The organism is Oceanicola sp. 22II-s10i, from assembly GCF_002210105.1.
In the GTDB taxonomy this organism is placed as follows: Bacteria; Pseudomonadota; Alphaproteobacteria; order Rhodobacterales; family Rhodobacteraceae; genus Pseudooceanicola.
In genome coordinates this window covers 1,284,342-1,393,236 of record NZ_AQQU01000001.1, presented here as the reverse complement: position 1 = coordinate 1,393,236, position 108,895 = coordinate 1,284,342, and the positions used below count along the sequence as shown (strand labels likewise).

The 108,895-nt window shown below is 67.5% G+C and carries 117 protein-coding genes (2 of these 117 only partly in view); 53 read left to right on the top strand and 64 right to left on the bottom strand.

Features of this window, described 5'->3' with window-relative positions; all coding sequences use genetic code 11:
• From ATO6_RS06935 to ATO6_RS06905, 7 genes are all read right to left on the bottom strand, one after another.
• On the bottom strand, nt 1–528 hold the 5' portion of the coding sequence (locus ATO6_RS06935; protein WP_088623442.1) for a TRAP transporter substrate-binding protein. The gene continues 507 nt to the left of window position 1, outside the view; 528 of the gene's 1,035 nt are visible here — the first part of the coding sequence; its start codon is at nt 526–528; its stop codon lies off the left edge, out of view.
• A 161-nt stretch (nt 529–689) separates the two neighbouring features.
• A complete protein-coding gene (locus ATO6_RS06930) occupies nt 690–1,373 on the bottom strand; it encodes an adenylate kinase (protein ID WP_088623159.1) in 684 nt (227 codons plus the stop codon).
• A 312-nt stretch (nt 1,374–1,685) separates the two neighbouring features.
• Nucleotides 1,686–2,036, bottom strand: coding sequence for a hypothetical protein (locus ATO6_RS06925; RefSeq protein ID WP_088623158.1), 351 nt, complete (start codon nt 2,034–2,036; stop codon nt 1,686–1,688).
• A 179-nt stretch (nt 2,037–2,215) separates the two neighbouring features.
• Nucleotides 2,216–3,325, bottom strand: coding sequence for a cobalamin biosynthesis protein (locus tag ATO6_RS06920; RefSeq protein ID WP_141101946.1), 1,110 nt, complete (start codon nt 3,323–3,325; stop codon nt 2,216–2,218).
• Nucleotide 3,326: 1 nt separating this feature from the next.
• Complete coding sequence (gene cbiE / locus ATO6_RS06915; protein ID WP_088623156.1) at nt 3,327–4,529, bottom strand: precorrin-6y C5,15-methyltransferase (decarboxylating) subunit CbiE; 1,203 nt, start codon at nt 4,527–4,529, stop codon at nt 3,327–3,329.
• A 51-nt stretch (nt 4,530–4,580) separates the two neighbouring features.
• Nucleotides 4,581–5,219 (bottom strand): precorrin-8X methylmutase, encoded by a 639-nt coding sequence (locus tag ATO6_RS06910; protein WP_088623441.1) that lies wholly within the window; start codon nt 5,217–5,219, stop codon nt 4,581–4,583.
• A gap of 1,043 nt (nt 5,220–6,262) precedes the next feature.
• Nucleotides 6,263–6,499, bottom strand: coding sequence for a DUF6732 family protein (locus ATO6_RS06905; RefSeq protein WP_088623155.1), 237 nt, complete (start codon nt 6,497–6,499; stop codon nt 6,263–6,265).
• A 293-nt stretch (nt 6,500–6,792) separates the two neighbouring features.
• Here ATO6_RS06905 and ATO6_RS06900 point away from each other — a divergent pair, with 293 nt between their 5' ends.
• The 3 genes from ATO6_RS06900 (at nt 6,793) to ATO6_RS06890 (ending at nt 10,104) form a co-directional block, all read left to right on the top strand.
• Nucleotides 6,793–7,767 (top strand): glutathione S-transferase family protein, encoded by a 975-nt coding sequence (locus tag ATO6_RS06900; protein ID WP_088623154.1) that lies wholly within the window; start codon nt 6,793–6,795, stop codon nt 7,765–7,767.
• Between the two features lie 210 nt (nt 7,768–7,977).
• The gene (cbiB, locus tag ATO6_RS06895; protein ID WP_088623153.1) at nt 7,978–8,889 is read left to right on the top strand and encodes an adenosylcobinamide-phosphate synthase CbiB; all 912 of its coding nucleotides are present in this window, start codon (nt 7,978–7,980) and stop codon (nt 8,887–8,889) included.
• Nucleotides 8,890–8,934: 45 nt separating this feature from the next.
• Nucleotides 8,935–10,104: a lytic murein transglycosylase gene (locus ATO6_RS06890; RefSeq protein WP_088623152.1), complete on the top strand. Its 1,170-nt coding sequence runs from the start codon at nt 8,935–8,937 to the stop codon at nt 10,102–10,104.
• 4 nt (nt 10,105–10,108) lie between these two features.
• Here ATO6_RS06890 and ATO6_RS06885 read toward each other — a convergent pair whose 3' ends face one another.
• Complete coding sequence (locus tag ATO6_RS06885) at nt 10,109–10,777, bottom strand: YbjN domain-containing protein (RefSeq protein ID WP_088623151.1); 669 nt, start codon at nt 10,775–10,777, stop codon at nt 10,109–10,111.
• Nucleotides 10,778–10,918: 141 nt separating this feature from the next.
• Between ATO6_RS06885 and ATO6_RS06880 the strand changes: the two genes are divergently transcribed.
• Nucleotides 10,919–11,398: a MarR family winged helix-turn-helix transcriptional regulator gene (locus tag ATO6_RS06880; protein ID WP_088623150.1), complete on the top strand. Its 480-nt coding sequence runs from the start codon at nt 10,919–10,921 to the stop codon at nt 11,396–11,398.
• A 76-nt stretch (nt 11,399–11,474) separates the two neighbouring features.
• On the opposite strand, the gene smc is transcribed toward ATO6_RS06880, so the two are convergent.
• Complete coding sequence (gene smc, locus ATO6_RS06875; RefSeq protein WP_088623149.1) at nt 11,475–14,930, bottom strand: chromosome segregation protein SMC; 3,456 nt, start codon at nt 14,928–14,930, stop codon at nt 11,475–11,477.
• Nucleotides 14,931–15,261: 331 nt separating this feature from the next.
• On the opposite strand from smc, the gene ATO6_RS06870 reads away from it, so the two are divergent.
• The 4 genes from ATO6_RS06870 (at nt 15,262) to ATO6_RS06855 (ending at nt 17,538) form a co-directional block, all read left to right on the top strand.
• Nucleotides 15,262–15,942, top strand: coding sequence for an energy-coupling factor ABC transporter permease (locus ATO6_RS06870; RefSeq protein WP_088623148.1), 681 nt, complete (start codon nt 15,262–15,264; stop codon nt 15,940–15,942).
• 58 nt (nt 15,943–16,000) lie between these two features.
• Entirely contained in the window at nt 16,001–16,501 is a 501-nt protein-coding gene (locus ATO6_RS06865; protein ID WP_088623147.1) for a hypothetical protein, read from the top strand.
• An 88-nt stretch (nt 16,502–16,589) separates the two neighbouring features.
• Nucleotides 16,590–17,051: a GNAT family N-acetyltransferase gene (locus tag ATO6_RS06860; protein WP_088623146.1), complete on the top strand. Its 462-nt coding sequence runs from the start codon at nt 16,590–16,592 to the stop codon at nt 17,049–17,051.
• Nucleotides 17,052–17,088: 37 nt separating this feature from the next.
• A complete protein-coding gene (locus ATO6_RS06855) occupies nt 17,089–17,538 on the top strand; it encodes a GNAT family N-acetyltransferase (protein ID WP_369597060.1) in 450 nt (149 codons plus the stop codon).
• A 30-nt stretch (nt 17,539–17,568) separates the two neighbouring features.
• Here the strand turns inward: ATO6_RS06855 and ATO6_RS06850 are convergent, their stop codons facing one another.
• The 3 genes from ATO6_RS06850 to ATO6_RS06840 form a co-directional block, all read right to left on the bottom strand.
• Entirely contained in the window at nt 17,569–18,021 is a 453-nt protein-coding gene (locus ATO6_RS06850; RefSeq protein ID WP_088623144.1) for a YaiI/YqxD family protein, read from the bottom strand.
• Nucleotides 18,018–18,848: an S-formylglutathione hydrolase gene (gene fghA, locus ATO6_RS06845; protein WP_088623440.1), complete on the bottom strand. Its 831-nt coding sequence runs from the start codon at nt 18,846–18,848 to the stop codon at nt 18,018–18,020. Before fghA ends, ATO6_RS06850 begins: the two co-directional genes overlap by 4 nt.
• 146 nt (nt 18,849–18,994) lie before the next feature.
• A complete protein-coding gene (locus ATO6_RS06840; protein ID WP_088623143.1) occupies nt 18,995–19,687 on the bottom strand; it encodes a nitroreductase family protein in 693 nt (230 codons plus the stop codon).
• A gap of 196 nt (nt 19,688–19,883) precedes the next feature.
• Here ATO6_RS06840 and ATO6_RS06835 point away from each other — a divergent pair, with 196 nt between their 5' ends.
• Nucleotides 19,884–20,192, top strand: coding sequence for a hypothetical protein (locus tag ATO6_RS06835; protein ID WP_088623142.1), 309 nt, complete (start codon nt 19,884–19,886; stop codon nt 20,190–20,192).
• A 173-nt stretch (nt 20,193–20,365) separates the two neighbouring features.
• On the top strand, nt 20,366–20,674 hold the full coding sequence (locus ATO6_RS06830; protein ID WP_088623141.1) for a hypothetical protein: 309 nt from the start codon (nt 20,366–20,368) through the stop codon (nt 20,672–20,674).
• Between the two features lie 76 nt (nt 20,675–20,750).
• On the opposite strand, the gene pnp is transcribed toward ATO6_RS06830, so the two are convergent.
• Nucleotides 20,751–22,889 (bottom strand): polyribonucleotide nucleotidyltransferase, encoded by a 2,139-nt coding sequence (gene pnp, locus ATO6_RS06825; RefSeq protein WP_088623140.1) that lies wholly within the window; start codon nt 22,887–22,889, stop codon nt 20,751–20,753.
• Nucleotides 22,890–23,179: 290 nt separating this feature from the next.
• Between pnp and ATO6_RS06820 the strand changes: the two genes are divergently transcribed.
• From ATO6_RS06820 to ATO6_RS06810, 3 genes are read left to right on the top strand one after another with little or no spacing between them, the layout of a single operon-like run.
• Complete coding sequence (locus ATO6_RS06820) at nt 23,180–23,698, top strand: sigma-70 family RNA polymerase sigma factor (protein ID WP_088623139.1); 519 nt, start codon at nt 23,180–23,182, stop codon at nt 23,696–23,698.
• A gap of 3 nt (nt 23,699–23,701) precedes the next feature.
• Nucleotides 23,702–24,421, top strand: coding sequence for a hypothetical protein (locus ATO6_RS06815; RefSeq protein ID WP_088623138.1), 720 nt, complete (start codon nt 23,702–23,704; stop codon nt 24,419–24,421).
• Between the two features lie 28 nt (nt 24,422–24,449).
• Nucleotides 24,450–25,331, top strand: coding sequence for a Hint domain-containing protein (locus ATO6_RS06810; RefSeq protein ID WP_176440849.1), 882 nt, complete (start codon nt 24,450–24,452; stop codon nt 25,329–25,331).
• 158 nt (nt 25,332–25,489) lie between these two features.
• On the opposite strand, the gene ATO6_RS06805 is transcribed toward ATO6_RS06810, so the two are convergent.
• From ATO6_RS06805 to ATO6_RS06770, 8 genes are all read right to left on the bottom strand, one after another.
• Entirely contained in the window at nt 25,490–27,070 is a 1,581-nt protein-coding gene (locus tag ATO6_RS06805) for a hypothetical protein (RefSeq protein ID WP_141101945.1), read from the bottom strand.
• Nucleotides 27,071–27,290: 220 nt separating this feature from the next.
• Entirely contained in the window at nt 27,291–27,560 is a 270-nt protein-coding gene (gene rpsO / locus ATO6_RS06800) for a 30S ribosomal protein S15 (protein ID WP_088623135.1), read from the bottom strand.
• Nucleotides 27,561–27,699: 139 nt separating this feature from the next.
• Nucleotides 27,700–28,689, bottom strand: a complete 990-nt coding sequence (locus tag ATO6_RS06795) for a calcium-binding protein (protein WP_141101944.1) — start codon at nt 28,687–28,689, stop codon at nt 27,700–27,702.
• Between the two features lie 83 nt (nt 28,690–28,772).
• Nucleotides 28,773–29,696 (bottom strand): tRNA pseudouridine(55) synthase TruB, encoded by a 924-nt coding sequence (gene truB / locus ATO6_RS06790; RefSeq protein WP_088623133.1) that lies wholly within the window; start codon nt 29,694–29,696, stop codon nt 28,773–28,775.
• A 66-nt stretch (nt 29,697–29,762) separates the two neighbouring features.
• On the bottom strand, nt 29,763–30,215 hold the full coding sequence (locus ATO6_RS06785) for a DMT family transporter (RefSeq protein WP_088623132.1): 453 nt from the start codon (nt 30,213–30,215) through the stop codon (nt 29,763–29,765).
• Nucleotides 30,216–30,734: a GNAT family N-acetyltransferase gene (locus tag ATO6_RS06780; RefSeq protein WP_176440848.1), complete on the bottom strand. Its 519-nt coding sequence runs from the start codon at nt 30,732–30,734 to the stop codon at nt 30,216–30,218.
• A gap of 10 nt (nt 30,735–30,744) precedes the next feature.
• Nucleotides 30,745–31,293, bottom strand: a complete 549-nt coding sequence (locus ATO6_RS06775; RefSeq protein ID WP_088623130.1) for a helix-turn-helix domain-containing protein — start codon at nt 31,291–31,293, stop codon at nt 30,745–30,747.
• A 55-nt stretch (nt 31,294–31,348) separates the two neighbouring features.
• A complete protein-coding gene (locus ATO6_RS06770; RefSeq protein WP_088623129.1) occupies nt 31,349–31,636 on the bottom strand; it encodes an I78 family peptidase inhibitor in 288 nt (95 codons plus the stop codon).
• Nucleotides 31,637–31,782: 146 nt separating this feature from the next.
• Here ATO6_RS06770 and ATO6_RS06765 point away from each other — a divergent pair, with 146 nt between their 5' ends.
• Both ATO6_RS06765 and ATO6_RS06760 read left to right on the top strand, forming a co-directional pair.
• Nucleotides 31,783–32,913 (top strand): S-(hydroxymethyl)glutathione dehydrogenase/class III alcohol dehydrogenase, encoded by a 1,131-nt coding sequence (locus ATO6_RS06765; RefSeq protein ID WP_088623128.1) that lies wholly within the window; start codon nt 31,783–31,785, stop codon nt 32,911–32,913.
• A 244-nt stretch (nt 32,914–33,157) separates the two neighbouring features.
• Entirely contained in the window at nt 33,158–34,048 is an 891-nt protein-coding gene (locus tag ATO6_RS06760) for a cation diffusion facilitator family transporter (RefSeq protein ID WP_088623127.1), read from the top strand.
• On the opposite strand, the gene ATO6_RS06755 is transcribed toward ATO6_RS06760, so the two are convergent.
• From ATO6_RS06755 to ATO6_RS06745, 3 genes are all read right to left on the bottom strand, one after another.
• Nucleotides 34,049–35,200, bottom strand: coding sequence for a YihY/virulence factor BrkB family protein (locus ATO6_RS06755; protein ID WP_088623126.1), 1,152 nt, complete (start codon nt 35,198–35,200; stop codon nt 34,049–34,051).
• A gap of 67 nt (nt 35,201–35,267) precedes the next feature.
• Nucleotides 35,268–36,167, bottom strand: a complete 900-nt coding sequence (gene yghX, locus ATO6_RS06750; protein ID WP_088623125.1) for a YghX family hydrolase — start codon at nt 36,165–36,167, stop codon at nt 35,268–35,270.
• Between the two features lie 90 nt (nt 36,168–36,257).
• Nucleotides 36,258–36,923, bottom strand: a complete 666-nt coding sequence (locus tag ATO6_RS06745; protein ID WP_176440847.1) for a class I SAM-dependent methyltransferase — start codon at nt 36,921–36,923, stop codon at nt 36,258–36,260.
• A gap of 53 nt (nt 36,924–36,976) precedes the next feature.
• Between ATO6_RS06745 and ATO6_RS06740 the strand changes: the two genes are divergently transcribed.
• Together ATO6_RS06740 and ATO6_RS06735 are read left to right on the top strand one after the other, a co-directional pair.
• Entirely contained in the window at nt 36,977–37,864 is an 888-nt protein-coding gene (locus ATO6_RS06740) for a LysR family transcriptional regulator (RefSeq protein ID WP_088623123.1), read from the top strand.
• Between the two features lie 70 nt (nt 37,865–37,934).
• Nucleotides 37,935–38,639 carry an NYN domain-containing protein gene (locus ATO6_RS06735; RefSeq protein ID WP_088623122.1) on the top strand — a complete coding sequence of 235 codons (705 nt, stop codon included), beginning with the start codon at nt 37,935–37,937 and terminating at the stop codon, nt 38,637–38,639.
• A gap of 3 nt (nt 38,640–38,642) precedes the next feature.
• Here ATO6_RS06735 and ATO6_RS06730 read toward each other — a convergent pair whose 3' ends face one another.
• Nucleotides 38,643–39,263: a TetR/AcrR family transcriptional regulator gene (locus ATO6_RS06730; protein WP_088623121.1), complete on the bottom strand. Its 621-nt coding sequence runs from the start codon at nt 39,261–39,263 to the stop codon at nt 38,643–38,645.
• Between the two features lie 143 nt (nt 39,264–39,406).
• Here ATO6_RS06730 and mbfA point away from each other — a divergent pair, with 143 nt between their 5' ends.
• Nucleotides 39,407–40,381 (top strand): iron exporter MbfA, encoded by a 975-nt coding sequence (gene mbfA / locus ATO6_RS06725; RefSeq protein ID WP_088623120.1) that lies wholly within the window; start codon nt 39,407–39,409, stop codon nt 40,379–40,381.
• 169 nt (nt 40,382–40,550) lie between these two features.
• Here mbfA and ATO6_RS06720 read toward each other — a convergent pair whose 3' ends face one another.
• The 3 genes from ATO6_RS06720 to ATO6_RS06710 all read right to left on the bottom strand — a co-directional run bounded on the left by ATO6_RS06720 (nt 40,551) and on the right by ATO6_RS06710 (nt 44,313).
• The gene (locus ATO6_RS06720) at nt 40,551–41,327 is read right to left on the bottom strand and encodes a 3'(2'),5'-bisphosphate nucleotidase CysQ (RefSeq protein WP_088623119.1); all 777 of its coding nucleotides are present in this window, start codon (nt 41,325–41,327) and stop codon (nt 40,551–40,553) included.
• Nucleotides 41,314–42,663 carry a TldD/PmbA family protein gene (locus ATO6_RS06715; protein ID WP_088623118.1) on the bottom strand — a complete coding sequence of 450 codons (1,350 nt, stop codon included), beginning with the start codon at nt 42,661–42,663 and terminating at the stop codon, nt 41,314–41,316. The genes ATO6_RS06720 and ATO6_RS06715 overlap by 14 nt, the downstream gene beginning before the upstream one ends.
• A gap of 93 nt (nt 42,664–42,756) precedes the next feature.
• The gene (locus ATO6_RS06710; RefSeq protein WP_088623117.1) at nt 42,757–44,313 is read right to left on the bottom strand and encodes a DUF2125 domain-containing protein; all 1,557 of its coding nucleotides are present in this window, start codon (nt 44,311–44,313) and stop codon (nt 42,757–42,759) included.
• Nucleotides 44,314–44,436: 123 nt separating this feature from the next.
• Between ATO6_RS06710 and ATO6_RS06705 the strand changes: the two genes are divergently transcribed.
• The gene (locus ATO6_RS06705) at nt 44,437–45,192 is read left to right on the top strand and encodes an SDR family oxidoreductase (RefSeq protein WP_088623116.1); all 756 of its coding nucleotides are present in this window, start codon (nt 44,437–44,439) and stop codon (nt 45,190–45,192) included.
• Nucleotides 45,189–45,803: an enoyl-CoA hydratase/isomerase family protein gene (locus ATO6_RS06700; RefSeq protein WP_088623115.1), complete on the top strand. Its 615-nt coding sequence runs from the start codon at nt 45,189–45,191 to the stop codon at nt 45,801–45,803. Before ATO6_RS06705 ends, ATO6_RS06700 begins: the two co-directional genes overlap by 4 nt.
• Before the next feature lie 15 nt (nt 45,804–45,818).
• Here ATO6_RS06700 and ATO6_RS06695 read toward each other — a convergent pair whose 3' ends face one another.
• On the bottom strand, nt 45,819–46,589 hold the full coding sequence (locus ATO6_RS06695) for a transglutaminase family protein (protein ID WP_088623114.1): 771 nt from the start codon (nt 46,587–46,589) through the stop codon (nt 45,819–45,821).
• 69 nt (nt 46,590–46,658) lie between these two features.
• Between ATO6_RS06695 and ATO6_RS06690 the strand changes: the two genes are divergently transcribed.
• Entirely contained in the window at nt 46,659–47,075 is a 417-nt protein-coding gene (locus ATO6_RS06690; protein WP_088623113.1) for a helix-turn-helix domain-containing protein, read from the top strand.
• Between the two features lie 9 nt (nt 47,076–47,084).
• On the opposite strand, the gene ATO6_RS06685 is transcribed toward ATO6_RS06690, so the two are convergent.
• Nucleotides 47,085–47,378 (bottom strand): HNH endonuclease, encoded by a 294-nt coding sequence (locus tag ATO6_RS06685; protein ID WP_088623112.1) that lies wholly within the window; start codon nt 47,376–47,378, stop codon nt 47,085–47,087.
• A gap of 59 nt (nt 47,379–47,437) precedes the next feature.
• Here ATO6_RS06685 and ATO6_RS06680 point away from each other — a divergent pair, with 59 nt between their 5' ends.
• From ATO6_RS06680 to ATO6_RS06670, 3 genes are all read left to right on the top strand, one after another.
• A complete protein-coding gene (locus ATO6_RS06680) occupies nt 47,438–48,616 on the top strand; it encodes a TIGR03862 family flavoprotein (RefSeq protein WP_254919080.1) in 1,179 nt (392 codons plus the stop codon).
• A gap of 57 nt (nt 48,617–48,673) precedes the next feature.
• Nucleotides 48,674–49,663, top strand: a complete 990-nt coding sequence (locus ATO6_RS06675; RefSeq protein ID WP_088623111.1) for an NAD(P)H-quinone oxidoreductase — start codon at nt 48,674–48,676, stop codon at nt 49,661–49,663.
• Nucleotides 49,664–49,889: 226 nt separating this feature from the next.
• The gene (locus ATO6_RS06670) at nt 49,890–50,513 is read left to right on the top strand and encodes an SDR family NAD(P)-dependent oxidoreductase (protein ID WP_217898974.1); all 624 of its coding nucleotides are present in this window, start codon (nt 49,890–49,892) and stop codon (nt 50,511–50,513) included.
• Between the two features lie 3 nt (nt 50,514–50,516).
• Here ATO6_RS06670 and ATO6_RS06665 read toward each other — a convergent pair whose 3' ends face one another.
• Nucleotides 50,517–51,161, bottom strand: a complete 645-nt coding sequence (locus ATO6_RS06665) for a ribonuclease T2 (RefSeq protein WP_088623110.1) — start codon at nt 51,159–51,161, stop codon at nt 50,517–50,519.
• A 172-nt stretch (nt 51,162–51,333) separates the two neighbouring features.
• On the opposite strand from ATO6_RS06665, the gene ATO6_RS06660 reads away from it, so the two are divergent.
• Together ATO6_RS06660 and ATO6_RS06655 are read left to right on the top strand one after the other, a co-directional pair.
• Entirely contained in the window at nt 51,334–52,089 is a 756-nt protein-coding gene (locus ATO6_RS06660; protein ID WP_088623109.1) for a DUF1013 domain-containing protein, read from the top strand.
• A 188-nt stretch (nt 52,090–52,277) separates the two neighbouring features.
• Nucleotides 52,278–52,610: a hypothetical protein gene (locus ATO6_RS06655; protein WP_141101943.1), complete on the top strand. Its 333-nt coding sequence runs from the start codon at nt 52,278–52,280 to the stop codon at nt 52,608–52,610.
• A gap of 15 nt (nt 52,611–52,625) precedes the next feature.
• Here ATO6_RS06655 and ATO6_RS06650 read toward each other — a convergent pair whose 3' ends face one another.
• Complete coding sequence (locus ATO6_RS06650) at nt 52,626–53,303, bottom strand: helix-turn-helix transcriptional regulator (RefSeq protein ID WP_088623107.1); 678 nt, start codon at nt 53,301–53,303, stop codon at nt 52,626–52,628.
• A 74-nt stretch (nt 53,304–53,377) separates the two neighbouring features.
• On the opposite strand from ATO6_RS06650, the gene ATO6_RS06645 reads away from it, so the two are divergent.
• From ATO6_RS06645 to ATO6_RS06630, 4 genes are read left to right on the top strand one after another with little or no spacing between them, the layout of a single operon-like run.
• Complete coding sequence (locus ATO6_RS06645) at nt 53,378–53,683, top strand: NIPSNAP family protein (protein WP_088623106.1); 306 nt, start codon at nt 53,378–53,380, stop codon at nt 53,681–53,683.
• Between the two features lie 9 nt (nt 53,684–53,692).
• Nucleotides 53,693–54,040 carry an antibiotic biosynthesis monooxygenase gene (locus ATO6_RS06640; RefSeq protein ID WP_088623105.1) on the top strand — a complete coding sequence of 116 codons (348 nt, stop codon included), beginning with the start codon at nt 53,693–53,695 and terminating at the stop codon, nt 54,038–54,040.
• Nucleotides 54,030–54,935 (top strand): DMT family transporter, encoded by a 906-nt coding sequence (locus tag ATO6_RS06635; protein WP_088623104.1) that lies wholly within the window; start codon nt 54,030–54,032, stop codon nt 54,933–54,935. The genes ATO6_RS06640 and ATO6_RS06635 overlap by 11 nt, the downstream gene beginning before the upstream one ends.
• A 33-nt stretch (nt 54,936–54,968) precedes the next feature.
• Nucleotides 54,969–56,090 carry an FAD-binding oxidoreductase gene (locus ATO6_RS06630; RefSeq protein WP_088623103.1) on the top strand — a complete coding sequence of 374 codons (1,122 nt, stop codon included), beginning with the start codon at nt 54,969–54,971 and terminating at the stop codon, nt 56,088–56,090.
• 52 nt (nt 56,091–56,142) lie between these two features.
• On the opposite strand, the gene pheT is transcribed toward ATO6_RS06630, so the two are convergent.
• From pheT to pheS, 4 genes are all read right to left on the bottom strand, one after another.
• The gene (gene pheT, locus ATO6_RS06625) at nt 56,143–58,542 is read right to left on the bottom strand and encodes a phenylalanine--tRNA ligase subunit beta (RefSeq protein WP_088623102.1); all 2,400 of its coding nucleotides are present in this window, start codon (nt 58,540–58,542) and stop codon (nt 56,143–56,145) included.
• Nucleotides 58,543–58,551: 9 nt separating this feature from the next.
• The gene (locus ATO6_RS06620) at nt 58,552–58,833 is read right to left on the bottom strand and encodes a YrhK family protein (protein WP_088623101.1); all 282 of its coding nucleotides are present in this window, start codon (nt 58,831–58,833) and stop codon (nt 58,552–58,554) included.
• 1 nt (nt 58,834) lies between these two features.
• A complete protein-coding gene (locus tag ATO6_RS06615; RefSeq protein ID WP_088623100.1) occupies nt 58,835–59,239 on the bottom strand; it encodes an ASCH domain-containing protein in 405 nt (134 codons plus the stop codon).
• Nucleotides 59,240–59,398: 159 nt separating this feature from the next.
• Entirely contained in the window at nt 59,399–60,463 is a 1,065-nt protein-coding gene (pheS, locus tag ATO6_RS06610; RefSeq protein WP_088623099.1) for a phenylalanine--tRNA ligase subunit alpha, read from the bottom strand.
• Between the two features lie 151 nt (nt 60,464–60,614).
• Between pheS and ATO6_RS06605 the strand changes: the two genes are divergently transcribed.
• Both ATO6_RS06605 and ATO6_RS06600 read left to right on the top strand, forming a co-directional pair.
• Nucleotides 60,615–61,202, top strand: a complete 588-nt coding sequence (locus tag ATO6_RS06605; RefSeq protein ID WP_088623098.1) for a hypothetical protein — start codon at nt 60,615–60,617, stop codon at nt 61,200–61,202.
• 105 nt (nt 61,203–61,307) lie between these two features.
• The gene (locus ATO6_RS06600) at nt 61,308–61,580 is read left to right on the top strand and encodes a hypothetical protein (protein ID WP_088623097.1); all 273 of its coding nucleotides are present in this window, start codon (nt 61,308–61,310) and stop codon (nt 61,578–61,580) included.
• Between the two features lie 91 nt (nt 61,581–61,671).
• On the opposite strand, the gene rplT is transcribed toward ATO6_RS06600, so the two are convergent.
• From rplT to ccoN, 9 genes are all read right to left on the bottom strand, one after another.
• Nucleotides 61,672–62,037 carry a 50S ribosomal protein L20 gene (rplT, locus tag ATO6_RS06595; protein WP_088623096.1) on the bottom strand — a complete coding sequence of 122 codons (366 nt, stop codon included), beginning with the start codon at nt 62,035–62,037 and terminating at the stop codon, nt 61,672–61,674.
• 12 nt (nt 62,038–62,049) lie between these two features.
• Nucleotides 62,050–62,250 (bottom strand): 50S ribosomal protein L35, encoded by a 201-nt coding sequence (gene rpmI / locus ATO6_RS06590; protein ID WP_088623095.1) that lies wholly within the window; start codon nt 62,248–62,250, stop codon nt 62,050–62,052.
• A 291-nt stretch (nt 62,251–62,541) separates the two neighbouring features.
• Nucleotides 62,542–62,988 carry a molybdenum cofactor biosynthesis protein MoaE gene (locus ATO6_RS06585; RefSeq protein ID WP_088623094.1) on the bottom strand — a complete coding sequence of 149 codons (447 nt, stop codon included), beginning with the start codon at nt 62,986–62,988 and terminating at the stop codon, nt 62,542–62,544.
• A gap of 4 nt (nt 62,989–62,992) precedes the next feature.
• The gene (gene moaD, locus ATO6_RS06580; protein ID WP_088623438.1) at nt 62,993–63,238 is read right to left on the bottom strand and encodes a molybdopterin converting factor subunit 1; all 246 of its coding nucleotides are present in this window, start codon (nt 63,236–63,238) and stop codon (nt 62,993–62,995) included.
• Nucleotides 63,239–63,245: 7 nt separating this feature from the next.
• Entirely contained in the window at nt 63,246–63,905 is a 660-nt protein-coding gene (pgsA, locus tag ATO6_RS06575; RefSeq protein ID WP_088623093.1) for a CDP-diacylglycerol--glycerol-3-phosphate 3-phosphatidyltransferase, read from the bottom strand.
• Nucleotides 63,906–64,124: 219 nt separating this feature from the next.
• Entirely contained in the window at nt 64,125–64,985 is an 861-nt protein-coding gene (gene ccoP / locus ATO6_RS06570) for a cytochrome-c oxidase, cbb3-type subunit III (protein ID WP_088623092.1), read from the bottom strand.
• 1 nt (nt 64,986) lies between these two features.
• A complete protein-coding gene (locus tag ATO6_RS06565) occupies nt 64,987–65,181 on the bottom strand; it encodes a cbb3-type cytochrome c oxidase subunit 3 (protein ID WP_088623091.1) in 195 nt (64 codons plus the stop codon).
• 10 nt (nt 65,182–65,191) lie between these two features.
• Complete coding sequence (gene ccoO, locus ATO6_RS06560; RefSeq protein ID WP_088623090.1) at nt 65,192–65,920, bottom strand: cytochrome-c oxidase, cbb3-type subunit II; 729 nt, start codon at nt 65,918–65,920, stop codon at nt 65,192–65,194.
• 12 nt (nt 65,921–65,932) lie between these two features.
• Nucleotides 65,933–67,534, bottom strand: coding sequence for a cytochrome-c oxidase, cbb3-type subunit I (ccoN, locus tag ATO6_RS06555; RefSeq protein ID WP_088623089.1), 1,602 nt, complete (start codon nt 67,532–67,534; stop codon nt 65,933–65,935).
• Nucleotides 67,535–67,743: 209 nt separating this feature from the next.
• Between ccoN and ATO6_RS06550 the strand changes: the two genes are divergently transcribed.
• On the top strand, nt 67,744–68,583 hold the full coding sequence (locus ATO6_RS06550) for a universal stress protein (RefSeq protein ID WP_088623088.1): 840 nt from the start codon (nt 67,744–67,746) through the stop codon (nt 68,581–68,583).
• A 108-nt stretch (nt 68,584–68,691) separates the two neighbouring features.
• The gene (locus tag ATO6_RS06545; protein ID WP_088623087.1) at nt 68,692–69,039 is read left to right on the top strand and encodes a DUF1428 domain-containing protein; all 348 of its coding nucleotides are present in this window, start codon (nt 68,692–68,694) and stop codon (nt 69,037–69,039) included.
• Nucleotides 69,040–69,386: 347 nt separating this feature from the next.
• Here the strand turns inward: ATO6_RS06545 and fnrL are convergent, their stop codons facing one another.
• A complete protein-coding gene (gene fnrL / locus ATO6_RS06540; protein ID WP_088623086.1) occupies nt 69,387–70,136 on the bottom strand; it encodes a transcriptional regulator FnrL in 750 nt (249 codons plus the stop codon).
• Between the two features lie 66 nt (nt 70,137–70,202).
• Between fnrL and hemN the strand changes: the two genes are divergently transcribed.
• The gene (gene hemN, locus ATO6_RS06535) at nt 70,203–71,558 is read left to right on the top strand and encodes an oxygen-independent coproporphyrinogen III oxidase (protein WP_088623085.1); all 1,356 of its coding nucleotides are present in this window, start codon (nt 70,203–70,205) and stop codon (nt 71,556–71,558) included.
• Between the two features lie 17 nt (nt 71,559–71,575).
• Here hemN and ATO6_RS06530 read toward each other — a convergent pair whose 3' ends face one another.
• Together ATO6_RS06530 and ATO6_RS06520 are read right to left on the bottom strand one after the other, a co-directional pair.
• Nucleotides 71,576–73,141, bottom strand: coding sequence for a CHAT domain-containing protein (locus ATO6_RS06530; RefSeq protein ID WP_176440846.1), 1,566 nt, complete (start codon nt 73,139–73,141; stop codon nt 71,576–71,578).
• A 486-nt stretch (nt 73,142–73,627) separates the two neighbouring features.
• Entirely contained in the window at nt 73,628–74,323 is a 696-nt protein-coding gene (locus ATO6_RS06520) for a dienelactone hydrolase family protein (protein WP_088623082.1), read from the bottom strand.
• A gap of 170 nt (nt 74,324–74,493) precedes the next feature.
• Between ATO6_RS06520 and ATO6_RS06515 the strand changes: the two genes are divergently transcribed.
• The 3 genes from ATO6_RS06515 (at nt 74,494) to ATO6_RS06505 (ending at nt 76,120) form a co-directional block, all read left to right on the top strand.
• Complete coding sequence (locus ATO6_RS06515) at nt 74,494–74,970, top strand: NUDIX hydrolase (RefSeq protein WP_254919079.1); 477 nt, start codon at nt 74,494–74,496, stop codon at nt 74,968–74,970.
• Between the two features lie 63 nt (nt 74,971–75,033).
• Nucleotides 75,034–75,459 carry a DUF1178 family protein gene (locus tag ATO6_RS06510; RefSeq protein ID WP_088623081.1) on the top strand — a complete coding sequence of 142 codons (426 nt, stop codon included), beginning with the start codon at nt 75,034–75,036 and terminating at the stop codon, nt 75,457–75,459.
• 16 nt (nt 75,460–75,475) lie between these two features.
• Nucleotides 75,476–76,120, top strand: a complete 645-nt coding sequence (locus ATO6_RS06505) for an SDR family NAD(P)-dependent oxidoreductase (RefSeq protein WP_088623080.1) — start codon at nt 75,476–75,478, stop codon at nt 76,118–76,120.
• Between the two features lie 5 nt (nt 76,121–76,125).
• Here the strand turns inward: ATO6_RS06505 and ATO6_RS06500 are convergent, their stop codons facing one another.
• Nucleotides 76,126–78,189: an ATP-binding protein gene (locus ATO6_RS06500; RefSeq protein ID WP_088623079.1), complete on the bottom strand. Its 2,064-nt coding sequence runs from the start codon at nt 78,187–78,189 to the stop codon at nt 76,126–76,128.
• Nucleotides 78,190–78,473: 284 nt separating this feature from the next.
• Between ATO6_RS06500 and ATO6_RS06495 the strand changes: the two genes are divergently transcribed.
• Together ATO6_RS06495 and ptsP are read left to right on the top strand one after the other, a co-directional pair.
• Nucleotides 78,474–79,709: an aspartate kinase gene (locus tag ATO6_RS06495; RefSeq protein WP_088623078.1), complete on the top strand. Its 1,236-nt coding sequence runs from the start codon at nt 78,474–78,476 to the stop codon at nt 79,707–79,709.
• 203 nt (nt 79,710–79,912) lie between these two features.
• Nucleotides 79,913–82,156 carry a phosphoenolpyruvate--protein phosphotransferase gene (ptsP, locus tag ATO6_RS06490; protein ID WP_088623077.1) on the top strand — a complete coding sequence of 748 codons (2,244 nt, stop codon included), beginning with the start codon at nt 79,913–79,915 and terminating at the stop codon, nt 82,154–82,156.
• A 6-nt stretch (nt 82,157–82,162) separates the two neighbouring features.
• Here the strand turns inward: ptsP and ATO6_RS06485 are convergent, their stop codons facing one another.
• A complete protein-coding gene (locus ATO6_RS06485; protein ID WP_088623076.1) occupies nt 82,163–82,927 on the bottom strand; it encodes an EcsC family protein in 765 nt (254 codons plus the stop codon).
• Between the two features lie 48 nt (nt 82,928–82,975).
• Entirely contained in the window at nt 82,976–83,461 is a 486-nt protein-coding gene (locus tag ATO6_RS06480) for a GNAT family N-acetyltransferase (RefSeq protein WP_088623075.1), read from the bottom strand.
• Nucleotides 83,462–83,536: 75 nt separating this feature from the next.
• Here ATO6_RS06480 and ATO6_RS06475 point away from each other — a divergent pair, with 75 nt between their 5' ends.
• The 3 genes from ATO6_RS06475 to ATO6_RS06465 all read left to right on the top strand — a co-directional run bounded on the left by ATO6_RS06475 (nt 83,537) and on the right by ATO6_RS06465 (nt 85,790).
• The gene (locus ATO6_RS06475; RefSeq protein ID WP_088623074.1) at nt 83,537–84,142 is read left to right on the top strand and encodes a flavin reductase family protein; all 606 of its coding nucleotides are present in this window, start codon (nt 83,537–83,539) and stop codon (nt 84,140–84,142) included.
• Between the two features lie 60 nt (nt 84,143–84,202).
• A complete protein-coding gene (locus ATO6_RS06470) occupies nt 84,203–85,075 on the top strand; it encodes an S-methyl-5'-thioadenosine phosphorylase (protein ID WP_088623073.1) in 873 nt (290 codons plus the stop codon).
• 181 nt (nt 85,076–85,256) lie between these two features.
• Nucleotides 85,257–85,790 (top strand): adenine phosphoribosyltransferase, encoded by a 534-nt coding sequence (locus ATO6_RS06465; protein ID WP_088623072.1) that lies wholly within the window; start codon nt 85,257–85,259, stop codon nt 85,788–85,790.
• A gap of 150 nt (nt 85,791–85,940) precedes the next feature.
• Here ATO6_RS06465 and ATO6_RS06460 read toward each other — a convergent pair whose 3' ends face one another.
• Both ATO6_RS06460 and ATO6_RS06455 read right to left on the bottom strand, forming a co-directional pair.
• On the bottom strand, nt 85,941–87,359 hold the full coding sequence (locus ATO6_RS06460; protein WP_088623071.1) for an FAD-binding oxidoreductase: 1,419 nt from the start codon (nt 87,357–87,359) through the stop codon (nt 85,941–85,943).
• Between the two features lie 75 nt (nt 87,360–87,434).
• On the bottom strand, nt 87,435–88,268 hold the full coding sequence (locus ATO6_RS06455) for an MBL fold metallo-hydrolase (protein ID WP_088623070.1): 834 nt from the start codon (nt 88,266–88,268) through the stop codon (nt 87,435–87,437).
• A 179-nt stretch (nt 88,269–88,447) separates the two neighbouring features.
• Here ATO6_RS06455 and ATO6_RS06450 point away from each other — a divergent pair, with 179 nt between their 5' ends.
• Nucleotides 88,448–90,076 carry a SulP family inorganic anion transporter gene (locus ATO6_RS06450; RefSeq protein WP_088623069.1) on the top strand — a complete coding sequence of 543 codons (1,629 nt, stop codon included), beginning with the start codon at nt 88,448–88,450 and terminating at the stop codon, nt 90,074–90,076.
• Nucleotides 90,077–90,295: 219 nt separating this feature from the next.
• On the opposite strand, the gene ATO6_RS06445 is transcribed toward ATO6_RS06450, so the two are convergent.
• From ATO6_RS06445 to coxB, 9 genes are all read right to left on the bottom strand, one after another.
• Entirely contained in the window at nt 90,296–90,880 is a 585-nt protein-coding gene (locus ATO6_RS06445; RefSeq protein ID WP_088623068.1) for a GNAT family N-acetyltransferase, read from the bottom strand.
• Nucleotides 90,880–92,142: a pitrilysin family protein gene (locus ATO6_RS06440; RefSeq protein WP_088623067.1), complete on the bottom strand. Its 1,263-nt coding sequence runs from the start codon at nt 92,140–92,142 to the stop codon at nt 90,880–90,882. The genes ATO6_RS06445 and ATO6_RS06440 overlap by 1 nt, the downstream gene beginning before the upstream one ends.
• Complete coding sequence (gene thrC, locus ATO6_RS06435; RefSeq protein WP_088623066.1) at nt 92,139–93,527, bottom strand: threonine synthase; 1,389 nt, start codon at nt 93,525–93,527, stop codon at nt 92,139–92,141. Before thrC ends, ATO6_RS06440 begins: the two co-directional genes overlap by 4 nt.
• Entirely contained in the window at nt 93,524–94,201 is a 678-nt protein-coding gene (locus tag ATO6_RS06430) for an SURF1 family protein (RefSeq protein WP_254919078.1), read from the bottom strand. The genes thrC and ATO6_RS06430 overlap by 4 nt, the downstream gene beginning before the upstream one ends.
• An 88-nt stretch (nt 94,202–94,289) precedes the next feature.
• Entirely contained in the window at nt 94,290–95,090 is an 801-nt protein-coding gene (locus tag ATO6_RS06425; protein ID WP_088623064.1) for a cytochrome c oxidase subunit 3, read from the bottom strand.
• Between the two features lie 22 nt (nt 95,091–95,112).
• A complete protein-coding gene (locus tag ATO6_RS06420) occupies nt 95,113–95,700 on the bottom strand; it encodes a cytochrome c oxidase assembly protein (RefSeq protein ID WP_088623063.1) in 588 nt (195 codons plus the stop codon).
• Complete coding sequence (locus ATO6_RS25000) at nt 95,700–95,876, bottom strand: hypothetical protein (protein WP_176440845.1); 177 nt, start codon at nt 95,874–95,876, stop codon at nt 95,700–95,702. The genes ATO6_RS06420 and ATO6_RS25000 overlap by 1 nt, the downstream gene beginning before the upstream one ends.
• Nucleotides 95,876–96,814, bottom strand: a complete 939-nt coding sequence (gene cyoE / locus ATO6_RS06415) for a heme o synthase (protein ID WP_088623062.1) — start codon at nt 96,812–96,814, stop codon at nt 95,876–95,878. The genes ATO6_RS25000 and cyoE overlap by 1 nt, the downstream gene beginning before the upstream one ends.
• A 50-nt stretch (nt 96,815–96,864) precedes the next feature.
• On the bottom strand, nt 96,865–97,767 hold the full coding sequence (gene coxB, locus ATO6_RS06410) for a cytochrome c oxidase subunit II (RefSeq protein WP_088623061.1): 903 nt from the start codon (nt 97,765–97,767) through the stop codon (nt 96,865–96,867).
• A 177-nt stretch (nt 97,768–97,944) separates the two neighbouring features.
• On the opposite strand from coxB, the gene tldD reads away from it, so the two are divergent.
• The gene (gene tldD / locus ATO6_RS06405; protein WP_088623060.1) at nt 97,945–99,366 is read left to right on the top strand and encodes a metalloprotease TldD; all 1,422 of its coding nucleotides are present in this window, start codon (nt 97,945–97,947) and stop codon (nt 99,364–99,366) included.
• Between the two features lie 342 nt (nt 99,367–99,708).
• On the opposite strand, the gene ATO6_RS06400 is transcribed toward tldD, so the two are convergent.
• Nucleotides 99,709–100,353, bottom strand: coding sequence for a TetR/AcrR family transcriptional regulator (locus ATO6_RS06400; RefSeq protein WP_088623059.1), 645 nt, complete (start codon nt 100,351–100,353; stop codon nt 99,709–99,711).
• 169 nt (nt 100,354–100,522) lie between these two features.
• Between ATO6_RS06400 and dprA the strand changes: the two genes are divergently transcribed.
• From dprA to ATO6_RS06375, 5 genes are all read left to right on the top strand, one after another.
• Nucleotides 100,523–101,698, top strand: coding sequence for a DNA-processing protein DprA (gene dprA, locus ATO6_RS06395; protein WP_088623058.1), 1,176 nt, complete (start codon nt 100,523–100,525; stop codon nt 101,696–101,698).
• Between the two features lie 123 nt (nt 101,699–101,821).
• Nucleotides 101,822–104,407, top strand: coding sequence for a type I DNA topoisomerase (gene topA / locus ATO6_RS06390; RefSeq protein ID WP_088623057.1), 2,586 nt, complete (start codon nt 101,822–101,824; stop codon nt 104,405–104,407).
• Nucleotides 104,408–104,553: 146 nt separating this feature from the next.
• The gene (locus ATO6_RS06385; RefSeq protein ID WP_088623056.1) at nt 104,554–105,144 is read left to right on the top strand and encodes a L,D-transpeptidase; all 591 of its coding nucleotides are present in this window, start codon (nt 104,554–104,556) and stop codon (nt 105,142–105,144) included.
• 83 nt (nt 105,145–105,227) lie between these two features.
• Entirely contained in the window at nt 105,228–105,932 is a 705-nt protein-coding gene (locus ATO6_RS06380; RefSeq protein WP_088623055.1) for a CoA transferase subunit A, read from the top strand.
• Entirely contained in the window at nt 105,932–106,558 is a 627-nt protein-coding gene (locus tag ATO6_RS06375; RefSeq protein ID WP_088623054.1) for a 3-oxoacid CoA-transferase subunit B, read from the top strand. Before ATO6_RS06380 ends, ATO6_RS06375 begins: the two co-directional genes overlap by 1 nt.
• 167 nt (nt 106,559–106,725) lie before the next feature.
• On the opposite strand, the gene ATO6_RS06370 is transcribed toward ATO6_RS06375, so the two are convergent.
• Nucleotides 106,726–107,556, bottom strand: coding sequence for a lytic transglycosylase domain-containing protein (locus ATO6_RS06370; RefSeq protein WP_088623053.1), 831 nt, complete (start codon nt 107,554–107,556; stop codon nt 106,726–106,728).
• Between the two features lie 383 nt (nt 107,557–107,939).
• Between ATO6_RS06370 and ATO6_RS06365 the strand changes: the two genes are divergently transcribed.
• The 3 genes from ATO6_RS06365 to cpaB all read left to right on the top strand — a co-directional run.
• On the top strand, nt 107,940–108,131 hold the full coding sequence (locus tag ATO6_RS06365) for a hypothetical protein (protein ID WP_088623052.1): 192 nt from the start codon (nt 107,940–107,942) through the stop codon (nt 108,129–108,131).
• Nucleotides 108,132–108,308: 177 nt separating this feature from the next.
• The gene (locus ATO6_RS06360; protein WP_088623051.1) at nt 108,309–108,494 is read left to right on the top strand and encodes a hypothetical protein; all 186 of its coding nucleotides are present in this window, start codon (nt 108,309–108,311) and stop codon (nt 108,492–108,494) included.
• Nucleotides 108,495–108,654: 160 nt separating this feature from the next.
• Nucleotides 108,655–108,895 carry the start of a Flp pilus assembly protein CpaB gene (gene cpaB, locus ATO6_RS06355; protein WP_088623050.1) on the top strand. Its footprint extends 617 nt past the window's final position, so the window shows 241 of its 858 coding nt (coding positions 1–241); it begins with the start codon at nt 108,655–108,657; the stop codon falls past the right edge of the window.

The following is a 108,895-nucleotide window of genomic DNA, read 5'->3' as shown; positions in this document are numbered from 1 at the left end:
CCGCGTCGGCGCGCGCAGCTTTACGCCGTTCAGATCGGCGGGCTCCGTCACCGGCTTGGACGAATGGATCAGCCCCGGTCCGTGGACCCAGAGGCCGAGCATCTTCATCTCGGCGAACTCGGTGTCCATCATGTGCTTCTCGGCGAATTCCCAATAGGCGCGGCTGGTCGCCTCGGCATTCGTCATCATGAAGGGCAGCTCGAACACCTCGGTCGAGGGGAAGCGGCCCGGCGTGTAGCCCGGCAGGGTCCAGACGACGTCGGCGATCCCGTCGATCACCTGGTCGGTCAGCTCGGGCGGGACGCCGCCAAGCTGCATGGCGGGATAGCGTTCGACCTTGATCCGGCCGTTGCTGTCCGCTTCCACCTTGTCCGCCCAGACGTCCAGCACCAGCCGGGGCACGTTGGCCTGCGCCGGCAGGAACTGGTGCATCTTGAGCGTCACCTCCTGCGCGAAGGCGCCGGATCCCGCGATCGCCGCCACGACGCCGGCGGCAAGGCCCCGTGAAAGGGTCTTGAAGAATGTCATGATGTATCCTCCCATCGACATGACGGTCCCCCGACCGCCCGCACGCTCCTCCGCACGGACCCCGAGGGTTTCGTCATCTGGTCGGGAAGATCGCAGGCCGTCTGATTGCTGTCAACAATTGTTATGCGACATAGCAATATTCCAGTGACGGCCCGCCCGGCTCAGCGCGTGGCCGCGGCCACGATCCCGTTCAGGTCATCCGCCACCTGCCCGATCGCGCCCATGGCGTCCACCCGTTTCAACACACCGCGCCCGGCATAATAGTCGATCAGCGGCGCGGTCTGCGCATGATAGGCCTCCAGCCGCGCGCCCACCGTCTCGGCCCGGTCATCGGCCCGGCGCACCATCTCGGTCCCGCCGCACTTGTCGCAGGTCTCCGCCACCGCCGGCGCCTTGAAGCTGTCGTGATAGCCCTCGCCGCACCCCTTGCAGGTGAACCGCCCCGAGATCCGCTCCACCATCGCTGCATCGTCGACGTCCAGCGACACGGCCGCGTTCACCCGCTGCACCGTCGCCTCCAGCATCCGGTCCAGCGCCTCGGCCTGCGCGCCCGTGCGCGGGAACCCGTCGAGGATCACGCCCGCCTTCACATCGTCCTGCCGCAGCCGGTCCGCGAGGATCGCCAGCACGATCTCGTCACTGACCAGACCGCCCGCCTCCATCACCGCCTTGGCCTGCTGCCCGGCCTCGGTGCCCGCCGCCACGGCGGCCCGCAGCATGTCGCCCGTGGACAGCTGAACCAGCCCGAACCGCTCTTCCAGCATCCGTGCCTGCGTCCCCTTCCCGGCGCCCGGAGGCCCCAGCAGGATCAGCACCGCAGGTCGTGTCATCGTCATGGCGTCCATATCGTCCTCCTCGCCGCCGGGGCCGCGCAGGCCGCCGGGCCTGCTGTCACGACCTGTTTACCATTTTGCGACGACCTGTGCGCAAGCCGCCGGTTTCCATCGGAAATTCTGTGGACGGTTTTTCAGGAAGGCGCGAAAAGTTGTAAATATCCGGCCGCTCGGTGCGGATTTCATTCGATTTTCGCTGAAAAGCCCCGCGCAGGACCTGCCACCAGCCGGACCCTGTGCGCGCCTGGACGGGTGCGACATATCGTGACGCTGCGGAATGGTTGCGTTAACGGCGCGGGCCGCGCGGCGCGCGGCGGCGGCGACTCAGCTCGGCCCGATCAGCGCGACCGGTGCAGTATCCGGACGTTCGAAATCCAGCGGCGCGCTGTCGGACACCGGCGTCGCCCGCTTGAAGTCGTAACGCCGCTCGCCCGCTTCCTCGTCCGAGGCGACGATCAGGCAGCGGGTCAGATGCTCGGGCCCGTCGTAGATGTCGACGAAGCCCCGCAGCCGCGGTGCGGTTTCCACCTCGACGGCAAACCCGTCCTCCCAGAACCGGATCACCGGAAACTCCGCATCGGCGGTGCGCACACGCAGCCGGCTGCGGCGGGCGCGCGCCAGGCGATGTGCGGCTTCCAGCCCCTCGCGGACCTCTTTCGATAGAAACGTGGACATGATTCCAGCCCCCCGACAGCTACATCAAGGATGAACCGGCTGACGCACAGGTCAAGCGCAGTGTCGGAATTTCAGAATATAGGTCCGGAGGCTATGTCCGTTCCGCCGCACGTTGCGCCTAGACCATACGAACGCGGATGGAAAAGGCGGCCGTCAATCCGGCTTGCCGGCTGCACGGCTCAGGCAGGCCGGCCACGCAATCCCGCTATCGCATCGGGCGCCACGGCCAGCGCGCAGGCGAACAGGTCTGCAGAGACCGTGGGCAGCCCCAGACGCGCCCGCGATCCCGCACCGAACAGCGCGGCAGTCTGGCTGATCGCGGCCCGCCCTGCCACCGGGGACGGGGACGCGACGGCCACGGCCCGCCGGTCCGCTGGATCCCCCGCATAGGGCTCCGCACACACCCGCAGCGGCAGACGCAGCCTGTCGGCGAGTGCAACCACGGCAGCGGCCCTGCACGATCCGGCGTCGGTCAGGATCGCCTTCACCGCGCCCGGCGCGGTTTCGCTGTCCTCCAGCATCTGCCTCACCTGCGCCTCCAGCTCGGCCGGTGGACAGTCGCCCGCGCAACAGATGCCAAGCGCAAATCGCTGCGGATGGTAGGTCAGAACTCCGTCCACCGGCGGCATCGTTGTCGCCTCGATCCCCACGACGTCACGCAGGCCCTCGTCCGGCGGAGACGCGGCAGGCAGGTCGGCCAGCCAGTCCGCACGGATCGCCTCGTCTCCGTCGATCCGCGCCAGTCCTCCGGCCATCAACCGCGCCCTGACGGGTGCCGCCAGAGCCGGGGTGCCTAGCGTCCAGCCCTCGGGCGGATCCTCAAGCCAGTGCCGCGGGTCCCCGTCCGGGTGCCGACCGGCTCCCGCGCCGGACAGGGCGAGTCCGACACGTTCCGCCAGCCCCTCGGACATCCCCTGCAACTGCGTGACGACCGTTCCGTCATGGCTGACGGCCACCACCCCCGACACCATCCCCGGCATCGGTCCGCCCATCAGGTCGTGCAGCATTCCCGAGGCACAGACCGCCACCACCGGCCGGCCCTCCGCCCGAACCCGTCGGACGAAAGCCGAAGCATCCGCAAACGTATGGTCTCCGCCAGCGTCACCCTCCGCGCGCGCCCACAACGGCACACCGAGCGACGTTGCGATCAGACGCCCCACCGTCGCGCCCCGGCCGGACAGGGCCAGCACCACCGGCACCGTCATCGCCCGCATGCCCCGCAGGGCCGGTGCCGGTCCGGACCCGACCGCTCCGGCACCTCGGAACCACACCGCCGCAAGGCGCTGCACCCTACCGCTTCACGAGCGACCACTGCGTCACCGGCATCAGCGCCCGCCACCCGCGATACCGCCCGACCGGCTCCGCCCGCTGCACCTGCAGCCGCACGAGGTCACCGCCGAATTCGGCATGCAGATCGGCCAGCACCGCCTCGCTCTCGACCGTCACCGCGTTCGCGACCAGCCGCCCGAGCGGCCGCAGCGCGTCCCACGCGGCCACGAAGACCTCGCGCGACAGGCCGCCGCCGATGAAGACCGCGTCCGGCGCCTCCAGCCCCGCCAGCGCATCGGGCACCAGCCCGTCCACCAGCCGCAGCTGCGGCGCGCCGAGCGCCAGCGCATTCGCCGCCGCCATCGCCCGCCGGTCCGCCCGCGGCTCGATCCCCACGGCCCGCGCATAGCGTGCCGCCCGCATCCACTCGATCGCGACCGAGCCCGTGCCGCAGCCGATGTCCCACAACAGCGCCCCGCGCATCGGCATCAGCTTGGCCAGGGTCGCCGCCCGGACCTCGCGCCGGGTCATCGCCCCGTCCGCCTGGAACAGCTCGTCCGCCAGCCCCGGCACCCGCGGCAGCAGCGCCGCGTCCGGCGCGGCCACGCACTCCACCGCCAGCGTGTTGAACGCTGGCACCACGTGGTCCCAGCTCTCCGCCAGACCGTCGAACCGTTGTTCCTCGGCACCGCCCATACTGGACAGCACGGTCATCCGGCTGCGCCCGAACCCCCGCTCGGCGAGGAACCGGGCGATCCGGCCCGGCGTCTCCTCTCCCGTGGTCAGGATCAGCAGACGCGCCTCGGGCTGGATGAAGGCGATCATCTGCTCCACCGGACGGCCATGCACCGTCAGCGTCTCCAGATCCGCCATGCTCCAGCCCATCCGGGCGGCGGCGAGCTGAAACGCCGACAGCTGCGGGTGATAGGTGATCTCCTCCGCCGGGATCGCCCGGCCGATCCGCGCCCCGATCGAGAACCACAGCGGATCGCCTGTCGCCAGCACGACGACGCGCCGCCCCCTGAGCCCGGCCAGCGCCTCGACCAGCGCAGGGAACGGATGCGGCCAGGCCAGCCGCTCGGCCGTCACGCTGTCGGGAAACCGGTCGTGCCGGTCGCCGCCGATGATGACCTCGGCCGCCTCGACCACGGCCCGTGTCGCGGGGGTCAGGCCATCCAGCCCGTCCTCGCCGATCCCGACGATATGCAGCCAGGGTTTCGTCATCCATACGCTCCCGTTGCGCGAGGCGGTCCGCGAGGACCGATGAGCCCCCGCTCATGTTTCCCGTTCCGCGGGGCCCGACGCCAGCGCGGCCACGGCCGCCGCCGCCATCGCCGCACCGCCACGGCGCCCCCTCAGGAGCATATAATCGCAGCCCCGCGGGTTCGACGCCAGCTCTGCCTTGCTTTCCGCCGCCCCGGCGAAGCCCGGCGGAAAGCCGAGGATCAGCGCCGGTCTCGGCGCGCCCTGGTCCAGCAGGTCCAGGAGGTGGAACAGCGCCGTCGGCGAAGTGCCGATGGCCACCACCGCCCCCTCCATCCGGTCCGCCCAGAGCTCGACCGCCGCCGCCGCGCGGGTGTTGCCGATCCCCGCCGCGATCTGCGGCACGCGCGGATCGCCCAGCGTGACGATCACCTCGTTGCCCGCCGGCAGGGCCTGCGCCGCGATCCCGGCCCGGACCGTTTCGCAGTCGCACAGCACCGGCGCGCCCCGCGTCAGCGCCAGCGCACCCGCGTCGAAGGCCAGCGGCGAAAACGCCAGCCGGTCCGCCACCTCGACCATCCCGCAGGCCGCGATCACCCCGACCGCCAGCCGCCGCATGGCGGGATCGAACCGCTCCAGCCGGGCCTCGGCCCGGATCGCCGCCTCCGCGCGGGCACGGATGGTGGAGGGGTCTTTATCGTATGGACGCATGACTGGCTTTCGGGCGGTTGGAGAGCGGCCCTCCGGGGGGAGTTTATCCGGCCAGATGAAGGTGGATCGGTCGGCCGCCTGCCTGAGCGCGGCTTCGTGTCCGAGGCCGAGGATCCAGGCCTCTTCCCGCGCCACCACCTCACGGTCGCCGCCGGTCAGGCCGTCAGCTCCGGCGAAGAGCGGCCCGAGCGCGCCGTCGCGGTCCAGCCCTGCCAGCGCGGCGGCAGAGACGCGGACCTGCGCGCTGTCGAGCACCTCGTCGTCCCGGCGCGCGGCATGGGCGACCGGCTGGAGCAGCGAGGGATAGACCTCGGCCAGCACCACGGGGGCCTCGCCCGCCGACAGGCCGGTGTCGAAGGGCCAGATCGCGACCTCGCCGGGAAAGGCCGCGCGCAGGCGGTGCAGGGCGGGCAGGCCGACGATGACCTGGCTGCCGACGCTGCCCGCATAGGCCAGCTGCCAGACGGTCTTGGCCCCCGCCATCCGGTCGGCGCGGCGGGTCTCGGGCGGGTGGTCCGTGCCATGCCGGTCGGATTTCCGCTCGGGAATGGCCGGATGGTCCCAGCTGGCCGGGCGTCCCCAGAACGGACCGGTGCCATCGTAGAGCCCGTTGATCCGGGCCGCGACCTCGAACCGGTTGGACGCGTTGTCCCGGTCGTCGCGCACCGCGTCCGCGAACCAGCCGATCAGGTCGAGCCCCCGGTCCGACCCGCAGATCCGCCGCGCCACGCCTTCGGGATAGCCGAAAGGGAAATCGAAGCCGATCAGCACCCGCCGCCCGGCGGCGCGTTCCGCGCGGATCAGCGCCTCCAGCCCATCAAGCGCCGCCGCGCGCGTCTGGACATAGGCCGGCGCCTCCGCAACCCCGTCGCGCAGCGCGGCCCACCAGATCGCGTCACGCGAGGGGCGCGCGGGGCTGGGCCGGGACCGGGCGGACCAGTCGACGACGACATGGGTGTCGAAGAGGCGTGTCATGGATACCTGCAGCAAGAGCGGCGCGGACCTGCCACGGCACGGACCGGGCCCTTCCGCCGTCGCATCGGTCAGGCGTCCTGTGGCTCTGCGCCTTCCGTCGCTTCGGCTTCGGCCTCTTCGGCCTCGTCCCGGCGGCGGCCCTTCAGCGCCTGCCACAGCCCGATCGCGATCGCCGCACCAAGCGCGGCGGCCCCCAGCCAGTGACCATGCCCCGCCACCTCGGTCAGGTGGCCGGGATGCGCCTGCGCCGCCACGGGCGACAGCAGCAGGGCAAGGCTCAGGGTGATGCGTGCGATGCGGGTCATGCGCTCTCCTTCGTCCTTTGCAGCAGCCGGTCGCGCCACCGGCGATGCGCCCGGCCCGCCCGGTGACGGGTCCCTGCCGTGGCGCGTGCCCCCCATCTATAGGCAGCCGGACCGCGCATCGCAATCCGCACGGGTGGTCCCGGCCCCGCCCCGCCCGCCGGATGCCCAGCCGGTGTGCAACCCCACTGCCCTGCCGCCCTGTGCACTCATGCAGACCTGCCTGCGCCCCCATCGGCGTTTCCGTGCCGGCCCACGGGCTTAACTATCACGCAAGCACACGAAAGGAGATCCGCATGGGACAGCTTGTCGACGGCACATGGAAAACCGAGAGCCTCGCGAGCCTCGCCAAGGACGGAGCCTTCAAGCGCAAGGAGTCGAGCTTCCGCAACTGGGTCACCGCGGACGGCAGCGCCGGTCCTTCGGGCGAGGGCGGCTTTCCGGCGGAAAGCGGGCGCTACCACCTCTACGTCTCCTACGCCTGCCCCTGGGCGCACCGGGCGCTGGTGTTCCTGCGGCTGAAGGACCTGACCGATCACATCGGCGTCTCGGTCGTGCACCCCGAGATGCTGGACCACGGCTGGGAATTCCGCACCGATTATCCCGGTGCGACCGGCGACGACCTCCATGGCCTGTCGCATCTCTACAAGGTCTACCAGAAGGCCGACCCGCAGGCGACGACCCGCGTGACCGTCCCCGTGCTCTGGGACCGGCAGCGCGAGACCATCGTGTCCAACGAAAGCGCCGAGATCATCCGGATGCTGAACTCGGCCTTCGACGGGATCACCGGCAACACCGACGATTACTGGCCCGAGGACCTGCGCGAGGCGATCGAGCCGGTGAACGCGCGGATCTACGACACGGTCAACAACGGCGTCTACAAGGCGGGCTTCGCCACGGCGCAGGGGGCCTATGACGAGGCGGTCACGGCGCTGTTCGACAGCCTCGACTGGCTGGAGGACCGGCTGGCGCAGAACCGCTATCTGATGGGCGACCGGATCACCGAGGCGGACTGGCGCCTGTTCACCACGCTCATCCGGTTCGACAAGGTCTACCACGGCCACTTCAAGTGCAACCGCAACCGGATCGTGGATTTCCCGAACCTCTGGGGCTACCTGCGCGAGCTCTACCAGTGGCCGGGCGTGGCCGAGACGGTGAATTTCGACCACATCACCCATCACTACCACTATAGCCACGAGACGATTAATCCCTACCGGATCATCCCGATCGGCCCGAACCTGGACCTGACCGCGCCGCACGGGCGCGGCTGACCGGGCGCGACGGACCAGGGCGGCGGCATCCGCCACCTTGTGTCCGGCGGCGCCAAGGTGCAGTCACGGGACCGGGTCGCCCCTTCTCAAGGGGCGACCCCGCACCACCCCATGCCCGCGCCCCGTTTCCGGACCACAGATGCCCCACCGCAGCCCCCCGCCCGCGCAACCTGACCGACTGGCCCGCCCCGCCACCCCGGCGGCGCGCTGATGGACACCGCCGGCATCCTCTGCCTCGCCCTGCTGCTCGACGCCGCGTTCGGCGAACCGGACTGGCTGTGGAGCCGGCTGCCGCATCCCGCCGTCCTGATGGGCCGCGCGGTCGGCTGGCTCGACACCAATCTCAACCGGGGCCAATACCTCCTCGCCCGCGGCACCCTCGCCCTCGCCCTGCTCATCACCGGCGCGGCCCTGACCGGCTGGCTGATCGCGCAGCTTGGCCCCTGGGCCGAAGCCATCGCCGCCGCGATCCTCCTCGCCCAGAAAAGCCTCGTCCAGCACGTCCGGGCCGTGGCCGACGCTCTCCGCCGCTCCACCGCCGAGGGGCGCACCGCCGTCGCCATGATCGTCGGCCGCGACACGGCGAACATGGACGACCCCGCCATCGCCCGCGCCGCCATCGAAAGCGCCGCCGAGAACCTCAGCGACGGCGTCACCGCCCCCGCCTTCTGGTTCCTGCTGTTCGGCCTGCCCGGCATGGCCGTCTACAAGGCCGTCAACACCGCCGACAGCATGATCGGCTACCGCACGCCCCGCCACGAACGCTTCGGCAAATCCGCCGCCCGCCTCGACGACGTGCTGAACCTCATCCCCGCCCGCCTGACGTCCTTCCTGATCGCGCTGCTCCACGGCCTGCTCCCCCGCTGGCGCGAGATCGTGGCCGAGGCCCGCCGCCACCGCTCGCCCAACGCCGGCTGGCCCGAGGCGGCGCTGGCCCGCGCCATCGACACCGCCCTGTCCGGCCCCCGCGCCTACCACGGCAGGATGCAGGATTTCCCGTGGGTCCATCCCGACGGCAACCGCCATCCCGGACCGCAGGCGATCGAGGCGGCGACCCGCATCCTCTGGCAGGTCTGGGCCGTCCTCACGGCATCGTCAGCGGCCCTTGCGCTTGTCGGCTGAAGCGAACCTGCTAGGGTCCGCCCGACCAAACAGCCGGAGCCCAGCATGAAAGCCACCGCCGCCGCCCTCGCCCTGATCCTGACCGCGGGGACCGCCGCCGCCCAGTGCGGGGGATCGTTCTCCGGCTTCGTCTCGGGCCTGAAACAGGAGGCGATCAGCCGTGGCCACGCCCCCGCGACCGTCGACGCCTTCTTCGCCTCGGCGGCGCAGGATCAGGCCGTGCTCAAGGCCGACCGGTCGCAGGGCGTCTTCCAGCTCGACTTCACCACCTTCGCCCGGCGGCTGATCTCGGCCAACCGGATGAACACCGGTCTCAGCAAGGCCAACGCCCATGCCCGGACCTTCGACACCATCGAACGCACCTACGGCGTGCCGCGCGGCGTGCTGCTGGCCTTCTGGGCTTTCGAGACCGACTACGGCGCGTTCCAGGGTGACTTCAACACGCTGAACGCCCTCGTCACCCTCGCCCACGACTGCCGCCGCCCGGAGCTCTTCCGGCCCCAGATCTTCGCGGCCCTCACGCTCTACGAACACGGCGATTTCGACCCGCGCCGCACCACCGGGGCCTGGGCGGGCGAGATCGGCATGGTCCAGATGCTGCCCGAGGACATCCTGACCAACGGCGTCGACGGTGACGGCGACGGCCATGTCGACCTCAAGGGATCCGCACCCGACGCGCTGATGTCCGGCGGCAAGATGCTGCAACACCTCGGCTGGCGCGCGGGCGAGCCGTGGATGCAGGAAGTCACCGTCCCCCAGTCCCTCGACTGGAGCCTCTCGGGCCTCGACCACGAACGCAGCGCCGCCGACTGGCAGGCGCTCGGCGTCCGCCCGCGCTCCGGCGGGATGCTGGCCCCGAACCTGCCCGCCTCGCTGCTGCTGCCGCAGGGGCGCAAGGGGCCGGCCTTCCTCGCCTATCCGAACTACCGCGTGTATTTCGAGTGGAACCAGAGCTTCGTCTACGTCCTGACCGCCGCCTACTTCGCGACACGCCTTCAGGGCGCGCCGGTCTTCGACGCGGGCAATCCCGATCCCGGCCTCTCCGGCCCCGAGATGAAGCAGCTTCAGCAGAAGCTGGTCCAGCGTGGACATGACGTCGGCAAGGTCGACGGCATCCTCGGCGAAAAGACCCGCGAGGCGGTGCAGAAGGTCCAGATCGAACTGGGCCTCCCCGCCGACGCATGGCCGACGCGGGACCTGCTGAACCGCCTCTGAGGCGCTACAGCTTCAGGTGCTGCTCGAACAGCTCGACCAGCTCGCGCCACAGGTTCAGGGTGTGCCGGAAATTCTCCGGCCCGACCCCGTCCGCCCGCATCAGCACGTCCATCTGCACGCGCGGATTGCCCTCCTCGCTCAGGAAGGCGCGGGCATAGGCATAGCTCTGCATGAAGCTGTTCATCTCTTCCAGCGTCACCTGCCGGTCCATCTTGTAACCGGTGTGGAAGCGCAGGGCCCGGCAGCCGTCCTCGCGGTTGCAGTTCAGGAAGAAGATCCAGATCGGCGACTTGGAGATCTTGGACCGGATCAGCGGATCGCCTGAACTGTCCGCCTCCAGCACCGCCTGGTAGCCCGCCGCCTGCATCGCGTCGCGGATCGCCTCGGGCGAATTGGCCAAGATATTGCCGGTGGCCGCCGGCGCCTCGCCTCCGCCCGTGGCAGGCGGCGTGCCCGTCTTCGGCGGTTCCGAGGCGATGAACTCCGGCGGCTTCTTCTCGCCGCCACCACCGGTATCGCCGCCCCCCTGCGGCGGCTGCCATCCGGCAGGCGGTGCGCCCGGCGTGCCGCCCTCTGCCGGTTGCAGGCCCTGCGCCCCGGCCGGCAGCGCCAGCGCGGCCGCGAGTGCAAACGCGGCGGCAAGGACAATTGGTCGCTTTGTGCATCTGGTCATGACAAATACTCTCGTCGGAAAAGGAATGACCGCAGGCAAGCGCACAGCGGCCCGGCGGGTCAAGCCCGCAGGAACCTGTGCAACAAAGATTTACCCCACGTTGGGGTTGACCACTCAGGTTGAGGTCAACACGTTGAAGATATGTCCGATCCAGTCACCCCATCCCAGACCATCGAAGTCCGCGACAGCTGCCTGTGCCTGCATGCGCAGCGCGCCGCGCGGGCGCTGGCCCGCCGCTTCGACCGCGCGTTCAAGCCGTTCAACCTGACCAACGGGCAGTTCTCGCTGATGATGGGCCTGAACCGGCCCGAGCCGCCGACCCTCGGCGCCGTGGCGCATCTGCTGGCGATGGACCGGACCACCCTGACCGCCGCGCTCAAACCGCTGGAACGGCGCGGGCTGGTGCAGAGCCATCCTGACGCGCAGGACCGCCGTGCCCGGCGGCTGTCCCTGACCGACGCGGGCCGCGACCTGCTGGCGCAGGCCTATCCAGTCTGGTGCGAGGAACACGCGGCCATCTCGTGGAACCTGTCCGAGGTGGACCGCCTGCGCGCCGACCTGCTGCAACTCGGCCAGCTTCCGGCGGATCCCGCCACGACGAGCGCTGAACCCGCGGACTGATCACTCCGGACATGCAGATCGCGCCAACCCACTTGCGGTTCGCGCCAGTGCACTCGCAGATCGTGCCAGTCGCCGGTCACGCCACCAGCGCTTCGGCCTTTTTCAGATCGACCGAGACCAGCTGGCTGACGCCCTGCTCCTGCATCGTCACCCCGAACAGCCGGTCCATCCGCGCCATCGTCACCGCGTGGTGCGTGATGATCAGGAACCGGGTGTCCGTCCGGCGGCACATCTCGTCCAGCAGGTCGCAGAACCGGGTCACGTTGGCGTCGTCCAGCGGCGCGTCGACCTCGTCCAGCACGCAGATCGGGGCCGGGTTGGCGATGAACACGCCAAAGATAAGTGCAAGCGCCGTAAGGGTTTGTTCGCCCCCGGACAGCAGCGACAGGGTCGCCAGCTTCTTGCCCGGCGGCTGGCACATGATCTCCAGCCCCGCTTCCAGCGGGTCGTCGCTCTCCACCAGCAGCAGGTTCGCCTCGCCGCCGCCGAACAGGTGCGTGAACAGCAGGCTGAAGTTAGAATTGACCTGCTCGAACGCCGTCAGCAGCCGCTCGCGGCCCTCCTTGTTCAGGCTGGCGATGCCCGTGCGCAGCGTGCTGATCGCCTCTTCCAGATCGGCCTTCTCGCGGATCAGCGTCTCGTGCTCGCCCGCGACTTCCTTCATGTCCTCCTCGGCGCGCAGGTTCACGGCGCCCAGAGAATCCCGCTGCCTTTTCAACCGGTTGACATCGGCCTCGACGGTGTCCGCCGGCGGCATCGCCTCCGGCTCCACAGCCAGTTTCTCCAGCAGCTGCTTCGGCGTGACCTCCAGATCCTCCGCGATCCGTTCCGCCGCAGCGCTGACAGCCTCCGCCGCCGCCTCGGCCCGCGCCTCGGCCGCCGCCCGCGCCTCGCGCGCCTCGCTCGCCAGCCGCTCCGCCTCGCGCTCCGCCAGCGTGGCCGCACGCGCTTCGGTCTCGGCCTCGGCCAGCGCATCCGCAGCCTTGCGACGGCGCTCCTCGGCATCCTCTATCCCCTTGGAAAGCTTCTCGCTTTCCGCATGAATCGCCTCCGGCTCGCCCGAGGCTTCGTAGAGCTCCTCCTGCGTCTCCTCGCGCCGCTCGTCCAGTTCCGCGACCCGCTGCCCGGCGCTGTCCAGACGCTGCCGCCAGCCCGACATCTCGCGATCCACCTCGGACGCCCTGCGCACCCGCGCCTCGCCCTCGCGGCGCAACTCGTCGGCGGCCGCCCGGCGCGACATCATCGCCATCCGCGCGCCCTCGACCGCCATCTTGATCTGGTCCACCGCCGCACGCGCGGCATCCAGATCGCCAAGGTCGGCCACCGATTTCTCGGCCTCCGCCAATTGCTTACGGGCGGTCATCGCGTCTTCTTCGTGCCGCTTCACGGACAGCCCGAGGCTCTCCATCCGGCTCTCGGCCATGTTGCGATCCGCCTCGGCCCGGCTCAGCGCCCGCGCGGCCTCGTTCATGAGCCGGTCCGCATCCCGCCGCGCCTGCCGCGCCAGCTGGTCCGCATTCGCCAGATCCGCCAGCCGCTTGTGCAGATGATCATGCGCCGCCCGCGCGCCCTCGGCACGGTTCTCGGCGCGCTCGTGCTCCTGCTTCAGCTCTTCCAGCCGGTTGAGCTGTTGCAGCCGCAGCGCCGCCGCCGACGGGGCATCCTCGGCCCAGGCCCGGTAGCCGTCCCATCTCCACAGGTCGCCATCGAGCGTCACAAGCCGTTGACCCGGCTTAAGTTTCTCCTGAAGCGCCGCGCCATCGTCCGGGTCCACGACACCGATCTGGCTGATCCGCCGTTCCAGCACCTCGGGCACCGTGACGAAATTCGCGAGGCTCTGAACCCCCTCGGGCAGCATCTGTCCCGCGCCGTAGCCCGGCAGCCGAGTCCAGCCCGACGGCCCGTCGCCGTCCACGACCGGCGCCCTTAGATCGTCCGCCAGCGCCGCACCGAGCGCTTTCTCATAGCCCGCGCGGACCTTCACGAGGTCCATCACCTGCCCGCCCTCGGCGGTGTCGCGCTGCAAGAGTTTCGCCAGCGCCGTGACCTCGGCCTGCAGCGCCTTCAGCTCGCCCTCGGCCGCCGACCGCTCTGCCCGCGCATCCGCCTCGCGCGCCTGCGTGTCGGCCCGCGCGGTCTCGGCCTCCAGCAGGGTTTCCTCGGCCCGCGCCGCCGTGGCCTGCGCAACCTCTTCTTCCTGCTGCGCTTTTTCCATCGCAGCCGCAGCCGTCGCCAGAGCCGCCCGCGCATCGCGCACCGCCGCCTGCGCCTTTTCGGCCTCGCCTTCGGACCGGGCCAGCATCTTGCGGCTGTCGTCGAGGAACCGGTGCGCCGACTGGTGACGGGCCGCCAGCCGCGCCACGTCCTCGGTCAGCTCGGCCAGTTCCTCTTCGCGCTCGCTCAGAACCGCCGCCGCTTCCCGCGCGGCTTCCGCCGCTTCATCCAGCGCCTCGTCGTGGCCTTCGCCCGCCGCCGCCAGTTCCTCGCGTTCCTCTTCCAGCCGCGCGATCGTGTCGCCCGCGTCGCGGTTCAGCCCCGCCTCGCGCTCCATGTCGCGCAGCAACTGGGCGATCCGAGACTTCAGCGTCTCGATCCGCTCGACCGCGCGTTTCTCCCGCTCGGCCAGCGTGTTACGCTCCACCTGCAACCGTTGCAGCACCGCCGAGGCGATCGCCTCTTCCTCGCGCTTGCCCGGCAGCCCCTCGTCCGCCACCTCGCGCGCCTTGGCCGCAGCCCGCGCCGTGGCCTCGGCCTGCGCGGCGGTGGTGGTGCGTTCCCGCAGCGCCGACAGCGCCGCGTTCCGTGCATCGTCAGCCTCGCGCCAGCGACGGTAGAGTAGCATGCCCTCGGCCTGCCGCAGCTCGGCCCCGATGGCGCGATACCGCGCGGCCTGCTTGGCCTGCCGTTCCAGCTGGGTCAGCTGGTTCTGCAGCTGTTCGACCACGTCGTCGACCCGCGCGAGGTTCTGTTCCGCGCCGTTCAGCTTCAGCTCGGCCTCGTGACGCCGCTGGTAAAGCCCCGAGATCCCTGCAGCTTCTTCCAGAATGCGACGCCGGTTCTTGGGCTTGGCGTTGATGAGTTCCGAGATCTGCCCCTGCCGCACCAGCGCAGGCGAGTGCGAACCGGTGGAGGCATCCGCGAACAGCATCTGCACGTCCCGCGCCCGCACGTCCTTGCCGTTCGCCTTGTAGGCCGAGCCGATGTCGCGGGTGATCCGCCGCACAACCTCGAGCTGGTCGAGTTCGTTGAACCCCGAGGGCGCCAGCCGTTCGGAGTTGTCGATATGCAGCGACACCTCGGCAAAGTTCCGGGCGGGCCGGGTGGCGGCCCCGGCAAAGATCACGTCCTCCATCCCGCCGCCCCGCATCGCGGTCGGGCGGTTTTCGCCCATGACCCAGCGGAGCGCTTCCAGCAGGTTGGACTTGCCGCAGCCGTTCGGACCGACAACACCGGTCAGCCCGTCCTGAATCAGCAGGTCCGTGGGGTCCACGAAGCTCTTGAAGCCGGTCAGTCTGAGTTTCGAAAAGCGCAATATGCCAGCCCCGTCGGGTGATTCCCGGTTCGGATCAGGGTGCGTGGCGAGGCCGGGGTGAGTCAACGCCGGGTTGTCTGGATGTGGCAGTGAACGCGGCGTTATCCACAACATATTGCGGAACACCAGCGAAACATTGCCGTGCCAGGCTGACCGTCACGCGCTTGCCGTCCGCGCTTCCCCCGCATGGCCCGCCCCGGTGGCGCGCGGATGCGCAGGGGCGCCCAGCGGTCCGGAGCAGCGGGAAATGACCTTGACCCGCCGCGCCGCGAATGGACAGATGGATGCGGTCACGCCCCCCGCCCATGCGGACTGCAGAGGAGACAGAGCGATGCATATCGAACCGGGACTCATGCAGGGCGCAAAGCTTGCGCTGAGCTATGCCACCGCCGCAGGGGCCGGGGTCTGGACCCTGCGCAGGGGCTGGGCGGCCCTGCGCGAAATGGGCCTGATGTCGCTGGCCGCGCGCTCGTCGCTGGCCACAACCGCCGTCTTCATCTGCTTCGAGGTGCTGCCACACTATCCCGTCGGTGTCTCCGAGGTGCATTTCATCCTCGGCTCGACCCTGTTCCTGCTGTTCGGCGCGGCCCCGGCGGCGATCGGGCTGGCACTGGGGCTGCTGGTGCAGGGGTTGGCTTTTGCCCCGCTCGACCTGCCGCAATACTTCATGAACGTGACGACCCTGCTGATCCCGCTGGCCGCCGTGCAGGCGCTGGCCGGGCGGCTGATCCCGCGCGGCACGGCCTATGTCGACCTGCGCTATCGCGATGTTCTGGCGCTGTCGACGGCCTATCAGGGCGGGATCGTCCTGTGGGTGGCGTTCTGGGCGTTCTACGGACAGGGCGTTTCGGCCTCCACATTCTCCGCCGTGGCAGGGTTCGGCGCGGCTTATATGCTGGTGGTGGTGATCGAACCGCTGGCCGACCTCGCAATCCTCGCCGCGGCGCGGACGCTGGCGCGCGGGCCGGAGCGCCGGAGCCTGTTCGCGCCGCGCCTGTTCAGCGCGGGCTGACACGCGGCGCGCGGCGGAGAGACATCCCCTCCGCCGCACCGACACAGGGGAACACTGGATGAAGAACGTGGTATTCGTATTCGTCACCGGCCTTCTGCTGGGCTCCGTGACCGGTGCGCTCTTTGCCCCAGGCGCGACCGTCGCCCCGGTCGAGGAGGCGCACGACCACAGCACGCATGGCGAACCGCATGACGACGACGGCCCGCTGCCGCACGCCGGTCACGATCACACGGCGATGGTGGAGGCGACGGAGCCCGTGCCTTCTGTGGATTTCGTGGCGACGCCTGAGCCGGGCGGCGGGCTGAACCTGAACATCCTGCTGCAGGATTTCGCCTTTGCCCCTGAACAGGTGAACGGCCCCGACGCACCCGGCGCGGGCCATGCCCATGTCTACGTGAACGGCCGCAAGATGCTGCGCGCCTACGGGCCATGGGTGCACATCGCCAACCTACCCACTGGCCCGGCCGAGGTGCGGGTGACGCTGAACGCGAACAGCCACGGGCAGCTGGCCCATGACGGCCAGCCCATCGACATCACCAAGACGGTCGAGATCGAATGACCGGACGGACAGAAATCCCGGCGCAGCGGCATGCCGCCGCCGGCCCTGCGGGCCAGCCCCGCGCGATCCCATTCGAGGGGAGCAGACCATGATCATCGTCGAACCCGGCGACGCCGCCGCCCCCGGCGCAGCGCGCCTGCTGGAGGCCAGCCGCGCCCTGATGAACGCCGAGTTCCCGGCCGAGAGCAACCACTACCTCGGCCCCGACGACTACGCGGGCGACCACATGCGGTTCCTCATCGCCCGCAAGGGGCCCGAGACGGTGGGTTGCGTCGCTCTGGCGATCCGCGACGGCTATGGAGAGATCAAGTCGCTCTTCGTCGACGAGGCCGCCCGCGGCACCGGCGCGTCGGGTGCACTGATGCGCGCGATCGAGGACATCGCCCGCGACGAGGGCCTGCCGCTGATCCGCCTCGAAACGGGCGACACCCTGACCGCCGCCCGGCGTCTCTATGCCGCGCTCGGCTATGCGGAGCGGGGGCCGTTCGGCGAGTACGGCCATGACCCGCGCTCGGTCTACATGGAGAAACCGCTGGGAACGGAGGGGTGAGGTGCACCGCCCGATCCGCCTGACCCCGGATGACGACATGGCGGCGATCCACGCGCTCCTGACCCGGTCCTTCGCCTATATGGAGGACCGGATCGACCCGCCGTCCTCTTTGAACCGGATGACCCCCGAGACCTTCGCCGACGAGGCGCGGAGACACGAACTCTGGGCGATCCTCGATCCCGCGCCGGTCGCCTGCATGGTGCTGACGCCGAAACCGGATCACCTCTACCTCGGCAAGCTTGCGATCGCGGAGAACCGGCGAGGTGAGGGCCTCGCCCGGATCATGACCGACCACGCCATCGCCCGCGCCGCCGCGATCGGCCTGCCGGCCGTGGTCCTTCAGACGCGGATCGAACTGACGGAAAACCACGCGACCTTCACCCGTCTGGGCTTTGCCGAAACCGGCCGCACGGCGCATCCGGGCTACGACCGCCCGACCTCGGTCACTTTCAGCCGGCCCGTGCCCCAAGCGCTCGCCCGGCCCTGACGCGCCGGTCTCGCCCTGCAGGCGCGCAGCTCAGCCCCGCAGCGCCGCCCGCACCTCGCGCTCAACCGCATCCAGAAACCGCGACCGGTCCGCTTTCGAGAACGCCCGCCCGCCGCCCTGCCGGAACGGATCGGCCGCGCGCAGATCGGTCATCAGGTCGCGCACCGCCAGCGCCTGCCCGACATTGCGCGCATCCAGCGCCTCGCCATTTGGCTTCAGCACCCGCGCCCCGCCCTCGACGCAACGGGCGGCCAGCGGAATGTCCTGCGTCACAACAACATCGCCCGGCCCCGCCCGCTCGGCGATCCACATGTCGGCGGCGTCGGGACCCTCGGGCACCACGACGATCTCGACCAGCGGATTGCGCGAGGGCCGGATCCCACCGTTCGACACCAAGAGCATCCGCACCCGGTGCCGGGTGGCGACCCGTTCGGCCTCCTCCTTCACCGGGCAGGCATCGGCGTCGATATAGAGCACCGTCACGCGTAGAGCGCCTCCGCGTGGAACCCGACGTGCTCCTCCATGAAGGAGGACACGAAGAAATAGCTGTGGTCATAGCCCTTCTGCATCCGGAACGCCCCGTCCTGCCGCCGCAGGGCCGCGGTCTGGAACAGCGTCTCGGGCTTGAGCAGGTCGAGGAACGGATCGCTCGCCCCCTGATCAACCAGCACCGGCCCGTCGAACCCCCGGTCGGCCATCAGCAGGCTGGCGTCGTGCGCCACCCATGCGGATTCGTCCGCGCCCAGGTAGGCCGTGAACTGCTTTCGCCCCCAGTCGGACCCGCAGGGATTGCAGATCGGCGCGAAGGCCGAAACCGACCGGAACCGCCCCGGCAGCCGCATCGCCAGTGTCAGCGCGCCGTGACCGCCCATCGAATGGCCCGTGATCGCCTGCCGGTCCATGTCCAGCGCAAAGCTCTTGCCGACCAGCCCCGGCAGTTCCTCGGCCACGTAGTCCCACATCCGGAAATGCGGCGCCCAGGGATGCTCGGTCGCGTTCACGTAGAACCCCGCGCCCTTGCCCAGATCAAAGCTCTCGTCATCCGCCACCGTGTCGCCGCGCGGCGAGGTGTCGGGAAAGATCAGCGCGATGCCCTGCTCGGCCGCCCAGCCCTGCGCGCCCGCCTTGGTCATCGCGTTTTCATGCGTGCAGGTCAGCCCCGACAGGTACCACAGCACCGGGACCGGCATCTCCTCGGCATCTTCCGGCAGGAACAGCCCGAACGTCATCTCGCAGCCGGTCGCCGCACTGTCGTGGGAATAGACCCCCTGCACACCACCGAAACACCGGTTCTCGGATATCACCTTCATCATTCGATCTCCTGCAGCTTTCGGCCCCTGCATACACCGCCGGGACCAGAGAACCACCCCACCCGCTTCTTCTGGTTCCAAATACTTTCGGGGGGAGTCGGCCAAGGGCCGACGGGGGGCAGACAGCCCCCCCTGCGTCCTCTCCGTCAGCGCCGGACCGTCAGTATCTCGTCCAGCGGCTTCTTCAGTTTTGCCACCGCGGGCACCGTCGCCTCTGCGGCGGGGTGCCCGACGGCAAGGATCATCACCGGCTTCTCGCTCTCGGGCCGGTCGCAGAGCCCGTTGAGGAACCGCATCGGGTTGGGCGTGTGGGTCAGCGCCGACAGCCCCGCGTTGTGCAGTGCCGCGATCAGAAAACCGGTCGCGATACCCACACTCTCCGGGACGTAATAATTCTTGTACCGCGTCCCCTCCTTCGTCACGCCATAGCGCTGCGCGAAGATGACGATCAGCCAGGGCGCGATCTCCAGATGCGGCTTGGACACGCCGGTGCCGATCGGCTCCAGCGCCTTGAGCCATTCGTCGCCCGCGCCCCCGGCATAGAACTTCTCCTCCTCGGCCTCGGCCGCCCGCCGGATTTCGCCCTTCATCGCCGGGTCGCTGATGGCCACGAAATGCCAGGGCTGGTGGTTGGCCCCGGACGGCGCACGGCCCGCCGTTTCGACGCAGCGGGCGATGATCTCCTCGGGCACCGCCCGGTCCGAGAACTCGCGGACGGTATGCCGCCGCTTCATCAGGTCGAAGAACGCCTCGGCCGCCGCCCGCATCTCGGAATCGGTCATCTCGGCCCGGTCGGGCAGCGGCAGGGGTTCGTAGCTGATCTGGCCTTCGTGATACATGACACACCTCCATTGACGCAGCATCGGCACCATGCGCGCCGGGTCAACCACCCGCGTTACGCAGGACGGCGGCACGCTGCATCGCCACGTCCTTGAATGTCACTGCATACCATATTGACGGAATCCCGGACCTGCCCTAACCAACTCAATCGCGGCGGCTTTCGCGGGCGCGCCGTGTTTTTCTCAGGACACTTCCATGCGTCACACCACCCTCGTCGCCACCCTGGCGATCCTCCTGGGCAGCACCTCTGTCCAGGCGGCCACCGGTCATGCCTGCACCTTCCAGGGCGGCAAGCCCGGCGAAGCGAATGCCGAAGGCAACGTCGGCCCGTTCCAGACCAACGGCAACGAATACAAGGCCGAAGGCGAAACCATCCGCGCCGCCGCCAAGGACGCGCGCCTGGCCTGCACCGCGGGCGAACCGCTCGGCGCGCAGGGCTGCCTGTTCAACGGCTGCGTCGACCTCGCCGCCGCCGATACGACCACGACGGCCCCCAAGAACTGACCCTGTTGCGGCGCGGGCGAACACCCCCGCGTCGCCACCTTCCGACACATCGTTTTCCGCGAAAACGCCCTTGCGTTTTTCTCGCACGTCAATTGATTGACCGGTCGGTAAGTGTATCCGAAAAAACATGTCGGCGGCACGTTTCCGGCCGCATGTCATTTCTGGATACACCAATGCACAGAACCTTCCTTGCCGCGGCCGTCGCCGCGCTGATCTCGACCGGCGGGGCCATGGCCGCGACCGGATATTCCTGCGGCTTCATCGGGGGCCAGCAGGGCGAAACCCAGGCCGACGGCAGCCAGGGCCCCTGGCAGGAAAACGGCGCGGAATACAAGGCCGAGGGCGAAACCATCCGCGTCGCGGCCAAGGACGCGCGTCTGGAATGTTCCGCGGCCGAGGCGCTCGGTTCGCAGGGCTGCAAGTTCACCGGCTGCACCGAGGTCGAACTGGGCACGGGCACCAGCGGCAAGGTCGGCGGCTGATCCGCCCCCCGAGATGTGAAAAGGCCCCGGAGACAATCCTCCGGGGCCTTTGTCGTTTCTCAGCGACGGGCAGAGATCACTCTGACGCGTCTTCCTTCTCTTTCGCGAGTTCCTGACCGGTTTCCTGGTCGACCATCTTCATGGCCAGACGGACCTTGCCGCGATCGTCGAAGCCCAGAAGCTTGACGTAGACTTCCTGGCCTTCCTTCAGCACGTCGGAAGGATGGTTCAGGCGACGGTTCTCGATCTGGCTGACGTGGACGAGGCCGTCACGCTTGCCGAAGAAGTTCACGAAGGCGCCGAAGTCGACGATCTTGACGACCTTGCCCTTGTAGATGTGGCCTTCTTCCGGCTCTGCCACGATCGAATAGATCATGTCATAGGCCTTCTGGATGGCTTCACCGTTCGGCGAGGCGATCTTGATGACGCCGTCGTCGTTGATGTCGACCTTGGCGCCCGAGACTTCCACGATCTCGCGGATGACCTTGCCGCCCGAACCGATCACTTCACGGATCTTGTCGGTCGGGATCTGCATCGTCTCGATCCGCGGTGCATGGACCGAGAATTCGCCGGTGCCCGACAGGGACTTGTTCATCTCGCCCAGGATATGCATCCGGCCGACTTTCGCCTGCTCGAGTGCCTTCTCCATGATCGCCGGGGTGATCCCCGCGACCTTGATGTCCATCTGGAGCGAGGTGATCCCGTTCTCGGTGCCCGCGACCTTGAAGTCCATGTCGCCGAGGTGATCCTCGTCGCCGAGGATGTCGGTCAGGATCGCGTAGGACCCGTCATCTTCCAGCACCAGACCCATGGCGACACCCGCGACGGCGGCCTTCAGCGGCACGCCCGCGTCCATCATCGACAGCGAACCGCCGCAGACGGAAGCCATCGAGGAGGAGCCGTTGGACTCGGTGATTTCCGACACAAGCCGCAGCGTGTAGGGGAAATCGGTCGGCGCCGGCAGAACCGCCTGCAGCGCGCGCCACGCGAGCTTGCCGTGGCCGATTTCGCGGCGGCCGGGCGACCCCACGCGGCCAACTTCACCAACCGAGTACGGCGGGAAGTTGTAGTGCAGCAGGAAGTTGGACTTGTAGGTGCCCTGCAGCGCGTCGATCATCTGTTCGTCGTCGCCGGTGCCGAGCGTGGTCACGACCAGGCCCTGGGTTTCGCCACGGGTGAACAGGGCCGAACCGTGGGTCCGGGGCAGGATCGAGGTCTGCACGTCGATCGCACGGACCTGATCCAGCGCGCGGCCGTCGATGCGGCGGCCGTTCTTGACCACGTCACCGCGCAGGACGGAGGATTCCAGCTTCTTCAGCGCGGAATCGAGGTTCGGGTTTTCCAGCTGTTCCTCGGTCAGCGCGGCCTTGATGTCCGCCTTGGCCTGAGCCACGGCGGCGACACGCTCCTGCTTGTCGGTGATCGCATAGGCGGCGCGCATCTTCTCTTCGCCTGCGGCCTTCACGGCTGCGGACAGCTCGGAGTAGTCCGGCGGCGAGTAGTCGAAGGGCTCTTTCGCGGAATCTTCGGCCAGCGCGATGATCAGGTCCAGAACCGGCTGGATCTGCTCGTGCGCGAAATTCACCGCGCCCAGCATCTCGGCTTCGGTCAGCTCGTAGGCTTCGGACTCCACCATCATCACGGCGTCCTTGGTGCCCGCGACGACGAGGTCCAGACGCTGCTCCGGCTTGTTGCGGAGATCGTGCATGTCGTCGACGTCCGGGTTCAGGACGTACTCACCGTCGACAAAGCCGACGCGGCAGCCCGCGATCGGGCCCATGAACGGCACGCCGGAAATCGTCAGCGCGGCCGAGGCGGCGATCATCGCGACGATGTCGGGGTCGTTGACGAGGTCGTGGGACAGAACGGTGCACATCACCAGCACTTCGTTCTTGAAGCCCGGTGCGAACAGCGGGCGGATCGGGCGGTCGATCAGGCGCGCGGTCAGCGTTTCCTTTTCGGTCGGCCGCGCCTCGCGCTTGAAGAAGCCGCCGGGCACCTTGCCCGCGGCATAGTATTTTTCCTGGTAGTGGACGGTCAGCGGAAAGAAGTCCTGACCGGGCTTGGGGCTCTTGGCGAACGTCACGTTCGCCATGACCGAGGTTTCGCCCAGAGTGGCGATAACCGAACCGTCGGCCTGGCGGGCAACCTTGCCCGTTTCCAGAGTGAGGGTTTCATCGCCCCACTCCATCGTTTTCGTCGTTACGTTGAACATCTAGCGTATCCTGTAGGGGAGCGCTCCCGGCCCCTGCCGGGTCTCCCATTTGCATGGCGGCCCCATTGCCGCCGCCTCCAATCCTTTTGCACAACGCCGGAGGCTGAAGCGTCACGTCTCAGATGCGCGGCGCATATAGAAAAAAGCGCCACTTGGAAAGGGTGGACCGCGCAAATCGGCGCCGGACGGCGGGTTCGGACGCCATGTTCCGCGCGACAAAGGCGGGTTGCGCAGAAAAATTTGCGCCGACCGGGATAAAACATCGCGGCAGTTCCGTCATTCTCACTGTTATGACCAGCAAACCGCCCTTCGACGTCTCAGACCACATCGGCCCGCTGCGCCGCAAGGCCCGCGCCTTGACGCGCAACGGCCCCGACAGCGAGGATCTGGTGCAGGAGACCATCCTGCAGGCCTATGAAAAGGCCGGCAGCCGCGCGCCCGACGGCAACCTGCGCGGCTGGCTGATGGCGATCCTGCGGAACCGGTTCCTCGACACGCGCCGCCGTGACGCGGCATCGGCCCGTCGCGAGGCGGCGGTGGCCGAGCTGACGCCGGCCTCGACCGACGGCGGGCAGGACATGCACATGCGCGCCACCGAGGTGCGGGCGGCGTTCTTCTCTCTGCCGCCCGAACAGCGGGCGGCGCTCTATCTCGTGGCGATCGAAGGCCGCTCCTGCGCCGAGGCCGCGGGGATGCTGGGCATACCGATGGGCACGCTGACATCCCGCCTGGGCCGTGCGCGCGACAGGTTGCGGGCGCTCGACGCAGACGACTCCCCCCGTATCGTTCCATTCCAATCGAAGGGCTGATCCATGACGGAACGCGACCACACCGCCCTGTCCGAGATCTACGACTACATCAACGGGCACCTGCCCCGCGACCAAGCCGCCCGGATCGAGGCCGAAGCACAGGCCGACCCGGAGCTTGCGGCGCTGATCGCCGAGGAGCGCGCCCGGTTCAGCCAGCTGCGCCATGCCCTGCCCGCCGCCGCCGCCGTGACGGCGCCGCGGCCCGCGTCGCGGACAGGCTGGCGCCCGGCCTTGGCGGCGGCCGTCGTCGCCTTCGCCGTCGGCTTTGGCGTCCACTCCCTGACCGGCCCGTCACGACAGGGCGGCGGCGATCTGGACGCCCTGATCCAACTGGCCGCCGAGGCGCATTCCAACAGCCGCCTGCGCATGGCGATGGTGTCACAGGTCGAACACGAAGCGATGGACGCCGCCGAACTGGTGCAGGCGACCGGCATCCGCATTCCCGTCCTGCCCGCGGGCTGGAGCCTGAAGGACGTGCAGGTCTATCCCTCGCCCTACGGCCCCAGCATCGAGATCGCCGTCACGACGGACGACAACGGTCTGATCTCGATCTTCGCCGTCCGGGTGGACGAGAACCGGACGATGACGCCGGTCCCGCGGGATTCCGCGCGGATGAACACCGCCGTCTTCCAGATCGCCAACACCGCCTACGTGCTGGTCGGCCAGACCGCCCCCGCACCGCTCGACGACGAGGCGACCGAAATTTTCCGCAGCCTGCTTTGACCTACGAGGGAAGGAAGCAACAATGATCATGAAACTCGACCCCCTGACGGTGCTTGCGCATGTGCTGGGATCCAAGAAGCACGCCGTGCCGGACTTCGAAGGGTTCGGCAAGGGGTCCTGGGGCAAGACGCCCGACAAGCCGGGTGGCAAGCACGACTGGGCCGACAAGTGGCACGGCGGCGGCGGCAAGGGGCACGAGGACCATGGCAAGGGTCACGGCCACGGGCATGACCACGGCAAGGACCATTGGCACGACAAGGATCACGATAAGGGCCACGGGCACGGCAAGGACCGCGACGACGACCATTGCGAGGTGCCCTGTTTCGCGGCCGGCACGCTGATCACCACCGTCGGCGGCGACTGCCCTGTCGAACTGATCCAGCCCGGCGACCGCGTCATCACCCGCGACAACGGCGTGCAGAAGGTCGCATGGTCCGGTCAGGTGACGCTCAGCGAGATGCAGCTTGGCCTGTTGCCGGAACTGCGCCCCGTGCGTATCCGGGCGGGCGCGCTGAACGGGGTCACGCCGGTCCGTGACACGGTGGTCAGCCCGAACCACCGCCTGCTCTACTTCAGCCCCTACGCCCAGCTTCTGTTCGGCGAACCCGAAGTCCTGATCGCGGCGCATCATCTTGTCGGTCTCCCCGGCTTTGAAAGCGTCGAGACGGGTGCGGCCACCTACGTGCACCTGATGTTCGAACGGCACGAAGTCGTTCTGGGCGACGGCTGCTGGTCGGAAAGCTTTCAGCCCGGCGCCTACATGCTCGGCTCCATGAACTCTGCGCAGCGGGACGAGATTCTCACCCTCTTTCCCGATCTCGTTGCGCATGCGCAGGCGGACGGTTTCCGTCCCGCCCGCAGATCCCTGCGTCGGCACGAGGCCGATCTTCTGTGCAGGATGGGCCAGTAGGCCCGGTCGCGCCGCCCACACCGGCGCACCGGGTCGCGTAACTGGACCACCGGCAGGAGATTGGGTCTCAAGCCCCCCCGTCGACGCAGGGAACCAGCGCCCGCCCCCACTCACGGGGCGGGCGTCTTCCGTTTACTGGCTGTCAGGACCGAGTCCGCTCAGGCGGGACAGTCATGCACCGCGAAGGACACCCGCTCCGGCAGCGTCGGGCGAAACGCCTCCAGCGCATCCCGCATCTCTGCCTCGTGCGTGGGCTCGGCAAGGTAGAAATCCACGTCGGCGTAGGGCGTCGTGATGCGGATCGTTGTCAGCGTCGCGATGTGGCACCACTGAGGCGGCAGGTCGCCGTCGAACCAGCCGGTGAACACCATCGCGAAGCGGGTGTCATACCGCCGCGCAAGCTCGCGGATCGTGTCCGGCCCCCGATTGCCACTGGCCGTCAGGCGGCGCATCTCCTCGGAGCCCAGCCCCCACAGATCGAGCACGTAGGCGTCGTTGCGGAAGGACACCCAGCCCAGGTCGTTCACAGCGACAGCGTGGGGATAGAACTCGGTCGCAAAGCGGTGCATCTGGTATTGCTGGTCATGGATGTTCTCTGCCGCCATGGGAACGGACAGCGCCGTCAGGGCGTAGGACTTCAGCGTCGGCAGACAGGCGGCCGCGACCGCAAGCACGGGCCAGATGCGCGGGCTGGCGATCCGCCCGAGGATCAGCAGGAGCGCCGCCATTTCAGAGGCGACCAGATAGATCTGATACCTGTGAAACCCGTTCCACTTGCCGGCCACGCAATGTGCCAGCGCCGCAATCCCGACGACCGCCGCCACGCGGCGCACGGGCACGCCGAGTCGGGGCACCATCGACGCGATCAGCAGCAGGATCGCCCCGGCGAACACGGGACGGCCGCGCGCAGACTGCAGCGTTTCACGGAAGCTTTGCAGGACCTCGCCGAACAGGTTGCTGCCCCCCTCGACCGCAGCCGCGGAGGGGCCCGACTTGACCAACACCGAAGAGGGCAGCGGCGGCAGGCCGAGCCCGCTCATGATCGCGGCGTAGGCGCCAAGCATCAGGACAAGGGCCAGCCCGAGCGCGACGGCCGAGCGCCAGTGCACGCTCACCCCGATCGCGATCAGGGCGGCGCCCGACATGGCGAGCCCCTCGAAGCGCAGCAGCGGCGCGGCAAGGACGCCGACGATCAGGTAGGCCGGCAGAGCCTCGGCCGGGTGCATGCGGGCCAGGCCAACCACGATGGCGAGCGAGGCGAGAACGTGCAGCGTGTGCTCCATCCCGGCATAGGGCAGCGCGAAGGCGTTCGTGCTGACAAGGACGAAGGGCAGCAGCAGCCAGGTCCAGCCCGAGGTCCCGCCGCGACCGTCCGGCAGCGCGCGGGCCAGCAGCATCCCGAAGATCGCGGCGATGATCACCGCCGGGATGACGTTCAGGACGAGCGGCGTCCAGGTATCGAGCCCGATCGCCAGCCCTGCGGCCACGAGCAGCGGAAAGATGATCGAAGAGGAGGGCGAGGTGTATTCGCCCACATTGATCCCGTAGCTGCCGGAATTGATCGTCTCGGCGATCGACAGGTGGATGTAGGGATCGTCGAGGGCATAGCCGAAGGTGCCCACCCGGTCCATGATGCCCCAGAACAATGCGGCCAGGCCGACAATGCAGATGACGGCGCCTGTGCCGCCCGCGCGCCGCATCACCCCGGCGTCAACCGGAACGCGGTTTCTCATCGTCATATTGCCTACCCTCGGCCATGCCTGCCCGGGCTGATCCCCGGTGTCTTTCGCGGCACTCACACTAGCAACCGCCGCCGATGCGTCGAAGGGCTATATGCCGCGAGGTCCTTATTTGGTGGATAACGTTGCGTCGATGCATAGGTGGCCGCAACGGAAAACGCCCGCCGGGTGGGGCGGGCGTCGGAAGTCCTGGTGCAGGTCCGGCGAACCGGACCGCGGGTCAGCGGCGGATGCCGAGACGCTGGATCAGGGTCTGGTAGCGGCCATGGTCCTTGGCCTTGAGGTAGTCGAGCAGCTTGCGGCGCTGCGCGACGAGCTTCAGCAGGCCACGGCGACCGTGGTTGTCCTTGGCGTGCACCTTGAAGTGCTCGGTCAGGGTCGTGATGCGGCTGGTGAGGATCGCAACCTGAACCTCGGGCGAACCGGTGTCGCCGTCCTTGGTCGCGTATTCCTTCATCAGGCGGGTCTTGTCTTCGGCAGTGATCGACATCGGGGTCTCCTGGTCTAAAGGGTTTCGGGCACAAGCCGGGATGTCGTCCAGCAGGGTCCTTCATAGGAACACCGGCGCGAGGTCCGCACCGGCGATTGCGGGCACATAAGGCATCGGTCGCGCGAAGGAAAGGGAAATCTCAAGCCGCCGTCGCAGCCCCCGGCAGGCCGGTCAGCGGGACCAGCGCGATGTCCGACAGGCCCACCGGACCGTCGCTGGTCAGGCTGACCTGCACCACCCCGTCGATCAGGACCACATGATCGGTGGCGGAGAGCGACCGGACCTCCACCGCGGGCGGCGGACCGGCGAGGTCGTCGTAGATCACCAGCACCTGATCCTCGCCCCCGGTGAAATCCATCACCTCGGCCTCCTGCCCCGGCATACCGCCGACGATGACGAACTGGTCGTCACCGGCGCCGCCGGTCAGCGTGTCGCCCGCCCCGGCCAGCAACGTGTCGTCGCCGTCGCCACCGTTCAGGCAATCGCCATCCGCGCCGACCGGCGACGCGGCATCCGCCCCACCCTCGCCCGTCAGCCCGTCGATCAGGTCCTGGCCGAAGCCGCCGAACAGGCTGTCTGCGCCCGCGCCCCCGGTCAGCGTGTCGCCACCATGGTTGCCGTGCAGCGCATCGTCACCTTCGCCGCCGGTCAGCAGGTCGGCGCCCATTCCGCCATGGACCGAATCCGCGCCCGACCCGCCGTCGACCACGTCATTGCCCAGCATGCCGAAGATGAAATCGTCGCCCGCGCCGCCGGTCAGCGTGTCGCCGCCGTCACCGCCCCAGAGCCTGTCATCGCCTTCGCCGCCGTCCAGCAGGTCGGCGCCACAGGACCCGAGCAGGCTGTCGTCACCGTCAAGGCCGGAGAGCGTGTCCGGGCCGTCATATCCATTCATCTGGTCGTCGCCCGCGCCGCCGGTCATCGCCTCGGCCAGCGGCGATCCGGCGATGATGCTGCCCGCCGGACCAGAGAGGCCGGCACCCGATGTGCCAGTGCCACCCGAAGCCCCGTCCGGACCCCCGGCGGGCCCGTCGCCAGCCACGTCATCCGCGGCCTCGAGGTCGCCCCAGCCGACGGCGACAGACGCCCCGACGATCATCATTCCCATCAATCCGGCGAGAAAAAGCATGGCAGAGCCCCTTACAGGCCCCAAGGACACCACACCGGGCGGCGCCAGGTCAAAACCATTCAGATCAGAAGGTTAACGCGCGATTACCCGTCGACAGGGGACGGCAGGTTGAAGACACGCGAGGGGTGCAGCTCTCCGCCGCGGTACTGCCCGACCGCCAGCGGCCGGCCATCGAAGCTGGCCCAGCAGTCGTCCCCGAATTCCACGTCCCGCGCGATGACTTCGCCGGGATTGCCGTTCCGCAGCCGGGCTGCGCCCAGTTCGGTCGCGCGCACCTCCGGCAGATCGGTCAGCCCCGCCTCGACCGGCAGCAGCCGGGCATCGAGCTCCGGCGTGCGCGCCAGTGCGTCGATCTGGTCCAGCGTGATCCCCTGTGCCGCCTCGAACGGACCGGACCAGACGCGGCGCAGGCTGACCACGTGCCCGTGACAGCCAAGCGCCGCACCGAGGTCGCGCGCGACGGACCGCACGTAACCGCCCTTGCCGCAGACCATTTCCAGCACGACGTGATCCGCATCGGGCCGGTCGTCCATCAGCAGGCTCTCCACCCAGAGCGGACGCGCCGCGATCTCCACATCCTCGCCGTCGCGGGCCAGCTTGTAGGCGCGCTGCCCGTCGATCTTGACGGCCGAGAACTTGGGCGGGATCTGCATGATCTCGCCCACGAAGGGCTGCAGCGCCTCCTTGATCTCATCGTCCGAGGGCCGCTCCGCGCTTTCGGCGATCACCTCGCCCTCGGCGTCGTCGGTGTTGGTCGCCTGACCCAGCCGGACGGTGAACTCATAGGCCTTCAGCGCGTCGGTGATGTAGGGCACCGTCTTGGTCGCTTCGCCCAGTGCCACGGCCAGAACGCCCGTCGCCTCGGGGTCGAGCGTGCCCGCATGCCCCGCCTTGTTGGCGTCGAGCGCCCATTTCACCTTGTTCACGACGGCGGTCGAGGTCAGGCCGGCGGGCTTGTCCACCACCAGCCAGCCGGAAATGTCCCGGCCCTTCTTCCTGCGCGCCATATGTGCCTCCGTCGTGTTGAAGCCGGGGGATTAGCCGGTGACGGATGATGCGTCAATCCGGCCGCCCTACCCCCGGCGCCACGTCGCCAGCACCGCACCGGCGACCAACAGCGCCAGCCCGATCAGGTTGACCGTCGACGGCGTCCGCATCGGCAGGCCGAAGGCCCCGGTCCGGTCATAGATCGCCCCGGCCACCATCTGGCCCGCGACCAGCGCCACCAGATAGCCGGTCGCCCCGAGGCGCGGGATGGTCAGGGTCGAGATCACGACGATCACGCAGCCCAGCACGCCGCCCAGCCAGACCCACGCCGGCATCGCCCGCAGGTCCGCCACGCGCGGCAGGGTCCCGTTGGCCCCCGCGATGACCAGCATCAGCAGCGCGGCGAAGGTGAAGGCCGTCAGGACGGTCTGGAACGGTCCGCCCAGAAGCTGTGACATCCGGGCGTAGATCGGGCCCTGTGCGGCGACCAGCGCGCCCGAGATCACGACCAGCAGGAAGAACGGCAGCAGCGGGCCCATTCACAGCCTCCGGAACATGTAGGTCGTGGATTCGAGCCGGTCCTCAATCGGGTGGCGGGCAAAATCGGGGATGGAGCCCGCGACCTCGAACCCCGCCTGCCAATAAACCGTCTGGGCCGGGCTGTCCGTGACAGTGTCGAGCGTGACCAGCCGTTTGCCTTCGGCCCGCGCGGCCTCCAGCAGGCGCGCCATCAGGGCCCCGGCCAGCCCCCGGCGGCGGGCGTCGGGATGGACCAGCAGCTTTGTCACCTCGCAGCGGTGCGACTGGTTGGGCGTCAGATCCCAGTCGAGCATGACGCAGCCGGTGATCCTGTCGCCGTCCCGCGCGACCCAGAGCCGCCGCCTGCCCCCCGCCATCGCGCGGGCGACCTTTCCGGTCCAGAAGGCCCGCGCCTCATCCATCGGGAAGGGCAGGATGAAGTTCACGCTCGCCCCTGCATGGACGCAGTCATGCAGCAGCAGGGCCAGCCCCTCGATCGCGCTGTCGTAGTCGTCCGGCAGGATCTCCACGATCTCCATCGGCATGTCCTCAGATGATGAAAATGAGATAATCCGCGCCCTCCGGCCCGGCGGTGAAACGACTCGGGCCGTGCAGGCGGTAGCGCAGGCAGTCGCCGGGCATGAGCGCGTGGTCGGCAGCGCCGACGCTCAGCGTCAGCGCCCCGGCCCGCAGCAGCAGGTGATGTTCCAGCCCCTCCACCGGGACGCGGTCGTAACGGACCACCGCCCCCGGTTCCAGCCGTCCCTCGACCACATGGCCCCTGAGCCCCTCGGCGGGCGGCGAGACCGAGCGGCGCGTGAACCCGGTGTCGGGATCGCGCCAGACCTCCTGCGCCGCGCGGGGGATCAGCGCGGGCGCATCGGCCTCGGCCATGCGCAGGATGTGGCTGGTGGACATGCCGTAAGCGGCGGCGAGACGGCCGAGGACCTCGGCGGTCGGGCTGGTCGCGCCGGTCTCGATCCGGGACAGCGTGCCCCGGCTGACACCGCTGCTCTCGGCCAGCGAGTCGAGACTCATTCCCCGCTCCTGCCGAAGCAGGCGCAGGCGGTCGGCCAGTCGTGTGGTCAGATCATCCATGCGATTCCCGTTTTCGGGACAATTTCCCAAATACGGGAATATCGCAAGCGGGATGTCAGCCGCAGTAGATCTCGGTGATCGTTTCGCTGTCGTCGAGCCTGATGTTCAGGCGGTCCGACCGGAAATCCATCGTCATCACGCTGTCGGGGTGCAGCACGCGCACCTTTTCCGTGCCCGGCGGCAGGAAGTCGGGCGAAAAGGTCTTGCCCACCAGATCCTGGAGTTCGGCCGCCCCGCAGGCGTTCTCGGGTGCCGGTGCGGCAGGCTGTGCGGACGCGGTGTCGTCCTCCCTGCAGGCCGCAAGGGCCAGTAGCGCCACGAGGGCGAAGGCTGCATGTCTCATCTGCTCGGTCTCCTTCACGGGTCTCGCGCCCGGGTGCCCCAGCCTTCGGTCCGATGCCGCGGATTTGCAATGAACAGCCGCGTGAGACGTTGCAAACCGGCTGTCTTTCGCTCAATTAAAGGATGAAACCGACTGGGAGACCATCAATGCGCACCCGAGCCGCCGTTGCCGTTCAGGCCGGAAAACCCCTTGAAATCATGGATGTGAACCTCGAAGGCCCGCGCGCGGGCGAGGTTCTGGTGGAGGTGAAGGCCACCGGCATCTGCCACACCGACGAATTCACGCTGTCGGGCGCGGACCCCGAGGGTCTGTTTCCCGCCATCCTCGGCCACGAGGGCGCGGGCGTCGTCGTCGAGGTGGGTGCGGGCGTGACCTCGCTGAAACCGGGCGATCACGTGATCCCGCTCTACACGCCGGAATGCCGGGAATGCTATTCCTGCACCAGCGGCAAGACGAACCTCTGCACCTCGATCCGCTCGACCCAGGGTCAGGGCCTGATGCCCGACGGGTCCTCGCGCTTCTCCACGCTCGATGGCGATCCGATCCTGCACTACATGGGCTGCTCGACCTTCGCGAACCACACCGTGATGCCCGAGATCGCGCTGGCGAAGGTGCGCGAGGACGCGCCCTTCGACAAGATCTGCTACATCGGCTGCGGTGTGACCACCGGCATCGGCGCCGTCATCAACACGGCCAAGGTCGAAGTCGGTGCCACCGCCGTGGTCTTTGGCCTGGGCGGCATCGGTCTGAACGTGATCCAGGGCCTGAAGCTGGCAGGCGCCGACATGATCATCGGCGTCGACCTGAACAACTCCAAGAAGGAGTGGGGCGAGAAGTTCGGGATGACCCACTTCGTCAACCCGAAGGAGATCGGCGAGGATATCGTCCCCTACATCGTCAACCTGACCAAGCGTCGGGGCGATCTGATCGGCGGGGCGGACTACACCTTCGACTGCACCGGCAACGTCACGGTCATGCGGCAGGCGCTGGAATGCGCGCACCGTGGCTGGGGTGAATCGATCGTCATCGGCGTCGCGCCCGCCGGGGCAGAGATCGCAACGCGGCCGTTCCAGCTGGTGACCGGCCGGGTCTGGAAGGGCACGGCCTTCGGCGGCGCCAAGGGCCGGACCGATGTCCCCAAGATCGTGGACTGGTACATGGAAGGGAAGATCCAGATCGACCCGATGATCACCCACACCCTTGCGCTGGACGACATCAACAAGGGCTTCGACCTGATGCACGCGGGCGAGTCGATCCGTTCCGTCGTGGTGTACTGACCGGGCAAGGCGCGAGGAAGGGCGGTGCGTGACAAGCACGCACCCTACCTCGCGCGCCTTCCGTAGGGTGCGTGCTCCGCACGCACCTACCATTCCCCAACACCGCAACCCCCGGCAGCCAAAGCGTTTTTCCGCACCGCGGCGACCTGCGAACGCCTCTCAATAACACAAGCAAAATCATAGGGTTGCGCGACAGCGCCCCTACCTGCTATCCGGCGACCTCGCAGCGCCGGAAGCCCATCCCATGTCCCTTGTCGTCAAACTCGCCATCGGCAGCCTGATCGTCGGTATTGCCGTGCTCGGGCTCAAGGCGCTGGCATGGTGGATGACCGGGTCGGTCGCGCTGATGTCGGATGCACTGGAAAGCACCGTCAACGTCGCCACCGCCATCGCCGCGCTGATCGCGATCCGGGTCGCGGAACGGCCAGCGGATGCCGAACACCCCTACGGCCATCACAAGGCCGAATTCTTCAGCGCGGTGCTGGAAGGCGTGCTGATCATCGTGGCCGCCCTGATGATCCTACGCGAAGCCTATGCCGGGATCATGGCGCCCCACCCCATCGACGCACCGCTGTCCGGCCTGTTGGTCAACGGTGTCGCCACCGCGATCAACGGGGTCTGGTGCTATATCCTGATCAGCCGGGGCCGGGCGAACCGGTCGCCCGCGCTGACGGCGGACGGCTTTCACCTGCTGTCCGACGTCATCACCTCGGCCGGTGTGGCCGTCGGCATCGGGCTGGCCTACGCCACCGGCTGGTGGATCCTCGACCCCGCGCTGGCCGCGCTGGTTGCCGTGAACATCCTGTGGTCCGGCTGGAAGGTGATGACCTCGTCGCTCAGCGGCCTGCTGGACGAGGCCGTCGCGCCCGACACCCTCACCCTGATCCGCGAAACGATTTCCAGCGAAGCCGCCGGAGCGCTGGAGGCGCATGACCTCCGGACCCGGCACGCTGGGCGGATGACCTTCATCGACTTTCACCTGATCGTGCCGGGCGAGATGTCCGTGCTGGAGGCGCACAAGGTCTGCGACCGGGTCGAGGCCGCGCTCAAGGCCGCCGTCGCCGACATCAGCGTCACGATCCACGTCGAGCCCGAGCACAAGGCCAAGCACACCGGCATCGTCGTCGTCGACTGATCACTCCGCCGGGGACCGTCCGCTGCCGGTGTCGCGCCCATGCCCTCGGGGGCGCCGGGTCATCTGCCAGAACGCGAACAGCGCGAGTCCCGCGGCAATGGCCTTGCTGTCCGTCCGGGGCAGCCCCTTTCGCGGTGCGTCCCGCGTTCCATCGTGCCCAAGACCCGGCCCGGCCTCGGGATCAGGCTGGTCGCCTGCAGCGGGCGGATGCACGTCGGCCATCCGTGCACCACGTTCGCCCATTGGCATCTCGGGGCCGCGGGTCGTGTCCTGCACGGTCTGCCGCTCCATCTCGGCGTTCAGCTCGGCCCCGAGCAGCAGGATGAAGGCCGACAGCCACATCCACGTCAGCAGGGCGATCACGCCGCCGATGGTGCCGTAGGTCTCGTTGTAGTCGCTGAAGTTCTGCGCATAGGCCGAGAAGCCGAGCGTGCCCGCCAGCCACAGCACCGTGGCCAGCACAGCGCCGGGGCTGATCCAGCGCCACTTGGCCCGGTCCCGCGAGGGCCCGATCCGGTAGATGGCCGAGATCCCCAGCACGGCAAGCACCGCGAGGATCGGCCATTGCATGACCTTCAGCACGGAATTCAACGGCTCGCCGACACCGAGATAGTCGACCACGAACGGCAGCACCATCATCACGAGGATCGCCCCGATCACGCCCGCGATCAGCAGCAGCGTCAGGCCGAAGGCGGTGGCGTAGAGCCGGACGAACCCGCGCGTCTCGTCCTCCTCGTACGCGATGTTCATGCCCTCCATCAGGGTCATCACACCCTTCATCGCGCCGTAGAGCGCCAGTGCGATACCAAGGAGCGCGGCCAGCCCCGTCGCCGCCTCATCCCCGCCGGTGACCTTGACCACCTGGTCCTGGATGATGGACGCGGCATTGGCGGGCAGCAGCGCGACAAGGGCGTCGATCTGCCCGGCCACCTGCACCGGGTCGAGGAAGAAGCCCGCGATCGAGATCAGGGCCCCGATGGCCGGAAAGGTGGCCAGCAGGCCGAAGAACGCGACGCCCGCCGACACGACCGAGACGTGATCCGCCGCGATCTCGGCCTTCACTCGCCACAGGATTTCCTTCCATCCCCGTGCAGGTATTCCTGCCGGATGAACGGCTGCGGTGCCGCGGTCGGCGCTGTTGGTCTGTGTCATGTCGATCCCCGTTTCGGGATCAACACCCTGATATGACAGCGGGTTCCTGCGACACCGCAAGCAGGGCTCAGCCCTTCAGCTTGGCCTCGAAGAAGGCGAGTGTCCGGTTCCACGCCAATTGCGCCGCCGCCTCGTCGTAGCGGGGCGTGGTGTCGTTGTGGAAACCGTGGTTCACGTCGGGGTAGAAATGGACCGAGAACTCCTTGCCGTTCTCCTCCAGCGCCGCGCCATAGGCCTCCCATCCCGCGTTGATGCGTTCGTCCAGCCCCGCGTAATGGATCATCAGCGGCGCCTCGATGGCGGGCACATCCGCCGCGTCGGGCTGACGCCCGTAGAACGGGACCGAGGCGGCAAGGTCGGGATAGGCCACCGCCAGCGCGTTGCAGACGCCCCCGCCGTAGCAGAAACCGACGCAGCCGACCTTGCCGGTCGACCCCTCGTGATCGCGCAGGAACTCGAAGGCGGCAAAGAAATCCGCCATCAGCTTGGCCGGATCCAGCGCCTTCTGCATCTCGCGGCCCTGCTCGTCGGTGCCGGGATACCCGCCAGACGGTGTCAGCCCGTCCGGGCCGAAGGCGAGGTAACCCGCCTTGGCGGCGCGGCGCACCACGTCCTCGATATAGGGGTTCAGCCCCCGGTTCTCGTGTACCACCAGCACGGCGGGCAACGGGCCCTCGGCACCCGCCGGTTTCGCCATCAGGCCCCGGATCGTGCCGTGCCCCTCGGGGCTGTCATACTCGACCGTCATCGTCTCGATCGACGGATCGTCCGGCGCGACCTGCTGGGCCAGCGCGTAGTTCGGCTGAAGCTGTTCGAGGATCATCGCCCCGGTGACACCGGCGGCCGCATAGCGCCCGGCCTGCGAGATGAACTCGCGCTTGGTCATCCGGCCGTGCACGTAGCCGTCGAAAATCTCGAGTATCCTCTGGTCGAAGTCGCTGGCCTTGCGGCGGGGCAGTTCGGTCATGGCGCGGTCCTCCTGTCGCGGCGGTGAAGCGGGCGGAGCGTAACACGACGACGCCCGGTTCCGCCTCACAGCGCCGTGATCGGCCTGCCGTCAGACCTTGCGCGCCACGACGAACCGTGCGGCGCCCTTGCGGGAATACCAGCCCGTCTCGACGATCTTCAGGCCCGCCTCTTCGAACATCCGGTCAAGTTCGGCGGCGCTGAAGATATTGACCGCAGGCGCCCTGCCCAACTTCCGCATGATCCACAGCACCGGGCGCAGGTAGCGCATACCGTCGTTCAGGCAGGCGGTCTTGGTGATGACGACGCCGCCGGGCCGCGCCGCATCGGCCATCGCGTGGATCGCGGACTGCGGATCGGGCATGAGGTGCAGCAGGTTGAACGCCATCACCGCGTCGAACGCCGCCGCGTCCGCACCGGTATCCCTCCCGAGACCCGCGTGCCGGAACTCAATACCCTCAGCCCCCTGAGCCGCCGCCCTTTCCCGCGCGATGCCCAGAAGCGCACCCGAGATATCCGCCGCGACATACCCGCTCACCAGCGGCGCCAGCCGGATCGCCGTGGTGCCCGTGCCCGCCCCGTGTTCCAGAACGCGGTCCCCCGGCTCCAGATAAGACGCCACACGTTCGAGCGTCGCGTCATAAGCCGCCATGTCGCCAATCGGCCGCTCCGCGTACTTCGCCGCAACGCCGTCCCAGAATGCCTCTGCCGTCACCATCTCGATCTCCCAGCAAAACCTGCCAGCCTGATAGATCATGCGCACACACATGAGGAATTGCCTGAATCCGCATTTCTCTTATACATCCGCGCATGAACACGCCCGCCGCCACCTTCGACTGGAACCAGGCCCGCGCCTTCCTCGCCACCGCCGAGCGGGGGTCTCTCTCGGCCGCCGCCCGCGATCTCGGGCAGACGCAGCCGACCGTAGGCCGACAGATCGCGGCTCTGGAAGAGCGGCTTGGCGTGACGCTGTTCGACCGGGTGGGCCGGGGGCTGGTGCTGACGCAGGCCGGGCGCGACCTGATGGTCCACGTCCGCACGATGGAAGAGGCCGCCACCCGCTTTGCCCTTGGCGCAGCGGGCCGGGCCGAGGACATCGGCGGCGAGGTCACGATCACCGCCAGCGACATGATCGCCGTCCATACCCTGCCTCCGATCCTGGCCGAGATCGCCCGCGTCGCGCCCGAGATCCGGATCACCCTCATCGCCTCGAACGAGATGCAGGACCTCGCCCGGCGCGAGGCCGACATCGCCATCCGTCACGTCCGCCCGACACAGGGCGACCTGACCGCCCGCCTCGTGGCGGAAAAGAGCGCCCGGCTCTACGCCACGCCGGGCTACCTCGACCGCGCCGGCCGCCCGCGCACGCTGGAGGATCTGTCGCGCGCCACCTTCATCGCCATGGGACCGGGCCCGGAATTCGCGCGCCAGCTTACACAGCGCGGGATCCCCGTGACGGCGGACCAGATCACCCATGTCACCGCGAACGGGCTGGCCTATTGGGCGCTGGTGCAGGAGGGGCTGGGCATCGGCGTCATCACCGACGACGTCGCCGCCCGCACGCCGGGGGTGGAGCCGGTGCTGCCCGACATCGCCGTGGTGCAGGTCCCGGTCTGGCTGGTCACGCACCGCGAACTGCATACCTCGCGCCGGATGCGGCTGGTCTTCGACACGCTGGCCCGCCGCCTGTCGCGCTGACCTCGCGGGAACGGGGTGGTCAACGGACGGCACAGCCTCTACCTGTGGGAAAAGCAAAGGAAGGCTCCAGATGCCCGAGACCCGCCCGCTCTACGCCGTTCTGATCGACGCCGACAACATCCCCGCCCGCCACGCCGCCGCGATCCTCAAGGAGGTGACGAGCTTTGGCGAACCGGCCCTGCGCCGCGTCTACGGCGACTGGTCGGCCGAGCGGCTGCGCCCCTGGGCGGAACAGACCCGCGCGCTCGGGCTCGTGGCGCATCAGGAAACCGCCAACACCAAGGGCAAGAACGCCAGCGACATCGGCCTCGTGATCGACGCGATGGACATCCTGCACTCGGGCCGCTTCGACGGCTTCGTACTCGTGTCGTCCGACAGCGATTTCACCGCGCTGGCCAACCGGATCCGGGAACAGGGCCTCGACGTCATCGGCATCGGCGAATCCAAAGCCCCCGAAAGCCTGCGCAACGTCTGCAACCGCTTCATCCTGATCGAGAACATCGCCGAGGAACGCCCCGGTGAAACCGCGCGACCCTCAGGCAAGATGAAACCCATCGACGCGGTCCCGCTGATCCGGCGCGCGATGGACCGGATCGAAACCGACGACGACTGGTATCCTCTCGGTCAGGTCGGCCAGTACATCACCGCCGAGAATCCGGATTTCGACACCCGCTCCTACGGCAAGCGCAAGCTCAGCGATCTGGTGCAGGAACTGAAGGTGTTCGAGACCCGGCGCGGGGCGGGCAACCAGATGATGGTCCGCCGCCTCGACTGACCCTCAGCGCGCGCCGTAGCGGGCCCAGAACGTCTCGACCGCCTCATGCGCGAAGCGGTCGATCTCATCGTCCGAGAACCGGTCCCGCATCCCGAACATCCGGTCCGTGAAGACCCGCGTCTTGCACAGTTCGGCGAACTGGTCGGCAGCCAGTTCGGCATCCTCGATCACCAGCGAGCCCCGCGCGGCCTCCATGCGGAAATACTCCGCCAGCCGTTCCCGGCCGAGCGCCGGCCCGCTGCGATAGAACTCCCGCGCGAGGTCGGGAAAACGGTCGGCCTCGGCCGCGCAGACCCGGAACACGTTGATCGCCAGTTCCGAATTGAAAAAGGCCACCATCCGGTCGGCGGCAAAGCGCAGCATGTCCCGGACCGGGGCGTCGCAGGCCACAAGATGCTCGGCATCGTCGGCCAGCCTGCGGCATTCGCGCTTGGCGACCTCCATGAACAGCAGGCGCTTGTCGGGGAAATAGGAATAGAGCGTGGCCTTGGAGACCCCGGACTGACGCGCGATCTCGTCCACGCCCGCGCCTTCGAATCCCGCGGCCAGAAACACGTCGCGGGCGCCTTCCAGCACCTGCTCGAACTTGCGGCCACGACGAATGGCGGATCTCGGTGCGTTCATGTGGGTCTGCGGTCTCCTCGCCAGGTCAACTGTAAACCGCCCGGTTCAGTTCCGGCAAGCGATGCGGTGCGGCTTTACGTTCGGTTGTCTGCATGTGTTGCGTGTTCTACCGATGGGCCGGACATAATGCACGAGGCATCCAGATGCGATTCCTGACCCAGCGTCGCCATTTCCGCGATCTCGACGAACGCGAAATCCTCGCCCTCGCGATCTCCTCCGAAGAGGACGACGCCCGCATCTACCGCAGCTATGCCGAAAGGCTCCGGGCCGAGTTCCCCGACACCGCCGCGATCTTCGACGGCATGGCGGCGGAAGAAGACGAACACCGGCACCGGCTGATCACGCTCTTCGAAACGCGGTTCGGCAAGGTCATCCCCCTGATCCGCCGCGAACACGTGGCGGGCTACTACGCCCGCCGCCCCGTCTGGCTGGTCGAGAACCTCGGGATCGAGCGTATCCGCACCGAGGCCGAGGCGATGGAACGCGACGCCGAACACTTCTACCTCGCCGCCGCCGCCCGCACCACGGACCCGGCCACCCGCGCGCTCCTCGGCGACCTCGCCGCTGCCGAAGCGGGCCACCAGCGCCACGCGGGCGAACTGACCGAGGCCCATCTGGACGCCGACACCCGCGACGCCGAGGCCCGCTCGGCGCACCGGCAGTTCATCCTGACATGGGTGCAGCCCGGCCTCGCCGGGCTGATGGACGGCTCCGTCTCGACCCTCGCGCCGATCTTCGCCACCGCCTTCGCGACGCAGAACACCTGGACCACCTTCCTCGTCGGCCTCGCCGCCTCGGTCGGGGCCGGCATCTCCATGGGCTTCACCGAAGCGGCCTCAGACGACGGCGAACTCTCCGGCCGCGGCTCCCCCATGAAACGCGGCCTCGCGGCCGGCGTGATGACCACGCTCGGCGGTCTCGGCCACGCGATGCCCTATCTCATCCCGCATTTCTGGACCGCGACGCTGACCGCCTTCGCCATCGTGTTCATCGAACTCTGGGCCATCGCCTGGATCCAGAACCGCTACATGGACACCCCGTTCTTCCGCGCCGCCTTCCAGGTCGTGCTCGGCGGCGCCCTCGTCTTCGCGGCGGGTGTGCTCATCGGCTCGGGCTGACACCGGTCCCCTGCTTCTTCTGGTCAAAAATACTTTCGGGGGTGAATTGCGGGCACAGCCCGCAAGAGGGGGCAGACAGCCCCCCCCGGACCGTCAGGTCCCGTTTCCTCCGGCCTCGATGGCCGGATGAAACGCCCCCCGCGCGACGGGCCCCGCCCGGCGCAAAGCCTCAGCCTGAAAGTTCCGCCAGCAATCCCGCCTGCACCGCCTGACCACCGGCCACGACACCATGCACCTGCGGATGCGCGTTGTTGAACCGCAGCGGCCGACCGGCCCGGTCACTGACCGCCGCCCCCGCCTCCGACAACAGCAGCGCCCCGCCCGCGATGTCCCACTCCCAGCTGTCCCGCAGGGTCAGCATCGCGTCGAACCGGCCCTCGGCCACCAGCGCGAGGCGATAGGCCAGCGAGGGGCGGTAATGGCGCACCACGGCGGGCGCGCCCGTGCGCCAGTGACGGGAATCGTAGGTCGGCTTGGCCGCCAGCACCGTGGCACCCGACACGTCGGTCCGGGCCGAGGCGCGGATCGGGCGCGTGTTCAGCCATGCCCCCTGGTCCAGCGCGGCGGAATAGAGCTTGCCCTTCACCGGCAGGTAGACCACCGCCGCCACCGGCACGCCATCCTCGACCACCGCCATCGAATGGGCCCAGGTGTCGCCGCCCTCGATGAAACTGCGGGTGCCGTCGATCGGGTCGATGATGAACACCCGCTCGCACGACAACCGTGCAGGATCGTCCGGGCTTTCCTCCGACAGCCAGCCATAGTCCGGCCGCGCCGCCCGCAACTCGCTTTCCAGCATCGCGTTGACGGCCAGATCGGCCTCCGTCACCGGCCCGGCCCCGCCCGGCTTGTCCCATTTCTCATGATCCCGCCCCGCGAAGTCCAGCGCGATGCGGCCCGCCTCGCGCGCCGTGCGTATCAGCAGGTCGAGGTCAGCTTCCTGCAAGCGTCAGACCTTCGATCAGCAGCGAGGGGACCACATGGCTCATCCACGTCCGCGCGTCGTTCGCGGGGACCATCGACAGGAACATGTCGCGCAGGTTGCCCGCGATGGTGATCTCGTTGACCGGATAGGCCAGTTCGCCGTTCTCGACCCAGAACCCCGCCGCACCGCGCGAGTAGTCGCCCGTATTCGCGTTGATCGTCGAGCCGATCATCGACGTCACAAGCAGCCCGGTCCCCATGTCGCGCAGCAGCGCGTCACGGCTCTTCCCGCCCTGCGTCAGCGCGATGTTCCACGTCGCGGGCGACGGTGGCGAGGACAGGCCCCGCGCGCCGTTCCCGGTCGGCGCCATGCCCAGCTTGCGTGCGCAGGCCAGGTCCAGCGTCCAGCCGGTCAGAACGCCATCCCGGACGATCTCGCGCCGCGCGGTCGGCAGCCCCTCGCCGTCGAAGGGCCGCGATCCGGCAACGCGGCGACGCAGCGGATCCTCCACGACCGACAATCCGGCAGGCAGGATCTGCTTGCCCAGATCGCCGCGCAGGAACGACGCGCCACGCGTGATCGCCTGCCCGTTCACCGCCCCCAGCAGGTGCCCGATGATGGAGCCCGAGATGCGTTCGTCGAACAGCACCGGATAGGCCCCGGTCTTGGGCTGACGCGCGCCCAGCCGTTCCACCGCGCGTTCCCCGGCGCGGCGGCCGATCTCGGTCGGATCACGCAGGTCGGCGGCGAAGAGGCGGCTGTCGTAGTCGTGATCGCGCTCCATGCCCGACCCCTCGCCCGCGATGGCGGAGCAGGACAGCGAGGTCGAGGTCCGGCGCATTGCGCCGACGAAACCGTTGGTCGCGGCCAGCACCGCCTCGGACGCGCCATAGCCCGCACCGGCGCCCTGCACCTGGCTGACGCCGGACACCGAAAGCGCCGCGGCTTCGGCGATCCGCGCGGCCTCTTCCAGTGCGGCGGGGGCGGGTTCGGCGGCGGGGTCCCAGAGGTCCAGATCGGGGATTTCCGTCGCCAGCTGTCCGGGTTCGGCCAAACCGATCCACGGGTCCTCGGGCGCCTCGCGGGCCATCGCCACGGCACGTTCGGCCATGGCGCGCATCGTCTCGGGCCGGATGTCGGAGGCGCTGACACAGGCCTGCCGCTTGCCGACCATCACCCTCAGCCCGATCTCGGTGCCCTCGGCCCGTTCGGCCTGTTCCAGTGCGCCCGCGCGGACATCGACCGAAACGGACGTGCCCCGCCGCACCAGCGCGTCGGCGTCATCCGCGCCGGCGGCGCGGGCGGCATCCAGCAATGCCTGGGCAAGGGAATCGAGCGCGGGGGTCGTGGCGGTCATGCGGTGCCTCCTGACAGTAACGGACAGCACGTAGCCCGCCCCTGCCCCTCGCGCAACCCGGCCCGCCTTGCAGGGCGGGCCGGACGCGGCGGATTACTGGAGCGGGATCGGATTTCCGTTCACCGTAAGTGCACCCTGCTGGCTCAGTTCGACCAGCGCCTTGAGATCGTCCGGTCCGCTGACCGGCTCGCCCAGCTGTTGCAGCATCCCGGCGATCATCATCGCCTGTCCCTGCGGGATCAGACCCATCTGCGACAACGTCCGGGCCAGCGCCAGAACGTTGGTCATGCGGATGTCGGCGGTGCCGAAGACGTTCGGGAACGGCCCCATCGGGCTCATCGCCTGATTGTCGACGGTCAGGTCCGCCGTGGCCGACACCTCGGCCCCCGCGGCCTTGAGCTGAAGCTGGTTCAGCGTCAGGCTTTCGACCATGCCGGGCATCCCGCCCGAGGCGCCGAGCTGTGTCATCTGTTCCTCGTCCAGCAGGTCGACCATCAGCCGCCCCTTGCCGGCAAGGTCCAGCCGCACGGTCAGCGGGTCATGCGACAGCGCGCCGCCCGGATCGGCCATGCCCCAGACCGGGTCCGGCAGCGTCACACCGGCCAGCGTCAGGACCGCGCCGAAATCCTGCTGATCGTCCGAGGCCATGACGGGCAGGTTGATGCCCAGTCCGATCTCCTCCGCGGTGAAATCGGCGGGGAAGGGAATTTCGGACCCTTCGACATGCATCTTCACGGTCCGGCTGGACACGTCGTATTTCAGGCCCTCCGGCGCGAGGGACACATCGAACCGGCCACCCTCCGAGGACGAGGCATAGGCGAAGTTTTCGGCTCCCTCCTCGAACGCCAGCTGCATCATTCCGGCCGCATAGGTGACCGCGGCGTGAACTGCGTATCCGGCGCGCATCGCATCGCCCATGCGCGTCATGTCGGCGCCTTTCGGAATCGTGCCACCGCCGGAAGACGCCAGGTCGCGGACCTCGCCGTTCATCTTGAACGTGCCGGTGCCATTCGGATCCGGATTGGTGATGTCGACCGCGTAATCGAGCGAGGCCGCCGTGAGGTCCTGCTGCACGACAAACGCGTCGCCGATGTTCATGTCACTGGTCCCGGCCAGCCCGTTCAGGTTGATCCGCACCGTCCCCGGCTCGACGGTCTTGCCCTCGGACATCACGCTCTGCAGCACGAGGCTGACGATGCTCGCCGAGTAGTCGTAATGCGTATCGGTCGCCGTGCCGCTGGCCACGGCCCGGAAATCGGGCGAGACATGGTTCATCACGATCTTGACCGGATCCTCGTCGACAGGATCGACATCGACCGTCAGCGGGGTGCTTTCGGGGACCGTGACCAGCACCGTGCCGTCCGCCTGATCGGTCAGGCGCACTTCGCCAAAGGTCATCTTCATCGTGCCAAGGCTGCCCTCGGGCGAATTCATCGGCAGCGACATGGACAGGCCGGTGACCGTCAGGCCGCCGTCAGCCGGGGTCGCCTGCGCCGCGACGTCGTAGCCGAAGCTCTGCATGTACTCCTGCCACTGGCTCCACAGCTCCTGCGAGGTCAGGTCGGCAAAGGCCGGCGCGGGCAGCGCGAAAAAGACCGCCGCGACAAGGGGGCGGGTCAGGCCGCCGGTTTTAAAGATCGGATTCGTCATTCAACTCACTCCCGAGAAATGCGCGGACAACATCCCGGCTCACCCGCGGCGGGTCAAGTCCCCCCACTGGACCGCCGCGCCGCAGCGGTCTACCTAAGTCCCGACAGGCAGGCGGAGACAGACATGACAGACATGACCGGAAAGACCGTGATGATCACCGGCGCGAGCCGCGGGATCGGCGAGGCCGCCGCGCGGATATTCGCCGAGGCGGGGGCGAACGTGGCCCTGCTGGCGCGCAGCGAGGACCGCATCGCGGAAATCGCGGGCGAGATCGGCAAGCAGGCGGTCGCGATCCCCTGCGATATCTCGCGTTACTGGGAGGTCGAGACGGCGGTGAAGTCGGTGGTCGACGCCTTCGGACGGCTCGACGTCTTCATCGGCAACGCCGGCGTGCTCGAACCGATCGTCCATCTGGAAACCGCCGATCCGGAAGAATGGGGCCATGTCATCGACGTGAACCTCAAGGGCGTGTTCAACGGGGTCCGCGCCACGATGCCGGTGATGCTGGCGGCGGGCGGCGGCACGATCATCAACATTTCGTCAGGCGCCGCGCATCGCCCGCTGGAGGCCTGGAGCGCCTACTGCGCCTCGAAGGCCGGGGCGGCGATGGTGACGAGTTCCGCGCATCTGGAAGGGGCCGACCGTGGACTGCGGGTCATGGGCCTGTCGCCGGGCACGGTCGCCACGCAGATGCAGCGTGACATCAAGGCCAGCGGGATCAACCCGGTGTCCCAGCTGGAATGGGAGGACCACGTGCCCCCCGACTGGCCCGCGCGCACGCTGCTGTGGATGTGCGGACCGGAGGCCGACGCCTATCTCGGGCAGGAAGTGTCGCTGCGTGACGACGACGTGCGCCGCCGCGTAGGGCTGGTCGCATGATCGCGGTGGATCGCGGGGCCGACGGGCTCTGGACCCTCACCATCGACCGGCCGGACAAGGCGAATGCGCTGGATGGCCCGATGCTCGAGGCGCTGGCCGATGCAGCCGAGGAGGCCACGCAGGGTGCCCGCGCGGTGGTCCTGACCGGCAACGGCAAAGTCTTCTCCGCCGGGATGGATTTCGAGGCCGCGAAGTCGGGCCTGTCCAAGTCGCCGGTCTGGGAACGCCTGTCCGGCAAGCTGGCCGCCCTGCCCTGCCTGACCATCTGCGCGCTGAACGGCACGCTGGCGGGCGGTGCCATGGGCATGGCGCTGGCCTGCGACATCCGCATCGCGGTGCCGACGGCCAAGTTCTTCTACCCGGTGATGAAGCACGGCTTCCTGCCACAGCCCTCGGACCCCGGCCGTCTCACCGCGCTGATCGGCCCCTCTCGCGCGCGGCTGATCCTGCTGGGCGGACAGCGGCTGGACGCTGAACAGGCGCTGGCCTGCGGTCTGATCGACCGGATCGCCGAACCGGACGCCCTTTTGGCCACGGCGCGCGAGATCGCGGCGGATTTCATCGCCGCCGATCCCGCCTTCGCCGCGACGATCAAGGGCATGTGCCGCTGAGGCCTTGACCGTCTGTCACGCCCGGCCGCCGACCCGGTCGGTGCGCGCGGGCGGCACGAGGCTGGCCGCGCCGCCGGGAATCTCCGGCACGCGGCCGCGCCTGATCCCCGCCACACGGCGGTTCATCCAGTGCCGGACGATCCCGCGATAGAGCAGCCCGCGCAGCCCGGACAGCTGCCGGTGATCGCGATAGAAATCGTCCGGGCTGTCGAACCTGCCGAAATCCCGGTTGATCCCGGTTTTCTGGATATAGGTGCTGGCCCCGGTCCACGCGACCTCCGGCCGCTGCAGGCAGTCCGTCCCCGCCCCATAGGCGCAGAGCGAGGTCCGTTCCGGAAACCGCGTCTGCAGGGCCTCGAGGACCGCGGGATCGAGGATGAAGCCTTCCAGCTCCAGCCACGCCCCGTCCAGCATCACCTCCACCCACGAATGGATGATGTTGCGCGGGGCGATCGAATAGACGGGTTCCGGCACCACCCCGCGCTGCAGGGCCTTGTCGATGGTGAAACCGTGGAACCGGCAGGGCACGCCGAGGCCGCGCAGCAGGGCCATCAGCAGGATGCCCTTGGTGTTGCACTGGCCATAGCCATCCGCCAGCACCCGCGAGGCGGGCAGCGCGTCGTCGACGTTGTAGCCAAACAGGATCTCGGTCCGGACGAAATCGTAGGCCGCGCCGATGCGGTCGGCCACGGGCAGGTCGCGCCAGCCGCGCGCGTCGATCAGCCTCTGGATGGACGCGGCGCGGTAATCGAGGAGCGGGGTTTCTGCGGTCAGTGTCTGGGTCATCTCAACCTCTGGAATCAGGGACCCATGCAAGGTAATCTCTCTAGCAACTAGAGGTTCAAGAGGTATCTGATGTATTCCATCGGCGAGCTGTCCCGCCGCACCGAGGTCAAGGTGCCGACCATCCGCTACTACGAGGACATCGGCCTGATGCCCCCCGCAGAACGCTCATCGGGCAACCAGCGGCGCTATGACCGGGCGGGGCTGGAGAGGCTGAGCTTCATCCGGCACGCACGCGACCTCGGCTTTTCGATCGAGGCGATCTCCTCGCTCATCGTGCTGGAAGAGACGCCGGATCGGTCCTGCCTCGACGCGACACGGATTGCCGAACGGCATCTGGCAGAGATCCGGGACAAGATCCGGCGGCTGACGGCGCTGGAGGCGGAACTCCAGCGCATCACGGGCGCCTGCGAGGGGGACAGCGCGGCGCAGGATTGCGACATACTCGCCGCGCTGGCCGATCACGACCTTTGTGCCGACGCCCACTGACCGCCCGTGTCACCTCTTGCGCCGCGCGCCGGGGGTCTTGGAATGAAAGCCCGGCGGGCGCTTGCCGACCCAGTCCACGAACCGTGCGATCCGGGGATGCGCGCGCAGTTTCCCCGGCGTGTCGTACTCTCGCGCCAGTTCGGCCTCGGTCAGGGTGGCGTGGATCTCGTTGTGGCAGATCTGGTGCAGCAGGACCGTAGGCCCGCCCTTGCCGCCCTTCAGCTTGGGGATCAGGTGGTGCAGGCTCTGTTTCGCATCCGCCGGGATCGGACGCAGGCAGAGGGGGCAGATCGGGTCGCTCACTTGTGTCTCGCTCCTCGGACCGGCAATAGGGTGCCGCGACAGCGGTGAAAGGCAAGAGCTTGGAGGACAGCGAGCATATCCGCGCCCTCGTGATCGGCGGCGGCCCGGCGGGGCTGATGGCCGCCGAAGCGCTGACCGGGGCCGGGATCGCGCCGGTGATCGCCGACCGGATGCCGACCGTCGGGCGCAAGCTGTTGATGGCCGGGAAATCCGGGCTCAACCTGACCAAGGCCGAGCCGCCCGATGATTTCCGCGCTGCCTATGGTGCCGACGCTGATCCGCTGTCCGCTGCCCTGGATGCCTTCGGGCCCGAGGCGGCGATGGCCTGGGCCGAAGGGCTGGGTCAGCCGCTCTTCACCGGTTCCACCGGGCGGGTATTCCCCAAGGCGATGAAGGCTTCGCCCCTGCTCCGCGCGTGGCTCGCCCGGCTGACCGGCGATGGCGCGACGTTTCGCACGCGCTGGCGCTGGACCGGGCGCGACGGCGATGTTCACCTGTTCGACACGCCCGACGGCCCGCGCCGCATCCGCGCCGATGCGACGATCCTGGCGTTCGGCGGGGCAAGCTGGGCCCGTCTCGGGTCGGACGGGGCATGGGCCGGCGCTTTCGATGGTGACGTCGCCCCCTTCGCGCCTTCGAACGCCGCGATAAGGATCGACTGGTCCGAACATATGCGCCCCCATTTCGGGACCCCGCTCAAGGGGATCGCCTTTCACGCGGGCGACATCTCCTCGCGCGGCGAGGCGGTGATCTCGGCCCAGGGGCTGGAAGGCGGCGGGGTTTATCCGCTCTCCCCCGCTCTGCGCGACGGCGCTGCCATGACGGTCGACCTCTATCCGGACCTCGACACGGACACCCTGCGCACCCGCCTTGCCAAACGCCGCCGGGGCGACAGCCTCGCCAATCACCTGCGCCGCAGCCTCCGGATGGATGCCGCCACCCGCGCGCTGCTGATGGAATGGGGACGCCCCCTGCCCGACGACCTTGCCCCGCTGCTCAAGGCCCTGCCGGTGCCGGTCGCGGGCCTCGCCCCCATCGACCGCGCGATCTCGACCGCCGGGGGGCTGCGGTTCGACGCGCTGACGCCGGACCTGATGCTGCGCGACAGCCCCGGCACATTCGCCGCGGGCGAGATGCTGGACTGGGACGCGCCGACGGGCGGCTACCTGCTGACCGCCTGCCTCGCCACCGGACGCCATGCCGGGCTGGCCGCCGCCCGCTACCTGAACACCCGCTAGCCGCGCATGGACATTCCGGCGGGCGGCGGGCATCGTCCCGCGCAAACGGAGGAGCCGATGACCGACACGATGCGCGCGATCGAAATCTCGAAACCCGGCGGGCCCGAGGTGCTGACCCCCTGCGACCGGCCCATGCCCGTGCCCGGACAGGGCGAGGTGCTGATCAAGGTCGCCTATGCCGGCGTGAACCGCCCCGACGCCCTGCAACGCGCGGGCAGCTACGACCCGCCCAAGGGCGCGAGCGACCTGCCCGGCCTCGAAGCCTCGGGCGAGATCGCGGCGGTCGGGCCCGGCGCGACCGGGTGGAAGGTCGGCGACAAGGTCTGCGCCCTGCTGCCGGGCGGCGGCTATGCGGAATACGTCACGACCCCCGCCGCGCATTGCCTGCCGGTCCCGGAGGGGCTGAGCATGGTGCAGGCGGCGGCGCTGCCGGAAACCTTCTACACCGTCTGGTCCAACGTCTTCATGCGCGGCGGCCTGAAGGGCGGCGAGAAATTCCTCGTGCACGGCGGATCCTCGGGCATCGGCACGACGGCGATCCAGTTGGGCAGGGCGTTCGGCGCGCGGGTCTTCACCACCGCCGGGTCCGACGACAAGTGTCAGGCCTGCCTCGACCTCGGGGCCGAGCGGGCGATTAACTACCGCGACGAGGACTTCGTGAAGGCGCTGAAGGACGAGGGCGGGATGGACCTGATCCTCGACATGGTCGGCGGCGACTACATCAACCGCAACATCCGCGTGCTGGCCGATGACGGGAGGATGGTCCACATCGCCTTCCTGCAGGGGCCCAAGGCCGAGGTGAACTTTGCCCTCGTCATGGTCAAGCGCCTGACCATCACCGGCTCGACCCTTCGGCCCCAGTCGGATCAGGCCAAGGCCGAAATCGCCGAGCAGTTGCGCACGCAGGTCTGGCCGCTGATCGGACCGGGCCGGATGATGCCGGTGATGGACAGCACATTCCCGATGGACAAGGCGGCGGATGCCCATGCCCGGATGGAAAGCAGCGCCCATATCGGGAAGATCATGCTGGAGGTGGCCGGGGGCTGACCCCGCCGCAGTCCGCCCTTGCCGGAACGCCAGCGGTCCTGTTCCGTTGACCCGTGACACGGGATCAACGGAAAGGACGGCCCCATGCAGATCGACCTGAGCGGAAAACGCGCCTTCGTCACCGGCTCGACCGAGGGGATCGGGCACGCCATCGCCAAGGGGCTGGCCGGGGCCAGCGCCGAGGTCGTGCTGAACGGCCGGACGCAGGACAAGGTGGACGCCCGCCGTGGCCCGGATACCGGGGGCGACGGGGATCGCCGCCGACCTGTCCGACCCTGCAGACTGCGCGATGGCGGTGGAAACGCTCGGCGCCTGCGACATCCTCGTGAACAACGCGGGCATCTTCGCCGAGACGGATTTCTTCGCGGCGGGCGACGAGGTCTGGCAGGACTTCTGGAACGTGAACGTCATGTCCGGCGTCCGCCTGTCCCGCGCGCTGGCGCCTGCGATGGTCGACAAGGGATGGGGGCGGATCCTGTTCCTGTCGTCGGAATCGGCAATCAACATCCCGCCCGACATGATCCACTACGGCGTGACCAAGACCGCCTACCTCGCCCTGTCGCGCGGCCTCGCAAAGCGGCTGGCGGGCACCGGCGTCACGGTCAACGCGATCCTGCCCGGTCCGACCCTGTCCGACGGCATGAAGGCCGGACTGGACCCGGAGCCGGGCCAGAGCGTCGAGGACGCGGCGCGGGATTTCGTCCTGCGTGCGCGGCCCTCGTCCATCATCGGGCGCGCGGCGACGGTCGAGGAGGTGGCCAGCATGGCCGTCTACGCCTGTTCGCCGCAGGCCAGCGCCACCACCGGCGCGTCGCTCAGGGTGGACGGCGGGGTGGTCGACACGATCTGACGCTCAGTCGATCGCGTCGAGCAGCGCGTCCTTGGCCCGGCAGTCGTAGATCACGTCGCCACCGCAGCGCCTGGGTTCCAGCTCGCGGGTCAGGCAGACCCGCGCCTCCTGAATGCGGCCGGACTTGCAGGTGATCGTGATCATATCGCGCGTCAGGTTCGGATTCGCCTCGATGAAGGCCTCCTCGACCACCGAAGCGGGCACACGCACATCGCGGGTCAGCTTGCGGAACACCTCGGGCTTTTTCACGCGGTCGAAGGCCAGCCGGGCGAGCCGGTAGTAATCCCCCGCCTCCAGCCCGGCGCAGGTGCCGTGCTTCTTCCACTGGTACCAGGCGACACCCGGCGCGCCCATGATGTCCTCCATCCCGGCGGTCATGCTGCGCGGGGGCGCACGGCGGGCGGTCGGGCAATAGCTGGGGTAACCGCGTTCATACTGCGGCCAGAGCCCGTGCAGAACCCAGCCGAAATCCTTGTCCGCATCGCACTGGGGCGAGTTTCGGGACCGGCCCTCCAGCGCGCACCATGTCGGTGACCAGGACAGCGACAGGACGTAATAGTCGAATTCACCGGCCTTTTCCCCATCCGCCCGCAGCGGCGCGGCGAGGCAGATCGTGATGAAAACAAGGCTCAGTATCCGGTGCAGCATTCGGGCTTCCCATCAGCGGTCTTGGCGACTATATAGCCGCCAAGTTCCCCGACAACGGAAACCCGCACCGAAAGCCGGTGCCGCCTGTTTCAGGCGACGGGGAAGATTTGCCGTCCGTCCGGGACGGAGATAGAATTTGCCGACCGCGGCAGGACCGAAGGAGTGCCGAGTAATGAACAAGCCGATCATGGCCAAGGCCACCGCCGTCTGGCTGGTGGACAACACGACGATCACCTTCAAGCAGATCGCCGACTTCGTCGGGATGCACGAGCTTGAGGTTCAGGGCATCGCCGACGGCGACGTGGCCGCTGGCGTGAAAGGGTTCGACCCGATCGCCAACAACCAGCTGACCCAGGACGAGATCGACAAGGCCGAGAAGAGCCCGCTGCACAAGCTCAAGCTCAAGTTCAACTCGGCCGCCGTCGGCGAGGAAAAGCGCCGTGGTCCGCGCTATACCCCGCTGTCGAAACGGCAGGACCGTCCGAACGCGATCTTGTGGCTGGTCAAGTTCCACCCGGAACTGTCCGACGGCCAGATCTCGAAACTGGTCGGCACCACCAAGCCGACGATCCAGACGATCCGCGAGCGGACGCACTGGAACATCGCCAACATGCAGCCGATCGACCCGGTCGCCCTGGGCCTGTGCAAGCAGACCGAACTGGACGCCGCGGTGCAGAAGGCCGCGGGCAAGCGCGCCGCCGATGGTGCCGCGATGACGGACGACGAGCGCCGCAAGCTGCTGTCGACCGAGCAGAGCCTCGGGATGGAAGCCGAGCCGCGCATGCCGACGGCGATCGAGGGGCTGGAAACCTTCTCGCTTTCCGACAACGACGACGAGGATGAAGAACCGGCAGGCAATTTCGCCGATGCGGACAGCTTCTTCAACCTGCCGAACAGCTCGGATGACGACGAGGACGACCGCCGCTGAGCTGACGGCGCCCGTTCCGCTCTTGGAAACAGAACCCCTCCGGATCAATCCGGAGGGGTTTTTCGTTTCCGCTACGGAAACCGACGTTTGCGGAAAATTGCCGAGAAATCCCGCCGCCAAATAAACCATTGATAAATAAGTTTTCCTGATCCTTCCTGTGTGTGGGGGCCTTCTTTGAGATATTGCTCATGGCAGGGTTCGTTACTTCAGTGTCCAGCATCACGCCGTCTATGACGAGCGTCGCTTGCCGTCTGGCGGTGCAGATCAGCGTCGCTCAAAGTCAGGCAAACGCGCAGGCGCGCGCCACCAAGGCCGAAACCGACGCGGCCATCGTGCCGCCCCAGGCAAAGACCGGCGTGGCGAGCGTCGTCAATGAACATCGCAAGCAGGCGCCGACCGCGACGCGGATCGACAGCCTGCTGGTCGAAGTCCGCGAAGGTGATCCCGACACGCTCGACACCGCACGCTTTGCATCGCGGGTCTATTCCGAGATGCAGAAACTCATCGAACCGGCGGCCTGACCCCGGACCGTTCGGTCACACCGGAAAGGCGCTGTCGAATGCGGCCGCACCCCTGTCGGTGAACCTCAGAACCCGGCCCTCGCCCCGGTTCACCCAGCCCTGCGCCTCCATTCGCGCCAGCATCGCCCGGCCCAGACTGCCGCCGAGGTGATAGCGCCGGGCGCTCCAGTCCAGACAGTTCCGGCACAGCGGCGCGCGCGCCCGCGACAGGCTGTCCACGTCGACACCCAGATCGATCAGGAAATCGACGCCCCCGCTGGTCAGCGCGGGCACCTCTTCGTCCGCCCGAAGCATCCCGCGCGCGACGAGCGAGTCGTAAAGCTGGATGCCCCGGTCCCCCGCCAGATGGTTGTAACAGACCCGCGCATGTCTGAGCGCCGCGTCGCGCGGGCCGGGACGGGTCCGCAGATGACCGGACCGCGCCGCCAGCCCGATCAGCGCCTCAAGCACCGCCCCGACCTCGTCCGAGGCGAGCGTCACATACTTGTGCCGCCCTTGCCGCCGGGTGGCGATCAGCCCGCCCTCGTCCAGCCGCGCGAGGTGCGAGGACACGGTCTGCGCGGTGATTCCCGCCTCGGCCGCCAGTTCCGTCGCGGTGAGGGCCTTGCCCGACATCAGCGCCGTCAGGATGTTCGCCCGCGCCGGATCGCCGATCAGCGCGGCGATGGCGGAAATGTCGGGACCTTCCCTCACAGTTCGACCCCCATCGAAGCATTTGCGTTTGCCCCTGCGGTAGACCGGTCCCGTCAACGGATCAAGGAAAACCCATGCTCAGCTGCATCATCCGCTATCACATCGACCCGACCCGAAAGGACGCTTTCGAGGAATACGCCCGCAACTGGGTGGTCGCGATCCCGCGCTGCGGCGCGCAGCTGACGGGCTACTACCTGCCGCACGAGGGCTCCACCACGCTGGCCTACGGCATCTACGACATCGAAAGCCTCGCCGCATATGAAGCTTACAAGGCCCGGCTTGCAGAGGACCCCGTGGGGCGCGCAAACTTCGAATTCGCGAAGGCCGAACGGTTCATCACCCGCGAGGACCGGACGTTCCTGAAGAAGATCGCGCGCTGAGGAGGAGCCATGATCGCCGTCATTTTCGAAGTCACCCCCGCCGAGGGCAAGCGTGACGCCTACCTCGCCCGCGCCGCCGGGCTGCGCCCGGTCGTCGAACAGATGCCGGGCTTCATCTCGGTCGAGCGGTTCCAGAGCATCACAAACCCCGAAAAGATGCTGTCGATCAGCTTTTTCGAGGACGAGGAGGCGCTGGCGAACTGGCGGCGGACCGAGGAACACCGCGCGGCGCAGGAGGCCGGGCGCAAGAGCATCTTCTCGGACTACCGTCTGCGCATCGCCCATGTCATCCGCGACTACGGCATGACCGAGCGCGCCGAGGCGCCCGAGGACAGCAGGGCGATCCATGACAGCTGACACACGGCGGCGGGACTACGCGCTGCTGCTGGTGCTGGCGACCCTCTGGGGCTCCAGCTACCTGTTCCAGCGCGTCTCGGTGCCCGAAATCCCGCCCCTCACCCTCGTCGCGGGACGCGTCACCGGCGGGGCGGCGCTGCTCTTTGCGGTGATGCTCGTGCAGGGCGTGCGGTTTCCGCGCGGGCGGATATGGGGGGCGCTGGTGGTGCAGTCCTTCCTGAACGCCAGCGCGGCGTGGGTGTTGCTGGCATGGGGCCTGCGGCATGTCGAATCGGCGCTGGCGACGGTGCTGAACTCGACCTCGCCGCTGTGGGTCTTCGTCTTCACCATGATCGCGGCGGGCGGGCGCGGCGCGCGGCCGGCCCATCTGGCGGGCACGCTGGCCGGGCTGTCGGGCGTCGTGCTGATTGTCGGCCCGGCGGCACTGCAGGGTCTGGGGAACCAGGTGCTGGGACAACTCGCCTGCGTGGCGGGGGCGATGATCTATGCGCTGGCGGCGATCTGGGGACGGCGGTTCGCGGGGCTGCATCCGCTGGCGGTGGCGACGGGCACCATGCTCTGCGCTTCGGTCACGCTCTGGCCCGCCGCGCTGACCTTTGAACAGCCATGGACGCTGACACCCTCGGCCCGCGCGCTCGGGGCCTGGTCGGTGCTGGCGTTCTTCTGCACCGGTCTGGCGCTGCTGATCTATTTCCACCTGCTGGAGCGGATCGGATCGCTCGGCGTGGCCAGCCAGGCCTACCTGCGGCAGGCGGTGGGGGTCGGGCTGGGGATCCTCGTGCTGGGCGAACGGCCGGGGCCCATGGTCTTTGCCGGTGTCGCGCTGGCGGTGCTTGGAGTGATTCTGGTGAACCGCCCGGTCAAGGTCCCCCTTCCGACCGCCACGCGTCCGTGACAGGGTCGCCTCCGAACGAAAGAGGGAGGCGACATGCATATCGCGGTGGTCGGGCGCGGGATGATCGGATCGGCGGCGGCGCGACATCTGGCGCGCGCCGGGCACGAGGTGACGCTGATCGGTCCGGACGAGCCTGCCGACATGGCGGCCCACTCCGGTGCCTTCGGCAGCCACTATGACGAAGGGCGGATCACCCGAAGCCTCGACGCCACGCCCTTCTGGTCCGAGGTCAGCCGCGCCTCGATCGCCCGTTACGCCGAAATCGAGGCCGAGAGCGGGGTGCGCTTCTTTACCGAGTGCGGCTCGCTCATCGCCGGGATGCAGGGCGCCGCGCCGTTGCAGCGGATCGCCGAGGGGGCGGAGCGCGACGGCATCCCCTTCCGCACCCTGACCGATGGGACGCTGGCCGAGACCTTTCCGATGTTCAGCTTCCCGCAGGGCGCCGAAGGGCTGTTCGAGCCGACCGCTGCCGGTTACATCAACCCGCGCCGCCTCGTCGCGGCACAGGGGGTCGCGGCGGAACGCGCCGGGGCCCGCATCCTGCGCTGCGAGGCGCAGGGGATCGACGAGGACGGCAACGGCGTGCGCATCGCGACGCAGGACGGCACCGTGCGGGCCGACCGCGTGCTGGTGGCCGCAGGCGCCTTCACCGGCGCAATGCTCGGCGGCGCGGTCGGGACCACCGTCTATGCCCGCACGGTCGTCCTGCTACCGGTTCCGGACGAAGAAGCGCACCGGTTGTCCGCCATGCCCACGCTGATCTGGTTCGACCCGGACGGCAGCGATCCCTACCTGCTGCCACCGATCCGCTACCCGGACGGCCGGTTCTATCTCAAGATGGGCGGCGATCCGGTCGATCGCATCGTCGCGGGCCCCGAGATCGGCGACTGGTTCCGGTCCGGCGGGGATGACGCGGTCGGCGCGGTTCTGGAAGCGAAGGTCCGCGCCAGGATGCCGGGGCTGATCTGCGGTCCGCGGCGCACCGCGGCCTGCGTGACCAGCTTTTCCGCCGACGACCGCGCCATCATCCGCGCTCTGTCCAGCCGCATTGCCGTGGCCACGGCAGGCTGCGGACGCGGAGCGAAATGTTCGGATGAACTGGGCCGACGCGGCGCGGATTTGGTCACGGGCCAAGAGGTGCCGGGCGCCGTATAGCGCCCGGACCGGCGAGGCCCGCCGCGAGGCGGGAAGAGCGGCCCCCGTCGGGTCAGCCGCGCAGGGTGCCGCCTGTGGCCTTCTGCACCTTCTCGACGATCTTCGCCGACAGCGCCTCGATCTCGGCCTCTTTCAGCGTCGCGTCCTTGGGTTCGATGCGCACGGTGATGGCGAGGGATTTCTTGCCCTCACCGAGAGAGCCGCCGACGAATTCGTCGAACACCCGCACATCCGCGATCAGCGCCTTGTCGGCACCGGCGGCCGCGTTCACCAGATCGAGCGCGGCGACCTGCGCATCGACGACGAAGGCGAAGTCACGTTCCACCGCCTGCAGGTCGCTGATCGCCAGCGCCCCGCGCGAGGCGGAGGTGGCGCGCGGCTGCGGGATCTCCTCGGGCCAGATGGTGAAGGCCACGGCTGGGCCCTTCACATCCATCTCGCGCAGGATCTTCGGATGCACCTCGCCGAAAGTGGCCAGCACCTTCTTGGGTCCAAGGCAGATCTGCCCGTGCCGACCCGGATGCCACCATGCGGGGCCGTTACGCAGGATCTGCACCTTGGCGGGCGCGCCGATGGCCGACAGGATCGCCTCGGCATCCGCCTTGACGTCGTAGACATCGACCGCGCGGGCCGCGCCGTGGACGTCCTTGGGCCCGGTCCGCCCGACCAGCAGGCCCGCCACGAACAGGCGCTGTTCGCCCGGTTCGCCGCCGTGCCATGCCGCGCCGACTTCGAACAGCGCCAGATCGCCCATCCCCCGCGCCTGGTTGCGCGCGGCGGCCTGCAGCAGACCCGGCAGCAGGTCTGGGCGCATGTGGCTCATGTCGGACGAGATCGGGTTCGCCAGCATCGTCGCCTCGGTCCCGCCGCCGAACAGCGTGGCCGATTTCTGGTCGATGAAGGAGTAAGTGACGCATTCGTTGTAGCCGAGCGCCGCCGCCGTCCGCCGCGCGACCTGCTCGCGCCGCTGGATCGGGGTCAGGATCGGCTTTGGCACGCCGGGCTGGGTGCGGGCCAGCGGCTTGGGCTCAAGCTTGGTGAGCGAGGCGATGCGCGCGACTTCTTCCACGAGGTCAGCCTCGCCCAGCACGTCCGGGCGCCACGACGGGACGTGGGCCATGTCGCCCTCCATCACGAAGCCCAGCCGTTCCAGCGTCGCGCGCTGGTCGGCCGCCGGGATGTCCATCCCGACGAGCGAGGAGCAGCGGGCGGTGTCCAGCCGGTAGGCGCGGCTGACGTCCGGGACCGCGCCCGCGACGACAACGTCGGACGGCTCGCCCCCGCAGAGGTCCATGACCATCCGCGTCGCGTCGTCCAGCGCCTGCATGTTGTAGGCCGGGTCGATCCCGCGTTCGTTGCGGTAGCGCGCGTCGGAGTTGATGCGTAGCGCGCGGCCGCCGTGGGCGATCTGGACGAAATCCCAGAACGCGGCCTCGATGAAGACGTCCGTCGTCTCTTCGGTGCAGCCGGTTTCCTCGCCGCCCATGATACCGCCGATCGACTCGACGCCCTTGGTGTCCGAGATGATCAGCACGCCCGCCGGGATCGTATAGGTCTTTTCATCCAGCGCCAGCAGTTCCTCGCCGCCCTTCGCCTTGGCGATGGTCAGCGCGTTGCCCGCGACCTTGGCCGCGTCGAAGACGTGCAGCGGGCGGTTGCGGTCGTAGGTGAAGAAGTTGGTGATATCCACCAGCGCCGAGATCGGGCGCAGTCCGACCGCCTTCAGCTTGTCCTGCAGCCATTGCGGGCTGGGGCCGTTCTTGACCCCTTTCACCAGGCGCCCTGCGAACAGGTAGCAGCCATCGGCGGCATCCGCGTCGATGGTGACGGAAACCGGGCAGGGGAATGTCCCGTCGATCTTCGCCTTGTCCACGGGCTTCAACGTTCCGAGGCCGCGCGCCGCGAGGTCGCGGGCGATGCCGCGGACGCCGAGCGCGTCGGGACGGTTCGGCGTGATCGCAATCTCGATCACCGGGTCGACCTTCTCCGGCTTGTTCGCGGCCAGCCAGTCGATGAATTTCTCGCCGACCTCACCCGAGGGCAGTTCGATGATGCCGTCGTGCTCGTCGCTCAGTTCCAGCTCGCGCTCCGACGCCATCATGCCGTGGCTTTCGACGCCGCGGATCTTGCCGATCGACAGGGTCACGTCGATGCCGGGCACGTAGTCGCCGGGCTTGCAGAGCACGACGGTGATCCCCGCCCGCGCGTTCGGCGCGCCGCAGACGATCTGCTTGTCGCCCTCGTCGGTTTCCACGGTGCAGACCCGCAGCCGGTCGGCGTCGGGATGCTGCTCGGCGTGCTTCACTTTCGCCAGCGTGAAGGTCGAGAGTTTCGAAGCCGGGTTCTCGACCCCTTCGACCTCGAGCCCGATGTCGGTCAGGGTATCGAGGATCTCGTCCAGCGTGGCGGTGGTGTCGAGGTGGTCTTTCAGCCAGGAGAGCGTGAATTTCATCGTCGGGCCTCAGGAGTGAAGACGCTGGGCGAGGTCGTCGGTGTCGCCCATGCGGTACAGGTGGATCTCGCGCACCAGACGGATCGTCGGTTTCGCGGCGAAGAGGATGGAGCCGATCAGGAAGAGCCATGTGGCCGGGATCTGCGTCGACGCCCAGAAGAACAGGACCGAGCCCACGACGAACGCGAAGGCTGCGCCGAAATCGACGCAGGTGTAGGCGATCTCGTAACGCGCCCACATGGCACGCGAGGCTTCGGACTTCTCTCGGTTCTCGTGGCGGAACAGGGCCATGTCAGGTCTCCTTTTCTGCGGGATCGGTGGCGAAATCGCGGATCAGGCGGAACCGTTCGACCATCAGCTTCAGGTTCGGCGACCACTTCCCCTGCGCCTCGAAATACGCCTGGTACTGGGTGCGGAAGTCGTCGCGGTCCCGGAATTCGGCCATCGGCGCGACGAGGTCTTCGCCCACCTCGTCAAAGGGCATGGTCAGCACCTCGACGGTTTCCATCTGCACGGCGGGCGTGCCGTCCCATTCCAGCGCGATGTCCTGCCGCCCGACCTGCGGCATCGGGTCCTTGCCCGGACCGAAGTCCGAAAGCGGTGCGCAAGTGACGGTCTTCTTGCCCGCCCTGACGAGGGCGAGGACCTCGTTACACAGCGCCTCGTTGTCGCCGAAGGTGAAGGTGACGGGGGTCATCGCCGCGCACCTCGCGCCGATCCCGCATCATGCACCGCCCGGGACATCGTCCCGGGCCGCGCCCGGCCGCCCCCCCGGGCGGGCGCGATTGCGCCCCCCCGCGGCCGGTCACGCCCCTTGGTCAGGCGCGGATCGGATGCGGCCATGGAAACCATGATGTCAGATACCACCCCGCAGCGTCGGCACCTGCAGCGCCGAGAAGCCGTAGTGCCTGAGCCACCTCAGGTCGGAATCGAAGAACGCCCGCAGGTCGGGGATGCCGTATTTCAGCATCGCGATCCGGTCGATCCCCATGCCGAAGGCAAAGCCCTGCCACTGGGCGGGATCGACGTTCCCGGCCTGCAGCACCTTGGGATGGACCATGCCCGACCCAAGCACTTCAAGCCAGTCGTCGCCCTCGCCCACCTTCACGGTGCCGCCTTCCCACGAACACTGGATATCGACCTCGGCCGAGGGTTCGGTGAAGGGGAAATGCGAGGCGCGGAAGCGGGTTTTGACCTTGGTGCCGAAATAGGCCGAGAAGAACTCCTCCAGCACCCATTTCAGGTTGGCCATCGAGATGTCGCGGTCGATCGCCAGACCCTCGATCTGGTGGAACATCGGCGTGTGCGTCTGGTCGAAGTCCGACCGGTAGACGCGGCCCGGCGCGATCACGCGGATCGGCGCGCCCTGCGCCTGCATCGCGCGGATCTGCACCGGCGAGGTGTGGGTGCGCAGTACGTGCGGCGGGCGGTTGTCGCCCTCGGCGCGGTGGATATAGAACGTGTCCATCTCGGCCCGCGCGGGGTGGTGGCCGGGGATGTTCAGCGCGTCGAAGTTGTACCAGTCGTCCTCGACCTGCGGGCCCTCGGCGACGGCGAAGCCCATGTCCGCGAAGATCGCCGTGCATTCCTCCCAGACCTGGCTGACCGGGTGGATCGTGCCCTGCCGCCGGTCGCGGCCGGGCAGCGTGACGTCCAGCCACTCGGCCTGCAGCCTCTCGTCCAGCGCGGCGTCGGACAGCGCGGTCTTCTTGGCGGCCAGCGCCGAGTTGATCTCGTCCTTGAGCGCGTTCAGCGCGGGGCCCGCCGTCTGGCGTTCCTCGGGGGTCATCTTGCCCAGCTCGCGCATCTTCAGGCTGATCTCGCCCTTCTTGCCGACGGCGGCGAGGCGCAGCTCCTCAAGCGCCGCCTCGTCCGTGGCCGAGGCGATCGCGTGAATGTACTTGTCACGCAGTTCTTGCATCCAATCCTCCGGGATCGCGGTCGCGCGGCCTAGCTAGCGGCAGACGGGCCGCAGCGCAAGCTGCACGGGGGGTGGAACGGGGGGTGGCCGGTTGCCGCCTGCAGGGCGGCGCGGCCGGGAACATATGGCGGGGGCCGGGGATTGTACCGGCATGAGACATCTTTTCGCCGCCGCCGCCCTTGTCCTGAGCCTGCCCGCCGCCGCACAGGCGCAGGCGTGGTGCGGCACCGGCGGGCTGACGGCGACCGAGGCGGTGATCTGCGACGACCCGGTTCTGTCCCGGCTCGACCGGCGGATGACCCGGCTCTACACCCGCGAGGGAAGCGGCTATGCCGGTGCCAGCCTGTCGCAGCAGCGCTGGCTGGCGCGGCGGGATGCCTGCGGAACGGATGCGCGGTGCATCGAGCGGGCCTATCGCGACCGGATCGCCTATCTGGACATCGGAGACGGAGACGGAGGCCGGGCGGAATCGGAACCGCCGCGGAACGCAATGCTGCGGCCATGGTGCGACGGGCGGCTGAACCCGACCGAGACGACGATCTGCGCCACACCGCGCCTGGCCGACATGGACGCCGCGCTCGGGGCCGTCTACGGGCAGACCAAGGCCGCGGACAGCGACCGCGAGCAGATGCGCTGGCTGCGGGGCGAGCGGGACGCCTGCGGGACGGATCAGGTCTGCATCGGAACGACCTATATCGAGCGGATCGTGGAACTCGGCGCACGGCTGCGCGGGTCCTGAGATCGGTTCAATCCAAGGCAAAGGTCGCGCTCCGGCCATCGGGGTGCCCGAACCATGACCGCGCCGGAGTGTCTGTGACCCCCGAACATATCCGGAGGTTACGACATGATCCGCCAGACCGTCCTTGGGCTCGCCCTGCTGGCCGCCACACCCGCAACCGCACTCCAGACCGCGCAGGCGGTCTCGATGCGGGGCAAGGAGGGCTACACCCCGCCGCCCGACTCGGTCACCACGCCCTATTTCACGACCGATGACGGCTGCACCTACCGCCGCGCGCAGGCGCCGGGGTTCCGACCCACCTGGCACCTGATCATCAACCCGCACCACCTCGGCAAGCCGCGGGCGCGCCGGGGCTGTCCGGGATCGCTCAGGAACTGAGGGGGAAAAGGTGCGCATGATGGAACCTAGTTGAACGCGAAAAGGGCCGCCCAGCCGGGCGGCCCTTTCCGTAACTCGGAGCCTGAACGGATCAGGCGGGCAGCGCGGCTTTCGCCTGATCGACGATCGCGCCAAACGCTGCGGGCTCGTGCACGGCCAGATCGGCGAGCACCTTGCGGTCCACCTCGATCCCGGCCAGCGCCAGACCGTTGATGAAACGCGAATAGGTCAGCGCCTCGTCATGGGCGCGGACGGCCGCGTTGATCCGCTGGATCCACAGAGCGCGGAAGTTCCGCTTGCGGACCTTGCGGTCGCGGGTGGCGTACTGGTTCGCCTTGTCGACCGCCTGCTTGGCGACCTTGAAGGTGGTGGACCGGCGGCCGTAATAGCCTTTGGCCTGATCCAGGACCTTCTTGTGACGGGCGTGCGTGGTGGTTCCGCCTTTAACTCGGGGCATCTTCTATCCTCCTCAGCGCGCGTAGGGCATCATCGGCTTGATGATCTGTTCATCAGCCTTGGACAGAACGGTGGTGCCGCGAGCATTGCGGATGAACTTGTTCGTCCGCTTGATCATGCCGTGGCGCTTGCCGGCCTGCGCCACCTTGATGCGGCCGGAGGCCGTCACCTTGAACCGCTTCTTGCAGCTCGATTTCGTCTTCATCTTGGGCATTTCCGTCTCCTTCCGGGTGCGGTCGAATTGCGCGCGACTCGGCATGCCACATCGGCCGGCCGCGCGGTTGGAGTGCGCCGTATAGGGGGGAAGGGCTGGCGGATCAAGCCGGTTTTTCGTGCGGGTTCCGCACGACTCGCCGGGGGCTCTGCCCCCGGACCCCCGAAGTATTTGGAACCAGAAGAAGCAGGGGACCGGGTCCATCTTCATCTGGTGGGGGAAAGTCCTGCCGGATGTATGGGGTCTTTTCGTCAATGATCCGCGTCGGGTGCGGGCGGATCAGTGGACGCCCTACCCTTTCCACCGGGTCAGCGCATCCTCGTCTGCGTCCTTCGCCGCCACCCATGCCGCGCCGTCGCGGGTGACTTCCTTTTTCCAGAAGGGCGCGCGGGACTTGAGGTAGTCCATCAGGAACTCGGCCGCGGCGAAGGCGTCGGCGCGGTGCGGGGCGCAGGTGGCGACCATCATGATCGGCGCACCGGGTGCCAGACATCCGTGGCGGTGGATGACCAGCACGTCGCCGAGGGACCAGCGGGTGCGCGCCTCGTCCGCGATGGCGGTGATGGCGCGCTCGGTCATGCCGGGATAGTGCTCGATCTCCAAGTGATCGAGCGTGCCGGTGTCGTCGCGGACCACCCCTGTGAAGGTGACGATGGCGCCCATGTCGTGACGGCCCGAGGCGAAGGCGGCGGTTTCGGCGCCGATGTCGAAGGCCGGTTCCTGCACGACGATCCGCATGGGCTCAGCCCCCGGTCATCGGCGGAAAGAAGGCGACCTCGCGCACGCCGGCGAGCGGGGCGTCGAAATCGGACAGGTCCTGATCCAGCGCCACGCGCAGGGCCGAGGTATCGGAGAAGGCCAGCGCATATCGTTCCTCGCGCGCGGAGAGTTCCGCCACGAGGTCGGCCACGGTGGCCGCAGAGGTTTCGACCTTTTCCTTCGGCAGGCCGATCCGTTCGCGGACCCATGCGAAATAGAGAACGTCGATCATCGCGTCAGTCCCTCAGATGCGGGCGGGCCTTGAGGAAGTAGTCCGCGCCGGTGATGGCGGTCAGCCCGGCGGCGATCCAGATCAGCCCGATACCGCCCCACGCGGTCCATTCGATCAGCGCGATCTCGCGCCGCAGGCCCAGCGTGTCCTCGACCGAGCCATCCATGATCCCGGCGACCACGGACTGGTCGAGGCCGAAGATGGTCATCGACAGGTCGTGTTCGAGGATACCGTGCCAGAACAGCACCGCGATGGCCACCATCTGGCTGGCCGTCTTCCACTTGGCAAGTTTCGTGACCTTGAGCGTGCCCGCCACGTCGCCGAGGAATTCGCGCAAGCCCGAGACGAAGACCTCGCGGAAAAGGATCAGGCCGGCGGGGATGACGATGGCCGGAGCGAGGCCGGAATAGGCGGCCAGCACCATGATCGCGATCACCACCATCGCCTTGTCCGCGATCGGGTCGAGCATGGTCCCCAGCTTGGACTGCTGCTGCCAGGCGCGGGCGAGCCAGCCGTCCAGGTAATCGGTCAGCGAAGCGCCGACAAACAGGATCAGGCCCAGCCAGTCGGCGGCCGGGCGCGGCAGAACGGCAAACACGACCACCAGCGCGGGCGCGGCCAGCAGACGCAGAACCGTAAGGATATTCGGCAGTGTCCAGATCATGGCGCTTATCTAATGCGCCGCGCGGGGACTGGAAAGGGTCGAAGGCGCGCACACGCCCCTGCGAAATGGAAAACGCCCGGCGGCACGGGACCTCCGGGCGTTTGACACCGGACACGGGTCCGGGATGATGGTGGCGCCGACGGTTCTGGAAACGCGCGAACAGGACGAACGCGCCGGCGCCTCCCCCGGCCCGAGGGCCGGGGGAATTCGCATCAGGGATTACTCGCCACCGCCCAGCTGGTGGACATAGGCCGCGACCGCGCGGATCTGCGCCTCGTCCAGACGCTTGGACCACGCGGGCATCACGCCGAAGCGGGCGTTGTTCACCGTCTCGGTCAGGGTCGCGTAATCGCCGCCGTAGAGCCAGATGGCGTCGGTCAGGTTCGGCGCGCCCTGCGCGCGGTCGCCCGTCGCATCCTCCGCGTGGCAAGAGGCGCAGTTGTCGGCAAAGACCGTCTGCCCTTCGGCCACCTTGGAGGCGTCCTGCGGGTCGCCGGAGAGCGACATCACGTAGTTGACCACCTGGTCGATCTGGTCCGGCTCCAGCAGTTCGTCGCGACCGAAGGCCGGCATCTGCGAATAGCGGGCGTCGTCGTCCTCGGTGTTGCGGATACCGTGGGTGATCGTCGTGTGGATCGCCTCGATATCGCCACCCCAGAGCCAGTCGTCGTCCAGCAGGTTGGGATAGCCCTTGGCCCCGGCCGCGCCGGACCCGTGGCACTGGGCGCACCAGGTCTTGAAGACGGCCGCGCCCTTGGACACGGCATAGCCATTCAGGTCGCCATCCGCCGCGATCGCCGTCAGGTCGGCCGAAGCCAGCCGTTCGTTGATCGCCGCGTTGGACTGTTCGACCGCCGCGATGTCCTCGGCCACCTGGCCGCGGGTCGAGAACCCGAGCACCCCGGGTGTCGCGCCCGAGATCATCGGCCATGCCGGGAAGGCGATGGTATAGATCACACCCCAGACGATGCAGGCGTAGAAGGTCCAGAGCCACCACCGCGGCAGCGGCGTGTTCAGCTCCTCGATGCCGTCCCAGCTGTGGCCGGTCGTGCCGTGCTTGTCTTTCAGATCGTTGCTCATCTCACGCCTCCTTGGCGGCGTTGGCGCCGGCTTTCGCCGGGGCCTGTTCGTGGCGGAACGGGATGCTTGCCGTGTCCTCGTAGGTCGACCGGCTGCCCGGCCGGAAGACCCAGACGATCACCCCTATGAAGAAGGTGAACAGGGCCAGCAGCATCCAGCTGTCTGCGAATTCGCGGAGCAGGGAATAGAGTTCCATCGTGTCCTCCTCAGCGGCTCGCGTCGGGCGTGAAGGTCGAGAAGTCGACCAGCGTTCCGAGCATCTGGAGATAGGCGATCAGCGCGTCCGTTTCCGAGATGCCGGGCTGACCGTCGAAGTTGCGCACCTGCACCGTCTCGCCGTAACGCTCGACCAGACCGTCGTAGTCGCTGTCCGGATCCGCCTGCGCGGCGAAGTCGGCCGATGCGTTCTCGATCATCTCGTCGGTGTAGGGCACGCCGACGAACCGGTGCGTCCGCATCAGGTCGGCCACGTGTTCCCCTTCGATCAGGCGATTTTCGAGGAAGCCGTATTTCGGCATGACCGATTCAGGCACGACCGACTGCGGGTTGTGCAGGTGGTCGACGTGCCACTCGTCCGAGTAGCGGCCGCCCACGCGGGCCAGGTCCGGCCCGGTCCGCTTGGAGCCCCACTGGAACGGGTGGTCGTACATCGACTCCGCCGCCAGCGAGTAGTGGCCGTAGCGTTCGACCTCGTCCCGCATCGGGCGGATCATCTGGCTGTGGCAGACGTAGCAGCCTTCGCGGATGTAGACGTCGCGCCCGGTCAGTTCGAGCGGGGTGTAGGGCCGCATCCCGTCGACTTCCTCGATGGTATTCTCGAGGTAGAAGAGGGGCACGATCTGCACCAGACCGCCGATGGTGACCACGAGGAAGGAGAAGACCAGCAGAAGCGTGGCGTTCTTTTCCAGGATCTTGTGCTTTTCAAGGATTGCCATTGTCCTGTTTCCTTACTCGGCCGGCACCAGGTCGGTGTTGCTTTCGATGGCCGGCTGGCGCTTCACCGTCAGGTAGAGGTTGATGCACATGATGATGGCGCCGGTGATGAACATCACACCGCCAAGACCGCGCACGACATACATCGGGAACTTGGCCGCCACCGTGTCGGCGAAGGAGTTCACGAGGAAGCCGTTCGCATCGACCTCACGCCACATCAGGCCTTCCATGATGCCCGTGACCCACATCGACGCGGCGTAGAGCACGATGCCGATGGTGGCGAGCCAGAAGTGCCAGGAGACCATGCTGAGGCTGTAGAGACGTTCCCGCTTCCACAGTTTCGGCACGAGGTAGTAGAGCGCGCCGAAGGTGATCATGCCGTTCCAGCCAAGTGCGCCGGAGTGGACGTGACCGATGGTCCAGTCGGTGTAGTGCGACAGGCTGTTCACCGCGCGGATCGACATCATCGGACCTTCGAAGGTCGACATGCCGTAGAAGCCGACGGCGATCACCATCATCCGGATGACCGGGTCGGTGCGCAGCTTGTCCCATGCCCCGCTCAGGGTCATCAGGCCGTTGATCATGCCACCCCAGGACGGCATCCACAGGATGACCGAGAACACCATGCCCAGCGTCGAGGCCCAGTCGGGCAGCGCGGTATAGTGCAGGTGGTGCGGACCGGCCCAGATGTAGATGAAGATCAGCGCCCAGAAGTGGATGATCGACAGCTTGTAGGAATAAACCGGACGCTCTGCCTGTTTCGGGATGAAGTAGTACATCATGCCCAGGAAGCCCGCGGTCAGGAAGAAGCCGACAGCGTTGTGGCCATACCACCACTGGGTCATCGCATCCTGCACGCCCGAGAAGACCTGAACCGACTTGGAGCCCCAGATCGAGACCGGGATCGACAGGTTGTTGAACACGTGCAGCATCGCGACGGTCACGATGAAGGACAGGTAGAACCAGTTCGCGACGTAGATGTGCGGCTCTTTCCGCTTGATGACCGTCCCGAGGAATACGGCAAGGTAGGCCAGCCACACGATGGTCAGCCACCAGTCGACGTACCATTCCGGCTCGGCGTATTCCTTGGACTGGGTCGCGCCCAGCAGGTAGCCCGTCGCGGCCAGCACGATGACCAGCTGGTAACCCCAGAAGACGAACCAGGCGAGGTTGCCGCCCCAGAGCCGCGCCGCGCTGGTGCGCTGGACGACGTAGAACGACGTGCAGATCAGCGCGTTGCCGCCAAAGGCGAAGATCACGGCGCTGGTGTGCAGCGGCCGCAGGCGCCCGAAGTTCAGATACCCCTCGGCCCATTCGAAGTTGAGCACCGGAAAGGCCAGCTGGAAGGCGATGATGACACCGACGAGGAAACCGACGACGCCCCAGAGCGCCGTCGCAATCACGCCGGCGCGCACGACGCCGTCCATGTATTCGTTTTGATTGACCGCCGGCACCGGTTCGTCGGTGCGGCGCAGCGTCCACAGGAACATGCCGCCGGCGACCAGCATGATCGTCAGCGCGTTCACCATGTAAGCCAGGTCTCGTGCATAATTGGCCCCGACCGCTGCAAATACAGCGATCACGCCAAGCACGACCAGCTTGAGATAATTCGTCATTTCGCGTCCCTTCGTCGTGTCCTTCACGGGCGGACGAATCCCCCCGCGTCGCGGATTTCAGACTGGTTCGGTTAATGATCGGTGCGCCCATGGCCTGCCTTGATCTGCGTCAAGCCGTCGGTCCTGTCGATTTGATGCGTGTCAAAGCGCGCTACATTCAATGGCAGATAGCTTTGTGCATGACACAGCTTCCCCGGAGGAGATCGAAGATGTCTTTCCAAACCATCCTGTCCGTCGTCACCGACAAGGCCACCGTCAAGGACAGCCTGGCCCCTGCGCTCGCGGTGGCCGAAGCCTACGGCGCACACCTCGACGCGCTATGCCTCGGCATCGACCGGACCAACATCGGTTACTACTACGAAGGCGCCAGCGCCGTCGCGCTGCAGGACGCCATCGACCGCGCCCGCGCCGAGGCGGGCGAGATCGAAGCGGCGACTTCTGCCGCGCTCGACGCCAGCGGCCTGCGCTACGGCACCGACGCCGAAGTCGCCCAGATGGGCGACCTCGGGCGGCACGTGGCCGAACGCGCCCGCTTTGCCGATCTGGTGGTGCTGCCCCTGCCCTACGGCGAAGGCAAGGGACCGGAACTGGAGCCGGTGCTGGAAGCCGCGCTGTTCGAGGGCCAGTCCCCGATCCTCGTGGTGCCGGACACCGCCAAGCTGGTGCCCAAGCCGCAGAAAATCATGCTGGCCTGGAACGAAAGCGCCGAGGCCCTGCGCGCCATCCGCAAGTCGCTGCCGTTGCTGCGCCATGCCAAGACGGTGCATATCGTGGTGATCGACCCGCCGGTGCATGGCCGCAACCGGTCCGATCCGGGCGGGATGCTGGCGCAATACCTCGCCCGGCACGGTGTCCACGCGGAAATCGACGTGCTGTCCAAGACGATGCCCAAGGTGTCCGACATCCTCAAACGCCACGCGGTCGACATCGACGCCGACATGGTGGTCATGGGCGCCTACGGGCACTCGCGGTTCCGCGAGGCGATCCTCGGCGGCGCGACCCGCAACATGCTCGAAGAAGCCCCGGTGCCGGTCTTCATGGCGCACTGACGATCCGACCCGCGCCGGCCGTTCGATGCCGGCGCGGGTCTCCCGCGATCGGCTATGTTGGCATCAACGTAGAATGCTGTATCCTCCCGCCGAGATAGGGAGATCACCATGAGCTATGTATCCGCCTTCGTCGCCGCCGTTCCGGAGAGCAACAAGGACGCCTATGTCGAGGCCGCCCGCGAGGCGTGGAAACTGTTCAGCGAGTACGGTGCGCTCGGCGTTCACGAATGCTGGGAGGATGACGTGCCGGATGGCAAGGTCACGTCCTTCCCGATGGCGGTGAAACGCGAGCCCGGAGAGAAGATCGTGGTCAGCTGGATCATCTGGCCGGACAAGGCGACCTACGAGCGCTGTATTGCCTCTACGGAGACCGACGAACGATGGGCGCAGATGGCCATGCCCTTCGACGGCAAACGGATGATCTACGGCACGTTCACGCCCATCTTCACCGCCTGAAACCGCCGCCCCTGGTCCGGCCTGGCCATGCGGCGCGCCGCAGGGCGGCGCATTCTCTTACTTGGCGTCTTTCCCCGCTGCGCGTGTAAAGACGCGATGCCTCCGGCGGAAGTATTTGAAACCAGAAGAAGCAGGGGTATTTTGCCTGGGTCCACCCCCTGCACGGAGGCAGGGGGCTTCTCCTGGTGCGGTCATCGGTGCTTCCACCTGTACCGCAGATTCTTTCTCGCACACTTGGGTTAACAAACCCTTGCTTCTTCTGGTCAGAAATACTTCGGGGGAGACGGGCCCTCAGGCCCGGCGGGGGCAGAGCCCCCGTTGCCCGGCTGGCCACCGAAGCGTAGACGTCAGCTCAAGAGACCGCCGTCGCTGTCGTCGCCGGCCTCTTCCATCAGCCGGTCGAAATCCGGCACGATGACGTGGCGTTTGCCCTGCAGCTCGATCACCCCGTCCTTGCGCAGCGCCGAAACCTGGCGGCTGACGGTTTCCAGGGTCAGCCCCAGATAATCCGCCATCGCCTCGCGCGTGAGGGGCAGGTCGAAGGCGAGTTTGCCTTCCGTCGGCACGAGGTGAAGCGAGGCGTCGCGGCGTGCGATGATCGCCAGCAGCGAGGCGATCTTTTCCCGCGCGGTCTTGCGCCCCAGAACAACCATCCACTCGCGTGCCGCGTCGAGTTCGTCGAGCGTCATCTGCAGCAGGCGCTGTGCGATGTGGGGGGTGATTTCCATCATGTGTTCGAACGGCTTCTTGCGGAAGCAGCACATCACAAGATCGGTCGTCGCCACCACGTTGTAGGCCGCACCCTGCCGCCCCGGTCGGCCGACGAAGTCCGATGGCAGCAGCAGGCCGACCATCTGGGTCCGTCCGTCTTCCATCGTCTGCGTCAGAGTCGCGACACCGGACACCACGGAGCCCACGAAATCCATCCGGTCGCCGGACCAGATCACGGTCTGACCGGCCTCGAACGAGCGGTAGTACTTCATCTCTTCGAGGCGCAGCAGCTCATCCGTGTCGCAGCGCGCACAGACGGCCCGATGTCGGATCGGGCAGTCGCCGCATTCGTGCGGCGTTGCGGTGAGGTTATCCGGCAGCAGCATGGCGGTCCCGAACGCGGTTGATCTGCGTCAAGGCGAAGTCCTGTTCGCCCCTTCATAGCTACGCGCATGAAACGCGAAACGCAACTTGAACGGCTGGGTCTCTTTGACGCGAAAGTTCCGCGCTATACGAGCTATCCCACGGCCCCACACTTCAGCAATACCGTCGGATCCGGCCAGTTTTCGGACTGGATCCGCGCCATTCCCGCGCGGTCGGACATATCGCTTTATGTGCATGTGCCGTTCTGCCGCAGGCTGTGCTGGTTCTGCGCCTGCCGCACACAGGGCACCCAGAGCGACCGCCCGATTGCCGCCTATCTCGACACGCTCAAGGCAGAGCTTGCGATGCTGCGCGAGCATCTGGCGCCGGGGGTCAGGCTGTCGCGGCTGCACTGGGGCGGCGGCACGCCGACCCTGCTGCCCGCCGGCATGATCGAGGAGCTGGCCGGCGCCATCGCCGAGGTCGCCCCGTTCACCCATGACTACGAGTTCTCGGTCGAGATCGACCCCAAGGAGATCGACTTGCCCCGCGCGCTGGCGCTGAAGAAGGCGGGGATGAACCGCGCCTCGGTCGGGGTGCAGGATTTCGACCCGGACATCCAGCTGGCGATCGGACGGATCCAGAGCTATGAGGCCACCCGCGACGCGGTCGAACTGATCCGTTCGCAGGGAGTCTACAGCCTGAATGCGGACATCCTCTATGGCCTGCCGCACCAGACGCCCGCCAAGATCACCGACAGCGTGCAGAAGCTGCTGTCGCTCGCCCCGGACCGGGTGGCGCTCTATGGGTATGCGCATGTGCCGTGGATGGCGCGGCGGCAGTCTCTGCTGCCCTCCGATGCGCTGCCCACCCCGACCGAGCGGCTGGCGCTGTTCGAGACTGCGGCGGAGCTGTTCCGCTGGGATGGTTACGCTGAAATCGGCATCGACCATTTCGCGCTGCCCGATGACGGGCTCGCGGCGGCGCAACGGGCCGGCCGGCTCAGGCGGAATTTCCAGGGCTATACGGACGATCCGGCCAATGTGCTGATCGGTGTCGGCGCCTCGTCCATCTCGCAGTTTCCGCAGGGCTATGCGCAGAACGCCTCGGCGACCTCGCTGCATACGGCGGCGATCCGCGACGGCCAGTTCTCGACCGCGCGCGGCCATGTGTTCGGCGCCGACGACCGGCTGCGCGGACGCATTATCGAGGCGCTGATGTGCGATTTCGAGGTCCGCTCCAAAGAGATCGTGGCGCAGCACGGAATCGGCGCGGCGGATCTGCGCCGGATGTTCGATGATGTGAACGACCGGTTCGAGGGTCTGCTGGAGGTTTCGGACCGCGGGCTCAGCATACCTGTCGCGGCCCGGCCGCTCACGCGGATGGTCGCGCGCCATTTCGACGCCTACGTGATGAGCCAGGCGCGCCACTCCGCAGCGATCTGAAGCGGCGGTGCGGGTGCTCAGCCCGCGTCGCTGGCGCCTTCGCCGACCACCACGAAGGGCGCCCATATCCGGGGATGCGCGAAACGCGCCTCCGAGGTGTCGTCGAGGATCGCGAGCGTCGAGCGGCGCAGCGCCTCGGCCCGGTCGAGCGCATCTGCGCCCTGCATCCGGGAGAGCATGCCGGTGGTCAGGACACGGGCGGCGTAGTCGTCGACCGGCCAGTGCGACACGAGGATCGCGCGGGCGCCTGCGTAGATGAACGCGCGGGCGAGGCCCGACAGGCCCTCGGATCCCGGCGTGCCGTCGCTGCCCGCCGTGTCGCAGGCCGACAGGATCACGAGAGAGGCGGAGAGGTTCAGCTGTGCCGCCTCGGTCGCCGTCAGCAGCGCGTCGTCGACGGGCGAAGGCTGATCCGGCGGGGTAAAGACCAGCGCCGGTTCCTCGAGCCCCGGCAGGCCGTCGGCCAGCAGGCCGTGGGTCGCGAAGGCGAGGATGCGAGCGCGCGACAGGTCGGCTTCCTTCACGTTCCGCTCGGTCGCGGCAGATGCGAGGTAGAGCGCGCTGTCGTCGGCGCCCATGGTCCGGGCCAGCGCCCTGAGTTCGGATTCGGTGTTGGGCAGCGGCGACAGGTCGGCGACGCGGGTGACGTCCTCGTAGACGCCGCGCGTGACGACCTGCTGGGTGGTCCCCGTCTCGGCGGCGGCCATCAGGCTGTAGCCGAGCAGCGGGTTGCCGAAGCCGACGAAAGGCACATCCGCCCGGTCCACCGCCTCGGCCGCACCGGCGCGGCGCAGGGCCTTGAGCGCTGAGACGGACGGCAGCGTGGTCAGGGCGTGCCGCCGCAGCAGCCAGGCCGTGCTGCGCAGGGCGGCGGCGCTGTCGTCGGCCCCCTGCGGCGCCTCGGTGACGAGGATCGCGGGCGGCAGCGATGTGAGCGGGCCGTCGAGGACCATCATCACGTGCCGCGCGTCGCCGAACACATGTTCCAGCGGTGCGAAGAGGTCGGTGTAGATCTGGAACGACAGCGTCCGGTCGAAGGGCTGCACATCGCCCCGATCCTGTTGTTTCAGCGAGAGGCCGCCACGGTTGTTGGCCGTGACCGACAGCTGCGCGCGCAGGGCCTGCACGCGGGTGGTGATCTCGGACGACTGGATCTCGTGGCGATACCAGTCGGCCTTGGTCTTGGAGATCGCCCAGACGTAGAAGAAGCTTTCGTCGGTGAAGGTCATCACCAGCGCCTCGTCGTCACGCAGCAGCGCCTGAAGCGCCTCGCGCGACAGCGGACGAGGGTTGGTCAGTTCGCGGAAATCCGGGAATCGCGCGTCGAGGTCGCGGTCGAGCGCGGCAAGGCGGGATCGTGCCTCGGCGATGTTGGTGCGCAGGCGGGCGACCGTCTGTTCGCTGGCGGCCCCGGTTTCCAGCGCGGCACCGGCGAGGCGGTCGTTCAGCACGTCCAGCCGGTCCGCCGTGTCCTGACGTTCGCGCAGCAGCGCGGCAAGGTCGGAACTTCCGGCGGCGATCCGGGTCGCGGCCTGCGCCAGCGCCTTGCCGGCGGTGGAGCTCTGGCCGCTCTGGGCCGTCATGAAGACGCGGTCACGGATCGAGGCGCGCGTGTCCTGCGCCGCCCCGGGCAGGGCGCTTAGAGAAATGAGTAGGAGTGCTGAAATGACTTTCCACATGGCGCAAATCTGCCCTGCCCGGTGCCGTTATGGCAAGCGTTGCGGTCGCTCCGACACAGAGGCGGCGGCGGGCCTGCCCTGAAACGGGACAGGCGACACGCCAGCGTCAGGACCCTGCCCCTCGGACAGACCCGCCACCACCATTCCCTCACCCTGCTCGTCGGCGAGGGCCGGACCGGACAAGGCCAGGTAGGCCCCGAAGAGGAGAAGAAGGGCGGCTGCCAGGACGACAGCAGGGATGGTAACCCGTTTCATGACCTCACCTCCGGTCTGGTTTCGTCCCGGACGGTGGAGACAGGTAAGTCGCCCGGAACAGGTATGACCATGCACCGGGCGGCCTGCGTTTACCCGTGACAAATCCCGTCATGCGGAAGATGCCCGGATCGGGGGTCAGCCGAGGTGTTCCTCCAGCGTCGAGGTCAGCCAGCGCCAGCTGCGGTCGGCCGAGGTCTGGCGATAGCCCGCACCCGCCGGGTTGGTGAAGGCGTGCGGGGTGTGGCCGAAACCGAGTATTTCCCAGTCCTCGCAATGTTCGGTCAGTTCCTCGGCGATGGCGACGACCGCGTCGGGCTTGGCCAGCGTATCGTCCCAGCCGTGCAGCAGCACGACGGCGCATTTCATCTTCTCGGTCGGGAAGTTCGGCTTGTCGAAAATCCCGTGCAGCGGCATCGACACCCTGAAGTCGGCCCCCGTCCGCGCGAGGTCCAGCACCGCCTTGCCGCCGAGGCAATAGCCCATGGCCGCCGTCCGGGCCGCATCCACGCCGGGCAGTTTCTTCATCTCGTCCAGCGCGCAGACCATCCGGTCGGCCAGCATCTTGCGGTCGTCGTTGACGGTCTTCATCTGGACCGCCGCCTCTTCCCGGCTCTCGGTCCGGAACCCCCCGCCGTAATAGTCCATGGCGAAGGCGATATAGCCCAGTTCGGCCAGCCGCCGCGCCTGCTCAATTTCGAAGTCGCGCAGGCCCATGAAGGCCGGGGCGATCAGGACGGCGGGGCGGGTGCCGTCGATGGTGTCGGGTTCGGCCACGTAGCCCACGAATTCGGTGGTGCCGTCGGAATAGCTGTGCGTGCGGGTCTTGACCATGATGTCTCCTCCTCGGTCTGTCCTGCGCAAGCTAGCAGCAGTTGCGGGGCGGAACAGCCGCAATCACCAGCCGTGGGCCCGTCATCGCATTTTCATTATTTACGGGCCCGTTTTTCTGGTAATCTTTCCTCAACCCAAAAACACTATACCGAGGCCGAGCCGATCCCGCCGTGAACGCACTCAATCCCGTGGACCTGTCACTTACGAATTTCGCAGCGACTTCACCGGAACGGCGGCTTCAATTCGGCGCGCTCTGCTATCGGATCGTCAAGGACAAGCCTCAGATACTGCTGATCACCTCGCGCGGGACGCGCCGGTGGATCGTGCCCAAGGGCTGGCCGATGACGGGCCGCACCCCGGCCGAGGCCGCGCTGCGCGAAGCATTCGAGGAAGCCGGGGTCGTGGGACGCGTGATCGAGAAACCGGTCGGAACGTATGATTATGACAAGCTGCTGCCCGACGGTTCGGCGCTGCCCTGCACCGTGGTGCTGTTCCCGGTCCGGGTGTCCCGCCTGAAATCCGACTTCCCGGAAGAGGGCCAGCGCCGCCGCGACTGGCTGAGCCGCAAGAAGGCCGCGTCGCGGGTGATCGAGCCGCCACTTGCACAGATGATCCGCGACTTCGATCCCAAGCACTTCAAGCCTTGAGCATCTGCTTGAACTTGCCGGTTCCGTGAATATCTTCATGTAGATAGGTGCGGACCAGGCCAGATGATCCAGTTTTCGCTCAAATGCCCCAAAGATCACCGCTTCGACAGCTGGTTCCAGTCTGCCGAAGCCTTCGACAAGCTTGCCGCGGCCGGCCATGTCTCCTGCGCGGTCTGCGGGTCGGACGGGGTGGAAAAGGCGGTCATGGCCCCGCGCATCGCGAAATCGCGCGACGAGGCCGAGGCGCGGCCCCTGTCACAGCCCCGCACGGCCGCCGAACAGGCGCTGGCCGAGCTGCGCCGCCGGATCGAGGCCGAGACCGAGGATGTCGGCAGCGACTTCGCCCGCGAGGCCCGCGCGATCCACGAGGGCGAGAAGCCCAAGCGTGCCATCCGTGGCGAGGCCCGGCTGGACGAGGCCAAGAGCCTGATCGAGGACGGCGTGCCCGTCGCGCCCCTGCCCTTCATGACCGGGCGCAAATCGAACTGATACGGAAGGACCTGACATGCATGTCGTGATCACCGGCGCGAGCCGCGGGGTCGGCGCCGAACTGCGCCGGATTTACGAGGCCGCGGGGCACGAGGTGACGGGCACCTCGCGCAAGGGTGAGGACGGCCTGCATGCGGTCGAGATGACGGATGCAGCCTCCATCACCGCTTTCGGCAAGGCACTGGCCGGCAAACCGGTCGATCTGCTGGTCTGCAACGCGGGGATCCTGCCCGACCGGAACGAAACGCTCGACACCGGCTATCCGGCCGAGATGTGGGCCGAGGAACTGGCGGTGAACGTGACCGCGCCCTTCCTCTGCGTGCAGGCACTGCTGCCGAACCTGCGCGCCGCCACGGGCAAGATCGCAATCATCTCGTCACAGATGGGATCGTCTACGCTCGCCAAGGGCAATTCGCTGATCTACCGCGTCAGCAAGGCGGCCGCGCTGAACCTCGGGCTGAACCTGTCCACGTTGCTCAAGTCCGACGGCATCCCGGTTGGCATCTACCACCCCGGCTGGGTGCGCACCGACATGGGCGGGACATCGGCGGCGATCTCACCGCGGGAAAGCGCCGAGGGGCTAAGCACGCGATTCGCGGACCTGTCCCCCGGCACCACCGGCTGTTTCATGAACTGGGACGGTCGCCCCCACGCGATCTGACGGGATCAGGCCGCCTTGTTCTCGGGCGCGGCGAACACGGACCCTTCGCAGGTGCGCGGCATTTCAAAGCTGAACCGGCTGCCCCGGCCCAGCTTGCTGGCGACAGCGATGCGCCCGCCGTGGCTTTCCACGATCTGCGAGGCAATGGCGAGCCCCAGCCCGAACCCGCCATAGGCGCGGGTGTTCGACCCGTCCGCCTGCTGGAAGCGTTCGAAAATGCGGTCCTGATCGTCCGCCGCGATCCCGCAGCCGGTGTCCTGAACGGTAAAGCGGATCGTCTCGTCCATCACCTTGGCCGTGACCTTGACGCTGCCCTCGTCGGTGAACTTGATGGCATTCCCGATCAGGTTGTAGAGCACCTGCTTCAGCCGCTTGGGATCGGCGTGCAGCTGCGCCTCTTCGAAATGGGTGGTCAGCTGCAGGCCCTTGTCCTCGGCCTGCGCGCGCAGGTCCTCGACGATGTCGGCAAAGACTTCGGACACCAGCAGATCCTGCGGCTTGATCTTGGCCTTGCCGCGCTCGACCTCGGCCCAGTCCAGCAAGTCGTTCACGAGGCGCAGCATATGCGTCGAGGATCCGTCGATCTTTTCGCTGAACTGCGAGATGGCCTTGTCGTAATCCGCCGCCGCGGTCCTGACCGCTTGCGGATCCAGCGGTTCGGCGGCCAGCGCCTGTTCCAGCAGGGCGCGCTGCGGCACGAACATGGACTGCTGCAGAATCTGCGCGTAGCCGTTGATGACCGTCAGCGGGGTCCGCAACTCGTGAGTGACGTTCGACAGGAATTCAGTTTTCTGCAGGTTGGCCTCTTCGGCCAGCGCCTGTGCTGCCTTCTGTTCGGTGATGTCCGACAGGATCGAGGCCGAGAACCCGTCTTCGGTGCGGGCTTCGGACACCTTCTGCCAGCGCCCGTCCGCCTGAAGATACAGGAATTCCTGCCCGTCCTTGTGCGCGGCGAGGCGGGACTGCACCCAGCGTTCCTCGTCATAGCCGTCTTCGGTCGGCTGCGGCAGCTTGGAGGCGATGCGGATCAGCGTTTCATACCGCAGGCCGGCGCGCATTTCGGGGATCGCGGTTTCATAGAACCGCGCGAACTTGGAGTTCCAGACCGCCAGCTTGTCCCGCTCGTCATAGAGCACGAAGCCTTCGTCCAGCGCCTCGACCGCGTTCGACAGCAGCTTGTGCGCCCGCTCGCTCTGTTTCTGCAGGTTCCTGATCCAGATGATCGCGCCGATCACGAAGGTCGAGGCGACGGCGATCATCAGGATGATCGGCACCATGTTGGGCGAAAAACGGGTCCAGCCCGCCGACGGCACGGCGGAAATCGTCCAGTCCGCCGCGAACAGCGTCACGACATGCGACACCGGATCCCGGTCCAGCACGGTGGTGTCGCCGAACACCTTGCTGCCCCAGCGACCCAGCTCGGTATTGGCCAGCAGCGACAGGTCCAGCGGCCCGGTAAAGTTGGCCTCGCCCATCCCGCCCGAGAACAGGCCGTTTTCGTTGAAGACGATGGAAATCACGCCCCAGAACTTTTCCGTACCGGACGGCCCGGCCGGAATGAACACCGGATACCGCGCGACATATCCCCGCCCGCCCTGGACCAGCGAAATCGGGCCAGACAGAATCGGGGTATGCGACCGGTAGGCGTGGGCAATCGAGGCGAGCTGGTTCGGCACCTCGCGGTAATCCAGTCCCAGAACCTGCTCGTTGCCGATTGCCGGCGCGACATGGCTGACCTTGAGATCCGGGGCGATCGCGACCGAGACGATGTCGGGATGCCGGTCGACCAGCGCGGCGGCGCTGTCAGACAGCAGCTGATCGGGAATGACGTCGGATATCGTCGCGATCGTCGCCAGACGATCGGCGATCAGCTCCATCCCGAAGAGCTTTTCTTCGAGCACCTCCGCGATGTCTACGATGTCCCGCGCCACCAGATCACGCTCCCAGGTCGTGTACCGGGCGTTTTCCTGGCGAACGATCACGAACCCGAGGGCGATGATCGTGAGCGTGGCCATCAGGATATGCGCGAGATACGGCAATCTCGACAGGGCCAGCGCTTTTTTCTTCATTTTCTCGTCTCCAGTCTTTGAAGATCCGGGACCGCCCCATGCCGAAACACAAACAGAGGAAGAAAAAACCGGCCCCACACCCGCAGGTTGAGAATTTCAATCCTTTGCGGCGGAATTGTGGCCTGAGCGTGCGGAATTAAGAATTGATCTGCGGAATGTTTCCCGTCTGCAATCGGCTGCACAATTCCACATCGCCCGGCCGGCCCCTGCGTCACGCGCGACCTTGCGCGCGCGCCCGCCTGCGCGTAAACCGCCGCGCAACCTGACAGCCGGGACAGGATGGAATGCCCGTACTCGTAATGAAATTCGGCGGCACCTCGGTCGCCAACATCGACCGGATCCGCCGCGCCGCGAAACGCGTGGGCGTCGAGGTCGCCAAGGGTTATGACGTGATCGTCATCGTCTCGGCCATGGCCGGCAAGACCAACGAACTGGTCGGCTGGGTCAGCGAGATTTCCCCGCTCTACGACGCACGCGAATACGATGCGGTCGTGTCCTCGGGTGAAAACGTCACGGCCGGCCTGATGGCCCTCGTCCTTCAGGAAATGGACATTCCCGCACGGTCCTGGCAGGGCTGGCAGGTGCCGCTGAAAACCAACTCGGCGCACAGTTCGGCCCGGATCGAGGAGATCCCGACCGACAACATCAACGCCAAGTTCTCCGAGGGCATGAAGGTCGCCGTCGTCGCCGGGTTCCAGGGCCTCAGCCCCGAGGGCCGGATCACGACGCTGGGCCGGGGCGGGTCCGACACCACCGCCGTCGCTTTCGCTGCCGCCTTCGACGCCGAACGCTGCGACATCTACACCGATGTCGACGGGGTCTACACCACCGACCCCCGCATCGCATCGAAGGCCCGCAAGCTGGACCGCATCGCCTTCGAGGAGATGCTGGAACTCGCCTCGCTCGGCGCGAAAGTGCTGCAGACTCGGTCGGTCGAACTGGCGATGCGCTACAATGTGAAGCTGCGCGTTCTGTCGAGCTTCGAGGAAATGGACGATAACGCCGGCACACTGGTCTGTGCCGAGGAGGACATCATGGAATCCAAAGTGGTCAACGGCATCGCCTATTCCCGCGACGAAGCCAAGATGACGCTGATCTCGGTCGCCGACCGCCCCGGCATCGCCGCCGCGATCTTCGGCCCGCTGGCCGAGGCGGGCGTCAATGTCGACATGATCATCCAGAACATCGCCGAAGAGGGCCGGACGGACATGACGTTCTCGTGCCCCGTCGATCAGGTCATGCGCGCGGACAAGGCGCTGAGCGCGGCGAAGGCCGCCGGCTCCATCGACTACAGCGATCTGGTCGCGGACAAGGACGTCGCCAAGGTTTCGGCCGTCGGGATCGGGATGCGCTCGCAGTCGGGCGTTGCCGCGAAGATGTTCAAGACGCTCTCGGACGAAGGGATCAACATCAAGGTGATCGCGACCTCCGAGATCAAGATTTCCGTCCTGATCGACCGCAAGTACATGGAGCTGGCCGTTCAGGCCCTGCACGACGCGTTCGAACTGGAAAAGGCCTGATCGGTCTGCGCCGATCATGAACCGAATGCGGGGCCGAAGGCTGTCGGCCCCGTGCCCACGACATTTATTCGTTTCCATTTTGTGCACAGTATGGGCGTGCACGTAGAACAATTTCCACGATGCGGACGATCCTTAGCCGTTTCGCTTTCGCGTCTTGTATGGTCTATTCACCGACGGACTCGCCGCAAGGACCCGCATCTCCGATGACCGACGCCTTCAAGACCGACAGCCGCCAGATGCTGGGCCGCCTGCGCGAGGTCATGGCCGAGGAGGCGACGGGCCAGACACGTCTGGACCGCATCACACAGCTGATCGCATCCGAGATGCACACCGAGGTGTGTTCGATCTACCTGTTCCGCGACGCCGAGACGCTGGAGCTCTGCGCGACCGAGGGCCTGAAGGCCGAGGCGGTGCACCAGACCCGGATGAAGCTGGGCGAGGGCCTCGTCGGGCGGGTGGCTCGCACTGGCACCGTGATGAACACCGCCGACGCCCCGCGTGAGCACGGATTCCGCTACATGCCGGAGACGGGCGAGGAGATTTACTCCTCGTTCGCGGGCATCCCGGTGCAGCGCCTTGGCGAGAAACTGGGCGTGCTGGTCGTCCAGTCCAAGACCGCGCGGCAGTATTCCGAAGACGAGATCTACGCGCTCGAAGTCGTCGCGATGGTGCTCGCCGAAATGACCGAGCTGGGCGCCTTCATAGGCGAGGGCGCGGCGCTGTCGGCGCGGCACAAGAACCCCGTCGGGTTCCGCGGCCTGTCGGCACAGGAAGGCACCGCCGAGGGCCACGTCTGGCTGCACGAACCGCGCGTCGTCATCACCAACCCGATCGCCGACGATCCGCAGCGCGAAACCGAACGTCTGCGCGAGGCGGTGGAGAGCCTGCGAGTCTCGGTCGACCAGATGCTGCAAAGCGTCCAGCAGGGCGATGCCGAACAGCGCGAGATCCTCGAAGCCTACCGCATGTTCGCCAATTCCCGCGGCTGGATGAAGCGGATGGAGGAGGACGTGGGCCGCGGCCTGTCCGCCGAGGCGGCCGTGGAAAAGGAACAGTCCACCGCCCGCGCCCGGATGGGCATGGCGACCGACGCCTACCTGCGCGACCGCCTGCATGACCTCGACGACCTGTCGAACCGGCTGCTGCGCATCCTGACGGGTCAGGGCAAGGAAACCGGGGCGGAACTGCCCGCCGATCCGATCCTCGTCGCACGAAACATCGGTCCGGCTGAGCTGCTGGACTACGGCCGCTCGCTGCGCGGGATCGTGCTGGAGGAAGGCTCTGTCGGGTCGCATGCCGCCATCGTCGCGCGGTCGCTGGCGATTCCGCTGGTGATCCATGCCGAACGGATCACGACCGAGGCGCTGAACGGCGACCACATCATCGTGGACGGCGACAACGGCGTCGCGCATCTGCGGCCCGAGGATACGGTCCTGGCCGCCTTCCGCGACAAGATCGCGATGAAGGAAGAGGCGCAGGAACGCTACGCCTCGATCCGCGACAAGCCGGCGGTCACGCTCTGCGGCAAGACCATCGCGCTGACGATGAACGCGGGGCTGATGGCGGACCTGCCCTCGCTGCAGGGCTCGGGGGCCGAGGGCGTGGGCCTGTTCCGGACCGAGCTGCAGTTCCTGATCCGCAACAAGATGCCCACCCGGACCGAGCTGGCCGCGCTCTATTCCCGCGTGCTTGATTCCGCGCATGGCAAGCGCGTCGTGTTCCGCACGCTGGACATCGGCTCGGACAAGGTCCTGAGCTACATGAAACCCACGGACGAACCGAACCCCGCGCTCGGCTGGCGGGCGATCCGCGTCGGCCTCGACAAGCCGGGCGTCATGCGGATGCAGCTGCAGGCGCTGATCCGGGCGGCGGCGGGGCGTCCGCTGACGGTGATGTTCCCCTTCGTCGCGCAATACGAGGAATACAAGGCCGCCCGCGCCGAGGTGGACAAGGCGATGGATCGGGAACGCATCCTCGGCCACCCCCTGCCCGCGACGCTGGAAGTCGGCGCGATGCTCGAGACGCCGTCGCTGGCGTTTGCCCCCGACAAGTTCTTTCGCGACGTGGATTTCCTGTCGATCGGCGGCAACGACCTCAAGCAGTTCTTCTTTGCCGCCGACCGCGAGAACGAGCGGGTCCGTCGGCGCTACGACACCCTGAACGTGTCGTTCCTGACCTTCCTCGAAGGCATCGTGAAACGCTGCGAGGCGACCGGCACGCCACTGTCGTTCTGCGGCGAAGATGCGGGCCGCCCGATCGAGGCGATCTGCCTGACCGCCATGGGCCTCAAGGCACTGTCGATGCGCCCGGCCTCCATCGGTCCGGTGAAATCGCTGCTGATGCGCACCGACCTCGACGCCCTGCGCGGCGTGATCGAGACCGCGCGGAACGAGGGCAACCAGTCGGTGCGCCCGGCGGTGATGGAGTGGCTGAAGACCCAGCCCTGAGACAGGTCAGGCCGTCTTGAGCGGGCGCCTTTCGACCCTTTCCCGCAGACCGAGCACAAGCTGTTCGTGCGGCACGTCGGCCTCGATCGCCAGCCGGCGCAGGCCGAAATGCACATGCGCCATCTCGTAGTAATAGCTGGTGTAGGCGTAGTTGGTCGCCGCCCCGGCGACGGCGCCCAGAACAGGCACCGTCTGTGCGGCCAGCTTCTGGCCCAGCACGGTGGCAAGGCGCGGCGCGACCTTGGTGATCAGCGAATTGACCGTCGCGCCCCGCAGTGCAACGCGGGTCGTCAGGAACGCCAGGTCGGCCCCCTCGCCCGACCCGAGCGGCCCGGCCGAGGCGAAAACGCGGATGCTGTCGAACTGCACGTTTTCTTCCGCCGGGTCGAACCCATGCTCCGCCGCGACGCCCTGGATCGTGCGCAGCAGGACCGTCGTCGTCACCGGCAGCTCCGCCAGCGCCGAGGGCAGGCCACCGAACCCGCCCGCCGCGCCCATGGCGGTCGTGACGGCGATGTTCAGCCATTCCGGCTGGTCGTTCACCACCCCGCGCGATCCCTGCGCGGCGCGGATCGCCACGGCCAGCGCGGCCTCGGTCGCGCCGTCCAGCCGTCCGCGCACCTCCTTGGGCAGCTTGTCGATCAGATTCTCGGCAGACCCGCCGATCAGGTTCAGCACCTGCATCCCCACCCCGCCCGCGCGGCGATAGCGTTTGGCCAGCAGGTCCAGTTCGGCCAGCGTTTCAGCGTTCAGGTCGATGGTTTCAGGCATCCGCGATCCTCTCGTCTGTCTGAAAAGATCGTGTCCCGCGCGCGCAAATCAATAGGCGCGCGTCACCTGCCCGCGCACGCCCTTCCACGCGCCGGGCTGCAGTTCATACCCCAGAACGCGGTCGGGGTTGGTCGGCGGGGGCATCCGCACGCCCTCCAGCTTGGTGAACCCGAAACGCGAATAATAGGGCGCGTCCCCGACCAGCATGACCCGGTCCCAGCCCCGTGCGGCGCCCAGTTGCAGCGACTCGCGGATCAGCCGGGCGGCCAGCCCTTCGCCCTGCCGGGTCGGGTGAACCGCCACCGGGCCGAGCAGCAGCGCGATCTTGCCGCCGACGCGGACCGGCCAGTACCGGATGGCGCCCGCCAGAATGCCATGCTCATCGCGCGCGACGCGGCTCAGCTCCGCCACCTGCGGCACGCCATCGCGCAGCCGGTAGGAGGACAGGGCGGTGCGGCCGGGCGCGAAGCAGAGGTCATACAGAGCCTCGACCTCCCACCAGTCCTCGGGGGCTTCCTGTGCGATCTCGTACAAGGTCTGTTCCACGTTTCGGTGGAAACGCCCGTAACATGCCGGTAATGCGGGATCAAACCATCAGGGAGCCCATCCGTGTTCTACGAACCCAAAGACGGCCACGGCCTGCCGCACAATCCGTTCAACGCAATCGTCACGCCGCGCCCGATCGGCTGGATCTCGACCCGCGACAGCGAGGGCCGCGACAACCTCGCCCCCTACTCCTTCTTCAACGCCGTCGCCTATGTGCCGCCGCAGGTGATGTTCGCCTCGACCTCGGCCAAGGACGACCGCGGCGACACCAAGGACAGCGTCGCGGTGATCCGCGAAACCGGGGTGTTCTGCGTGAACATCGTCAGCGAGGCGCTGAAGGACGTGATGAACACCTCTTCGGCCAGCTTCCCGGCCGGTGTGGACGAATTCGAGAAGGCGGGCCTGCAGAAAGGTCAGGCGACCACCGTCGACTGCCCCTTCGTCGCCGCCGCGCCCGCCGTGCTGGAATGCCGGATGACCCAGATCGTCAAGATCGAGGGCAAGCACAACTTCGTCGTCTTCGGCGAGGTGACGGGCGTGCACATGAAGGACGACTGCATCGTCGATGGCCGCTTCGACGTGACCACCTTCAACCCGCTTTCGCGCCTCGGCTACCGCGATTATGCCGTCGTTCGCGACGTCTTCGAGCTCGCGCGTCCCGACGACTGACGCCCGGCTTGCGTTCCTGCGCCTGCCGGGGTCTGTTCGGGCAGGCAGCAGGAGGCGGCAATGGACGCACATATCGGGATCATCGGCGGATCGGGTCTCTACGAGATCGACGGGCTCAAGGACGCCACGTGGCGCCACGTCGACACCCCGTGGGGCGCGCCGTCGGACGAGATCCTGACCGGCACGCTCGACGGCGTGACCCTGTCGTTCCTGCCCCGCCACGGACGCGGCCACGTGCATTCCCCGACCGAGGTGCCCTATCGCGCCAATATCGACGCGCTGAAACGGATCGGCGTGACGGATGTCGTGTCCGTCTCGGCCTGCGGGTCGTTCCGGGAGGAGATGGCGCCGGGCGATTTCGTGATCGTCGACCAGTTCATCGACCGGACCGTGAACCGCGACAAAAGCTTCTACGGCACCGGCTGCGTCGTCCACGTCTCGATGGCCCATCCGACCTGCGCGCGCCTCGCCGCGTTGTGCCGGGATGCCGCGCGGGCCGAGGGCGTGACCGTTCACGACGGCGGCACGTACCTCGCGATGGAGGGGCCGCAGTTCTCGACCCTCGCCGAAAGCCGGATGTATCGCGAACAGTGGGGCGCCCATGTGATCGGCATGACCAACATGCCCGAGGCCAAGCTCGCCCGCGAGGCCGAGCTCTGCTACGCCTCGGTCGCCATGGTGACGGACTACGACTGCTGGCACCCGGACCACGACGCGGTGGACGTGGCGCAGGTCATCGCGACCTTGACCGGCAACGCGGCCAAGGCCCGTGGCATGGTCGCCCGCCTGCCCGCCCTTGCAGGCACCGCGCGCGCGGTCTGCCCCTGCGGCTGCGACCGTGCGCTGGAGATGGCGTTCATCACGGCGCCCGAGAAACGCGACCCGGCCGTTCTGGCCCGGCTCGATGCGGTCGCGGGGCGTGTGTTGGGGTAAGCGTCCATCGGCGGATGATCCGGGCCCTTGCCTTTGCGCCGTCGTCCGCCGGGACACCTGCCATTCTGTCGATTGGACAGAACCGGTTGCACGGTCCATGGCGCGCCCTAATTCTGAACCGGGTGGGCGTTTCCGCGTTGCTCACGATGACAGCGACCATAGCCCCGAGGAAAGCCACCTGATGTTCAGCGACGTCCGCACCTACATCCGCACGATTCCCGATTTCCCGCACGAAGGGATCATGTTCCGTGACGTGACCACCCTGTTCGGCGATCCGCGCGGATTCCGGTTGTCGATCGACGGGCTGATCCATGCGTTCAAGGACAAGACGATCGACAAGGTGGCGGGGCTGGAGGCGCGCGGCTTCATCCTTGGCGGGGCGGTCGCGCATCAGCTGGGCGTCGGTTTCGTCCCGCTGCGCAAGGCGGGCAAGCTGCCGGGTCTGACCATTGGCGAGCGCTATGCGCTGGAATACGGCGAGGCAACGCTCGAGGTGCACGAGGACGCCGTTCTGCCGGGCGAGAAGGTGCTGATCGTGGACGATCTCATCGCCACGGGCGGGACCGCCGTCGCGGCCATCCGGCTGATCGAACGCCTTGGCGGAAACATCGTCGGCTGTGGCTTCGTCGTCGACCTGCCGGATGTCGGCGGGATGAAGAAGCTGACCAAGATGGGCATCAACGCCAAGGCGCTGTGCTCGTTCGAGGGTCTGTGACAGGCTCGGCCGGCTCGGCGACAACGGAAAATTAACCGGAATCCCGCTACCCGGATAAAGCCAGTCGGGACTTGGCGCTTGCTTGCCGGGGATGTTGCACCCCGCCCCGCTCCTTCCCCAAAGGGGCGGGGCAAACCCCGCCCGGCCCTGTCAGGCCTCGGGCAATACCGCGCCCGGATTCATGATGCCGTTCGGATCGAACAGCGCCTTGATGCCGCGCATCAGGTCCAGCCGCGTCGGGTCGGCGAATTTCTTCATCTCGTCCGTCTTCAGCCGCCCGACACCATGCTCGGCGCTGAAGGACCCGCCCATCTTCACCACCAGTTCGTGGACGACGGCATAGATCTCCTTGCTGCGCGGCATGTAGGCGTCCCGCGTCTCGCCCTCGGGCGGGAACAGGTTGTAGTGCAGGTTGCCGTCGCCCATGTGGCCGAAACAGTTGATCCGGAAGGGCCCGAGGCCGGACACGAGCTGGTCCGCGCGCCGCAGGAACTCCGGTATTTCGGACAGCGGCAGCGACACGTCATGCGAACAGATGCCGCCGACCGCGCGGCTGGCCAGCGGCATGTATTCCCGGATGTCCCAGAATGCCTGCCGCTGCGCCTCGGACTGCGCGATCACGCCGTCGCTGACCAATCCGGCCTCCGCCGCCTCGGCAAAGAGGTTTTCCAGCGCCTCCTGCGGATCGTTGCCACGGGCCAGACCCACGTCGATCAGCACCATCCACGGCGGCGCGGGGTAGAACGGCAGTTGCATCTCGGGGAACGAGGCGCGCATGAAGTCGAAACTCATGCCCTTGATCAGCTCGAACGCCGACACCCCCTCGCCCAGCTGGGACTTGGCCATCGACAAGAGCTTGACCGCCGCATCCGGGCTCTCGACGACCATGTAGGCCGTGCCCTCCTCGGGCGGGATCGGCACCAGTTTCAGCGTCGCGGCGGTGATGACCGCCAGCGTGCCCTCGGACCCGATCAGCAGGTTGCGCAGGTCGTATCCGGTGTTGTCCTTGCGCAGCCGCGACAGCCCGTTGATGACACGCCCGTCCGGCAGCACCGCCTCGATCCCGAGGCACAGGTCGCGCGCATTGCCATAGCGCACCACGTTCACGCCGCCCGCATTGGTGCCGAGGTTGCCGCCGATCCGGGCCGAACCCTTGGCCGCCAGCGACAGCGGATACATCCGGTCGTGTTTCCGGGCCTCCTCGTGGACATCCTGCATGATGACGCCGGCCTCGACGATCATCACGTTCTCCTCGGGATAGACCGCGCGCACCCGGTTCATGCGCTCCATCGACAGGATCAGCGGCGCGGGCCCCGGTCCGGGGATCTGCGCGCCGACCAGCCCGGTGCCGCCGCCATAAGGCACGACCCGCACGCGCGCCTCGTTCGCCGCCATCAGGATCTGGCGCACCTCCTCCACGTTCTCGGGCGCAAGGACGAGGCCCACGGGCGAGGTCCAGCGCCCGCGCGGCTCCTCGAAATAGCGCGGCTCGGGCTCCTTGAACGCCTTGGGAGAGATCTTGCCCTCCAGCCGGGCGGCGAATGCGGCATCTGCGGGTGCGTATGTCATGGCGCGACGATAGCACCGGACCCCGCCCGGTAAAGCGGCATTCGCGCCGCACCAAGGATGCGAATTGCGACCCGGCTACTCGGTGTCGCGCAGCGGATTCGGACGCAGGACCATCACCGTCGGACGCTGCGGCAGATCGCGCAGAGAGACGGTCAGTTCGTTGCCGCCGACATATTCGACCTCGAACACGTCCGACACGCCGTCCAAAAACCACCGCAGCGAGGTGTCCGAGAACCAGTGCATCGGCAGCACGATCGAGGACTTCAGCCGCTCCACCACGCGGATCATGCTGGGCAGGTCCAACGTCATGCCGCCGTCGACCGGCGCCATCAGCACGTCGACCCGGCCGAGCGCGGCATACTGCTCCTCGTTCGGCTCGTGATGCAGGTGGCCGAGGTGGCCGATGCACAGACCCTCGATCTCGAAGATGAAGATCGAGTTGCCGTTCTCCTCGACCCCGCCCATCGACCGGATGTCGGTCGAGATGTTCCGCACCAGCATCTCGCCCAGATCGAGGTGATGATCCGCCGCCTCGCCATAGGTCTCGGACCAGCCGCGCAGGACGTTGGGGATCGCCGGGTCCGGCGCGCCGGTCCAGTGGCTGGAATGGGCGTGGTTCATCGTCACCACGTCGGGCAGGAAATCCGCGCTGCCGATCCAGCCGTTGTAATCCGTCACGGCGGACAGCCCGCCGGGGGTCTGGATCAGGAACATCGAATGCGACAGGTAGGTGATCCGGGCCGAGAAATCGGGGACCGGATCGCGGAAACTGGCCTTGTGGATATAGGTGACGCCGGGGGTCGCATCGGCGATGGCGATGCAATGGCTCAGCCGCCGCCCCTCGTCCTGCGCGGCGGCAGGCAGGGCAAGGGCGAAAGACGTGGCAAGGGCGGCAAGGGCACGGTGCATGTAGGGACCTCCTGTCGTCAACCTAGCGGCAGGATCCCCGCGCCTGACCTCACGATTGCGCGAGGGCGCGGGGCGGGTATGCGCACGGCGCATAGCAGGGTTCTGCGTCGCAGCATGGGCATATGAGGGCAGAGTCGTTAGGGAGGGAAATCTTCTCATAAACACCCCTCCCGGAGCCCATGACCCGACCCTCCCTCGCGGCATTCGCCCGCTATTTCGACCGCCCCGACCTGCGCATCGCGCCGACTACCCCGCTGACGCCCTCGCGGATCAAGATCGAACTGCTGTCGGGCCTGACCGTGGCGCTCGCGCTGGTGCCCGAAGCGGTGGCCTTTGCCTTTGTCGCGGGTGTCGAACCGCTGGTCGGGCTCTATGCCGCGTTCATCGTCGGGCTGGTCACGGCGGTGATCGGCGGACGTCCGGGCATGATCTCGGGCGCGACCGGCGCACTTGCGGTGGTCATGGTGGCGCTGGTGGCGCAGCACGGGGTCGAATACCTGTTTGCGACGGTGGTCCTGATGGGGATCCTGCAGATCACCGCCGGCGTGCTGAGATGGGGCAAGTTCATCCGGCTGGTGCCGCATCCGGTGATGCTGGGCTTCGTCAACGGACTGGCCATCGTGATCTTCATGGCGCAGCTGACCCAGTTCAAGGTGCCGGGCACCGCCGAGGTCTCGGGCCACGGCACCGCGGGCGGCGAATGGCTCTCGGGCGTGCCGCTGGCAATGATGCTGGGTCTGACTGCGCTGACGATGGCGGTGATCTGGCTGACCCCGCGTGTCACCCGCGCCATCCCCGCGCCCTTGATGGGCATCGGCCTGACGGCGGCGATCGTGATCGGCCTCGGCCTCGACGTGCCGGTGGTGGGCGACATGGCCTCCATCGAGGGCGGCCTGCCGCAGTTCCACATCCCGATGGTCCCACTGACCTGGGAAACGCTGGAAATCATACTGCCCTACGCGATCATCCTCGGCGCGGTCGGCCTGATCGAAAGCCTGCTGACCCTGAACCTCGTCGGCGAGTTGACCGGCCAGCGCGGCGGCGCCAGCCAGGAATGCATCGCGCAGGGCTCGGCCAACCTGATCACCGGTTTCTTCGGCGGCATGGGCGGTTGCGCGATGATCGGCCAGTCGATGATCAACGTGAACTCCGGCGGCCGGACGCGGGTGGCGGGGATTGCCGCCGCGCTGTTCCTGCTGCTCTTCATCCTCGTCGGCAGCCCGCTCATCGAGCGGATCCCGCTCGCCTCGCTCGTGGGGGTGATGTTCATGGTCGTGATCGGCACCTTCGCGTGGAACTCGCTGCGCATCCTCGCCCGCGTTCCGGCGACCGACGCCTTCGTCATCGTGCTGGTGACGGTGGTCACGGTCCTGTCGGACCTCGCCATGGCGGTGGTCGTGGGCGTGATCGTTTCGGCCCTCGCCTATGCATGGAACGCGGCGAAACGGATCGGCGCGCGGACCTACCGCACGCCGGAAGGCGCCAAGGTCTACCAGATCCGCGGCCCGCTGTTCTTCGGCTCCACCGACGGCTTCACGGAACTCTTCGACATCAAGAACGACCCCAGCTCGGTGATCGTGGACTTCGCCGACAGCCGCGTGGTCGACCAGTCAGCCCTGCAAGCAATCGAGGGCGTGGCCGCGAAATACGCCGCCGCCGGCAAGCGGCTGCAACTGCGTCACCTGTCCCGGGACTGCCATCGTCTGCTGAAGAAGGCAGGCCACCTCGTCATCGACAGCGACGACGATCCTGAATACGCGCTGGCGGTGGATTACGGTGTCCGCACGGGGATCCTGGGCGGCCACTGAGCCGCTACCCAGATCCCCCGCTTCATCTGGCCAAGTAAACTCCCGCCGGAGGCCGTGGCGTCCGGGCTCGATGCCCGGATGCCACGTTCCCCGCGCGACGGCTTCAAGCCGGCGCAAAACGTGGTACTTGCACGGGCGGCGGTGTCGATGGGGGCTCTGCTCCCGTCCGGCCCATGGCCGGCCTCCCCCGGAGTTTAATCCGCCAGATGAAGCCGGGGATCAGCCCGTGACAGTCTTGCCGCGCCGGTCCATGCGGAGCGCGGCGTAGAGAACGTGAGTTCGCCAGCGGCCGTCGATCTGGAGGTAGCTCTGCGCCACGCCTTCGTATTTGAAACCGCAGCTTTCAAGCAGACTGCGAGACGGTGCATTTTCCGGCAGGCAGGCGGCTTCGATGCGGCTCAGGTCGAGCCGATGGAAGGCGTGATGGACCATCGCCGCAATCGCCTCTCGCATGTAGCCCTGCCGCGCGTGGCGTTCGCCGGTCCAGTAGCCGAGTGTGCCCGACTGCGCGGGCCCGCGGCGGATGTTGTCGAGGGTGATGGCCCCCAGCAGGGCGTCGTCCGAGCGGCGCATCAGGAACATCGGCAGGGCCGTGCCGCCCGAGACAGAGCGCTGCGCCCAGTAGACGCGGTTGGTGAAAGCCTTGCGGGACAGGTGGTCCGTTGCCCAGGTCGGTTCCCAGCGGGCAAGGTAGGCTTCGCTTTCCTGCCTGAGGTCCGACCAGGCGCGCCAATCGGCGTGGACCGGCGGGCGCAGGGTCATGCGCTCCGTCTCGATCTTGACCTTCCGCCGCCGGGTCAGCATCAGGCCGCGCGCCGCACCTGCAGGTCGCCGAGGCGCGGCGCCGGACCTTTCGGGCCATAGATGGCCAGCGCGGCGGGTGCCTTGACCGCCATGTGTTCGGCGAAGCGGCGGATGTCCTCGGTCGTGACCGCGTCGATCTTTTCGACCACCTCCTCGATGGGCGGCACACGGCCCCAGATCTGGAGCATTCGGGCCAGTCGTTCCGCGCGGCTGGAGGGGCCTTCCAGCCCCATCAGCAGCCCGGCTTTCATCTGGGCGCGGGCGCGGGCGATCTCGGCGTCGGTCATGTCCTCGGCGGCGCGCTTCATCTCGTCGATCGTGATGTCCGCCAGCGCCTTGAGCTGGTCCGGCGCGGTGCCCGCGTAGATCGTCGTCACGCCGGTGTCCGCATATGCCCCGGCCTGCGCGTAGATCGTATAGCAGAGGCCGCGTTTTTCGCGGATTTCCTGGAACAGGCGCGAGGACATGCCGCCGCCGAGCGCGGTGGCATAGATCTGCGCCGCGTAGGCGTCGGGGTGCCGGTAGTCCGGGCTTTCGAGCGCCAGCGCGAAGTGGGACTGTTCCAGCTTCTTGACCTGCCGCACCTCGCCGCCCCGGAACCGGGCCGTCGGGATGTCGTATTCCGCGCGCGGGGTCATGTCGCCGAACAGCGCCTCGGCCAGACGGACGATGGCGTCGTGATCCACCGCGCCGGCGGCGGTGAGGATCATCTGCTCCGGGCCGTAGTGCTCGGTGATGAAGCGGCGCAGGTCCTCCTTGCCGAAGGACCGGACACGTTCCGCCGGGCCGAGAATCGTGCGACCGAGCGGCTGGTCGGGATAGCACTGTTCCTGCAGCCAGTCGAAGATCACGTCGTCGGGCGTGTCCAGCGCCTGCCCGATCTCGGACAGGATCACCCCGCGTTCCACCTCGATCTCGCTGTCCTCGAAGGTCGGGTTGCGCAGGATGTCGGAGATCACCTCCATCGCCAGCGGCACGTCGTCCTTGAGCACACGGGCATAGTAGGCCGTCACCTCGCGCGAGGTGTAGGCGTTGATGTAGCCGCCCACGTCCTCGATCTGTTCGGCGATCATCAGCGCCGTCCGCGTGGTCGTGCCCTTGAACGCCATGTGTTCGAGGAAATGCGCGATGCCGTTTTCCGCCTCGGTCTCGTGCCGGCCACCGGCCGAAACCCAGATGCCGATGGCTGCGGACTGCAGGCCGGGCATCTGTTCGGTGACGATGCGAAATCCGTTGGGAAGCGTGTGGTAGTCGGTGGTCACGTGCGGCGGCGCTCTCTGATCAGGGATTGCAGGGCGGCGAGGTCGTTGCCGGCCTTCGTCACCCGCTCTTCGCGGTCATACAGGCTCTGGAGAAACGGGGGAAGCCCCGGCCGGGTTCCGGCGGCGGCTTCGACCGCATCGGGGAATTTCGCCGGATGCGCCGTGGCGAGCGTGATCATCGGCACGGCCGGATCGCGCAGTTCCTCGGCCACCTTCACGCCGACGGCGGAATGCGGGCAGAGGAGTTCGCCCGTCACCTCGCGCTGGTGCGCGATGGTGGCGCTGGTTTCCTCCTCGGAGGCGCGGCCGCTGTCGAAGGTTTCGCGCAGGCGCTCCAGCGCGCCCTGGCTGACGGTGAAGCCGCCGGATTTCAGTTCGTCCATCAGCTGGGACACGGCGCTGCCGTCGCGGTCGTAGACGTCGAACAGGACGCGTTCGAAGTTGGACGACACCTGGATGTCCATCGAGGGGCTGATCGAGGGCGTCACCTTGTCGGTGCGATATTCACCCGTCGTCAGGCAGCGGTGCAGGATGTCGTTCTGGTTCGTCGCGATGATCAGGCGTTCGATCGGCAGGCCCATCTTCTGCGCGATGTAGCCTGCGAAGATGTCGCCGAAGTTGCCGGTCGGGACCGTAAACGACACCTTGCGATGCGGCGCGCCGAGCGAGACGGCGGAGGAAAAGTAATAGACGACCTGCGCCAGCACCCGTGCCCAGTTGATCGAGTTCACGCCCGCCAGTCCGACCTCGTCGCGGAAGTCGTGGTCGTTGAACATGTCCTTCAGCCGCGCCTGGCAGTCGTCGAAGTTGCCGTCCAGCGCGATGGCGTGCACGTTCTCGGCGTCGGGCGTGGTCATCTGGCGGCGCTGCACCTCGGACACCTTGCCGTCCGGGAACAGGATGAAGACGTCCACATTGTCCAGCCCGGCAAAGGCCTCGATCGCGGCGGAGCCGGTGTCGCCCGAGGTGGCGCCGACGATGGTCACGCGATTGCCCGAGCGGGTCAGTGACGCCTGGAACAGCTGGCCGATCAGCTGCATGGCGAAATCCTTGAACGCCAGCGTCGGGCCGTGGAACAGCTCCAGCAGGAAGTGGTTCGGCTCGAGCTGCACCAGCGGCGCGCGGGCGGCGTGTTCGAAGCCCTCGTAGGCGCGCGAGATGATCGCGCGCAGCTCGCCGTCCTCGAACGCGCCGCCGATGAAGGGGCGCATCACGCGGAACGCGGTTTCCTCGTAGCTCAGGCCACCGAGCGCTGCGATGTCCTCGGCGCTCATGGTCGGGACGGTTTCGGGCACGTAGAGGCCGCCGTCACGGGCGAGGCCGGTCAGCATCGCCTCTTCGAATGTCAGGTCGGGCGCCTGCCCGCGGGTCGAGATATATTTCACGTCGTCCCTCTTGGCGTTTTGCGCATGCGATAGACCAGAAATCCGGTCATCGCCAGCCAGATTGCCGCCAGCCCGAACCATGTGACGGCATATTCGAAGTGATCGTTGGGAATTCCGGCCGTATCGACCGGCATCGACAACAGGCCGGGAATCGCGGTGCCGGACCTGCGGACCACCAGCAGCGGTTCGGTGTCGAGCGCCGCGGCCATGCGCGGGACGTCGCGGGCGAACCACAGGTTCGCGCGGGTGTCCGGTTCGGGGGTGAAGCCGTCGACCTCGTCCGGCCAGTGCAGGTTGCCCGTCACCTCAAGCACGGGCGGCAGTCCGGGCAACGGTTCGCCGTCGCGCAGGAAGCCCAGATCGACGAGGATGCGGCGCCCGCCCTCGGTTTCGAACGGCACGATCAGGCGGTGCGCCGCGCCGATGTTCTTGGCGCTGGCCAGCACCTGCAGGATCGGGGCGCCGGGGACGCCGGTGACCTGCACGGGCAGGTAGCGGTCGGCCTCCGGGTCCGGCGCATCGGGCAGCGCGACGGGGTCCGCTGCGATGCGCGCCTCGATGTCGGCCAGCACCTCCTGCTTCCACTGCAGGCGCTGGACCTGCCATGTGCCCAGCGACAGCAGCACCGCGACGCCGCCCAGGCCGACCACCAGAACCATCAGTAAATTGCGCAAGACCGCTCTCCTCAAAAGCCGAAGGCGCGACCCGCGTCGCGCCTTCCGTCATTCTCGCCTTAGGGCGGGGTTTGCCCCCGCCTCTGGCTCAGCCGCCCCAGATGTAGACGGCGGCGAACAGGAACAGCCACACGACGTCGACGAAGTGCCAGTACCAGGCCGCCATTTCGAACCCGGCGTGGTTTTCCGGGGTGAAGTGGCCGGCGTAGACGCGCATCAGGCAGACGAACAGGAAGATCGTGCCGATCAGGACGTGGAAGCCGTGGAAGCCGGTCGCCATGAAGAAGGTCGCGCCGTAGATGTTGCCGGAGAACCCGAAGGCGGCGTGGCTGTATTCGTAGATCTGGAACACGGTGAACAGCGCGCCGAGGATGATCGCCAGGATCAGGCCCGACTTGATGTCCTTGCGGTTGTTCTCATGCACCAGCGCATGGTGCGCCCAGGTTGCAGCCGCGCCCGAGCACAGCAGGATCAGCGTGTTGATCAGCGGCAGGTGCCACGGGTCGAAGGTCTCGATCCCCTGCGGCGGCCACTGGCCGTCGATGCCCGGCGACGCGGGGCCCATGGGGTACATGGCGTGTTTGAAGAAGGTCCAGAACCACGTCACGAAGAACATGACCTCGGACATGATGAACAGGATGAACCCGTACTTCAGGCCCAGCCGGACGACGGGAGTGTGATCGCCCGCCTTGTTCTCGGCGACGGTCTCGGACCACCACGCGTACATGACGTACAGCGTCATCACGAACCCGAGCAGCAGCATCCACGGACCGTGGTCGTGGAAGAACAGGACCGCCCCGAAGAGCATGATGAAAGCGCCGACCGCACCGAGGAACGGTTGGATCGACGGATGCAGGATGTGATAATCGTGGTTCTTGACGTGCGCCATATCGGTCCCTCGTTGGAGCCTCTCAGTTCGTGTTCGTATCCGCCTGCTTCTGCTCTGACGCGCTGTTGGCGGCCAGGTCTTCGGGCAGGTCGGTTTCGTAGAAGGTGTAGGACAGCGTGATCGAATGTATGAACTTCGCGTCCCGGTCGTCCACCAGTTCGGGATCGACGAAGAAGGTCACGGGCATCTGCACCCGCTCACCCGGCTGCAGCACCTGCATGGTGAAGCAGAAGCAGTCGATCTTGGTAAAGTAGTTGCCCGCCTCGTAGGGGGCGACGTTGTAGCTGGCGGTGCCCGCGATCACGCGGTCGGTCGGGTTGTAGGCCTCGTAAAAGGCCAGCCCGGTTTCGCCCAGCCGGATTTCCATCGTTTTCTGGACCGGCTTGAATTCCCACGGCATGGCGGCATCGGTGTTCGCGTCGAAGCGCACCTTGACGGTGCGGTCCAGGATCACGTCGCTGCCCGCCGAGGCGGTGTTGGTGACACCGCCGAAACCGGTGACACGGCAGAACCAGTTGTAGAACGGCACCGACGCCCAGGCCAGCGCGCCCATCACCACCACGGTGCCAAGCGTCGCGACCAGCGTCTTCGTGGTGCCCTTCATCGCCATCACTTCGTCCCCGTCTGCTGGGGCGTGGCGCCCGGAGCGTTGGAGAAGTCCGTGTTGGACACCTTGACCACGGTCATGCCGAAAACGAGCGCCACGAATGCGGCCAGCACGAGGCCGAGCCCGAGATTCCGGCTCCACCGGCGCTTGTGAAGTTCATGCTCTTCGCGAAACTGCATCACCATCCCCCGAGCCCCCAGGGCTTCAGCGCGGCTTCGGCGAGGATCGCGCCGAAGTGCAGGAAGAGATAGAGCAGCGACAGCGCGAAGAAACGCTTCTCCACCCGGTATTTGTCCGCCTCGGCCACGGCTTCGTCACGGCGCAGGATGTCGAAGGCGCCCTTGATGAACAGCAGGTTCAGGATCACCGACACCGTCAGGTAGACCGGCCCGCCGATCGAGGTGAAGGCGATGCCGACGGCGACCGGCGCCAGCAGCAGGGTGTAGGCGAGGACATGGCGGCGGGTGGAGCGGCGGCCGTGGGTCACGGTCAGCATCGGCACACCGGCCTTTTCGTAGTCCGAGTTCATGAACAGCGCCAGCGCCCAGAAGTGCGGCGGGGTCCACATGAAGGTCAGCGCGAACATCAGCACCGATTCCAGCGAGATGCCGCCGGTGGCGACGGCCCAGCCGATCATCGGGGGGAAGGCGCCCGCGGCGCCGCCGATCACGATGTTCTGCGGCGTCCAGCGCTTGAGCCACATCGTGTAGACGACGGCGTAGAAGAAGATGGTGAAGGCCAGCAGACCGGCGGCCAGCCAGTTCGCGGCCAGCCCCAGCATGACGACCGAGAGCACCGACAGCGCGAGGCCAAGCGCCAGCGCGTCCTGCGGCGCGACCTTGCCCGACGGGATCGGACGGCGCGCGGTGCGCTTCATCACGGCGTCGATGTCGGAATCGTACCACATGTTCAGCGCGCCCGAGGCCCCGCCGCCGAGCGCGATGAACAGCACGGCGCAGAAGGCGAGGAACGGGTGCACGGAAACCGGCGCGGCCAGCAGGCCGACGGCGGCGGTGAAGACCACCAGCGACATCACGCGCGGCTTCAGCAGCGCGACGAAATCGCCGAACCCGGCCTCGCCCTCCTGGACCTGCGTATTGATGCTTGCGTCGGTCATGTCGGTCTTGCCTTCAGGGTTGCGCGCCGGTCATCCGGCGCGCTGCCGTATCAGTTGGTCAGGGCGGAGAGCTGGACGTATTCGCCCGCTTCCTGAGTCGCGGCCAGCCAGGCCTCGTAGGTCGCCTCGCTGACCACCTTCACGGCGATCGGCATATAGGCGTGGTCCTTGCCGCAGAGTTCCGAACACTGGCCGAAGAACGTGCCTTCGATCTCGGGGCGGAACCACAGCTGTGCGATACGGCCCGGCACGGCGTCCTGCTTCACGCCGAAGGCAGGAATGGTCCAGGAGTGGATCACGTCGGCGCCGGTCACATCCATCACGATGACCTTGCCGACCGGCACGATGACCGGCTTGTCCACTGCCAGCAGGAACTCGTCCTCGGCATAGCCCGCCGCGACCAGCTTGGCCTTCATGGCGTCCGACAGGACGTAGGCGCTTGCGCCCGCGCTCTCGTCCTCGCCCGTCATGGTGGCGGGCTGGCCGATCATGTAGCTGTCGAACAGCACTTCTTCGGGCGCGTCGACGTATTCATAGCCCCAGTACCACTGGTAGCCGGTCACCTTGATGGTGATGTCGCCCTCGGGGATTTCCTGCTGCTTGAACAGGACCGGCAGCGAGAAGGCGCCGATGAAGACGAGGATCACGATCGGGATGATCGTCCATGCGACTTCGACCGGGGTGTTGTGCGTGAACTTGGCCGGCTTCGGGTTGGCGCGGCTGTTGTAGCGCAGGATGACGATCGCCAGCAGGGCGCAGACGAAGATCGTGATCACCGTGATGATGATCAGGATCATGTGGTCGAGCCAGTGAATGTCGCTGGCCAGCTCGGTCGCGGCGACCTGGAAGCCCATGCCGCCTTCGTGGGGTTTGCCGACCACACCGCTGTCCTGTGCCGCCACGGGCATGGCGGTTGCGGCCAGAAGCGCGAAAAGGCTGAGAATACGTCGCATTATGCACCCTGATGGTTGAGTGTTCCGCAGCAGAGCATGACGGATTCCCGCCGGCCCGCGTTGTTTGTCGCCGCTTAAAACCATATTCTGGTGCCCACGACAATAATGCGGCTTGCGGCAAACGGACGCTTTTTTGATCTGGATCAACCCCGCACCCCGCCGAACCGAGGCAAACCGATGACAGATTCACCGTTCAACCCCTTTGAAACCGACCTCGACGAGGCCCGCGCGCTGGCGCTGCTGCGCGAGGCGGTCGCGGGTGGCGATGACGGGGAACTGTTCCTCGAACGCCGCAGGTCCGAAGTTCTTGTCTTTGACGACGGGCGCATCAAGACCGCCAGCTACGACGCGGCCGAAGGGTTCGGCCTGCGCGCCGTGCGCGGCGAGGTGTCCGGCTACGCCCATTCGACCGAGATCAGCGAAAGCGCCCTGAAGCGGGCCGCCGAGACCGCGCGCCTCGCCGTCGGCGACGGCGGCGGCACGATGGCGCCCCCGCCCCGCGCCACCAATCGCAAGCTCTATGCCGAGATCGACCCGATCGCCGGCCACGCCTTCCCGGTCAAGGTCGAGACCCTGCGCGAGATCGACGCCCTCTGCCGCGACCTCGATCCGCGGGTGGTTCAGGTGTCGGCCACGATCATGGCGTCGTGCCAGGAGGTCGAGATCCTGCGTCCCGAGGGGCTGCGCGTCCGCGACATCCGTCCGATGACCCGCGTCAATGTCTCGGTCATCGTCGAGGACGGCGGCCGCCGCGAATCCGGTACCGCCGGCGGTGGCGGGCGGATCGGTCTGGACGGCCTGATCGACCCCGCCGACTGGCAGGCCAAGGCGCGCGAGGCGCTGCGCGTGGCTCTGGTGAACCTCGACGCCGAACCCGCGCCGGCCGGCGTGATGGACGTGGTCCTCGGCCCCGGCTGGCCCGGCATCCTGCTGCACGAAGCGATCGGCCACGGGCTGGAAGGCGACTTCAACCGCAAGAAGACCTCGGCCTTCGCCGGCCTTCTCGGCCAGCGTATCGCCGCGCCGGGCGTCACCGTTCTGGACGACGGCACGATCCCGGACCGCCGCGGGTCGATCACCGTGGATGACGAGGGCACGCCCTCTGGCAAGAACGTTCTGATCGAGGACGGCATCCTCGTCGGCTACATGCAGGACCGACAGAACGCACGCCTGATGGGGGTCGATCCGACCGGCAACGGGCGGCGCGAGAGCTATGCCCATGCCCCGATGCCACGGATGACCAACACCTACATGATGGGCGGCGAAGCCACCCGCGAGGAGGTGGTGGGCGAGCTGAAGGACGGCATCTATGCCGTCGGCTTCGGCGGCGGGCAGGTCGACATCACCAACGGCAAGTTCGTCTTTTCCTGCACCGAGGCCTATCGCGTGAAGAACGGCGTCGTCGGGGCCCCGGTCAAGGGTGCCACGCTGATCGGCGACGGGGCGACGGCGCTGCAGAAAATCCGCGCACTCGGCAACGACATGGCGCTGGATCCCGGCATGGGGAACTGCGGCAAGGCCGGGCAATGGGTGCCGGTCGGTGTCGGTCAGCCGACGGTGCTGATCGGTGGTCTGACAGTCGGGGGATCCGCGGCCTGATCGGCCGCGACTGCATCTTCACGACTGATCGCAACATGGGCCACCTTATCGGCGGGGCACGCGGTCCCGTTACAGGCAAATGCCCGACTGCGATACCCCGCCATTTAAGGCCTACATCATCGAAAAGTCTTGTTTTGCAGTCACTTCGTCATTGAATGACTGCATCAAGACTCACCCGACCGCACCCTGTCAAAGCGCTTGAAAAGCCCTTTTCGTTTTGAAAAACCGCTTTTTCGGCGCGCTGAAGTCCTTCGGCCCGGAAATCGCTTACCTAGCGGCACTTAGCCAGTGCCAAGCGTCATTATACACACGCATAGCGGGAGATTTTTCCAAAACGAAAGTTCAGCTTTCCGAGGCACGCCGGCGCCAGACCTCGGTTTGCGCCGCGGGGTCGCTGCGGTGGTCGCAATACGAGCGAATCAGCCGGTCCATTGCCTGCCGCGAAATGGTCCGGTGCGCATCGTCGAAGCCGAGCGATGCGACCATTTTCCAGTGACCGTACATGAGACAGACGAACAGCCACGACAGTTCCTCGGCGGCCTGATGGTCGAGGTCCGGAAACTGCACCGAGAATTCGTGCGACAGGACCTGCCCGATCAGGCGATACTGGTCGCCCAGCTTGATACGTACGGCCTCGGACCCCGCCGAGAGCGACACCAGCGCGTCATAGACCTTGTCGTCACGCGGTTTGACCGTGCCGTCGAGCATGTCGAAGTAGAAGTCCAGAAAGGCATCGACCCGCGCCGGTCCGCTGAGACTGCCTGCGGTCGAGATCAGGACATCGCGATAGATCGCGGCCATCATGTCGCAGAGTTCCAGCATCAGGCTGTCGGGATCGGGATAATGATAGCGGACAAGCTGCCGCGTCAGCCCGGCCTGTTCCGCAATCGCGTCATAGGACAGATGCGGCAGCCCCCGCGCCTGTAGGGCGGCAAAGGCACCTTCGACGATCTGGCGGCGTCTGTCGTCCCCGGTGGCGGTCGTCATGGGCGCGTTCCCCCTCGCGGCTGCGCAGCGACATTGCCCCAGGCGCAACCGGTCCATCAAGCCCCGTGTGGAATGCCTCGGGTTAATGACCTAGCCCATTAACCATGTGATTCACGCTTGGTTAACCGCTCATGCGCTATTCCTGATTCTGCAAGCAGGCGGAGTCACGATGGTCGAGGATACACATCCTTCCACTCACCCCCCACTCCCACCCACCACGGAAGATGGTCGGCTGTCGTGGCTTCGTCTCTTGCGCTCCCGCCGGGTCGGGATCGCGACATTCTACAGACTGCTCACGGAACACGGCTCCGCCGCTGCCGCGCTCGATGCCCTGCCGGACATCGCCGCGGCGGCGGGGGTGCCGGACTATCGCCCCTGCCCGCCCGAGGTCGCACAGGCCGAGCTTCGCGCTGCGGCGCAGGCCGGAACGCGGATGATCTGCATCGGCAGCCCCGATTATCCCGACGACCTCCTGACGATTCCTGACCCGCCCCCGATCCTGTGGGCACATGGCGACCAAACGGTGCTCGACCGGCCCCGCATCGCCATCGTCGGGGCCCGGAACGCCTCGTCGCTCGGCACACGCATGGCCCGCGCCCTGGCCGAAGACCTCGGGGCGGCCGGATACGTGGTCGTCTCGGGTCTCGCCCGCGGGATCGACGCGGCGGCACATCACGCGGCACTGGGCACCGGAACCATCGGCGTCATGGCGGGCGGGGTCGACATGCTCTACCCCGCCGAAAACGCCGGGCTGGCCACCGATATGGCCGCCACGGGCCTGCGCCTCAGCGAACAACCCATGGGGCTGCAGCCCGTCGCCCGGCACTTCCCGCTCCGCAACCGCCTGATTTCCGGCCTCGCCCGCGGTGTCGTCGTGGTCGAGGCCGCCGCGCGGTCCGGCAGCCTCATCACCGCCCGCACCGCGCTCGATCAGGGCCGCGAGGTGCTGGCGGTGCCCGGCCATCCGCTGGACGGACGTTCCGCCGGGTGCAACATGCTGCTTCGCGACGGCGCGCGGCTGGTCCGCAACGCTGCCGATGTGATCGAGGCGATCGGCCTGCCAGCCGCCGAACCCGACCGTCAGGCAGCTCTCGACCTCGGCCCGGCCGTTCCGATTCCCCCGGCTCAGCCCGAAACGCGGACCCTGCGCGAAACCGCTGCCCTGCATCGCCGGATCCTTGACCGACTCAGCCCCTCCCCCGTGGCCGAGGACCAGCTGATCCGCGACCTCGGCGGCACCCCCCGGCAGCTGTCGCCGGCGATCCTCGACCTCGAGATCTCGGGCGATGTCGAACGCCATCCCGGCGGCCTGATCGCCCTGCGTCCCCCGGCGCGCCCCAGCTAGCGAGGCGCGCCGTCAGGCGGGAGGAGCGGCGCCGCCCCGGTCCAGCAGGCGCATTGACATCCGCCCGGCAAACCCCACATGGTCCGCCGCCAACGCGTCAGCGTCGCACAGAAAGGACCGCTCATGCCCGTCGTCGTGGTGGAATCCCCGGCCAAAGCCAAGACAATCAACAAGTATCTCGGCCCGGATTACACCGTTCTGGCCTCCTACGGCCATGTCCGCGACCTGCCGCCCAAGGACGGCTCCGTCGACACCGACAACGAATTCGACATGAAATGGGAGATCGCGACCGACAGTCGCAAACACGTGAAAGCGATTGCCGACGCGCTCAAGGACGACAACGCCCTGATCCTCGCCACCGACCCCGACCGTGAGGGCGAGGCGATCAGCTGGCACCTCGAGGAGGCGCTGCGGAACCGCAAGGCGATCAAGAAGGACACGCCGGTCAGCCGCGTCGTGTTCAACGCCATCACCAAATCCGCCGTGACCGAGGCGATGAAGAACCCGCGCCAGGTCGATGCGCCCCTCGTCGAGGCCTACCTGGCCCGCCGCGCGCTCGACTACCTCGTGGGCTTCAACCTGAGCCCCGTCCTGTGGCGCAAGCTCCCCGGCGCGAAATCCGCGGGCCGCGTGCAATCCGTCTGCCTCCGCCTGATCGTCGAGCGCGAGATGGAGATCGAGGCGTTCCGCGCCCGAGAATACTGGACGGTCAAGGCCATCCTCTCCACCCCGCGCGGGCAGGAGTACGAGGCGCGGCTGACGGTCCTCGCGGGCAAGAAACTCGACCGCTACGACATCGCCAACGAGACGCAGGCCGAGCTGGCCGTTCAGGCGATCACCAGCCGCGACCTGACCGTGAAGTCGGTCGAGGCAAAACCGGCCAGCCGCAACCCCTCGCCGCCCTTCATGACCTCGACCCTGCAGCAGGAAGCCAGCCGCAAGTTCGGCATGGGCGCCCGCCAGACGATGAGCGCGGCGCAGCGGCTCTACGAGGCCGGGCACATCACCTACATGCGGACCGACGGCATCGACATGGCGCCCGAGGCGGTGCAGGCCGCCCGCGACGCCATCGCCGAACGCTTCGGCAAGGACTACGTGCCGGGCAGCCCGCGCATCTACAAGAACAAGGCCAAGAACGCGCAGGAAGCGCACGAGTGCATCCGCCCGACCGAGATGACCAAGGACGCCGCGGCGCTCAAGATCACCGATGCGGACCAGCGCAAGCTCTACGACCTGATCTGGAAACGCACGCTGGCCTGCCAGATGGAAGGCGCGCGGCTGGAACGCACCACGGTCGACGTCGGCAGCCGCGACGGCCAGGTCGAACTGCGCGCGACCGGTCAGGTCGTGCTGTTCGACGGTTTCCTGCGGGTCTACGAGGAAGGCCGCGACGATGCCGTGGTCGATGACGACGACAAGCGCCTGCCGCAGATTTCGCAGGGCGAGCCCGCCAAGAAGGGCCAGATCACCCCGGACCAGCACTTCACCCAGCCCCCGCCGCGCTACACCGAGGCGACGCTGGTCAAGCGGATGGAAGAGCTCGGCATCGGCCGCCCCTCGACCTACGCCTCGATCGTCACCACGATCCAGGACCGCGGCTATGTCCGCAAGGACTCGAATCGCCTGATCCCCGAGGACAAGGGCCGTCTGGTGACCGCCTTCCTCGAGAACTACTTCCGCCGCTACGTGGAATACGACTTCACCGCCGGACTGGAAGAAGAGCTGGACGACGTCTCGGCGGGCGAACGGAACTACAAGGACGTGCTGGGCCGTTTCTGGCGCGACTTCTCCGCCGCGCTGTCGGAAACGTCGGAACTGCGGATCACCGAGGTTCTCGAAAAGATCAACGAGGTGCTGGAGCCGCACCTGTTCCCGCCGACCGAGGACGGCAGCGATCCGCGCCTGTGCCCCAACTGCGGCGCGGGACGGCTGTCGATGCGCACCGCGCGCTCGGGCGGGGCCTTCATCGGCTGCTCCAACTACCCGGAATGCCGCTACACCCGGCCCTTCGGCCCGCCGGGCACCGAGGATCATTCCATCGGCCCCGACGGCAAGATCCTCGGCTATGACAACGAAGAGGCGATCACCCTGCGCGACGGCCGCTTCGGCCCCTATGTCCAGCGCGGCGAGGCGACCGAAGAGGTGCCGAAGCCGCCCCGCGCCAGCCTGCCCAAGGGCTGGGCGGTCGAGGATATCGACCTCGAAAAGGCGCTGACGCTGCTGAACCTGCCGCGCCAGATCGGCCCGCACCCCGAGGACGGCGAGACTGTCGAGGCGGGGATCGGGCGCTACGGCCCCTTCGTCCGGCATGGCAAGACCTACGCCAACCTCGCCAGCGTTGACGAGGTGTTCGAGGTCGGCATGAACCGGGCCGTCGAACTGCTGGCGCAGAAGGCGATGCGCGGCGGCCGCGGTGCCGCGGCCAAACCGCTCAAGGAGCTGGGTGAGCACCCCGACGGCGGCGGCATGGTGTCCGTCATGCCCGGCCGCTACGGGCCCTACGTGAAATGGGAGAAGGTGAACGCCACCATCCCCAAGGACGTGGAGCCCGAGACGGTGACGATGGAACAGGCCGTCGAATGGATCGCCGAAAAGGCAGCCAAGTCCGGCAAGAAGGCCCCAGCCAAGAAAGCGGCGCCCAAGAAGGCTGCCGCGAAGAAACCGGCAGCCAAGAAAAAGGCTCCGGCCAAGAAGAAGGCGGCTGAATAGGCCGTCCCTTTCGATCGCCCTTGGCACGAACCCGGTGCAATGCCGGGTTTGTGCAACACACACATCACGTAAAGCGTATGTGATTGGCCCTCCGCCGCCCGAGTCGCCAGTTTCCCGGCTGACAGACGGATAGTGGAGACCCCGACATGACCAAGACCAGCCCGGCCCGGCGCCGCTTTCTCGCAGGCGCCGGCGCGCTGATGTTCGCACCCTCGATCCTGCGCGCACAGACCGCGATACCGGTCGAGGAGGTCGACCGCAGCGGCTCCGAGTCCGTGCGGCGCAACATCTCGTCCTTCCAGCGGCAGGACTGGCGCGATCATTTCGACAGCCTCGGCAAGGGCGCCATCGTCGCGGATACCAATTCGCGCGCGCTGCACTACTGGTCCGCCGATGGCAGCGATTACCGCATCTACCCCACCTCGGTCCCGATGACCGACGAATTGACCAAGCGCGGCTACACCGAGGTCGTGCGCAAGCGCGTCGGCCCCGACTGGACCCCCACGCCGTCGATGGTCGAACGCAATCCGGAACTGAAATACATGCCCCCCGGCCCCGACAACCCGCTGGGCACCCATGCGATGTACCTGTCTTGGCCCGCCTACCTGATCCACGGCACCCACGACACGCGCAAGATCGGCCGCCGCAGCTCGGACGGCTGCATCGGGCTCTACAACTTCGCGATCGAGGAGCTTTTCGCCGCCACCCCGATCGGCACGCAGGTCCGCATCCTCTGACGGGTGCCGCGGTGCGGCATTCCGTTGACTCCGGACCTGCCGGGCGTCATGACATTGGGTAATCTCAAGACGGAGGGTTCCCAATGAAGAAAGTCTACGGCTCCGCAGCCGAGGCGCTCGACGGGGTGTTGTTCGACGGCATGCTGATCGCCGCCGGCGGCTTCGGCCTGTGCGGCATCCCGGAACTGCTGATCGCGGCGATCCGCGACGCAGGCACCAAGGATCTGACGGTCGCGTCGAACAACGCCGGGGTCGACGACTTCGGCCTCGGCATGTTGCTCCAGACCAAGCAGGTCAAGAAGATGATGTCGTCCTATGTGGGCGAGAACGCCGAGTTCATGCGCCAGTACCTCTCGGGCGAGCTGGAACTGGAGTTCAATCCGCAGGGCACGCTGGCCGAGCGGATGCGCGCGGGCGGCTCGGGGATCCCCGGCTTCTACACCAAGACCGGCGTCGGCACCCAGATCGCCGAGGGCAAGGAATTGAAGAATTTCGACGGGCAGGATTACATCCTCGAACGCGGCATCTTCGCGGACCTGTCGATCGTGAAGGCGTGGAAGGCCGACGAGACCGGCAACCTCGTGTTCCGCAAGACCGCCCGCAACTTCAACCCGCCCGCCGCGATGTGCGGCAAGGTCTGCGTGGTCGAGGTCGAGGAAATCGTGCCGACCGGGTCGCTCGATCCCGACAAGATCCACCTCCCCGGCGTCTACGTGCACCGCCTGATCCAGGGCGAGCACGAGAAACGCATCGAACAGCGCACCGTGCGCAAGAAGGAGACCGCGTAATGCCCTGGGACCGCAACCAGATGGCCGCCCGCGCGGCCGAGGAACTCGAAGACGGGATGTACGTGAACCTCGGGATCGGCATCCCGACGCTCGTCGCCAACTACGTGGGCGACAAGGACATCACCCTCCAGTCCGAGAACGGCATGCTCGGCATGGGCCCCTTCCCCGTCGAGGGCGAAGAGGATCCGGACCTGATCAACGCCGGCAAGCAGACGATCACCGAACTCAAGCGCACCGCCTATTTCGACAGCGCCACCAGCTTCGGCATGATCCGCGGCGGCAAGATCGCGGCGGCGATCCTGGGCGCCATGGAAGTGGCCGAGAACGGTGACCTCGCGAACTGGATGATCCCCGGCAAGCTGGTCAAGGGCATGGGCGGCGCGATGGACCTCGTGGCCGGTGTCGGTCGCGTCATCGTGGTGATGGATCACACCAACAAGGCGGGCGAGACCAAGGTGCTGAAGGAATGCACCCTGCCGCTGACCGGCAAGGGCGTGGTCAACCGCATCATCACCAACCTCGGGGTGCTCGACGTGGTCGACGGCGGTCTGAAGATCGTGCAGCTCGCCGACGGCGTGACCGAGGAAGAGATGCGCAACTCGACCGAAGCCACCATCGTCGGCTGACCTCACATGCTTAGGAACCGAACGCGCCGTCCCTCACCGGGCGGCGCGTTTGCGTTCCTGACGGTCTCCAGCTTCATCTTGCCGGAAATATGCCCGCCGAAGGCCGTATCGAAAGGGCTCGATGCCCTTTCGATACGATCCCGCGCGACGGGCCCCGGCCGGCGCAATCAGCTGGGGAAAGAGAACACGCAGCCGTCCGAAATCAGCTCGGGCCGGGTGCGGCACAGGCTGCGCGCCACCTCGAAAGCCGCCAGCACCTTGGGGACATAGTCCCGCGTCTCGGCATAGGGCGGCACGCCGTTGTGCTTGCCGATCGAATTCTCACCCGCGTTGTATCCGGCCAGCACGAGGATCGGATCACCCCCGAACTTCGCCATCAGCAGGTCGAGGAAGGCCACCCCGCCCTTGATGTTCTGCGCCGCGTTCTTGCTGTCGTCCACGCCGAACCGCGCCGCCGTCGCCGGCATCAACTGCATCAGCCCTTCGGCCCCCGCGCCGGATACCGCATCGACCCGGCCCGCGCTTTCCACCGCGATCACCGCCAGAACCAGCGCGGGCGACACGCGCGTGCCAGCCGTGCGCAGCAGGATCTCGGACTGGTGGGCCCGCGCGATGTCCATCAACTGCCCCAGGCGCGGCGTCGGCACCCCCTGCCCGGCGGGCGGCGCCCCGATCCGGCGCAGCGCAGGCTCCAGCCGTCCCGGTCCGGCCGCCGTCAGTTCAGGCGATACCGTCTCCCAGAACCAGGCAAGCCGCCCCGGACTGGCCGCGGCGGGCGGCGTTGCGCCGGGCTCCTCCGCCATGGGTTTCTTCTTGGGCGGCGGCAGTGCGTCACCGGGCTTGATCTGGACGGTGATGCGCTTGCCCGCGCCATCCTTCGGGACACCGATGCGCTTGAAGGTGAAATCGCCCCCGGCGGTGGCCGGTTCCGCATAGGACGGCAAAGCCGAGATCAACAGGAAAGGGGCGGCGCAGGCCGCAAGAATCATCTGCCTCATCTGTACTGCCCGTCTTTTTGCGGTTGCTGCCCCGATCGGGGTCGTTCTTTCTTGATGGGCACTATCGCAGATTCCAGCGTTTCGGACCAGAAACCAGCCGCTCCTGCAAGAAATCGTCGGGTTTTTCGGCCACATTGACGGGCGGAAGGCTAACCCGAAATATCCAAAAACGGGAAAAAACAGTTTGTTCTCAAAATATTGAGCGAGTTCTTGCCCGAACCTTAAAACCATACGAATTTTGAACGAAAGCCGCCAAATTCCTGCCCCAATCCGGGAGCTATATGTCTCCGTGCCGCGAAGGTGGTGACCTGAATGTGAGAGAGACAGGTTGCAGATCGCCCAAACGGACAGTGCAAACCTAGAGATCCTTTGGAGGGACCACCATGATCAAGTTCATCAAGAATTTCCGTAAAGACGAAGCTGGCGCAGTGACTGTTGACTGGGTCGTTCTGACCGCAGCCGTCGTCGGCCTGGGCGCAGCCGCCTACACCTCGATCGAAGCAGGTGCAACCGGCCTGACCGCCAACGTCCAGACCTACATGGGCAACCAGAACCCGAACGGCTCGTCCACGTAAGACGCACGCTTCGGCGACGAACACGAGGCCGCGCCCGGCAGTCCGGGGGCGGCCTTTTTCGATCCGGCGGCAGAAGGCCAGCAACGGGATCGGACCCCTCATCCGCTTCGCTATTGCGGGGCAGCGACTTCCTCAATCGCCTCGATCGCGGCAGCGGTGAAGCAGAAGGAACAGCCAATGAAGCGCGTCTGGAAATTTCTGCGCGACGACGCAGGCGCCATTACGGTGGACTGGGTGGTTCTGACCGCCCTCGGCGTGGCCCTGATGGGTCTCGTGAACGGAATGCTGCAGACCGGGACAACCGGTCTGACGGACAACACCGCGACCTACATGACGGATACGATGAATCCGAACTCCACATGACCGGTCGCACGCCACCCTGTTTCCGCAGGGTGGCCCAGTCATTCAAGAACCCCGAATTGTCCCTCGTTTGAACACAATTGGCGGACACTATCGGAGCAGAGAATTGAAACGGCCCGCGTGCATCCGCACCCGACAGAGGCCAAAAACATGAGGTGGCAAGATGCGATCGCTTTTCGGACTGGTCCTTATCCTCGGCGTCGGCCTGGCCGGTTTCGCCGTCTACATGGTCAAGGGCTACATGCAAACCTATGAACAGCAGCTGGCGATGGAACGCTCGCAGCGGCCCGACATCGTGCCGACCGTCGACGTCTACGTCTCGACCCGGTCGCTCCGCTACGGCGAAGCGCTGCGGCCCGAAGACGTGCGGATGATCAAATGGCCGCAGGAAGCGCTGCCCGAAG

What these genes read in the sequence shown, in the direction of transcription:
- ATO6_RS06835 (WP_088623142.1), top strand. Translation starts at nt 19,884, where the DNA reads ATGCGTCACACCACCCTCGTCGCCACCCTGGCGATCCTCCTGGGCAGC.
- ATO6_RS06890 (WP_088623152.1), top strand. Translation starts at nt 8,935, where the DNA reads ATGAAAGCCACCGCCGCCGCCCTCGCCCTGATCCTGACCGCGGGGACC.
- ATO6_RS06765 (WP_088623128.1), top strand. Translation starts at nt 31,783, where the DNA reads ATGCGCACCCGAGCCGCCGTTGCCGTTCAGGCCGGAAAACCCCTTGAA.
- ATO6_RS06795 (WP_141101944.1), bottom strand. Translation starts at nt 28,689, where the DNA reads ATGCTTTTTCTCGCCGGATTGATGGGAATGATGATCGTCGGGGCGTCT.
- ATO6_RS06530 (WP_176440846.1), bottom strand. Translation starts at nt 73,141, where the DNA reads ATGACGGCCCAGAGCGGCCAGAGCTCCACCGCCGGCAAGGCGCTGGCG.
- ATO6_RS06365 (WP_088623052.1), top strand. Translation starts at nt 107,940, where the DNA reads ATGATCAAGTTCATCAAGAATTTCCGTAAAGACGAAGCTGGCGCAGTG.
- cyoE (WP_088623062.1), bottom strand. Translation starts at nt 96,814, where the DNA reads ATGACCGACGCAAGCATCAATACGCAGGTCCAGGAGGGCGAGGCCGGG.
- ATO6_RS06505 (WP_088623080.1), top strand. Translation starts at nt 75,476, where the DNA reads ATGCATGTCGTGATCACCGGCGCGAGCCGCGGGGTCGGCGCCGAACTG.
- ATO6_RS06470 (WP_088623073.1), top strand. Translation starts at nt 84,203, where the DNA reads ATGGACGCACATATCGGGATCATCGGCGGATCGGGTCTCTACGAGATC.
- ATO6_RS25000 (WP_176440845.1), bottom strand. Translation starts at nt 95,876, where the DNA reads ATGCAGTTTCGCGAAGAGCATGAACTTCACAAGCGCCGGTGGAGCCGG.
- ccoO (WP_088623090.1), bottom strand. Translation starts at nt 65,920, where the DNA reads ATGGCAATCCTTGAAAAGCACAAGATCCTGGAAAAGAACGCCACGCTT.
- ATO6_RS06420 (WP_088623063.1), bottom strand. Translation starts at nt 95,700, where the DNA reads ATGGCGATGAAGGGCACCACGAAGACGCTGGTCGCGACGCTTGGCACC.
- ATO6_RS06605 (WP_088623098.1), top strand. Translation starts at nt 60,615, where the DNA reads ATGAGACATCTTTTCGCCGCCGCCGCCCTTGTCCTGAGCCTGCCCGCC.
- tldD (WP_088623060.1), top strand. Translation starts at nt 97,945, where the DNA reads ATGACAGATTCACCGTTCAACCCCTTTGAAACCGACCTCGACGAGGCC.
- ATO6_RS06815 (WP_088623138.1), top strand. Translation starts at nt 23,702, where the DNA reads ATGACGGAACGCGACCACACCGCCCTGTCCGAGATCTACGACTACATC.
- cbiB (WP_088623153.1), top strand. Translation starts at nt 7,978, where the DNA reads ATGGACACCGCCGGCATCCTCTGCCTCGCCCTGCTGCTCGACGCCGCG.
- ATO6_RS06500 (WP_088623079.1), bottom strand. Translation starts at nt 78,189, where the DNA reads ATGAAGAAAAAAGCGCTGGCCCTGTCGAGATTGCCGTATCTCGCGCAT.
- rplT (WP_088623096.1), bottom strand. Translation starts at nt 62,037, where the DNA reads ATGCCCCGAGTTAAAGGCGGAACCACCACGCACGCCCGTCACAAGAAG.
- ATO6_RS06360 (WP_088623051.1), top strand. Translation starts at nt 108,309, where the DNA reads ATGAAGCGCGTCTGGAAATTTCTGCGCGACGACGCAGGCGCCATTACG.
- fghA (WP_088623440.1), bottom strand. Translation starts at nt 18,848, where the DNA reads ATGAAGGTGATATCCGAGAACCGGTGTTTCGGTGGTGTGCAGGGGGTC.
- ATO6_RS06820 (WP_088623139.1), top strand. Translation starts at nt 23,180, where the DNA reads ATGACCAGCAAACCGCCCTTCGACGTCTCAGACCACATCGGCCCGCTG.
- ATO6_RS06425 (WP_088623064.1), bottom strand. Translation starts at nt 95,090, where the DNA reads ATGGCGCACGTCAAGAACCACGATTATCACATCCTGCATCCGTCGATC.
- ATO6_RS06445 (WP_088623068.1), bottom strand. Translation starts at nt 90,880, where the DNA reads ATGCTGACCCGGCGGCGGAAGGTCAAGATCGAGACGGAGCGCATGACC.
- yghX (WP_088623125.1), bottom strand. Translation starts at nt 36,167, where the DNA reads ATGACCGAACTGCCCCGCCGCAAGGCCAGCGACTTCGACCAGAGGATA.
- ATO6_RS06805 (WP_141101945.1), bottom strand. Translation starts at nt 27,070, where the DNA reads ATGACGATGAGAAACCGCGTTCCGGTTGACGCCGGGGTGATGCGGCGC.
- ATO6_RS06450 (WP_088623069.1), top strand. Translation starts at nt 88,448, where the DNA reads ATGACCCGACCCTCCCTCGCGGCATTCGCCCGCTATTTCGACCGCCCC.
- ATO6_RS06370 (WP_088623053.1), bottom strand. Translation starts at nt 107,556, where the DNA reads ATGAGGCAGATGATTCTTGCGGCCTGCGCCGCCCCTTTCCTGTTGATC.
- ATO6_RS06745 (WP_176440847.1), bottom strand. Translation starts at nt 36,923, where the DNA reads ATGATCTATCAGGCTGGCAGGTTTTGCTGGGAGATCGAGATGGTGACG.
- ptsP (WP_088623077.1), top strand. Translation starts at nt 79,913, where the DNA reads ATGACCGACGCCTTCAAGACCGACAGCCGCCAGATGCTGGGCCGCCTG.
- ATO6_RS06690 (WP_088623113.1), top strand. Translation starts at nt 46,659, where the DNA reads ATGTATTCCATCGGCGAGCTGTCCCGCCGCACCGAGGTCAAGGTGCCG.
- pheS (WP_088623099.1), bottom strand. Translation starts at nt 60,463, where the DNA reads ATGCAAGAACTGCGTGACAAGTACATTCACGCGATCGCCTCGGCCACG.
- ATO6_RS06645 (WP_088623106.1), top strand. Translation starts at nt 53,378, where the DNA reads ATGCTCAGCTGCATCATCCGCTATCACATCGACCCGACCCGAAAGGAC.
- coxB (WP_088623061.1), bottom strand. Translation starts at nt 97,767, where the DNA reads ATGCGACGTATTCTCAGCCTTTTCGCGCTTCTGGCCGCAACCGCCATG.
- ATO6_RS06715 (WP_088623118.1), bottom strand. Translation starts at nt 42,663, where the DNA reads ATGACCGCCACGACCCCCGCGCTCGATTCCCTTGCCCAGGCATTGCTG.
- ATO6_RS06695 (WP_088623114.1), bottom strand. Translation starts at nt 46,589, where the DNA reads ATGACCCAGACACTGACCGCAGAAACCCCGCTCCTCGATTACCGCGCC.
- ATO6_RS06565 (WP_088623091.1), bottom strand. Translation starts at nt 65,181, where the DNA reads ATGGAACTCTATTCCCTGCTCCGCGAATTCGCAGACAGCTGGATGCTG.
- pheT (WP_088623102.1), bottom strand. Translation starts at nt 58,542, where the DNA reads ATGAAATTCACGCTCTCCTGGCTGAAAGACCACCTCGACACCACCGCC.
- ATO6_RS06485 (WP_088623076.1), bottom strand. Translation starts at nt 82,927, where the DNA reads ATGCCTGAAACCATCGACCTGAACGCTGAAACGCTGGCCGAACTGGAC.
- ATO6_RS06545 (WP_088623087.1), top strand. Translation starts at nt 68,692, where the DNA reads ATGAGCTATGTATCCGCCTTCGTCGCCGCCGTTCCGGAGAGCAACAAG.
- ATO6_RS06585 (WP_088623094.1), bottom strand. Translation starts at nt 62,988, where the DNA reads ATGCGGATCGTCGTGCAGGAACCGGCCTTCGACATCGGCGCCGAAACC.
- ATO6_RS06930 (WP_088623159.1), bottom strand. Translation starts at nt 1,373, where the DNA reads ATGGACGCCATGACGATGACACGACCTGCGGTGCTGATCCTGCTGGGG.
- ATO6_RS06840 (WP_088623143.1), bottom strand. Translation starts at nt 19,687, where the DNA reads ATGTATCACGAAGGCCAGATCAGCTACGAACCCCTGCCGCTGCCCGAC.
- ATO6_RS06550 (WP_088623088.1), top strand. Translation starts at nt 67,744, where the DNA reads ATGTCTTTCCAAACCATCCTGTCCGTCGTCACCGACAAGGCCACCGTC.
- fnrL (WP_088623086.1), bottom strand. Translation starts at nt 70,136, where the DNA reads ATGCTGCTGCCGGATAACCTCACCGCAACGCCGCACGAATGCGGCGAC.
- pnp (WP_088623140.1), bottom strand. Translation starts at nt 22,889, where the DNA reads ATGTTCAACGTAACGACGAAAACGATGGAGTGGGGCGATGAAACCCTC.
- ATO6_RS06675 (WP_088623111.1), top strand. Translation starts at nt 48,674, where the DNA reads ATGACCGACACGATGCGCGCGATCGAAATCTCGAAACCCGGCGGGCCC.
- ATO6_RS06760 (WP_088623127.1), top strand. Translation starts at nt 33,158, where the DNA reads ATGTCCCTTGTCGTCAAACTCGCCATCGGCAGCCTGATCGTCGGTATT.
- ATO6_RS06775 (WP_088623130.1), bottom strand. Translation starts at nt 31,293, where the DNA reads ATGGATGATCTGACCACACGACTGGCCGACCGCCTGCGCCTGCTTCGG.
- ATO6_RS06520 (WP_088623082.1), bottom strand. Translation starts at nt 74,323, where the DNA reads ATGGTCAAGACCCGCACGCACAGCTATTCCGACGGCACCACCGAATTC.
- ccoP (WP_088623092.1), bottom strand. Translation starts at nt 64,985, where the DNA reads ATGAGCAACGATCTGAAAGACAAGCACGGCACGACCGGCCACAGCTGG.
- ATO6_RS06705 (WP_088623116.1), top strand. Translation starts at nt 44,437, where the DNA reads ATGACAGACATGACCGGAAAGACCGTGATGATCACCGGCGCGAGCCGC.
- ATO6_RS06855 (WP_369597060.1), top strand. Translation starts at nt 17,089, where the DNA reads ATGGCGGCGATCCACGCGCTCCTGACCCGGTCCTTCGCCTATATGGAG.
- topA (WP_088623057.1), top strand. Translation starts at nt 101,822, where the DNA reads ATGCCCGTCGTCGTGGTGGAATCCCCGGCCAAAGCCAAGACAATCAAC.
- cbiE (WP_088623156.1), bottom strand. Translation starts at nt 4,529, where the DNA reads ATGACGAAACCCTGGCTGCATATCGTCGGGATCGGCGAGGACGGGCTG.
- ATO6_RS06865 (WP_088623147.1), top strand. Translation starts at nt 16,001, where the DNA reads ATGAAGAACGTGGTATTCGTATTCGTCACCGGCCTTCTGCTGGGCTCC.
- ATO6_RS06660 (WP_088623109.1), top strand. Translation starts at nt 51,334, where the DNA reads ATGAACAAGCCGATCATGGCCAAGGCCACCGCCGTCTGGCTGGTGGAC.
- ATO6_RS06460 (WP_088623071.1), bottom strand. Translation starts at nt 87,359, where the DNA reads ATGACATACGCACCCGCAGATGCCGCATTCGCCGCCCGGCTGGAGGGC.
- ATO6_RS06620 (WP_088623101.1), bottom strand. Translation starts at nt 58,833, where the DNA reads ATGGCCCTGTTCCGCCACGAGAACCGAGAGAAGTCCGAAGCCTCGCGT.
- ATO6_RS06455 (WP_088623070.1), bottom strand. Translation starts at nt 88,268, where the DNA reads ATGCACCGTGCCCTTGCCGCCCTTGCCACGTCTTTCGCCCTTGCCCTG.
- ATO6_RS06785 (WP_088623132.1), bottom strand. Translation starts at nt 30,215, where the DNA reads ATGGGCCCGCTGCTGCCGTTCTTCCTGCTGGTCGTGATCTCGGGCGCG.
- ccoN (WP_088623089.1), bottom strand. Translation starts at nt 67,534, where the DNA reads ATGACGAATTATCTCAAGCTGGTCGTGCTTGGCGTGATCGCTGTATTT.
- ATO6_RS06380 (WP_088623055.1), top strand. Translation starts at nt 105,228, where the DNA reads ATGAAGAAAGTCTACGGCTCCGCAGCCGAGGCGCTCGACGGGGTGTTG.
- ATO6_RS06700 (WP_088623115.1), top strand. Translation starts at nt 45,189, where the DNA reads ATGATCGCGGTGGATCGCGGGGCCGACGGGCTCTGGACCCTCACCATC.
- ATO6_RS06870 (WP_088623148.1), top strand. Translation starts at nt 15,262, where the DNA reads ATGCATATCGAACCGGGACTCATGCAGGGCGCAAAGCTTGCGCTGAGC.
- ATO6_RS06905 (WP_088623155.1), bottom strand. Translation starts at nt 6,499, where the DNA reads ATGACCCGCATCGCACGCATCACCCTGAGCCTTGCCCTGCTGCTGTCG.
- ATO6_RS06830 (WP_088623141.1), top strand. Translation starts at nt 20,366, where the DNA reads ATGCACAGAACCTTCCTTGCCGCGGCCGTCGCCGCGCTGATCTCGACC.
- ATO6_RS06770 (WP_088623129.1), bottom strand. Translation starts at nt 31,636, where the DNA reads ATGAGACATGCAGCCTTCGCCCTCGTGGCGCTACTGGCCCTTGCGGCC.
- ATO6_RS06755 (WP_088623126.1), bottom strand. Translation starts at nt 35,200, where the DNA reads ATGACACAGACCAACAGCGCCGACCGCGGCACCGCAGCCGTTCATCCG.
- pgsA (WP_088623093.1), bottom strand. Translation starts at nt 63,905, where the DNA reads ATGATCTGGACACTGCCGAATATCCTTACGGTTCTGCGTCTGCTGGCC.
- ATO6_RS06740 (WP_088623123.1), top strand. Translation starts at nt 36,977, where the DNA reads ATGAACACGCCCGCCGCCACCTTCGACTGGAACCAGGCCCGCGCCTTC.
- ATO6_RS06900 (WP_088623154.1), top strand. Translation starts at nt 6,793, where the DNA reads ATGGGACAGCTTGTCGACGGCACATGGAAAACCGAGAGCCTCGCGAGC.
- ATO6_RS06710 (WP_088623117.1), bottom strand. Translation starts at nt 44,313, where the DNA reads ATGACGAATCCGATCTTTAAAACCGGCGGCCTGACCCGCCCCCTTGTC.
- truB (WP_088623133.1), bottom strand. Translation starts at nt 29,696, where the DNA reads ATGGCGCGCAGGAAGAAGGGCCGGGACATTTCCGGCTGGCTGGTGGTG.
- ATO6_RS06925 (WP_088623158.1), bottom strand. Translation starts at nt 2,036, where the DNA reads ATGTCCACGTTTCTATCGAAAGAGGTCCGCGAGGGGCTGGAAGCCGCA.
- ATO6_RS06600 (WP_088623097.1), top strand. Translation starts at nt 61,308, where the DNA reads ATGATCCGCCAGACCGTCCTTGGGCTCGCCCTGCTGGCCGCCACACCC.
- ATO6_RS06495 (WP_088623078.1), top strand. Translation starts at nt 78,474, where the DNA reads ATGCCCGTACTCGTAATGAAATTCGGCGGCACCTCGGTCGCCAACATC.
- ATO6_RS06615 (WP_088623100.1), bottom strand. Translation starts at nt 59,239, where the DNA reads ATGACCCCCGTCACCTTCACCTTCGGCGACAACGAGGCGCTGTGTAAC.
- hemN (WP_088623085.1), top strand. Translation starts at nt 70,203, where the DNA reads ATGAAACGCGAAACGCAACTTGAACGGCTGGGTCTCTTTGACGCGAAA.
- ATO6_RS06810 (WP_176440849.1), top strand. Translation starts at nt 24,450, where the DNA reads ATGAAACTCGACCCCCTGACGGTGCTTGCGCATGTGCTGGGATCCAAG.
- ATO6_RS06780 (WP_176440848.1), bottom strand. Translation starts at nt 30,734, where the DNA reads ATGGAGATCGTGGAGATCCTGCCGGACGACTACGACAGCGCGATCGAG.
- rpsO (WP_088623135.1), bottom strand. Translation starts at nt 27,560, where the DNA reads ATGTCGATCACTGCCGAAGACAAGACCCGCCTGATGAAGGAATACGCG.
- ATO6_RS06665 (WP_088623110.1), bottom strand. Translation starts at nt 51,161, where the DNA reads ATGCTGCACCGGATACTGAGCCTTGTTTTCATCACGATCTGCCTCGCC.
- ATO6_RS06735 (WP_088623122.1), top strand. Translation starts at nt 37,935, where the DNA reads ATGCCCGAGACCCGCCCGCTCTACGCCGTTCTGATCGACGCCGACAAC.
- ATO6_RS06655 (WP_141101943.1), top strand. Translation starts at nt 52,278, where the DNA reads ATGGCAGGGTTCGTTACTTCAGTGTCCAGCATCACGCCGTCTATGACG.
- ATO6_RS06635 (WP_088623104.1), top strand. Translation starts at nt 54,030, where the DNA reads ATGACAGCTGACACACGGCGGCGGGACTACGCGCTGCTGCTGGTGCTG.
- ATO6_RS06630 (WP_088623103.1), top strand. Translation starts at nt 54,969, where the DNA reads ATGCATATCGCGGTGGTCGGGCGCGGGATGATCGGATCGGCGGCGGCG.
- ATO6_RS06510 (WP_088623081.1), top strand. Translation starts at nt 75,034, where the DNA reads ATGATCCAGTTTTCGCTCAAATGCCCCAAAGATCACCGCTTCGACAGC.
- rpmI (WP_088623095.1), bottom strand. Translation starts at nt 62,250, where the DNA reads ATGCCCAAGATGAAGACGAAATCGAGCTGCAAGAAGCGGTTCAAGGTG.
- ATO6_RS06910 (WP_088623441.1), bottom strand. Translation starts at nt 5,219, where the DNA reads ATGCGTCCATACGATAAAGACCCCTCCACCATCCGTGCCCGCGCGGAG.
- ATO6_RS06860 (WP_088623146.1), top strand. Translation starts at nt 16,590, where the DNA reads ATGATCATCGTCGAACCCGGCGACGCCGCCGCCCCCGGCGCAGCGCGC.
- ATO6_RS06730 (WP_088623121.1), bottom strand. Translation starts at nt 39,263, where the DNA reads ATGAACGCACCGAGATCCGCCATTCGTCGTGGCCGCAAGTTCGAGCAG.
- mbfA (WP_088623120.1), top strand. Translation starts at nt 39,407, where the DNA reads ATGCGATTCCTGACCCAGCGTCGCCATTTCCGCGATCTCGACGAACGC.
- ATO6_RS06465 (WP_088623072.1), top strand. Translation starts at nt 85,257, where the DNA reads ATGTTCAGCGACGTCCGCACCTACATCCGCACGATTCCCGATTTCCCG.
- ATO6_RS06375 (WP_088623054.1), top strand. Translation starts at nt 105,932, where the DNA reads ATGCCCTGGGACCGCAACCAGATGGCCGCCCGCGCGGCCGAGGAACTC.
- ATO6_RS06400 (WP_088623059.1), bottom strand. Translation starts at nt 100,353, where the DNA reads ATGACGACCGCCACCGGGGACGACAGACGCCGCCAGATCGTCGAAGGT.
- ATO6_RS06880 (WP_088623150.1), top strand. Translation starts at nt 10,919, where the DNA reads ATGTCCGATCCAGTCACCCCATCCCAGACCATCGAAGTCCGCGACAGC.
- ATO6_RS06640 (WP_088623105.1), top strand. Translation starts at nt 53,693, where the DNA reads ATGATCGCCGTCATTTTCGAAGTCACCCCCGCCGAGGGCAAGCGTGAC.
- ATO6_RS06385 (WP_088623056.1), top strand. Translation starts at nt 104,554, where the DNA reads ATGACCAAGACCAGCCCGGCCCGGCGCCGCTTTCTCGCAGGCGCCGGC.
- dprA (WP_088623058.1), top strand. Translation starts at nt 100,523, where the DNA reads ATGGTCGAGGATACACATCCTTCCACTCACCCCCCACTCCCACCCACC.
- ATO6_RS06885 (WP_088623151.1), bottom strand. Translation starts at nt 10,777, where the DNA reads ATGACCAGATGCACAAAGCGACCAATTGTCCTTGCCGCCGCGTTTGCA.